The following is a 94,152-nucleotide window of genomic DNA, read 5'->3' as shown; positions in this document are numbered from 1 at the left end:
CACCTGCACCGGAACAGCGCCCGTCAAGGCGCTACGCGCCATGCCTGGCGCACCAATAAAAAAACCGGGCATCTGCCCGGTTTTTTTATACCTGCCGAAAACCCTTTAGCCCCGAGACAGCAAATCCCGCATGTCGCTGATGGCCGCATTGGCCCGTGACAGGTAAGCCGCCATGGTCAGGGAGTGGTTGGCCAGCACGCCAAAGCCGCTGCCATTCAGGATGACCGGGCTCCACATCTCGCCCTGGGTTCCCTCCAGCTCGATGATAATCTGCTTCAGGCTGGCCATGGCGTTCTTGTCCTGCAACACCTTGCGGAAATCCACCTCTATGGCCCGGAAGATATGCAGCAACGCCCAGGCGCTGCCGCGGGCCTCATAGAAAACGTCGTCCACTTTGGTCCAGGGGGTCTGCACTTCGTTGGCGCCGGTTTCCTCCGCCAGCGGATTACCTTCTTCCACGTTGGCCACCGCGTCGGAAACCGAGGCCTTGCCCACGCTTTCGCCCAGGTTTCTGGAAAGGCTACCAAGGCGGGTCTCGAGATCGGCCAGCCAGCTGTTCAGGTTATCCGCGCGGGCGAAGAACTGGGCGTTGGCCTGTTCGGGCGCGCTCAGGCGATTCAGATACCGTTTGAGAGCCTCAATACCGCGTCGGTACTCGGCTTCGGTGGACGGAATGGCCCAGCTTTCGCTGTCGAAGTGGAACTGGGGTTCTGCGATCACCAGGTCCGGGTCTTCGGCGGACTGGCTCTGGGACCTGGCGATGTCACGACGCATGGCCCGGGACAGATCCCGCAACTGTACCAGGACGCCGTACTCCCAGTTGGGAATGTTGTCGAGCCACACGCCCGGCGGGAAGATGTCGTTGGACAGGTAACCGCCGGGTTTCTCCAGCAGGGTTTCGGCGATGCGGATCATGGTAACAGTGGTGGCAAAACCGGTGATGGGTTCCCGTTCCATCGCGTTTGCCACCGAACGAGTGTGCTCACGTACCGAGAAGGTATCGGGCTCACTGCTCCAGTACATCCCGAGAACCACGGCCACCAGCAGGTACACACCAACCACGGCCAGGATCAGTTTACCGATGACGCTGCTGCCGCCGGCGTAATCCTGTACATCCTCTTTCCGGTCCCTGAAATACTGTCTGATTCTGCCTGGCATAGAGCACTCAATCCCCTGTCTGTTGGTTATCAGCGGCAAACGGTCGACCCAGATGGTACCCCATGGCCCCGTCAATACCCAGCTGACAGAGTACCGAGTATTCGGCCGCCGTTTCCACTCCCGTGGCAAACACCTTCACACCGCGACTGTGGGCAATCGCCAGCACCGACTCCACATAAAACCGGTTGTCCTCGTGGGTGTCGATGTCGTGAATAAAACTGTTATCGATACGCAATCCCTGAAACCTCAGATTTCTCAGGTAGCTGAAGGGCACGCCGCCCACACCGAAGCGGTCCACAAGCACCGGAACACCCCGACGCCCGAGCGCCCGCACCAGCAGGCCCGCCGCCGTGCGGTGATGATGAATGGCCTGTTCAGAGATGCCAATCCAGAGGTTGCCGGCAAGCTGGCCCGCCTGGTCCAGTTGTGCCAGCAGGTCCGAGCGGAAACTTTCGCTGGCGACCGAGGCGTTGCCCAGGGTGATGGCCAGTGGCTGGTCCGGAAAGGTGCCCAGCCGCTCCAGCACCCGCTCAATGAGCAGGCGATCGAGATCGGCAATCAGACCAAAACGCTCGGCCAGGGGCACGAAGGTGCCCGCCTTCAACGATCCTTCCGCCGAATCAATGCGGGAGAACACCTGATGGTAAACCGGCATCAGCCGACCCTCATTCACCATGGGCTGTAGCCAGAGCGCCAGCGTTCTCTGGCGGATAGCCTGGCTGATGATGACCCGCCAGGTTTCCAGGTTGTGGTGGCCATCCCGCTCTGGGTCTGCCAGATGGCAGCCACTGCCGTTCCGGTTCTGGGCGGCACGGAGGGCCTCGTCGGCAGCGGCCATCAGCTCCCGGGCGCCCCGTCCTTCCAGCGTTTTTGCCAGGCCGGCGTGAACCGAGGTATCGATGGGCGACGCCAGGTCGGCATAGACGCCATCGAGATCCGCAACCAGCTGCCGACACCAGACACCGGCGTCGGCCGCCATCACCCCGGGCAGAAAAATCGCAAACTCGGCGCCGGTGCGGCGCCCGGCAAAGGCGCCGGCATGCTGATTCACGAAGTCTGACACCACGCTCGCCACCCGCAGCAACAGGCGGTCGGCGTCGTTGCGACCGTAGGCCTGGTTGTAACCGGCAAAATCCGCCAACTGGATCAGGATCAACACCCCTGGCGCCGCCTTCTCCTCGGACTCCACTTCCACCTTCAGGCGCTGGTCAAACGCACTGCGGCTGGCCAGACCGGTCACCGCATCTTCGTTGTTGACCCGACGCAGGTGCTGGATCAGCCTGGCCTGCCCTTCAAAGAGCTGGCCGAGATCATCGGCCATCCGGTTCATGGCCTCGGTAACCTGATTGATTTCCCGGGTGGAGTTAACCGACACCCGCTTGCGGAAGTCCCGCTGGCCAAGGGCCCTGGCCTGGGCTTCCAGTGCCCGAAGCGGTTGCAGGGTTCGTCGCAACAACAGGAACACCGCAAACAGTCCGAGGCCGCCAATGATCGCAGTGCTGGTGGTCAGGCCCACGGTGATGCGCCACAGGTCCTGATAGGCCCGGCCCGGGTGGCTGATGACCTGCACCGTGCCCAGCCGGCTCCAGCCCCGGACCACCTCTGCCTCTGCCACCGGCAACGGCAGGTCTGCCAGTGACCGGAACCAGGACGGCACCGCTATGTTCTGAAGGGTCATCGCACGACCAGCAATCTGCTCGTCCTGGTGATTCCGGTAGCTGATGGAGAGGTAGCGACCACTGTCGAACACCGAATCGATCAGCGACGCCGCGGCAACCGGGTCGCGATCGTCAATGGCGTTGGAGAGCGACAGACCGATGGCGGTGGCGCCATCACGGGCATGGCCGGCCAGCTGGTCCGACACGTAATCGCGGAAATAGCCGTAGCTGGTCACGAACACCGCCACCAGCAAGGTGATCAGCAGAGCGCCGGTGAGAACCAGAAGAATGGTGCTGAGGGTCGCCACTCCCCGCTGAGTGCGTTGCTTGATGAACTGCTTCCATGCCATGGAGGTGTCTCCGGACCGGCTGTGCGGCAACTGGCGGGTCGATTGTGACCTGCACCTCAGAGTTGACAAACATTTACACAGCGCAACCTACGCCGACAACATTAAACACTATAGACTCTGCAAAGGGACTAAGGTTGAAAAAGTGGTCCGGGGCGAGACCACCCAAAACGAAAAAAAGAGACAGGCCGGAGCAGCATGAACGACGAAAGCCAGAAGGAAAAACTCAGGCAGCATTTCGCACGCCGTGTCACCACCCAGGCCCGGGTTGTTCTGGACACCTGGCAGAAGATCCACGAAAACCGGGAAACGGCCCCCGGTCATCGCAACGAATTCGTTGCAGCCATCGACAAGCTGGTGCGCTACGCCCAGCGGTTCGAAATGGCCAGCCACGCCAGGGCCGGTGAATCGCTCCGGGAACTGACCAACCGGTGGGAGCCGGAAACGCCACTGGACGATGCCCTTGCCCGACAGCTGCAGGATGCCATTGAAGGCCTTTCCCACAGCACCCTGCGCCGCACCGACCTGAACAGTACCGAAGCCCCGCACCAGTTCCGTCGCACCCCGGTGTACATTGCCCTGGCCAACCAGGAGATGGCGGGCCGCCTCATTCGCCAGCTGGAGTTCTTCGGCTTTCGCGCCTCGGCCTTCGCCAACGCCGAGGAACTGACCGAGGCCTGCGCCCTGCACAAGCCGGAAACCATTCTGGTGGATGTCAATTTCACCGGCGAGACCAACGCCGGCATCGCCACCATCGAGACGCTTCAGGAACGCCACGACACGCCCATCCCTATCATTTTCATGAGTGACGAGGACGGCTCCATCGAGACCCGCCTGAGGGCCTCCCGATGCGGCGGCGAGGAATTTTTCTATCCGGCGGTAGACCCCGGACAGCTGATCGAGAAAATCGAGACCTACACCCACGGCAACACCGTCGAGCCCTACCGGGTGCTGGTGCTGGACGACTCCCGGGCCCAGGCCAAGTACATGGAGACGGTCCTGAAGAAAGCGGGCATGACCGCCCACATCATTACCGACCCCATGCAGATCATCCACGCCCTGGAAGAATTCTCGCCGGAGATCATCATTCTCGACATGTACATGCCCGGCTGCACGGGCATGGAGATTGCACGGGTCATCCGACAGCAGGACCGCTTCCACAGCGTGCCCATCATCTACCTCTCGGCGGAAGAGGACGTCACCAAGCAGTTGCACGCCATGAGCCTCGGCGGCGATGACTTCCTGACCAAGCCCATCGACCCCAAGCACCTGATTGCCACCATCCACAACCGGGGCCGCCGGGCGCGCTCGCTGCTGGCCCTGATGATCCGGGACAGCCTGACCGGCCTGTTCAACCACACCCACACGCTGCACCTGCTGGACCAGGAGATTGTCCGGGCCCGGCAGAAAGACCAGCCGCTGTGCTTCGCCATGATCGACATTGACTACTTCAAGAAGGTGAACGACACCTTCGGCCACCCGATTGGCGACCGGGTCCTCAGAAGCCTCTCGATGTTTCTGAAGCAGCGGCTGCGCAAGACCGATCACATCGGCCGGTACGGCGGCGAGGAATTCGCCATCATCCTCCCCAACACCCGCCCGAGCGATGCCCGCAACGTGCTCAATGAAATCCGGGAGCGGTTCTCGGAACTGCAGCAGCCGGCCGGCGATCGGGAGTTCAATGTCACCTTCAGCTGCGGCATATCGGCCTGGAATAACGAAACGTCCCAGGCGCTGTGTGAGCGGGCCGACCGCGCCCTTTACACCTCCAAGGAACACGGTCGCAACTGCGTTACCCTGGCCGAGACCTGAGTTCGGCAGCCAGCTCCCCCTCCCTGCTCCGACACCAGCCAGCCGGGCGCGGCACCTGACCGCCCCGGCCCCGGGCTTTATGAAACCAACGTCGTATGGAAGTTCCGGTCATCGTTGACGACAATTCCTGTCATCAGCAAAAAGGTCCGGTTTCGATTCATTTGCCGTCTTTTTACGACCAATGGACAACACGGACGAATGTCAAAAAGTGTTGATCTGAGGGATATAAGCACGCACCATTGGGTGAACATGCCGTTAAATTCGGCGATCCTGTAAAAAGACACCAAGGCAGCCAGCACCATGTCGACAATTCTCGTACTCCATGGCCCCAACCTCAACATGCTCGGCAGCCGCGAGCCAGAGGTCTATGGCTACGAGACCCTGGCCGACATCGATGACCGCCTGCGCTCGGTAGCGGCCGAACACGGCCACCACCTGCTGCACCTGCAGTCGAACGCGGAGTACGAGCTGATCGAACGGGTGCACGAGGCGCGTGCGGAGGGCGTGGATTTCATCATCATCAATCCGGCCGCCTTCACCCACACCAGCGTCGCACTCAGGGATGCCATGCTGGCCGCCGGCATCCCCTTTATCGAAGTGCATCTTTCCAACGTGCATGCGCGGGAACCCTTCCGCCATCACTCCTATTTCTCGGATATCGCCGAAGGCGTTATCTGTGGGCTGGGCAGCCAGGGGTACGATCTTGCCCTCCAGGCCGCCCTGACACGCATACACCGATAGAACTGACACACGGGACTGGACTGACTATGGATATTCGCAAAATCAAGAAACTGATCGAGCTGCTCGAGGAATCCGACGTCGAGGAGCTGGAGATTCACGAAGCCGACGATTCGGTGCGCATCTCCCGTCGCCGCGAACCAGCCGCAGGCACCCAATACGTGAGCCACTACCCGGCGCCTGCGCCGGCTCCCCAGCCTGCTCCGGCCCAGGGTGGCTCCGCACAGGCCTCCGAGGAATCCGCGGCACCGGCCGCTCCCTCCGGCCACACCGTCAAATCACCGATGGTCGGCACTTTCTACCGCTCGCCCTCACCCACGGCCAAGGCGTTCGTGGAAGTCGGCCAGAGCGTGAATGTGGGCGACGTCATCTGCATCGTTGAAGCCATGAAGATGATGAACCAGATCGAGGCCGACAAGAGCGGCACCATTACCGAGATTCTGGTCGAGAATGGCCAGCCGGTAGAGTTTGACCAGCCCCTGGTCGTCATTTCCTGAACGCGGTGATAGCAACCCATGGCCATGTTAGAGAAAGTTCTGATCGCAAACCGGGGTGAAATTGCCCTCCGGATTCTGCGCGCCTGCAAGGAGCTGGGCATCAAGACCGTGGCGGTGCATTCCCAGGTCGACCGCGATCTGATGCACGTGCGGCTCGCCGACGAGTCTGTCTGCATTGGCCCCAACAGTGCGACCGACAGCTACCTGAATATTCCGACCATCATCAGCGCGGCCGAAGTGACCGACGCCGTGGGCATCCACCCCGGCTACGGGTTCCTGGCCGAAAACGCCGACTTTGCCGAGCAGGTTGAGAAGAGCGGGTTCCGGTTCATCGGCCCCAAGGCCGAAACCATCCGTTTGATGGGCAACAAGGTGTCGGCCATCAACGCCATGATCAAGGCCGGCGTACCGACGGTACCCGGGTCCGACGGCCCGTTGAACGATGACGAAGAACGCACCCTGCGCATTGCCCGGGAAATCGGTTATCCGGTGATGATCAAGGCAGCTTCCGGCGGTGGCGGCCGGGGTATGCAGGTGGTGCACTCGGAAGCGGCCCTGCTCAAAGGTGTGCAGATTACCCAGAGTGAGGCCCGCAACGCCTTTGGCGACCCCACCGTGTACCTGGAGAAATTCCTGGAAGCGCCCCGTCATGTGGAAGTGCAGGTGCTGGCCGACATGCACGGCAACTGCATTCACCTGGGCGATCGTGACTGCTCCATGCAACGTCGCAACCAGAAGGTTATCGAAGAGGCGCCGGCGCCCAACATCAACCCGGAATCCCGGGAGCGCACCCTGAAGGCCTGTGTGGATGCCTGCAAGGAAATCGGCTACGTGGGTGCCGGTACGTTCGAGTTCCTGTACCAGGACGGCGAGTTCTACTTCATTGAGATGAACACCCGGGTCCAGGTGGAGCATCCGGTGTCGGAAATGGTAACCGGCGTGGACATCGTCCGCGAGCAGTTGCGCATTGCCAGTGGCCTGCCCCTGCAGTACACCCAGGACGACATCCGCATTTCCGGGCACGCCATGGAGTGCCGGATCAACGCCGAGGATCCCAAGACCTTCGTGCCCAGCCCCGGCAAGGTCAAGCATTTCCATGCCCCCGGTGGCAACGGCGTGCGGGTGGATTCCCACCTGTACAGCGGCTACACGGTACCGCCGTACTACGACTCCCTGGTGGCCAAGCTGATCACCTGGGGCGACGACCGGGACATTGCCCGGCGCCGGATGAAGAACGCACTGGACGAGCTGGTCGTCGAGGGCATCAAGACCAACCAGTCCCTGCATCGGAAACTGGTACGCGATGGTGGCTTTAAAACGGTAGACTTCACCATCCACTACCTCGAGAAACTGATGCGGGAATAACCATGCCCTGGATACAACTCCAGATCCCGGCTGATCCGGACAACGCGGATCAGCTGGAGGATCTGCTCATGGAGATGGGCTCGGACGCCGTCTCCATGGAGGACGCCGCCGACCAGCCCCTGTACGAACCCGACCCCGGCACCACGCCGCTGTGGAGCCAGACCACCGTGACCGGCCTCTTTGACTCCGACCGGGACGTTGAGCAGCTGTGCGCCGACATCCGCGACGCCTGGCACCAGAGAACCCAGCAGGACCTGCCCGAAATCGACGTCAGCCTGGTGGAGGACAAAGACTGGGAACGGGCCTGGATGGACGACTTCCAGCCCCTGAGATTTGGCGACCGGCTCTGGATCGTACCGAGCTGGCATCAGGCGCCCGATCCCAAGGCAGCCAACCTTATGCTCGACCCCGGGCTGGCCTTCGGCACCGGCACCCATCCCACCACCGCCCTGTGCCTGGAATGGCTGGACGGGCAGGACGTTCAGGGCAAACAGGTCATCGACTACGGCTGTGGATCCGGCATCCTGGGACTGGCGGCATTGCTGCTCGGCGCCGAACACGTGGTGGGCGTGGACACCGATCCCCAGGCCCTGGAGGCCAGCCGAGAGAATGCCCGTCGCAACGACATCGACGAGCAGCGGCTGGACCTCTACCTGCCCGATAACGAACCGGACACCTGCGCCGACATCATGCTCGCCAACATCCTGGCGCAACCGCTGATCGGCCTGGCGCCGCACCTGGCGGCCCGCACGCGGCCCGGTGGGGCCCTGGTTCTGTCCGGCATACTGTCCACCCAGGCCCGCGAGGTGATGGCGGCCTACGAGCCCTGGTTTGTGATGGACGAGCCCGAGCAGAGGGAAGAGTGGATACGCCTCACAGGACGGCGCATCGACAGATGACGAACCCGGTCGTAACGACTAAACTCCGACAGTCGTAGCCCCGTCGCTTTCAGGAAGAAGCATGACCCAGAGCAGCCTGCAGACACAGTGCCCCAAATGCCAGACCCGCTTCCGGGTCACCGAGGAGCAGCTTGGCGTTGCCAAGGGCAAAGTGCGCTGCGGCAACTGCATGAACGTGTTCAACGCCATCGAGCACCAGATCATGCCGGGAAGTTCCGCCGGCAATCGTCCTTCGTCAATCCCGTCCCGCCCCTCTGATACGGCATCGGCCTCATCCGGCGCCAGCGAGGAAGACTTCGTCTTTGCGGACAACCCGGAGGAAGACGCCGCAGAGGGCCGATACGCCGGCAGCAAACTGACCTTTTCCGACGACGAGCTCAGCGACAGCTTCCGCAGCTTCGACGAGCGCGACCAGAGTGACTACAAGGACGTTGAGGACGACCATTCCGAGCAACCGGTGGATGAAAGCTGGGCGGAAGCGATTCTCGACGACGAACCGGAGCCGCGCAAACCGTCGACGCCGCCAGCAAAAACGGCCAGACGCGAGCCAGAGCCGGAACCGGAGGTTCCCGCGAAGCCCGAACCGAGTCCGGACATCGGTGCCGAACTGAGCCTGGAAGAAGAACCCATCTACCAGAGTTCGCCGGCCACAAAGCCCTCGCAGACAACCGCTGCGACTTCTTCGCCAGAGGATTCGGGCAGCGATGCCGCCATCGAATTCGAGACACCCGAACGGCAAGAAGACAGCTTCCGGGCCGATCCGCCCTTCCGGGATCTCCGCCGGGAACCCGTGGCCGTCGACAGCGGCAGGGGAGGCAGCCTGCGCACCGTTATCTGGAGCCTGATTGTACTCGCCCTGATCGGGGTGCTGGTGGCACAGGTGACCTGGTTCCAGTTTGATCGGCTGTCGGCCATCCCCGAACTTCGCCCCTTCTACGAGAAGGGCTGCGAACTGGCGGGCTGCGAACTCAAGCCCCTGATTGACGTTGAAGCCATCCAGAGCCGCAAGCTGGTGGTGCGTACCAATCCGGACAATCGCTCGCAGCTGGTGGTGGACGCGGTCATCATTAACCGGGCCGACTTCGAGCAGCCATTCCCGGCCATTGCCCTCACCTTCTCCAATCTCAATGGCGACGTTGTAGCCCAGAGCCTGTTCACTCCGGAGGAGTACCTCGCCGGGGAGGGCAAAGAGCTCGAGACCATGCCCCCGGAAACACCGGTTCGCATCGCCATCAACATCCGCGACCCTGGTCGCGATGCGGTCAACTACAACATTCTGTTCCGCCCTTACACGCCCTGACACCGGCGCACGCCGGCACTGGTATCAACAAACACAGCTTCCGCTCCACCGCGCCGGGGCCAGCTCAACGCATAAAAGTCAACCAGACAGCGCGAAAAATAATCAGTTTTTTCGCCCCCGGGCCCCTTCAATCAACGTGCCCCCGGCGGTATCATTACCGCCCTTCGGAGGCATGATCGGTTATTTTCTGAGCAACCGTTCAACTCCGACTCTGGCTTAACCCGCTGTGACACGGACTCAGATCATGCTGCCAACGGCAAAAATCGGGCCGTACACCTTGCCCAATCCGCTGATTGTTGCACCCATGGCGGGTGTGACCGATCGCCCCTTCCGGCTGCTTTGCCGGCGGTTGGGCGCTGGCCTGGCGGTATCGGAGATGGTTATAGCGGACAGCAAGCTCTGGCATACGCGCAAGTCCCGTAGCCGCCTGAACCACGAGGGTGAGCCCGAGCCCCGCTCCGTGCAGATTGCTGGCGGCGACCCCGAGATGCTGGCAGACGCGGCCCGTCAGAACGCCGAGTTTGGCGCCCAGATCATCGACATCAACATGGGTTGTCCGGCGAAGAAGGTGTGTAACAAGGCGGCCGGCTCGGCGCTGATGAAGGATGAAGCCCTGGTACGCGACATCCTGCATGCGGTGGCAGGCGCCGTCGATGTGCCGGTTACCCTGAAGATGCGCACCGGCTGGGACAGCGACAATCGCAATGCCCTGACCATCGCCCGCATGGCCGAGGACGCCGGCATCCAGGCGATTGCGATACATGGCCGCACCCGGGCCGACAAGTACAACGGCCAGGCCGAGTACGACACCATTGCCGAGGTCAAATCCAGGGTGTCCATTCCGGTGTTCGCCAACGGGGACATCACCTCCCCGGAGAAGGCCCGGGACGTGCTTCGTCACACCGGGGCTGACGGCTTGCTGATTGGCCGTGCCGCCCAGGGCAGCCCCTGGATCTTCCGGGAAATCCTGCATTTTCTGGAAACCGGGCGCCACCTGCCGGCACCGCCGCTGGACGAAGTGGAGCAGATCCTGACCGAGCACCTGCAGGCCCTGCATGACTTCTACGGAAGCACCATGGGCCCGCGCATTGCCAGAAAACACGTGGGCTGGTACCTGCAGTCCCACGACCCGGGCAAACAGTTCAGAAAACGCTTCAACGCCATCGACGATGCGGTGGAGCAGAAAGACGCGATTCAACAGTACTTTGCAGGCTTACGAAATGGAGAGGTATTCGCAGCATGAGCGCTGAGACTTTGGCAAACGACAACCTGAGCACCCCCGCCAACGATGATATCCATCAGTTGCAGACGGTGAACAGCAGCGGCAACACCGTCACCCTGCGTGACAGCGTGGAAGTGGCCCTGAAGAACTACTTCGCCCAACTGGATGGCGCTCCGGTCACCGAGGTATACCAGCTGGTGCTTTCGGAGGTGGAAGCGCCCCTGCTTGAGCAGGTCATGAAGTACACCCGCAACAACCAGACCAAGGCATCCACCATGCTGGGCCTGAACCGCGGCACCCTGCGCAAGAAGCTGAAGCAGTACGGTCTGCTATAATCCAGACATTTGAAGAGGGCCTCCCGGACACCATTCGCGAGGCCCTTATTCGTTCATCTCCAGCGAAGATAGTGACCCATGGCAAACCAGGCTAATACCTCCGTCCGTCGCGCGCTGATCAGCGTGAGTGACAAGACAGGCATCGTCGATTTCGGACGAGCCCTGACCGAACGCGGCGTTGAACTGCTCTCCACAGGTGGCACCTATCGGCTACTGAAAGACAACAACGTTCCCGTAACCGAAGTGTCCGACTACACTGGCTTTCCCGAGATGATGGATGGCCGGGTCAAGACCCTGCATCCGAAAATCCACGGCGGCATACTCGGGCGTCGGGGCACGGACGACACCGTCATGTCCGAGCACGGCATCAATCCGATCGACATGGTGGTGGTGAACCTCTACCCGTTCGAGGAGACCGTGGCCAACCCCGACTGCGATCTGGCCACTGCCATCGAGAACATCGACATCGGCGGGCCGACCATGGTGCGCGCCGCAGCCAAGAACCACAACGACGTGGCCATTGTTGTCAACGCCTCCGACTACAACCGTGTACTGAAAGAGCTGGACGCCAACGACGGCCAGTTGAGCTACAGCACCCGGTTCGACCTGGCGGTCAAGGCCTTCGAACACACCGCCGGCTACGATGGCGCCATTGCCAACTACCTGGGTGGCCGCACGCCGGATAACGAGAACGCCGATTTCCCGCGCACCTTCAATGCCCAGTTCGTCAAGGTGCAGGACATGCGCTATGGCGAGAACCCACACCAGCGGGCCGCCTTCTACGCCGAGCGTCATCCGAAGGAAGCCTGCGTGGCCACGGCCAAACAGCTGCAGGGCAAGGAGCTGAGCTACAACAACGTGGCTGATACCGACGCCGCCCTCGAGTGTGTGAAGCCCTTCGCCGACCCGGCCTGTGTGATCGTCAAGCATGCCAATCCCTGCGGTGTGGCCATCGGCGCCGATATCCGCCAGGCCTATGACCTGGCCTTCGCCACCGACCCCACTTCCGCTTTCGGCGGCATCATCGCCTTCAACCGTGAACTGGATGCCGAGACCGCCAAGGCGATTATCGACCGGCAGTTCGTGGAAGTGATCATCGCTCCCACCATCGCACCGGAAGCGGTGGAACTGGTAGCCGCGAAGAAGAACGTGCGCCTGCTGGCCTGTGGCGAGTTTGACGGCGAGCGCGCCCCCTCCATGGACTACAAGCGCGTTACCGGCGGCCTGCTGGTGCAGGACCGGGACCTGGGCATGGTGGCCATGGAGGACGTGAAGGTGGTTACCGAGCGGCAGCCGTCCGAGCAGGAACTGAACGACCTGCTGTTCGCCTGGGAAGTGGCCAAGTACGTCAAATCCAATGCCATTGTCTACGCCAAGGCGGGCCGCACCATTGGTGTGGGCGCCGGCCAGATGAGCCGGGTGTACAGCGCCAAGATCGCCGGCATCAAGGCCGCGGATGAAGGCCTTGAAGTGAAGGGCTCGGTGATGGCCTCCGATGCCTTCTTCCCGTTCCGGGACGGTATTGATGCCGCGGCCGCAGCCGGTATCACCGCCGTCATCCAGCCGGGCGGCTCCATGCGCGACCAGGAAGTGATCGATGCGGCGAACGAACACGGCATTGCCATGGTCTTTACCGGCATGCGTCACTTCCGGCACTGAGGTACTGAAACGATGAACATTCTTGTTATTGGCTCCGGTGGCCGTGAACACGCCCTGGCCTGGAAAGCCGCCCAGTCCCCGAAAGCAGACCGGGTTTTCGTGGCTCCCGGCAACGCCGGCACCGCCCGGGAACCGGGTCTGGAGAACGTTGATATCGACGTCATGGACCTCGAGGGCCTGGCTGGTTTTGCCGCCACCAACAACGTGGAGCTGACCATTGTTGGCCCCGAAGCACCGCTGGTAGCGGGCATTGTCGACAAGTTCGAGGCCCGGGGCCTCAGGGTGTTTGGCCCCAGCGCCGGCGCCGCCCAGCTGGAGGGCTCCAAGGCCTTTACCAAGGATTTCCTGGCGCGCCATAAGATTCCCACCGCCGGTTACGGCAACTTCACCGATGTCGACGAAGCCCTGGCCTATGTGCGCAAACAGGGCGCACCAATCGTGGTCAAGGCCGACGGTCTGGCCGCCGGCAAGGGCGTGATCGTGGCCATGACCCTGGCCGAGGCCGAGGACGCCATCCGCGACATGCTGGCAGGCAATGCCTTTGGCGATGCCGGCAGCCGTGTGGTCATCGAGGAGTTCCTCGAAGGCGAGGAAGCCAGCTTTATCGTGATGGTGGACGGCGAGCACGTGCTGGCCATGGCCACTTCCCAGGATCACAAGCGCGTGGGCGACGGCGACACCGGACCCAACACCGGCGGCATGGGCGCCTATTCACCGGCGCCGGTGGTCACCGATGAGGTGCACCAGCGCATCATGGACGAGGTAATCTACCCGACGGTGCGGGGCATGGCGGCCGAGGGTCACCCCTACAAGGGCTTTCTGTACGCCGGCCTGATGATCGACCCCAGCGGCGCCCCCAAGGTCATTGAGTTCAACTGCCGCTTCGGCGATCCGGAAACCCAGCCGATCATGCTGCGCATGAAGTCCGACCTGGTGGAACTGTGCAGTGCCGCCATCGACGGCAAGCTGGACCAGTGTCGCTCCGAATGGGATGACCGCGCTTCAGTGGGTATCGTGCTGGCCGCCGGCGGTTACCCCGGCAGCTACAACAAGGGTGACGTGATTTCCGGCCTGCCTGAGGAAGAAACCGACGGCGAGAAAGTGTTCCACGCCGGGACCCGCCTCTCGGGCGATCAGGTGGTAACCAACGGCGGTCGGGTCCTGTGCGCAACGGCCCTTGGCAACACGGTTACCGAGGCCCAGCAGCGGGCCTACGACGTGGCAGGCAAAATCCAGTGGGACGGCGTGTTCTACCGCAAGGATATCGCCTTCCGGGCGATTGCCCGCGAGCGTTCGTGAGCCGTTGAACGAAAACACCAACGCCTGCTCGAAAACACAGCCCGGTCATTGACCGGGCTTTTTTATGGGGTAATGTAAACGCCTCGCAGAGGACGCTAACCCACCGATTGCCAAGGAGCCCGCCATGCCCCGTTTTGCCACCCGCAACCTGCTGTTCGTGCTGACCGTTTCACTACTGCTGAGTGCCTGTTCCCGCCAGGGCCTTTACGACACTGCAATCGGTCTCGAACGTTCAATGTCAGGCCTCGAGGCGGACACCCTGGTGGTCGGTGAACTGACAATCGCTTACCTGCGCAACGAGCAGCCCGTCGATGGCGAAACCATTGTCATGATTCACGGGTTCGGCGCTAACAAGGATAACTGGACCCGGCTTGCCAAGCACCTGACCGGTGATTTCAACGTCTATGCCATTGACCTGCCGGGACACGGCGACAGCAGCAAGCCGCTCGACATCGGGTACCACTTCGACGAACAGACCAATCGACTGGCAACCATCCTGGACGAGCTGGGCCTGGACCGGTTTCACATGATGGGCAACTCCATGGGCGGCGCCATTACCGCGCTCTACGCCGCCAACTTCCCCGGGCAGATCCGCTCCGCGACCCTGTTCGATCCTGCGGGCATCTGGGCCTACGAGTCCGACCTCTCCGATCAGGTGATGGCCGGTGACAATCCGCTTATTCCCACCAAAGAGGGCGACTTCGAACGCCTGGTCGATTTCGCCCTCGAGAAGAAGCCCTTCGTGCCCTGGCCCGTGTACAGCGTGATGGAGGAAAAAGCCATCGCAAACCGGGAAGTCAATACGGTCATCTTTAGCGATATCCGCGACAGCACCATGGCGTCCGCCTTCAGCGAGCGCATCACGGAGATTCAGGCGCCGGTACTGATCGTCTGGGGGCAGGAAGACCGGATCACCGATCCACGTAACTCCGATATTTTCGTCCAGCAGATACCCGATGCCCGAAAGGTCATTCTGGAGGGTGTTGGTCATGCACCGATGATCGAAGTCCCAGAGGAATCGGCCCGATTGTTCCGACAATTTCTGGCCGAGTCGGTGAAAACACGCTAGCCTTGCCTGCGTCCAAACCGAAACCTCGCGTTACCCATGCCTGAAGCCATCTGGATTACCTTTGCCTTTGTTCTCGGTCTGCTGGTCAAAATGGTGGGCCTGCCGCCCCTGGTGGGTTACCTTGCAGCCGGTTTTGTACTGAGCGGCATTGCCGAGACCACCAGCCTTGCCATCGAGGCCACCGGCGTGCTCCAGCGCATCGCGCACCTCGGTGTGCTCCTGCTGCTGTTCACTGTTGGCCTGAAACTCAAGCTGCGCTCCATCGTCAGCCCCGAGGTAATCGGCGGCAGCCTCCTGCATTTCGCCATAACCTGCGCGGTATTCGCGCCGGGGGTCTACCTGCTCCTGGACGTCTCCTGGTCGACTGCGCTGATGCTGGCCATCGCCCTGTCCTTCTCAAGCACCGTGCTGGCGGCCAAGGTGCTCGAGTCAAAACGGGAGCTGCGTGCGTTCCATGGCCGCGTCGCCATCGGCATCCTGATCATGCAGGACCTGATTGCTCTGGTGGTAATGAGTCTTGCTGCCGGCAAGACGCCGTCACAGTGGGCATTGATTGTGTTTGGCCTGCCCCTGCTGCGACCATTGCTGTTCCGCCTGCTCGACGCCAGCGGGCACGACGAGCTACTGGTGCTGTTGGGGCTGTTGCTGGCCCTGGTTGTTGGCGGGCTGGGTTTCGAAGCCGTGGGGCTCAGTTCCGAACTCGGCGCCCTGATCTTCGGCGCCATGCTCGCCAATCACCCTCGGGCCCAGGAACTGTCAAAGTCGCTCTGGAGCGTGAAGGAAGTTTTCCTGGTCGGGTTTTTCCTGCAGATTGGCATGGGCGGGCTCCCGGATTCCGACGCCCTCCTGTTTGCCGTGATCGCCGGTCTGGTGCTGCCACTCAAGGGTATCCTGTTCTTTTTCCTGCTGCTGGCGTTCCGGTTGCGGGCCCGCAGCGGCTTCCTGAGTGCCCTGGCGCTGACCAACTACAGCGAATTCGGCCTGATTGTCGCCAGCGTCGCGCTGCCCGAGTGGCTGGTTCCCCTGGCCATTTCGGTCTCGGTGTCGTTCCTGGTGTCGGCGCCGCTGAATCGCTTCTCCCACGGCATTTACGAGCGCTATGCCGGAAACCTCAGCCGGTTTGAAGGCCGCAAGCATCACCCCGACGAGCAGCCTATTTCCCTGGGCGACACCCGGGTGCTGATCATGGGGATGGGCCGCACCGGTACCGCCGCCTACGACTGGCTCGCCGACGACGAAGCCCGGCTGATGGGGCTGGATTCGGATCCGGCGAAAGCCCGCCAGCACCAGAAAGCCGGCCGCAATGTGGTGTTCGCCGACGCCGAGGATGCTTCCTTCTGGAACGGGCTGCATATGCCTGCCGTTCAGTCCGTGATTCTGGCAATGGGCGACATCGAGGGCAAGCTCATCGCCGCGCGTATGCTCAGGAAGCTGGGTTTCAAGGGCTATATCGTCGCCCACACCATGTACGAAGACGAAGCAAAGCAGATCCGTGAGGCGGGCGCCGACGAAGCCTACCTCACCATGAGCGAAACCGGCGTGGCACTGGCCAGTCACATCACCGACAGGAGCGCTGCGAGATCGGCACCGTTCGCCGGCACGGCTGACTAGTGTCGGAGGCTTCCCGCCTACGGGTCTCCAAGTGCACAGGTACGGAAGCCGGTATAGGTATCATTGCGCAATGGCAGATAGGCCTGGCGATAGGTACCGCGTATCAGGCAGGACGACGTGGCACAGCTGCCACCACGGGTTACCTTGTGGTCGCCGAACTGAAGGGTGGACATGAACGGATACACATCCACCTTGAAGCCGTCGTACGGGAAGAACTGGCTGCTGGTCCACTCCCAGACGGTACCCGTCATCTGTCTGCAGCCGAAGGGGCTGTCGCCCTCGGGATAATCGGTGACGGGATTCTGGGCCATGGCCCGACCGTCGAGATCGGCCCTGCGGTCGTCCGGCGTGTCATTCCCCCAGGGGAAACGACGCGCTGGCTCACCCGGTCGGTTGCCAAGCGCCGCCACCTCCCACTCAAACTCGGTGGGCAGCCGTCGCCCGGCCCAGTGACAGTAAGCCTCGGCCTCCCAGAAAGTCACGTGGGTGACCGGAGACTCGGGATTCAGCGGCTGCCAATGGTCAAACAGCCGTTCCTGCCACTGACCCTCGTGCCAGCGCCAGTACAGGGGGTGTTTCGGAGCGCGTAGCAACGGTTCATCGCTGCCATGGACCAGGGCCACATCGGTCTCTGTCTGCAGCCATTTGCGGCCCCCGAACGACCACAGCTCGGGCCGCCGATAGCCACCGTCCTCGACGAATTCCCGGAACTCACGGTTGCTGACCAGATGTTTCGAAATGGCAAACGCCTCCAGGCGAACCTTGAAGGCCGGCTTTTCATTGTCGAAAGCAAAGTCCTCACGGGCATAAGCCTCCGACTCGCCGGGCATGCCAATGAGCCACTCGCCGGCCGGAATCATGACGTCACCCCCCTGCCCCTCGCCAGGTGCCGGCCGATAGCAGTCGGTGCCCGGCGGCGCCGGATAACCCACTGTCTGACGACACCAGATCAGCGACTCGATGTGCATGTTCTGGTGGTAAATAGCGTACCGGTACAGATAACGGGCCTGGTCGGTCAGCGGCTGGGTCCGGATGCGTTCGGCCACCCGGTCGTAGATCAGGTTGAAGTAGGCCAGGGTCTGCTCCCGCCCGGGGAACAGCTCGCGGTTCCACCGGTCCCGATGCTCCACGTGGAAGGAGTCCCACAGATCGTCCATGGAAGGATCGACGCTGGGGGTGCCGTCCAGCAGGTTGAACACGAAGACCTCGTAGAAAAACGCGGCGTGCCCCATTTCCCACAGAGGCGGATTGACGCCGGGATGGTAGGGTACGTCCAGCATCGCTTCAGGCAGGGAGGTCACCAGGGCCTCGGTACGCTTCCGGGTCCACTCCAGCTGGCTCAGCAGCTCGGCTCTGGCTTCGTCGATTCGCTCTATCGTGGTCATATCACCCATCATCCACCTCATCCTGGCTGCCCATCAGCATAACAGACAGCGAAAAACGGACGCCAAACCAATTCAACCGGTCTTCTGCAAAGACCTGGGGTTTACGGACAGACAGCACCATCGGATCGGACGCGCCATCAGCTGCGCCCGCTCAGGCCCAGAGCATCAGGATCAGCGGAGTTGCCACCAGGGTGACAATCACCGAAAGCGGCAACCCCAGGCGCCAGTAGTCGCCGAAACGATACCCGCCGGGCTCCATGACCAGGGCATTGGACTGGTGCCCAACCGGAGTCAGGAAGGCGCAGGAGGCACCGATGGCCACGGCCATCAGCAGCGCATCGGACGACACATTCAACTGGCTGGCAATACTCAGGGCTATGGGAGCCACCAGGATGGCCGCTGCCGCATTGTTAACGACATTCGACAGCAGCATGGTGCCTGCCAGCACAAGGGCAATCACCAGCCAGGGCTCACTACCGGAGCCGAGCTCAAGCATCCAGGAGGCAATCAGGCTGGCCGCCCCGGTGCTCTCCAGGGCCTGTCCGACTGGAATCATGGCCGCCAGCAGGACAATCACCGGCCAGTCAATCGCGCGGTAGGCTTCCTGGTGGCTGAGCACACCGGCGAGCACCATCACGACGGCGCAGGCCACCAGCGCCACCGGAGGCGACAGCCAACCGGCGACAATCAGGGTTATGGCGGTCAGGAAAAGCCCGCCGGAGAGCAGGCCACTGCGCTCCTGGCCAAATCGCAGACCACGCTCCGCCAGGGGCAGACACCCCAGATTCTGCAGCGTCGCCCGCAGGGTCTGCTCATGTCCCTGGACCAGCAGGATGTCCCCGGACTGAAATCGGATATCACCCAGCCGTTTCTCCAGTCGCTGCCCCTGTCTGGCCACGGCAACAATGTTCAGCCCCCGCTGCTCCCGAAGGTTCAGGCGGTTTGCCGTCTGACCGATCAGCACGGATTCGGGCGCAATCACCGCCTCGAGCAGACGGACGTCCCCCTCTGCCAGAGCCGGCTCGTCGGGCTCGTCTACCGAGCCCCCGTCGCCCTCCGGGTCATCGGCCTCGTCCTCCTCTACTCCGGCAACATTGGCAAGCTCCAGCTGGGTCTTGTCCAGAAACTCCTGCAACGCGTCTGTACCGGCTTCCACCAGCAGCAGGTCGCCGCCGCGCAGCACGGAAAAGGTCGTCGGCGCCAGGTTACGCTTGCCATCCCGGATCAGCGCCAGCACCACCACGTCCTCCTCGGCATCGGCACCGGTCAGGAGATTGTGCAGGGTAGCGCCGGCATGGGAGGAATCCTCGGGTACCCGCAGCTCGGTCACGTAATCGCCAACGCTGAACAGCTTGCCACCATCGTCGGCCTTGCCACGCCTTGGGGTCAGTCGCCAGCCAATCAGTGTAATAAAGCCAATCCCGGCCAGCGTGATGGCCACGCCAACCGGCGCAAAGTCGAACATGCCGAAAGACCCGGCCTCACGATAACTGGCAATGATGATGTTGGGCGGGGTGCCGATCAGGGTCATGGTGCCGCCCAGCAGCGACCCGAACGCCAGGGGCATCAGCAGTACCGAGGGCGAGCGCCCCGCCTCGCGGGACATCCACACGGCCACCGGCATCAGCAGCGCCAGGGCACCCACATTGTTGATGAAACCCGAGCACAGGGCCACGACCGAGGTGAGCATCAGGACCTGCAGCGTCGGCCGGTGGCCAACCTTGCCCAGCAAACGTGCAAGACGGTCAACTACCCCACCATTCACCAGGCCCTGACTGATCACCAGAACCGCTGCCACGGTGACCACGGCCGGGTGCCCAAAGCCATCGAACAGCCGGTCGGTGGGAACAATGCCGGTGACAGCCACCGCAAGCAGAGCCAGCAGGGCCACCAGATCAAAACGGATGCGGTTCCAGACAAACAACGCCAGGGCGCTGGCCAGTACCGAGAAGATGATTATCTGATTGGCGGTCACAAGGACTCCCTGGTGATCATCCTGTTAGAAGGCCACGACACCCGGTGCCGGGCCTGTGTCGGCAAACTTTACAGGAAACGCCGATGTTCGACAGCGCCGGCTTATAACCGACTGAATCGGCAACACCTGTTTGAACTGGCATACAACCTGTATAGCAGTTAACAGGAGTCTTTTGCCTGTTTCCCCCAGCCGTTTGCGGTCACAGGGCAGTGATCGGATCGAGCCGTTCCGGTAGCACCAACCTTTACTGAACGCTGTGCAGTCCGTTTTCCCGACCCCTTCACAGGAGAGTCGCCATGGAGGAAAAACGACCGCTCGTTTGGTTGTCGGCGGCATACCCGGATTTTCTCGCCAGCGAGCCCGTGTTCCGTGGCTGGCGACTGCTTTATTACTCATTAATGCCGATGCAGGAGAGCTCCGGCTACGCCATTCCGGACCTCAATCCGGAAGCCAGAGTCGGGGTATTTGACACCAGCGCCCTGGCGTCAGACGCCCTGGCAGCGCTCGAAAAAACCCTTGAGTGCCTCCCTCTGGAACGGTGGGTTGCCATTGTCGAAGCCGACCAGCTTCGCAACCCCGAGCTGCGCCGCCTGATTCAACGATTCTGTACCGATTACCACACCCGTCCACTGCAGCCGCAGCGACTCGGCGCGTTTATCGGACACCTGTGGGGCATGTCCGTGCTGCAGGCGAGCCTCCCGGATACCCGGTCGGGCACCTACCAAAACTGTGCACTTGTCGGTAACTCGCCGGGTATCGTGAGGGTCCGGGACTTACTGCAACGGTTTGCCCAAACCGACGAGCCGGTACACATTGATGGTGAAAACGGCACCGGCAAGGAGGCGGCGGCCAAGTACATCCACGGGCTCTCGGCAAGACGGAGCAAGCCCCTGGTGGTGGTAAACTGCGCCGCCCTGCCGCCGTCACTGACCCAGAACGAGCTCTTCGGTCATGAAAAAGGGGCCTTCACCCACGCCATGAGCGCCCAGAAAGGTCGGATTGAGGCAGCCCACGGCGGCACTCTGCTCCTGATGGGCATTGATGAACTTTCGACCGAGCAGCAATCCGCCATTCTCCGGTTCCTGCAGGAGGGTGTCATCGAGCGGTTGGGCTCCACTCACCCGATACGGATCGATACCCGCCTGATCGCCACCAGCACCCGCCCTCTGGACCAACTGGTTGAGGTGGGAGCCTTCCGAAGTGACGTGTTTTACCGGCTGGGGAGCCTGCATGTGCGCATGCCCCCGCTCCGGGACCGCCGGATGGACCTTCCGGCACTGGTTACCGGCCTGTTGTCGGCGACTGCCTCCGGCGGGCGCGGCCTTCGTCTCACTGATTCGGCCATGGTCTGCCTGACCGAGCACGCCTGGCCCGGCAATCTACGCGAACTCCAGAACCGCCTTGGGCAGGCGCTGCTGCTCAGCGAAGGGGTCTGCATTGAGCCACATGACCTTGGCTTTCCCGTCGCCACCGATAACGCTCGAACGGAACTTTCCCTCGATGCTTTCCGTTCCCGGGCCGACCGTGAAGCGATCTCGGTCAGTCTCGCCCTGGCCCGGAACAACGTCTCGGCAGCCGCAAGACTGCTCAGGATCTCACGAGTCTCGATGTACCGGCTGATGGAAAAGCACCAACTGCACCACGGAAAAGCGGGGTGGAACACAGGACGCGAGTAAAGGAGAGTGATCAATGAACAGCACAGCGCTTTATCTGCTACCGGTGTTAACCGTCGCCTTCGCGTTGCCGGCGGTGTCTGAGGAGGCGGCCGACGGCGCCAGTGCCGCGGCACAGTCGGCTGCGAACACCACCCGCCAGGGCGGACAGGAACAGGCCACCGACATTGCCTCGATAACCGTGGACCGGGGTATTGTCACCCGTCCCGGGCGCCTGACCATCGAGCCCTCCTTCTCCTACGCACACAGTAACTCGACACAGGTCGCCGTGGAGGGATACACCGTGATACCCGCCCTGCTGGTGGGCCTGATCAATATCTCCGAGATACAGCGGGACGTTCTGGTGGGCGCGCTGTCTCTTAAGTACGGTTTTACCAGCCGCTTCGAGGCGTCGCTGCGAGTGCCCTACCTCAAGATTGACGAAGATCTTCGGGAACGGGAGGCCTTTCAGGGCACTCCGGTTGATACTCTGCGCGAGTCCTCCGGAGACGGACTGGGCGATGTCGAACTGGCACTCCGGTACCAGATCAATGACGGGTTGGACGGCTGGCCATACGTTATTGGCGTGATTCGCGCGAAAGCGCCCACGGGCGAGGGACCCTACGACGTGGATCGGGAGACCATCGTTGACAGCCAGGGCAATCCTATTGGTGTGGAACTGGCCGAGCGGCCAACGGGGTCCGGATACTGGGCATTCGAACCCGGATTGTCCTTTATCTACCCGTCGGACCCGGCGGTTCTGTTTGGCAACCTCAGCTATGTCTGGACCCGGGAAGAGGACGAGGGAGCGGACAATGGCGGCAGGATCGATGCCGGCGACGTGATTCGGTTCGGGTTCGGGATGGGGTTCGCATTCAACGAGCGGACCTCCTTCAGCCTGAGTTACGACCACTCGATCATTCGTAAGACAGCCATTGAACTGGACAACAATCTGTTCGATGCCAACTTTGACCGGATCCACGTGGGCACCCTGTCGTTCGGACTGTCCCAGCGACTGTCACCGGATGCCAGCCTGAACCTCTCGGTCGGTGTCGGCGTTACCGACAGCGCTCCGAACACCGAGATCACGCTGCGGCTGCCGTTCAGCCTCTGAGGACCGATCAGGGCATGACCGGAATGGAGTCCCGGATACCATGGGGCAATCTGTACATGGCGCCCAGGTTATTCAGCTCAATGTTCAGCTGCTGCAGGCTCTGGATAACGGTACCATTGACGCGGTTCTGGATCACCGTCATCCACTGACCGGCATTCACCTGGCTGGAGACACCCGAACCTGCCCCCAATGCGGGGGACGGCGTGCCTGGGTGCGAAGAGGTCACAATAGCGGCGTTACCCGTCGGCAGCGCGTTTGCCAGGGCCTGCTCGACTCGGGCGGCGATCTGGCCGGCGTCCACCGCCTTATTCAGGTCGGGAATGGTCAGCCGGTTAAGGATCAGAGTCTTTCCATCAATGGCCACCCGTTGCTCAAGCCCGATGCTGATCTGCAGATTGTCGAGGCCCACGAACCCACCGCGAAGCATGGCAAGCTCGGTGTCGGACAGGGGCGAACCCGAGTCCTCCGGCCAGGTTGCGCTGGCGCCCCCGACGATGGCACATGAAAGAATCCACGCTGACAGTATTCTTGACGACAAGCCGATATTCATCATCACCACTCCCTGGATGAGGGCCAATAGGGCAAGCTATGGCCAATCGTTGACGGTTCCTGGGCGCTGGAGAGCGGCGCTCGGGCGATGCCAGACCAGTCGCCTGCCAACAGGAAACTGGCTCGGCCCTGCTCAAGGTGACTGCGTATGACAAACGCAGCACCATCCCAGTGCTCCAGAAACTCCGTTCTGCTGTACTCCTTGAGACCGCGGGCGGGGTCACCCACCAACACCGCGTTGTCACTGATGCCCTTGATGATCACGAAGTGTCGGTAGCCGTCAAAACTGACCAGCACGATGACCGGCAACCGGACTTTCGTGCGCAGCCCCTCGAGCGGCATCCGGAAACCATCCGCTCTGTACCCACGCTGTTCCAGATACCGTTTCATATCGAGCATGGAGAAACCTTCCTGCCGGACCTTCTCGAGGTTGGCAACCTCAAACATGCCCGTGAACACGTCCTGCTCCGACACCGGGTCGTTATAGTGGTAGGTCAACAGGGAGGCGAGAGCGGCAGATCCACAGCTGAAATCGAACTGCTGACGCATGACGGAGCGGAATCGCTGAGCCTGAAAGCTGGTAACCGGCACCTCCAGGCTGCCGGCAATACCCGGCACCGCGACGGTTCCCCCGTGGGCCGGGGGCCAGAGCGCCAGCAAAGCCCCCAGGCCTGCCGCCATCAAGACCTTGGACGCCATGGCCCACCTCCCTGCTACTGGTTTATGTGCACGTTGATCTGGGTGCTGTCCTGAATCACAACCTGATTGCCCGTGTTCTGTATCACCGTGGCAATGCCACTCATGTTCTGGAACGCCTGGTCCATGATCCGGTTGTCACCGGTGGCGACGTTGCCGCTCAACACGTTGTCACTGACGATGGCATTCTGCTCGGTATCGTTCAGCTGCCACTGCACCGGCAAGCCCTGTCGGCCGCTGGACTGCTCGAGCTGTTCCGCACTCATGGGGGTCAGGCCAAGCAGCTCCTCCGCCTGGGAAGGCCGTGGATCGCCGATCAGAATCAACGCAATTGCGAATGCCATTCCGGGAATCCTCGTCATGGCATGCCTCCTTGCTGAGAGCTGGCCGCACCCCGGAAAGGATGCGGCCGGCTTCCCTCGGCTATTGGGTAGACAGATTGGACATGACACTCACATTAGCCTGGGTCACGCTGCCCACGCCGGCATTCTGGGCAAAGGCCCCGACACCGGTGAAGTTCGCAGAACCTCCGGAGATTTCATTGGAGGCCCGGGCTTCGGTGTAGGAGCGGCGCCCGTTGGCATCGCCGTAGTTCGCAGACACACCGGAGACGGAACCGTCCAGATCGGCGTTGTTCAGGAACACATCCAGCTCCAGCACCACGGAATTGTCGGAGCTGTCGTTGCCACTGCCAGACACTGTGGTGTTGCCACTGTCCGCAATGTTGGTGGAGTTGTCGGAGCTGTCGTTTCCGCTGTCAGCGACGTTGGTCGAGTTATCCGAGTTGTCATTACCACTGTCGGCAACGTTGATCGAATTATCCGAGTTGTCGTTGCCGCTGTCCGCCACGTTGGTGGAGTTGTCCGAACTGTCATTACCGCTGTCCGCCACATTGGTGGAGTTGTCGGAACTGTCGTTGCCACTGTCAGTGATCGCGGTGTTAATGGAATTGTCGGAACTGTCGTTCGCACTGTCGGCAACGCTGGTGGAATTGTCCGAGTTGTCGTTGCCACTATCAGCGATCTTGAACGAGTCGTTCACGCTGGTGCTGTTGTCCGAATTATCAGAGTTGTCTGAATTATCGGAGTTATCCGACATGTCATTGCCGCTTTCGGCAATCTTGAACGAATCCGCCACGTTGGTGCTGTTGTCGGAGCTGTCGGAATTATCGGAGTTATCCGAGTTGTTCGAGTTGTCCGTGTTGGTGGACTTATCGTTTGCCGAATCGGTATTACCGGAGTAACCGTTATTGGCAGTGGAGGTGTTGTCCGCATTGGTGTTGGGATCTCCATCACCCCCCTGATCCGCGTAGGCCAGGCCGGAAATACCCATGGTCATTGCGATGGCAGCAGCTAGCAGTGCTTTCTTGGTGTTCATGACGTCATTTCCTTTGAGTTATTGGCTTTGAAGGGATCCGACCCACCCCGTCCGTTATCGGGTAAGCCAAGGTTCAGACCCGCCTGATGAACGGAGCGATTCCCGTGCCAGAATCGTCCTGGCGATGCTGGGTGCTTGTTTTTGCGGGCTTTTCTCGAGCGGAGCACCAGCAGGACGCCGGTTTTGGCGGGGCAATCTGTTTCAGTGATGAAACACGCGGAGAGGGATATTCTGACTGCGCCGTGCTTTATCCATCAAAAACAGTCAGGTAAGGCAAACCGATGGTGTCAGAAAAGCAGAAACCCCGCAGACGCGGGGTTTCTGGTTCAGGGCGGGTCTGACCCGCCCTGGCAACATCCGAACCTTCGATTAGCCGAACTGGTTCATGGTGTTGTCTTTACCACCGGCCTTCAGGGCCGCGTCACCAGCGAAGAATTCCTTGTGGTCGTCGCCGATGTTGGAACCCGCCATGTCCTGGTGCTTGACGGTGGCGATGCCCTGACGGATTTCCTTGCGCTGTACACCGGCAACGTAGGCCAGCATGCCTTCGTCGCCGAAGTAGCCCTTGGCCAGGTTGTCGGTGGACAGGGCCGCTGTGTGGTACGTCGGCAGCGTGATCAGGTGGTGGAAGATACCCGCTTCGCGAGACGCGTCACGCTGGAAGTTCTGGCACCACTGGTCAGCCAGCTGACCCAGCTCGGTGTTGTCGTACTCTTCACTCATCAGCTTGTCACGGTCGTAGGCAGAAACGTCCTTGCCTTCTTCCTTCCAGGCGTCGAATACCTGCTGACGGAAGTTCAGGGTCCAGTTGAACGACGGGCTGTTGTTGTAAACCAGCTTGGCATCGGGCACCACTTCACGGATGCGGTTTACCATGCCGGCGATCTGGCCAACGTGGGGCTTCTCGGTTTCGATCCACAGCAGGTCAGCGCCGTTCTGCAGGCTGGTGATGCAGTCCAGGACAACGCGGTCTTCGCCAGTGCCCGGACGGAACTGGAACAGGCCAGACGCCAGACGCTTCGGCTTCATCAGCTTGCCGTTGGACTTGATGACCACGTCACCGTTGTTGATTTCAGAAGCGTCCTCGATGTAATCACCGTCGAGGAAGCTGTTGTACTGGTCGCCCAGGTCGCCCGGCTCGTCGGTAACGGCCAGCTTCTGGGTCAGGCCGGCGCCCAGGGAGTCGGTACGGGCAACGATCACACCGTCGTCCACGCCCAGCTCCAAGAACGCCAGACGAACGGCGTTGATCTTGGACAGGAAGTCGGCGTGGGGAACGGTAACCTTGCCGTCCTGGTGACCACACTGCTTCTCGTCGGATACCTGGTTTTCAATCTGGATGCAGCAGGCACCGGCTTCGATCATCTGCTTGGCCAGCAGGTAGGTCGCTTCCGCGTTACCGAAACCAGCGTCGATGTCGGCAATGATCGGAACAACGTGAGTTTCGTGGTTGTCGATCTGCTTGATCAGCTCTTCAGCCTTGGCGTTGTCGCCGGCTTTCTCGGCTTCTTCCAGGGCGCGGAACAGGTGGTTCAGTTCCCAGGCATCCGCCTGACGCAGGAAGGTGTACAGCTCTTCGATCAGACCGGATACGGCAGTCTTCTCGTGCATGGACTGGTCAGGCAGCGGGCCGAACTCGGAACGCAGGGCGGCAACCATCCAGCCAGACAGGTACAGGTAACGACGCTTGGTGGTACCGAAGTGCTTCTTGATGGACAGCAGCTTCTGCTGACCGATGAAGCCGTGCCAGCAGCCCAGGGACTGGGTGTACTGGGAGCTGTCCTTGTCGTAGTTCGCCATGTCTTCGCGCATGATCTTGGCGGTGTACTTGGCGATGTCCAGACCAGTCTTGAACTTGTTCTGGGCGCGCATGCGAGCGGCGTGCTTCGGGTTGATGGCGTTCCAGGTCGGGTGCTGCTTCAACAGGGAAGCAATCTGGTCAACGTCTTTTGCGTAGGGCATGGTCTCAATCCTTTCTACGTTGGTTTTCTAAGTAGGTACGGAAAAGCTAACTGCGACTTCCGAAGCCAACAACCTGCTCACTTTTTGAGCTAAGCGCTGACGTTGACGGTTACTTTAGTGGTTTCGTTTTTATAATTGAAATTTATATCATCTATTTTCGGCATTTTTTCGGTGAATGCTGATCAGGCCGGCCAAACGGCCGACCTGACGCACCTCGGGCAGGCATTCAGGTCAGGCAGAGCACCACCAGCTGGTCTCCGGGCTGGAGTTCCAGGTAGTCCTGGCGGGCAGGATTCAGTTGCAGATGTCGGCCCCGTGAATCGGGGCTGGCGCGAAATACGCCCAGGGCAAGCTCACCCTCGGCGGCGACAATTTTTTCCAGGGTCTGGAAGGTGGCGCTTGCCGGCAGGGGATAGTTCTCCGGGTTGCGGAACTGGATTTCCGCCCCGCCCACGGTGAACAGCTCATCCAGCACCACGCGCAATTCCCGGCGCAGGGAAACCTGGGCCAGAATGTGGCTGAGAATCATCGGACTGATGAGCATTTCGCTCTGGTGTCCCTCCAGCAAATGCCGGTTGTCCGGATCGCTCAGTTCCATGATCAGTTGCGGCCGGTGCGACGACTCGGTAAGGATATCCTCCAGTTGCAGGTAGCCCACCATGGCCCTGGCGTCTGCCTCCTCGCCCGAGGCCAGGCGGTCGCTGCTGAGCAGGATCACGGTGTCGTAATTGGCCGGCCCGATCCGCCTCAGCTCGCCCTCGACCATGTAATCCGCCTCGATATGGCGACAGACCACGCGACCATCGTCGTCGACATACCGGGCAATGGCCTGTTCCCGCTCTGCCTTGGGTACCACGGACACCAGATCCACCTCGAACCGGCGGTGACTGTAGCTCAAAAACTCGGCCACCAGGCTGGGCACGCGCCGGTTCCAGCCCATCACCAGGACCCGGTGATGAATCCGGTCAGCCGGTGGGCTGACCCGAACCGCGGGGCCCCGCTCAATGACAGGCAAAGGCGTGCGCTTGGCGTCGGGCTCGGTTTCGGAATAATCCCGGGCCATGATCACTACCCGGTCTTTCGGGCCGATGGGGGTGTCCGAAGGCGCCAGCAGGCACACTTCCCAACCGGTTTCCCGGGGCTTGAGCAGGCCCAGGACAATGACCTCCGGGCGCGCCGCCGCCAGCTCGGCCAGGGTCATACCGGCCAGGGACTCACCGCCACGGATGTAGATTTCATTACCCTCCCCGGCCGTGAGCAGCTCGTTGAAAGCCTCCGAAAGCCCCGGGTGGAGGATGTTCTGCACCATCAGACGGCTGATGGTGGCGTCGCCACCGACCACTTCCACCGCGCCGGGATAGGCGCGCTCGATTACCGGCAGTTTGCGGACATCCTGGATTTCCGCCACCACGAACGGCAGCGACGTTTTCAGGTAGCGGGCCTGGGCGGCGATGGACAGCAGCGCCTTGACCGTTTCCACATCCGAGGTGACCAGGCTGCCCGCCTCATGGGCGGCACTGGGCACAATCACCGCCGCTGCATCCAGGCAGGCAACCCGATGCAATGCATCCGGCTGGATCGCCGAGCCCGAACGCAGGATCACCTGCCGCGCCCGACGCCCGATCCCGGGCTCGCTTCGTATTTCGTGTACCTGGGCTGCCGAGGCATCTTCGGACAGCACCACCAGGTTCAGTTTCTGGGCGTCGTGTTTTTCCAGGAAGCGCCGCATTCGTCCACTGGAACCGAGCAGTTCCGACAGCAGCGGCAGGGTCTGGCTGGTCCAGCCCAGCACCACTATGTGGTTTTTCAGGGTCACCGGCGTCAGGCCGCGCTCCAGGTCGGCCATCTTGGCAATCAACCAACGAGTGAGGATGGCGACCAGGGTGCCCATGAACACCACGTAGCCGCTGATGGTCAGCAGGGTCGAGACGAACCGCTGCCAGGTGCCCACATCGTCCCCCAGGTAACCGGGGTCGGTCAGCCTCAGAAACGCCCACCAGATGGCGGACCCCGGATCCTCGAAGTCGCCACCCTGGGGCACCACCAGCAGCCCGCCCACCAGCGAGATCAGGCCGATGAACACGGCTACCACCAGGAGCTGGAATCCGGCGCCCTTGACCAGTTGCCTCTCCACGATGAATTTCAGTCTGTCGATAAGCCGGAATGGCAGCATGGCGTTCCTCGTTATGTGGGTGTTTCTGCACTGACAAGCCGCAGGGCCTCGTCCAGAGACGAAGTATAGCGGCTCACGCCCTCGATGGGTGCCACACCGGCACGGGCCAGGGTCCGGAGGGGCTGAAACTGCAGATCGGCAATGACTACCTCGGTCCCTTCCCGCTGACACGTGGCAATCAGCTTGTTCAGGGCCGCCAGGCCGCCGCCGTCGAGAACGGTGACTCCGTCCATATAGAGGATAAACCCGCGAGTATCGCGGGACATGACGGCCAGTTCACCGAAGATGCGGTCTGCCGCCGCGAAGAACAGCGGACCATTGATTTTGAACACCCGCCACCCCTCGGGCAGTCCCCTGCCGGCGACCCGACTGCCAGCCGTGATGTCCGTGACCCGCGTCATCCGCGCCATCTCACGCATGAACAGTACCGCCGCCAGCAACACACCGGTGGTGATTGCTATCACCATGTCCAGCAGCACCGTCAGGGAGAAGCAGGTAAGAAACACGAGGATGTCACTGCGAGGGGCCGTTTTCAGCAGGTGCACGGCCTTGGGGGCCTCACTCATGTTCCAGGCCACCATCACCAGCAGGGCCGCCATGGCGGGCATGGGAAGGTACGCCAGGACGCCCGACAGGGTTACCAGCGCCAGCAGCACCACGACCGAGTGCACCATGGCCGAGACCGGTGATTCGGCTCCAGCCCGGTAGTTGGCGGCCGAGCGGGCAATCGCGGCGGTTGCCGTGATCCCCCCGAAAAACGGAGTGACAATATTGCCCAGACCCTGCCCCATCAGTTCACTGTTGGCACTGTGACGCTTGCCGGTCATGCCATCCAGCACCACCGCGCACAGCAGCGATTCGATAGCACCGAGCATGGCTATGGCAAAGGCGGCGGGTAGCAGATCCCGGAACAGCGACCATGAAAAGCCGATGGCCTCGCCAGATGCACCCGCCTGCTGCCAGGGCCAGACAAACTCGGGCAGGAACGGCGGAATGCCTGCCCCCTCGGAGCCATCCGGAAGCAGATAGGTGAAGCTTGAGCCAATGGTTGCGACATTGGCGCCCCGGGCATTGCACCAGAGCGCCAGCAGGCTGCCAATCACCAGGGCGGGAAGGTGGGGCGGCACCGGCGTTTTCAGGCGGGGCCAGAGCAACATCACCGCCAGGGTCACGCCGGCAACGAGCGCACTGACCCGGTCCATCTGCGGCAGCGCGCCAGCCAGTGTCACCAGTTTCTGCCAGAAGTGCCCGGGCAGGTCGCCGATGGGCAGCCCGAGAAAATCCGGTACCTGGAGGATGGCAATCACCACGGCGATGCCGGCGGTAAAGCCCAGGGTAACGGACTCGGGGATATACTCGATCAGTCGCCCCAGGCGCATCAGGGCCATGGCCACCAGCAGCACACCGGACATCAGGGTGGCGATCAGCAACCCGCCAAGGCCGTAGGTCTGGGCGATGGGGTAGAGAATCACCACGAAGGCGGCGGTTGGGCCGGAGATGCTGAACCGGCTGCCGCCGGTCAGGGCAATGACAAAGCCGGCGATAATCGCGGTATAAAGCCCGTACTGAGGCGCCACGCCACTGGCGATGGCCAGCGCCATGGCCAGTGGGATGGCAATGATGCCCACGGTAACGCCGGCCATCAGGTCACGCAGCAAACGCCGGCCCCGGTAACGCTCATCCAGGCAGGCTTCGCGAACGGCGTGAGCCAGCCGAAGGGAAAACAGATGGGCGCGGTGCGGCATAGTGGACTCTTTTGCTGACGGCAAGACAGTTGCTTCGCAACCGGTGGAATTATAGGCTCGGCCAATCGGGCCGCGGAAGCGTATGGCTTATTATGAATCAAGTTACTCTGGTTAATCTGACACTGCTGGTTTCCACTTTCCTGTTGATGAATGGATGCGCCGCCATGCCCGATGCTCCGGCCCCGGAACCGCTCTCAGCGCCCACAACCCAATACGATGCCCGAGTCGTGGCGCCGCCTGACACAAGGCCACTTGGTATCGAGGAACTGGCCGAACGACTGGCCGGTACCGACGTGGTGGTTGTCGGAGAATATCACGGCCATCATGCCTCGCATCTCCTGCAATCACGCCTTCAGCAGGCCCTGTACCGGCAGCACCCGCGGCAGGTCCTGTCCATGGAGCAGTTCGACCTTGACCACCAGGATGCCCTGAACCGATACCTGACCGGCGACATCGGCGAAGCCGAAATGATGGAAGACGCAGAGGCCTGGGACAACTACCGCGGCGCCTACCGGCCCCTGGTGGAGTTTGCGCGCCTGCATGACCTGCCGGTGATCGCTGCCAACGCCCCGGCCCATGTGGTTCGCTGCGTGGGCCGACAGGGGACAGAGTATCTCGACAATCTGCCTGAGCCAGTCAGACACTCCCTGCCAGCCAAGCCCTTCCTCGACATTCCCGCCTACCGGGAGAAGTTCATGGCCGCCATCGGCGCCAGCCACCGGGCAGACAGCACGATGGAGGAGCGCATGAGCAATACCTACAAGGCCCAGCTCCTTCGGGACAACACCATGGCCGAGCGCATTCTCCAGGCACGCTCACAGTATCCGGAACACCAGATCCTGCACATCACCGGCACCTTCCACAGCGAGCAGGGCCTGGGAACGGTCGCCTTGCTGAAGCAACGGGCGCCGGCGATCTCCGTTGCGGTGATCGGCCCGGTTGTCTGGCCCGGGGAAGCCGATACCCCACCCCTGGCAGAGAACCCTACCCGTGGCGACTATCTCTACCTGATCCAGCCCCTGCCGGAGGAATTCCGCGACCCGGAGCGCGCACGCAAGGCCATGACCGAGCGCTTCAGTCGGTCCGCCCGCACGGACTGTGACTGAACACACTCAGTCAATCACCGGACAGCCTGGACTGGTCCTTTCGCGCGCTCTCGAACACCGCGAGATCATCATCACTGAAGAGCACAAAGCGGATGGTCCGGACGGTTCGCAGCTCGTCGAGCGTGTCAGCCACCGCCTCCATGACTACCTCCGCGGCCTGTTCCAGCGGGTATCCGAACACGCCCGTGGATATCGCCGGGAACGCAATCGAGGCCAGGCCATGATGGTCGGCCAACCGGAGCGCATTGTGGATACACTCTCCCAGCAGCCGGTCCGAAGGCTCATCCACCCCATAGACCGGCCCCAGGCAGTGGATGACGTGCCGGTTTGGCAGCTTGTGAGCCCCGGTGATCACCGCCTGACCGGGCTGGATCGGAGCCAGGGGCCGACACTCCTCGGCGAGCTCCGGCCCGGCGGCGCCGTGAATGGCGCCCGCCACACCGCTACCCGGCATCAGCTCGCCGTTGGCGGCATTGACGATGGCATCCATATCCGGCTGTGCGGCGATATTGCCCTGCACGCACTCCACCCTCACCGAAGCTGTCCTGTCTGTCATGATTCCTCCCTTTTCGCCGCAGCGGCGAAACGCTAATCTTGATGGCTGTTTTCAGCATAGCAGTCGACCACCGGCACTTGCCCGGGCCGATTGCGACAGCACACAGGGACACGTCATGAAAGCGATCTCCGCACTGATCCTGGGCATCAGCGCCATCATTGCCGCCGCGCTGATTGGTGATGGCCTCACCGACCTGCGCACCGGCGACCGGTATGTCACCGTCAAGGGCGTGGCGGAACGGGAGGTGACCGCCGATCTCGCGCTCTGGCCTATCCGGTTTGTGGCTACCGGCAATTCCCTGAACGCGGCCCAGGAAAAGGCCCGAAGCAGCCGGGATGCCATCATGGCGTTCCTCAAGCTGCAGGCAATCAGCCAGGACGCGGTGGAGCTGCAACGCCTGGACGTCACCGATACCCGCGCCAACCCTTACCAGAACTCAAACGGCGGGCAGCAGTTCATCATCAACCAGACGCTGATGGTGCGCAGCACCGATATCGACAGAATCCGCCAGGCCGCCCAGGGCGTCAGTGAACTGGTGGACTCGGGCGTGGTGCTGTCGTCTGACTACGGGCCTTCCGGCCCCACCTACCTGTTCAACGGCCTGAACGACATCAAGCCAGACATGATCGCCGAAGCCACAGCCTCGGCCCGGGAAGCCGCCGCGCAGTTTGCAAGGGATGCCAATACCGAACTCGGCGGGCTGCGGCGCGCGAACCAGGGGGTGTTCCAGATATTGGCCCGGGACCAGGCGCCAGGCGTGATGGAAGAGCAGCAGCCAGTGAAAACCGTCCGGGTGGTGGCAACGGTGGAATACTACCTGCGTTAGAATACTACCCGCGCTGAAGGGTGGCCTTACTGCGTTGCCACCATTTCATCGGTCACCCGGTACTCGCCGGCAAGCCAGCGCAGAATCTCATTGGCAGCGGGGTGATCGAACGCGTCGTAGGTGTGCTGCAGACTCTGTCTTTTTTCGTCGCTGATACGCCCCAGGCCGGCGTCCTGCAACACCAGAAGATCCGCCTGCAGCTGCGCGGCCAGATCCCGCCCGAGCACTTCCCGCGAGACGTTGCGGAAGGCCTGGCCGTACTGGTAGGCCGGCCCCAGTCGGTAGGATTCCGCCAGCGTGATCGCGGGGATAGCGGTCAGCGTGGGTTGCAGGGCGGGATTGATGCCGTGTCCTGCCAGATGCGCCGCATTCGCCGCCGGCCGGCCGGTAAAGGCCCGCAAGTGCAAATGCTGCGACATCCGGTCGCCGTCGTTCACCGGGTAGTTGTCCCAGAGCACCGGTTTGCGCCCCAGCAGGTCGCCCACCCGCTTCAGGTGTCCCGGAGAGATCTCCCGGGAACACACTTCCTCTCCGGTCCAGAAAATATTCACCGAATGATCCAGCTTGCGCCCCAGGGTCTCCAGGTAATCGGCGGGCCGCTCGCCGAACACCCGGTCGAGCACGGGGTCGTCGGAATAGTAGCTGGGGCAGACACTCAAACGGGCGATGCCGGTGCGTTCGCGCACCCAGTCGACAATGTCGACCTGGCTCCGGGCAAGGTCCGGCGTGTCGGCGGTCATGTCATCGAACAGAATGGCCAGTTCATCAATGTCCATTCGTTCCAGCAGCGTAAGTTTGCGTGCGAGTGCGTTACGGGCCTCGTCGTCAAACCGGTTAAAAACCTCGAACGGGCTCAACCCGACGCCAAACCGCATGCCCTGTTGGCGGCAGAAACGGGCGAAATCCGCAAGCTCGGCGGCTACCGCCGGCGGGTGCGGCTGTTGCCACTTTCGTCGCAGGTAAAGATCCGCCTTGGGCGCATACAGGTAAAAGCCATAACCGTGCGGGGCCAGGGTTCGCACCAGATGCCGGCGCTCTTCCCAGGTCCACATGGGGCCATAGAATCCTTCGATGATGCCCAGTGTCGTTGTCATGATGCCACGCCCCTCCGGTTTCCTGGGCTGGAGGTTCACCAACCCATAACCATCAATTTTGACTAGACTGGTGAGTATTGCCAACCAGAAAACCGATCCATGTCCCGCATGGCCAGATCCCTTCAAGGAGGCGCGCGATGGAGATAAAAACCTTTGAAGACCTGATTGACTGGACGCGGCAGCTGCATGCCCACCTCGCCAGATGCCTGCACGAGTCCGCCAAGCTCAACAACGACGAGAGGGCCAGCGCATTGCTCGACTACCTCGCCGGCCACGAGGCATTGCTGGAGAAGGCCGTCGGCGAATTCGAGAAACAGGCAGACCGCAAGGCCATGGACACCCGCCTGTACGACTACCTGAACCACAAGCCGATTGGCCCCAGCGCCGACTCCTACACCCATTACGCCTCCATGTCCTTCCGGGACATCGCCGCCGAGGTGTTCCAGTTCCATGATCAGGTCATGGACCTCTACGACTCCCTGATCGGCAAGGCCGAGATTTCCGAGGCCAAGGCCCTGCTGGAAGACCTCCTGTCCATGGAAGAACACGAGGCCATGCGACTTTCGAGTCAGATCGGCCGGATGGAAGATCTCTGATCCCGCGTAAGACCAAGGTCGTACAACCAGCGGTTTTTGATTTAGTTTGTTAACGATAATTGCTAACGTGAACTAGCATTCAGAGTAGTTCAGTCCCTTGACAAGGGGGGGACGCTCGACCCACAAAAACGATAAGAGGATAGAAGAGCAATGAAGATCCGTTCTGTTCTTTCCGCGGCTGTGCTGGCTGTGGCAACTACCTTTGCCTCCACACAGGCGCTCGCCCAAGAGACTTTCACCCTCCGCCTGGCGGAAACCTGGGGACCAAACTTCCCGATTTTCGGTGACACCACCAAGCGCTTCGCCGAAAACGTTGAAAAAATGTCCGACGGACGCCTGAAAGTCCGTATCGATTCCGCCAACAAACACAAGGCCCCCCTGGGCGTGTTTGACATGGTCAAGGCCGGCCAGTACGACATGGGCCACTCCGCGTCCTACTACTGGAAAGGCAAGGTTCCCGAAACCCTGTTCTTCACCAGCATGCCCTTTGGCATGAATGCCATGGAACAGTACGCCTGGTTCTACCACGGCGGCGGCATGGAGCTGATGCAGGAGGTCTACGAGCCCCACAACATGCTGTCCTTCCCCGGCGGTAACACCGGTGTCCAGATGGGCGGCTGGTTCCGCAAGGAAATCAAGTCCCTGGAGGACCTGCAGGGCCTCAAGATGCGCATCCCCGGCTTTGCGGGTGAGGTATTCGCCGAAGTGGGCGTAAGCCCGACCAACATCGCCCCGGGCGAGCTCTACACGGCCCTCGAGCGCAACACCATCGATGCGGTCGAGTGGGTTGGTCCGGCGCTGGACCTGCGTCTTGGCTTCCAGCAGATTGCTGACTACTACTACACCGGTTGGCACGAGCCGGCCACCGAGCTGCAGTTCCTGGTGAACAAGCGGGTATGGGAAAAGCTGCCGGCAGATCTGCAGGAAATCATGCGTGTGGCCATGCGGACCGCGTCCTACGACATGCTGGTTCACTCCCAGCACGCCAACGCCGACGCCTGGGCCAACATCAAGGAAGAGTATCCGAACGTGCAGATCAAGCAGTTCCCGGATGACGTGTTCGACGCCATGTACGCTGCCAACAACAAGCTGCTGGACGAAGCTGCCAAAGGCAGTGAGATGGCTGCAAAAATCATCAAGTCCCAGCAGGAGTACCTGGAGAAGAGCCGCGCCTACACCAACATTTCCGAGCGCGCCTACCTCAACACCATGGCCGAAGTCGAGTAAGATATTGGCTTTAACGGAGCCGGGATCGCTCTTGCAGTGATCCCGGTTTTGTCGTTTAGAGCAATCGAAAATCGCCAGTTCGCTGGCGGAGGATCATCAATGCGGTGGATTATCAAACTGGATGAGGGGCTTGCGCGCCTGTCCACATTCTGTGGCTGGGTGGCCTGTGTTGCCATGATTCTGATGGCAGCCAACGTCTTTTACGACGTGGTGGCCCGCTACGCGTTCAACAATGTTTCAATCGGCATGCAGGAAATGGAGTGGCACCTCTATTCGGTGGTGTTCCTGCTGGGCATTCCCTATGCGCTGCGCACGGATGGTCACGTGCGGGTCGACGTCTTCTACACAAAATGGAGCAACAAGGCCAAGGCATGGGTCAACCTGGTCGGTGCCCTGATCTTTGTCATACCGTTCGCCTACCTGATCGGTATCTTTGGTTACGATTTTGCCCTCGACTCCTACAACATGGGCGAGGGTAGCGGCGATCCGGGCGGCCTCCCGCACCGCTGGATCATTAAATCGGTGATTCCGGTCACCGCGGTTTTCATCGCGATCGCCGGGCTTAACATGATCACCTACGCCCTGCGGGTCATGGCAGGCGACAAGGAATACGAAGGCGAACACAGCGCAGGAGGCCTGTCATGATCGGTATGATTATGTTCGGGGTGGCCCTGCTGATGCTCATGCTGGGGTTCCCGGTTGCCTTTACCTTCGGGGGCGTCGCCCTGTTCTTCGGAATCTTCGCCGAAGGCATGGATCTGTTTGCCTTCATGCCCTACCGCATCATGAGCGTGATGCAGAATACCGTGCTGATGGCCGTGCCCCTGTTTATCTTCATGGGCGTCGTTCTTCAACGGACCCGGTTGGCAGAACAGCTGTTGACCTCCATGGGCCGCCTGTTCGGTGGTTTGCCCGGCGGTCTTGCCATCTCAACCATCCTGGTAGGCGCACTGCTCGCAGCTTCCACCGGTGTGGTCGGTGCCAGTGTGGTTGCCATGGGCCTGATCTCCCTGCCGGTGATGCTGGCCCACAAATACGACAAGCGGCTGGCCACAGGCACCATCTGTGCGTCCGGCACCCTCGGACAGATTGTCCCGCCCTCCATCATCCTGATCATCCTGGGTGACGTTCTGGGCCTCCCCGTGGGCGACCTGTTCAAGGCAGCGGTCTGGCCGGGCGTCGTCCTGATCGGCCTGTACATCATCTACATTCTGGTATTGACCCGGTTCCGGCCTGAGACGGCGCCGGCCATGCCGGAAGACGACAGCGTGTCCCGTAAGAAGGAAATCCTCGACGCGCTGCTGGCCATTATTCCGCCGTTGGCACTCATCGTGGTGGTACTGGGTTCCATCTTCACCGGTATTGCGACGCCTACCGAGTCGTCGGCCCTGGGCGGCGTTGGCGCCGTGGTTCTGGCCATCATCTATCGCCAGTTCTCCTTCAAGATGGTGTGGGATGCCTCCAAGGACACGGTGAAAGTCACCGCCATGGTTTTTGCCATCCTGATCGGTGCTACGGCCTTCTCCATGGTGTTCAGCTACACCGGCGGCGACTACCTGCTGGAGGAATGGCTGCTGCAGCTTCCGGGCGAGAAGTGGGGCTTCATCATTCTGGCCATGGTGGTCATTCTGGTGCTGGGCTTCTTCATCGATTTCGTGGAAATCTCGTTCATCATCGTGCCGATTCTGGCGCCGGTGGCCGAGGCCCTGGGCATCAACATGCTCTGGTTTGCCATCCTGATCGCTATGAACCTGCAAACCAGCTTCCTGACGCCGCCGTTCGGGTTCTCGCTCTTCTACCTGAAGGGAGTGGCACCACCGGAGGTGCGAACAACCGACATCTATCGAGGGGTGTTACCGTTCATCCTGTTGCAGATGCTGGTGCTGGCCCTCATCGTGATCTTCCCCGAGTGGTTCGGGATGAGTTCATCCTACTGACAAGCAACAGCAATCCAGAAAATACCGGGCCCCTGGCCCGGTATTTTTTTTATCCGGCCAAACTCTCCCTCTGTTCGTTCCCTGAGCCGGCGTTTTCCACCGGACCTGACAAAACGCCACTGTTTTCTATACTGAACACACAACTGGCGATTCTCAGAATGGTAGTCGGGAAACCCTGGTACGCGAACATCGCGCAAAAACAGTGATGTTGACAAGCCTGCAAGCAAGGTTATCAAGGGAGAGCGGAGTCCATGAACCAGAGTACTGCCCAGAAACCCCGGGACAGCGAGCAGACGGGCAAGTCCCATGTGCTGACCCTGCCACTGGAAGACACCCACGTTGACCGGTCACCTCACACCTACGAACGCTGGCTGATTGCCAAGCTGATGCGCATGGCCGGCTCGCCGCCGCTGCGGTTCCGGCTCTGGAACGGCGACGTGATCGAACCGGAAGGACAGCAGTCGCAATTCACCTTGAAGCTGACCGATCCCAAGGCCCTGTACGCGCTGGTTACCAACCCCAACCTGGCCTTCGGCGACCTGTACAGTGCCGGCCGCCTGGAGGTGGAAGGTGACCTGCCGGAGCTGATGGAATGTCTGTACCGGTCTGTGCATCAGGCCCGTCAGAAGTGGCCGAAGTGGCTGGAGGCGCTGTGGCGCAACCATAACCCGCGCTCAACCGGCATCTCGGAGGCCAAGGAAAACATTCACCACCATTACGACCTCGGCAACGAGTTCTATCGCCTCTGGCTCGACACGGCGGAAATGCAATACACCTGCGCCTATTACGAATCCGCCCATCTTACCCTGGAACAGGCCCAGCTGGCGAAACTGGAGCATGTCTGCCGAAAGCTCCGGCTCAAGCCCGGGATGACCGTTGTGGAAGCCGGTTGTGGCTGGGGCGGGCTGGCCCGCTACATGGCCCGCAACTACGGGGTGAAGGTGCGCGCCTACAACATTTCCAGGGAACAGCTGGCCTACGCCCGGGAAGAAGCCCGGAAGCAGGAGCTGGATCATCTGGTGGAGTACGTCGAGGACGATTACCGCAACATCGATGGCCAGTACGACGCCTTTGTTTCCATCGGCATGCTGGAGCATGTGGGCAAGGAGAACTACCCCGCCCTCTCCGAGCTGATCAAGCGCAGCCTGAAACCGGACGGCATAGCCCTGCTGCACAGTATTGGCCGCAACCGACCGATGCTGATGAACGCCTGGATCGAGAAGCGGATTTTCCCGGGCGCGTACCCTCCGAGCATCGGCGAGTTCATGGAAATTTGCGAGCACAGCGACTTCTCGGTGCTCGATGTGGAGAACCTGCGCCTGCACTACGCCCAGACCCTGAGCGATTGGATGGAACGGTTCACAGCACGGGAGGACGAGGTCAGCGCCATGTACGACGAGCACTTTACCCGTGCCTGGCGCATGTATCTCGCCGGCTCCATCGCCGCATTCCGGGCCGGATCGCTGCAGCTGTTCCAGGTGGTATTTACCCACGGCGACAACAACCGGCTGCCCCAGAGCCGCCAGGATATCTATGCCTTTCCAGCCGCACCCGAGGAGGCGTGATGGATTATTACGACCTGATCATCGTTGGCGCCGGCCCCGCCGGTTCCACCCTGGCCAGAGCCCTGGAAGACACGGGCAAGAAAGTACTGATCATCGATAAACAGGACTTCCCCCGGGACAAGACCTGTGCGGGCTGGGTGACGCCCGCGGTTATGGAAACGCTCGGTATTGATCAGAAAGACTACGGAACCGGACGGACGCTTCAGCCAATTCGGCGATTCCGAATCGGCATGATGGGGCAGACCGCCGTGGAAAACGACCATGGCGAGGTGGTGAGTTACGGCATTCGTCGCTGCGAGTTCGACGACTATCTTCTGGCTCGGGTCGCGGGCCCGAAACAGCTGGCCACCCCCGTCAAATCCATCGTCCGCAGGGGCGGTAACTGGGTGATCAACGATACCTGGGAAGCGCCACTGGTAGTCGGGGCGGGCGGCCACTTCTGCCCGGTAGCCCGTCTGCTGGGAGACGGACCCGGCGGCCATGAAACCGTGGTGGCCGCCAAAGAGGTTGAATTCGAAATGACCCCGGATCAGGCAGCCAACTGCCAGGCCCGGGGCGACACCCCGGAGCTCTGGTTCTGTCGCGACCTGAAGGGCTACGCCTGGGTTTTCCGCAAGGGCAACTATCTCAACATCGGTCTGGGCCGGGAGGACAATCACAAACTCACCGGCCACCTGGAGGCGTTTGTCGAGGAAATGAAATCGACCGGCCGCATTCCCGCAGACCTGCCCGGGCGATTCAAGGGCCACGCGTACCTGCTCTACGCCCATGCCGAGAGGCCCCTCGTTGACGACGGCGTGATGCTGATTGGCGATGCCGCCGGTCTTGCCTATACCCAGAGCGGCGAGGGTATCCGGCCCGCCATCGAATCCGCCCTGATGGCGGCAGACGTCATCAGGGGGGCGGCCGATTACTCTGCCTCATCGTTGCAGGTCTACGGCGATGCCATTACCGAGCGATTCGGCACCCGTGCCGCAGACGCGGACCAGGGCTGGCAGGTGCCGGACTGGGTCAAGATGCCCCTGGCCAGCACCCTCATGCGGTCACACTGGTTCACCCGCAAGGTGGTCACCGAAAAATGGTTCCTGCACCGGGAGGTGCCGCCCCTGCCAGCCGCTGTCTGAAATGACGAGAAGGGAAAGATAGCCCTTCCCTATCATTTTTCTGAAACCAATTTATTTAACAGTGAGCGCCCAAGCCTGTTCAATAAACTCTCGGAGTTAGTTAATGGAGCAGGTCATGAGCGCGTTGAAGTTATTTGTCCATCATCACGGTGTGCGAGGCGATCAGTCGCTGATTAAAACCGTCACCTTTGCCCTGACCCATTTCACAGTCGCCTTCACCGTGGCGTATCTGCTGACCGGTGACCTGATCATCGGCAGCCTGATTGCCATGGTGGAACCGGCGATCAACACCGTGGCCTACTTCTTCCATGAGAAGATCTGGGCCAGGCGCCAGCGCGGGTTACTGGACAGAAAGACGCCCGCACCACACCCGTCTTCACAGGCGTGCTGAGCTGGCAACCGGCCAGTGTCAGACTCCCGGCCCGCAGTCGGTACAGCCCTCCTCCGGGGCCGGGCCAATGCTGAGATTTCGGTTCAGGTCCTTGAGGGCAGAGCGCAGCCCCTCTTCGATGACCGGATGGTAGAACGGCATCTCCAGCATCTCGCTCACCGTCAGCCGGCGCTGCGCCGACCAGGCCAGCAGGTGCCCAATGTGTTCAGCCGCAGGCCCGAACATTTCAGCGCCCATGAACAGGCCGCTACCGTGCTCTCCGTAGACCCTCAGCAAGCCCCGATTCTTGCCGATCACCCGGCTCCGCCCCTGATCTTCAAAGGACACCTCGCCGACAGCAAAGCAGCCCTGGCAGCGTTCGTTCACCTGATCGATCGTTAGCCCCACCGTCGCGATCTGCGGGTCGGTAAAGACCACAGCCAGAGGCGTCCGGCGCAGTCCTGCGCGCACCTCCGGGTAAGCGGCGGCGTTGTCGCCGGCAATTCGTCCCTCGTCGGCAGCCTCGTGCAACAGTGGCAAGCGGTTGTTGGCGTCGCCGGCGATAAAGACCGAGCTCTGACCACAGCGCAGGGTGTGGGGATCGTAGACCGGCGTGCCGCGGTCATCCAGCTCGAGTTCGGCGTTCTGGATATCCAGGCCGTCGACATTGGGCCGCCGCCCGGCGGCCGCCAGCACATAATCGAACACTTCCCGGGTCTCGCCTGCGTCTTTGTCGATATACGTGACGGCCACGCCGTCTTCTAACCGCTCCACCGACCGGACGTCGGCATCCGGGTCCAGGGGGAATTCTTCATTGAACGTTTCAAGCGCGTATTCCCGGAGACTGTCGTCCTGGATCGGGCCGACACTCCCGCCAACGCCAAACATGCGCACGCGCACACCCAGCCGACTGAGGGCCTGGCCGAGCTCAAGGCCAATAACGCCAGGACCGAACACTGCCACAGAGCCGGGAAGATCCTGCCATTCGAAAATGTCATCATTCACCACCAGTCGATCCTTGGCGTCTTTCAGGAAGCCGGGAACATTGGGACGGGAGCCGGTGGCAATGATGATCCTGTCGGCCTGCACTTCGGTGTCTTCTCCCACCTTCAGCAGATCAGGACCGACAAACCGGGCATGCCCCATCAACCGGTGCTGCCGGGGAAATTTCTCAACCGACCGGATGACGCCGTCAACGAAACGGTCGCGCTCGGAACGAACCCGCTCCATCACCCTCTTGCCATCAATGGCAACCTCCCGGGCGAACACGCCAAACAGCTCACCCATCCGGGCCTGGTGGGCGTTCTCCGCCGCTGCAATCAGCAGCTTGCTGGGCATGCAGCCCACGCGGGCACAGGTGGTGCCGTACTGGTCGGACTCGATCAGGACCACCTTGTCGGTGACTTTCCGTACCCTCTGGTAAGCCACCATGCCCGCGGTACCGGCGCCGATGATGGCAACATCAACCTGTCGTTTATCCATGAACTGCCTCCTGCCAGACGCTCCCGACAGCCGGGAACGGGGGAAAGGTTTGATCGGGTGTGTCCTCAGTATAGAAGCACAGGCAAGGTGCACGCGTCGCGTGAAAAACCCGCGCCTTCACACTATGCTGTCAGGCTTCGATCATTGGTACCCAGTCAGATACGCGCGGGAGGGGAGACACAGACCATGCAGACTTACTGGCCGGAATTTCTGACGGTTGCCCTGGTGCACCTGCTGGCCGTGGCAAGCCCCGGGCCCGATTTTGCGGTTATGCTGCGCCAGGCCCTGTTCCAGAGCCGTCGAAATGCCCTGCTCTGTGCCGTGGGTATCGGCGCCGGTATTCTGGTGCACGTAACCTACTCGCTGCTGGGCATTGGTCTGCTGATACAGCAGTCGATCCTGTTGTTCAGCATTCTGAAAGTGCTGGGCGCCCTGTACCTGGCCTGGATAGCGGTCCAGTGCCTGAGAGCCCGGGCCGGGGGCATCCACGTTGGCCAGCACTCGGGTACCCGGCAATCCGGCGCAGCGGCGCTGCGCCTGGGGTTTCTGACCAACACTCTGAACCCCAAGGCGACCCTGTTCTTCGTGTCGCTGTTCTCGGTGGTCATCAGCCCGGGCACGCCGGTTGCGCTGCAGGCGGGCTATGGCCTGTACATGGCGCTGGCGACCGGACTGTGGTTTGCCATGGTGGCGGTATTCTTCACCCTGCCCCGGGTCCGACGGGGCTTTAACCGGTTCGGGCACTGGCTCGACCGGTTGATGGGCGGCGTGCTGTTGTTGCTTGCCGGCCAGCTCCTGCTCTCTACAGTGAGCGGATCAGAGCCTCCGTCTGGGCCCACCCCAGGCACGGGTCGGTGATCGAGCAGCCGTAACGCAGCTCTTCGCCGTCGTCCTGGCGCCCCGGCTCCAGGAAACTTTCCAGCATCAGCCCCCGGATGTGATGGTTGCCGGCAAGGCGCTGGGCCATCACGTCCCGGGCGATGTCGAGCTGGCGTTCCGCCTGCTTGCGGGCGTTATCGTGGCTGCAATCGACCATCACCGCGGTAGACAGGCAGGCTTTGCGAAGCGAAGCCACCGCCTGCTCAATGCTCCCGGCGTCGTAGTTGGTAATGCCACGCCCACCCCTGAGCACCAGATGGGTGTCGGGGTTGCCGCGGGTGGTGATCATCACCGGTGCTCCGGTGGCTGAAACGCCCATGTGGTGATGTGGATGCGCTGCCGACTTCATGGCGTTGGTGGCCACGGCAATGCCGCCGTCGGTACCGTTCTTGAAGCCGGTCGGCATGGGCAGGCCGCTGACCATCTCCCGGTGCACCTGGGATTCGGTGGTTCTGGCGCCAATGGCGGTCCAGCTGATCAGATCACCGAGATAATCCATGGCGAACGGACTGAGCGCCTCGGTGGCCAGTGGCAATCCCATGCCCGCGAGATTGAGCAGCAGGCGTCGTGATCGCAGCAAACCCTCCCCCAGATTGCCCTCGCCGGTACGCTCCGGATCGTAAAGCAGACCTTTCCAACCCACGGTGGTGCGCGGCTTCTCCAGGTAGGCCCGCATGACAATCAGGAACCGGTCGCTCACCGTATCCGCCAGGACTTTGAGTTTCTCGGCGTATTCCAGCGCCGCCACTTCGTCGTGAATGGAGCAGGGGCCCATCACAATCAGGAGTCTCGGATCGTCCCCCCGCAGGATAGCCCGGATAGCCTGCCGGTGTTCGGCCACCCGGGCGGCCAGCGCATCGGTCGTCGGCATCTTCCGCCGGAGTTCGGCCGGGGTGGGCAGTCTGGTCTCAACCCGGTGGGCTGGCGTGCCCTGGCTGTCCTGCTGGGTCAGTTCGGTTTTCAACGGCATGTTCATGTCAGTGTTTCCGTTTCCCTGGGTCAGAATCAAAAAAGCCCCGGCTGGGCTACCAGTCGGGGCTTTCTGAGTCCGGTGGCAGCCTGGGTTTTCTGCCGGGCTGCCTTCCTCGTTGTTCGTTCGATGAAGATCCTATGGGCGGCCCTGGCTCTGGCTAAAATAAAAGCCATAACCAAACCACCAGAAAAACACAGCAGCGACCGAAGCCACCGGCTTGGCGCCGAAAGCTTGCGAAACATTCAATTGACAGGTCGCGTGTGTGATCTTCATGCTTTTCAATATATACCCCCGGTTTTCCCCTTGGCAACCCGTGCGCCGGAGATTTTTTTCCTCTTCCCTCAAGATCGGGAGCAGACACTGATGGTTTCACCGCAACGTTTCATCTCACTGCTGGTTCTGGTTTGGGCTCTCTTCCTGGCCACCGGGCCGGCCACGGCCCGGGCGGAAACGCGGACCTACGAGTTGAATAACCGGGCTGGCGAGGAGGTCGCCAGGCAGGTTGAGAACCTCTACCAGGGATCGCCCGTCACCGTTATTGCCCGGGGGCAGCAGTTGATCGTGCGCGGTCAGCCGGACCTGCTCGACGAGATTGGCACTCTGGTGGAGACCCTGGACGTGGCGCCGGTGCAGCTGCGGATCACTGTTCGCTCCAGCACCGACAGCGGCGGCAAGCGCTCGGGCGCGGGCGTATCGGTGACCAACGACCAGGTTGGCATCGGCGCTGAACGCCGGGTGACTACTACTGGACAGAACCAGGAGCGGAGCCTGGTGATGCAGGACGGCCAGTCTGCCCACATCACCTCTGGCCAGATCCGCACCCTGCCTGTGGCCATTCAGGGCGGAAGAAATCCCGCGGCATTTCTGCAACAGGTGGAAACACGCAGCGGCTTCCTGGTAAGCCCCCAGGTCATTTCCGACCAGGCGGTGGAGCTGAGCATCGTGTCATTCGAGGAGGACCCGGCATCGATCGAGGGCTATGAAACCGAGGCACTGGTGACCGTTCGCAGGGTGGAACCGGGCCAATGGGTCAGCCTCGGCAGCACCAGTACCCGCAGATCTCAGCAACGAAGCGGCATCACCTACCAGGTGAACAGCAGCCGCTCAGACAACCGCAGCTTTGAAGTGAGAGTGGAGCTCCTGCCCTGAGATCAGGTTTTGCGCCGGGCCAGCAGCACCTGCTTGGCCTCGTTTAGCTTGGCCGCCAGGTAATCGTTGCCGCCGCGATCGGGATGGAGTTTCTGCATTAACCGCCGGTGCGCCATGACAATATCCTGCTCCGGACAATCCTCGTCTACGCCCAGGATGTCGCAGGCTTCTCGCACCGACATACGGTCGGTTGCCGGAACCCCGGAGTCTTGCCTTCGGCCAAAGGGATCTTCTCCCCGGGCGCCCTCGCTGTCCCCGACGCCAAAAAGGCGGCTGATGGCAGGCGCGTACTTCAAGAGAGCCGGCAACTTTCGCAACAGTGGAATGACCGCTGCCACGGCCGCTGTCAGCACGTGAACCCGGCCGGTGAGCACCATGAAGACCAGCAGTGCACCGCCCACCACCAGGACAATTTTCCAGATGGCCGCCTTCTTCTTTTCTGCCGTCAAGGCGCCCCACTGCTTAAGAATCACAAACACCGCCGCGGCCAATGCGATTCCCAGAATCCACTGCATGGTTGATCCCTACTCTGAATGCCGTCGTAATTCTGTCACCGACAACCATTAGATTACCAGCACCCCGGTGGAAAAACGGTACTGGCCAAAGCCCCTCGCAATACGGCAAGATCGGCAGGCCAGACTAGTGTCCCGTCTGGCTAATTCCTTAACCTACTGAGCGCCTGAAAAGCCGAAGAGCTAGGCGTGCTGGTGAAGGTTTGGTGGTTCCAAATCGAGCCAGCAGAACGACGCTTTTCGGCTTTTCAGAAGCTCCCGAAGGGCTTGCCTCTGGGGACTCTGAGCCGGTGTTGCCAGTCCTTGATGTGGAACCACCACATCTGCAGACTGGCGCCTTGGTCAGAGTCCCCAGAGGCAAGCAGTAGATTGAGGAATTAGCCAGACGGGACACTAGATAGAAATACCTACAACCCGGTGACAATAGCAATCGTATTTTTGTAGGATGCTATGTTTCGTCACACGTGAATGATTCCCGTATTCAATCAGTCTGTCGTGTAATGGATCGGCAAGGGAACGCAGATCACCCGCCTCCCCTGAATCCCGACACTGTTGCAGCGCCCAGACTGGACAAAGATTTCCAGGACCCGACCTATGCGTACTGCTTCCCGCTTTGTGATTGTCATTATCTTTCTTGGCGTGGTGCTTGGGGGCATCTTCGGCTACAAGTTCTACCAGTTCGGCCAGATGCAGGAGCAGATGTCCCAGCCCCAGCCGCCCGCCCAGATCTCCGCCACCGAAGCCCGCACCGAGAGCTGGACACCTGCCATCAAGGCCGTTGGCAGTGTGGAAGCGATCAACGGCATCGAGGTGGCCAACGAAGTGCCCGGCGTGATTGAAACCATCAATTTCGAGTCCGGTGACGTGGTCAAGCAGGGTGACGTACTCATCCGGATCGATTCGGCCATCGACGAAGCCGCGCTGCGCACGCGACGGGCCGAAGCGCAACTGGCGGAACAGGAATTCAAGCGTGTATCTGACCTGCTGCCCAAACGCGCCGTTTCCCAGTCCCAGTACGACGAAGCCAAAGCCAACTTCGACGCTGCCCGCGCGCGGGTCAATGAAGCCGAAGCACAGCTCAGCAAGAAGATCATCCGGGCTCCCTTCGACGGCACCCTCGGTATCCGTATGGTGGATCAGGGCGAATACATTGCCACCGGCACCCCGATTGTCGAGATCAACATGCTTGATCCGATTTACGTGGATTACACCCTGTCGGAAAAGAATCTGCCGGACATCGACACCGGGTATCCGGTGATCGCAACGGTCGCAGCCGTGCCTGAGCAGCAGTTCAAGGGCACCGTCAGCGCCATCAATACCTCGGTCAATCCGGAAACCCGTACCGTTCGCATCCGGGCAACCCTCAAGAACCCGGCCAATCTGCTGCGCCCGGGTATGTTTGCCACGGTGCTGACCCAGCAGCCAAAAGATAATGAGGTGGTAACTGTGCCGCGCACCGCCATCTCCTACAACACCTACGGCGATTTCGTGTTTGTGGTCGCGGAAAACGACAACGGCGAGCTGGTGGTTGAGCGGCGCACGGTTACTACCGGCGAGACCCGCAACACCCGCGTGGCCATCCTGTCCGGGCTGGAAGCCGGCGAAACCGTGGTTTCCAAGGGCCTCCTGCGTCTGCGTGCCGGCCAGAAGGTCACCATCCAGGAGAGCAGCGAGTCGCAGGACAGCAAGCAGGAGGCGTCTGAGTAATGCGCTTCACCGATATCTTCATCCACCGGCCGGTACTGGCCACGGTGGTCAGCCTGCTGATCCTGCTCCTTGGCGCCAGGGCCGCCATGGAAATGGAGATACGGCAGTACCCGGAGCTTGAAAGCACCACGGTGACGGTCACCACTGCCTACCCCGGTGCCAGCTCGGACCTGATCAAGGGGTTCATCACCACGCCGCTGCAGCAGGCCATTGCCGAGGCCAGCGGCATTGATTACCTCACGTCCACCAGTTCCCAGGGCACTTCGACCATCGAAGCGAAGATGATCCTGAACTACGACGCCAATGCGGCGCTGGCAGAGATTCAGGCCAAGGTGGCCAGCCAGCGCAACGTGCTGCCGGCGGAGGCCCAGGATCCGGTCATCACCTCCACCACCGGCGACTCCACGGCGCTGATGTACATCGCGTTCTACAGTGAAGAGCTGGCCGTTCCCCAGATTACCGATTACCTGACCCGAGTGGTGCAGCCCCGTCTGCAGGCGCTGTCCGGCGTCGGCAAGGCGGAACTGCTGGGCCGGAAGTTTGCCCTGCGGGTATGGCTGGACCCGGAACGCCTGGCGGCGGTGGACATGACCCCGCAGGAAGTGGTGGCACGGCTTCGTGCCAACAACTATCAAGCGGCCGTGGGTAACACCAAAGGCACCTACACCGAAATCAGCATGACCAGCGACACCGACGTGGCCGACCCGGACGCGTTCCGGAACCTGGTGGTGAAACAGGCCAACGGTACCCAGATTCGCCTGCAGGACATTGCCCGCGTGGAGCTCGGCTCCGAAACCTACAACCAGCTGGCGCTGTACAAGGGCCAGCCTGCCACCTACGTGGCCATTGAGCTTGCCCCGGGAGCCAACCCGCTGACCGTGGCTGGCCTGGTGAAGGACCAGCTCCCCGACATTGAGAGCCAGCTGCCGGACGGCCTGAAAGTTCGCCTGGCCTACGATGCGTCCGACTTCATCGAGGACTCCATCAACGAGGTCATCAAGACCCTGCTAGAGGCCCTGGTGATCGTTCTGGTGGTTGTGTTCCTGTGCCTCGGTTCCATTCGAGCCTCGGTGGTACCTTCTGTGGCGGTGCCGCTGTCACTGGTTGGCGGCGCCTTTATCATGCTGATGTTCGGGTTTTCCCTGAACCTGCTGACCCTGCTGTCCATGGTGCTTGCCATCGGCCTGGTGGTGGACGACGCCATCATCATGGTGGAAAACGTTCATCGCCACATCGAGCAGGGCGAATCCCGCTTCGAGGCAGCCATTCACGGCGCCCGTGAAATGGCGGTGCCGATCATCGCCATGACCACTACCCTCGTGGCAGTGTACGCACCCATCGGCTTCATGGGTGGGCTGGTTGGGTCCCTGTTCACCGAATTTGCCTTCACCCTTGCCGGCACCGTGGTGATTTCCGGGATCGTGGCACTGACCCTCTCACCGATGCTCTCGGGCAAGGTGCTCAAGCCCCACGGCAACCCGGGGCGCTTCGAGAGCCTGGTGGAGAAAACCTTCAACGGCCTGGCAGCGAGCTACAAGCGGGCGCTCAGCTCACTGATGCAGACCAAGTCAGTGGTTATCTTCTTTGCCGTGGTGGTTCTGGGCTCCATCTACTTCATGGTGACCATGAGCCAGAACGAACTGGCGCCGACTGAAGACCAGGGCATCCTGTTCTACCAGGGCCTCGGGCCACAGACCTCTACCCTGGATTACCTGCTTGAGCACGGCAACGAGATCCAGGAGCGCATGGAAACCGTCCCGGGCTACAACGAGGATTTCCAGATCATCGGCATTACCGGCCCCAATGCGGTATTTGGCGGTTTCAAGATGGCGCCCTGGAGCCAGCGTGAGATCAGCCAGTTTGAGGCCCAGCCGCTGCTCGATGCCGAACTCAAGAAGGTGACCGGCCTGCAGACCGCCGTATTCCCCCGTCCGTCCCTGCCGGGCTCGGGCGGCGGCCTGCCGTTCCAGTTCGTGATCACCACGGGCAGCAGCTACGAGCAGCTGAATCAGGTGGCCGATGCAATGCTCGGCAAGGCCATGGCCAGCGGCAACTTCATGTTCCTGCAGAAGTCCATCAACTTCGACCGGCCCATTACCCGCATCAATGTCGACCGGGACCGGGTTGCCGACCTGGGTCTTTCAATGCAGGACGTCGGCCAGAGTCTGTCGAGCATGCTCGGCGGCGGCTACATCAACCGCTTCAGCATGGAAGGCCGCTCTTACCAGGTGATTCCACAGGTGGACCAGCAGTTCCGGCTGGACGCCCAGGCGCTGAACGATTACTACATCCGGGCCGATAATGGCGAACTGGTGCCCCTGGGCAGCGTGGTCAGTTTCACCCGGGACGTGGAGCCATCGAACCGCACCCAGTTCAACCAGCAGAACTCGCTGACGCTCCAGGGCGTTGTCATGCCCGGGGTGGCGGCGGGGACCGCCATGGACTTCATGGAGCAGACCGCGGCCGAGGTGTTGCCCCAGGGCTTCAGCTACGACTACACCGGCCAGACCCGACAGCTGGCCACCCAGGGCAGCGCCCTGATGGTGACCTTCTTCCTGTCACTGCTGGTGATCTACCTGGTGCTGGCGGCGCAGTTCGAGAGCTGGCGTGATCCGTTCATCATCCTGGTGTCCGTCCCCATGTCGGTGGCCGGTGCCATGGCGTTCATTGTGCTCGGGTTCGCCTCCATGAACATCTACACCCAGGTGGGGCTCATTACCCTGATCGGGGTGGTGTCCAAGAACGGCATCCTGATCGTGGAATTCGCCAACCAGCTGCAGAAAGAGCGGGGGCTCAACAAGTTTGACGCGGTGGTGGAAGCGGCCGCCATCCGGCTGCGGCCCATCATCATGACCTCGCTGGCGCTTATCTTTGCGATGGTGCCGCTGCTGATTGCCATCGGCCCGGGCGCCGAGAGCCGTTTCGCCATCGGCCTGACCATCAGTGCCGGCCTGGGCATTGGCACGCTGTTCACCATCTTCGTGCTGCCGGCGTTCTACATTCTGCTCGGCCGTGATCATCACGGCACTGCCGCTGAAGAGTATGGCAACGGCGGAGAGAGTCAGGACAAAGCCGCTCCGGCACACTAGACTAATGAATCAGGGCCCGGCCACAACTCTGTGTGCCGGGCTTTTTGTACCCCGGTTGCAAAAAGGCAAAACAACGCTGTGACTCTCGGAACCCTGTTCTGGCTGTTCGTGGCCGGCTTCGCTGTCTGGTACTGGTGGCGCGCCAAGGCCATCAAGGATTTCGTGCTCCAGGCCGCACACCGCTACTGCAACAGCATGGATGTCATGCTGCTCGACGACGCCGTCTTTCTGCGCGGGCTCTGGTTCAAGCGCGACGAACAGGGCCGGCTTCGGGTGTGGCGGCGGTTCCTGTTCGATTTCACCTCCACCGGTGAGGAACGCTATACCGGCCGCATCATCATGCTGGGACAGCGCATCCAGCACATGGAACTGGAACCACACCGGTTTTCCTGACTCCCCCCGGTACCCGGCCTCCCCCATTTGGGCGATTTCTCAACACCGCATCTGCACGAATAATCGACAACGCATCGACGACCGTCGGCCAACTCACGTGGCCGTCAACAAAAACAACAGGAGTCAAACATGCGTTCCCGACTTACCGCAGCAATCATGCTGGGGCTGGCCTTGCTGTCAGTCTCATTTTTCAGTCACGCCAGCTACACCCAGACCCGACATCCGATCGTGCTGGTTCATGGCGTCACCGGTTTCAACACCATCGGTGGCCTGATCAACTATTTCCACACCATTCCCTGGAACCTCGAACGAAGCGGCGCGAGGGTGTATTCCGCCAGCGTTTCCTTCGTGAACAGCAGTGAACAGCGGGGCCAGCAATTGGCCAACTACATCAATACCCTGGGGCATTCCAAGGTCAACCTCATGGCCCACAGCCAAGGGGCACCGACCTCCCGGGTTGCCGCCGCCCTGATCCCCCACCGGATCGCCTCGATTACGTCGATCGACGGCGTCAACAAGGGCTCGAAAGTGGCGGATGTTATCCGTGGCATCATTCCGCCGGGCAGTTACGTTGAAGGCGGGGCCGATGCCATTGCCAACGCCCTGGGTGAGCTGATCAACGCCCTGTCTGGCGCCAGCAACCCTCAGGATGGCCTGGCCGCCCTTGAAACGCTCACCACACCCGGCACCACCAGCCTGAACAATGCCCTGGGCTGGAAAGGCGTAAACCGCTACAACTGTGCCGGTACCAGTGAAGACGTGTGGATCAACGGTAACCGCGTCAAGTTCTTCTCGTGGACAGGCCGGGGCGTCTGGACCAACGTCTTCGACATCACCGATCCGTTCCTGGGCATCACCTCGCTGGCCTTCGGCAGCGAGCCCAACGATGGCCTGGTCGGCGTCTGCTCCACCATGATGGGCAATGTGATCGGCACCCACTACGACATGAACCACGTGGATGCCATCAATCACCTCCTGGGCGCCCGTTCGCTCTGGACCAACCCCGTCACACTCTACCGCACCCAGGCTAACCGGCTGAAAAACCGCGGGTTGTGAGGTTCCGATGAAAGCAAGAACCATCGATTTCCCTCGATGGCTGATTGCCGGGGCACTGTCGACCGTTCTGGTCGGCGGTGCCTTCTGGTACATGCAGCCGACCCTTCCCCCGGACAATCACCAGCCAACCACTGGCACTCAGGCATCGGACCAATCATCTGCCCCGGTGAATGCCAGTGCCGGCACCAACGATCAGCGTCAGCCCGCGCCAGCCCCTGAACCCACACAGGAAGAGCAATACCAGACACCGCAGTCCCTCGGGCCCGAGCCTTTCGCTCCGTCCCTGGCGGGCACCCAGATCGACGGTGTGCTCAGGGCCGATGCCAACGGCCAACTGGTGGTCGATCTGAGGGTTCGCGATTTCTTTGATTACTTCCTCAGCACGGTCGGGGAAGTGTCTCCGGAGACCGCCATTGGCCAGATTGAGTCAATGGCTCGCACCCATCTGCCTGAGGCCGCCGCCAGCCGGGCCCTGGAACTGCTCGACCAGTACCTGGCCTACAAGCAGTCGGCGCTCTCTGTGATGCAGACCGAACTGGATCCCGCCCTGCGGGAGGACCCCTCCTATCAGCTGCGTGCGCTGGGCGATGCGCTGGCCAGACTCAAGCAGCTACGACAAACCACCTTCGATACCGAAGCCCACCAGGCCTTCTTCGGCCTGGAGGAAGCCTACAGTGAATACACCCTGGCCGGCCTGGCCATCCAGCAGCGGAACGACCTCAGCAGCCAGGGCAAACAGGCACTGATCGAATGGCATCGCAACCAGTTACCGGAACAAATCCGCAACACCGAACAACGCCTGCATGCCAGCACCCGTCAACAGCAGGCCCGGGTCGCGGCCATCGACGCCGCTGGCTCACCCTCCGATGCCGGCGAGCGCCTTGCCGAGCTGGGGCTGCCGGCCGAGGAAGTCACCAGCGTGGTGAACTATCTGGAGAACCGGGAACGCTTCGAAGGCCGGTTCGAGGACTTCCGGCAGGCCATGAACGAAGAAGACACTTCCGGTCTCTCGGCGGCCGATCGTGATCGCCATCGGGAAAACCTTCTGGAGCAGTATTTTCCGGATGAACAGGACCGGACCTGGGCGCGTCTGAAGATGCTCGGCAACAGCTGAGGAATGTGCGGGGACTCCCGAAACTCTCGGGGCCGGCCGGATACAATCCCGGTAACGATGGCACGGAAATGGTCATGGATACCGAGCAGATCAGAAAGCAGCAGGCGTCCGGGTTCGGCTACCTGCGTTTTGAGCCGGCGCTCGAAGCCCCCTACCGGCTGGCCCGGGCCGCCCTGATTCGGCAGCGGGCCCGGCCGGTGTCTATCGCCGGATTTTTGCTGTTCCTGGTTTACGCCGGCATGGATCTGGTCACCCTGCCCCCGGACCTGGCCAGAGTGACGGTATCCATTCGCCTGGCCATTACCTGCCCTGTGATCGCAATAGTAGTATGGCTGGCCTACCGACCCACGCCGTCCGACCGGGTGTTTGAGCACATCTATCTGGCAGCGTATCTGGTCGGCGGGCTGTGCGTGGTTGCCATCATCGGCGTGGCCCGATCCATGGCTTTCCCGCTGCCGTACGAAGGCATGATTCTGATGCTGATGTTCGGGTATTTCGCCATGGGCCTGCCGTTTCTCAGCGCCTCTCTGGTGTCCTGGGTGCTGGTGGCCAGTTACCTACTGGTAGAACTCTGGACCGCCGAGCCAGCCGGCGACCTGCTCATCAACCTGTTTTTCCTGGCGACTGCCAACGTGATCGGCATGATCGGGGCCTGGACCAGTGAGTACCGGCACCGGGCACACTTTCTGGATCGCCAGCTGCTCAAACACCTGCACCACGCGGCCCGCGAGGAAAGCCAGCGCAAGACCGAGCTGATCACCGCCGCCAGCCACGATCTCCGGCAACCTCTCAATGTCATTGATATCACACTGCAGACGCTGGCCCCGGGTCCGGACTCCGTCGCCGGGCAGTTGCGGGACCGGGTCCGGCACCTCCGGCGACTGCTGAGCACCGTCTTCGACAGTGCACGGCTGAACGAGGGCATGATTACGGCGGAACTGCAGCCCGTTCGCCTGGCAGGGCTCTATCAGGACCTGGAGGATCTGGTCGCCGATTCTCAGAGCCGGGAATGCATGGCTCTGGAGGTTGACCATGAGTCAGGCCATCACCAGGTGGTGGCCGACCCCAGCCTGCTGTTCCGGGTATTGCAGAATCTGGTCTTCAATGCGCTGGAGCACAGCGGTGGTCGCCGGGTCCGCCTGCAGGCCAGCGTCGAAGCCGGCCAGGTGACTGTGGAGGTTTCGGACGATGGCCGGGGGCTGCCGGCCGAACTCAAGGACAGCCTGTTCCTGCCCTACGTGCGTGGGCACGGGTCCAGCGAGTGCCCGGGACTGGGCCTGGGGCTGACCATTGTGCGGGAGTTTATCGCCTTGATGCACGGCAGTTGTGGCGCCAGGTCACGGCCGGAGGGTGGCGCCATCTTCTGGGTCCGTCTGCCTGCGGTTACAGCCAGCCCCGCTCGCGAGCCAGATTCACGCATTCCGTCCGGTTATGCACGCCCAGTTGGGTGAAGATTGCTTTCAGATGGGTTTTCACGGTGTGCTCGGTGAGGTTCAGGCTCTGGCAGATGCGTTTGTTGGGAAAGCCCTGAGCCAGTAGCAAAAGCACGTCCAGCTGTCGGGGCGTGAGCGGCATATCCGACCCTAACGGGGCAACGCCCCCGGGGAAATAGCCGTCGCCCCGTATAACGGCCCGTACCATGCGAACCAGCGCTGCGCGACCAGCGGATTTGGCCAGAAAACCACGGGCACCGGCTGCCCGGGCAGCCTGAACCGCGCCGGCGTCATCACTGCTTGAAATGATGACCACCGGAGGCGCCTGGGGGCTGGGCGCCAGTCTTGGCAACAACGCCAATCCCGTTTCTCCCTCCAGGGCAACATCAAGGAGGATCAACTGAAAGTCCGGATGGCGCGCCAATAGAAGGGTGGCCGCCTCAACGGTGGGGGCGGTGAAAATCTCCGCAGCCAGGCTCTCCTGTTTCAGTAAACCGGCCAGTCCCTGGGCAAACAGGGCGTGGTCATCAACCAGCAGCACCTTGCCCAGCGGCAACGGCGGCTCCGGGCGCGCGGATGGCATTGGCCGTGATGGTGTGGCTTGCATACTGTGCCTCTTCCCGCTGTGTTTGTTTTTGTTACCGCGGCGCCTCCACTATAAGGCAGCCCGTGGGCCCGCGCCGCGGCCTGCTTAACAGTTTTTTACACAAAGCTGCCTCCTCTGGCACGCCTACCCGGACTCCTGAAACATGCCTGTCATATAACTGCAGCATTCTTGTCAGCCAGCAAGCTCTTCCCTAACCAACTGTCCTGCATAAGGTTTCGATACGATGCGAGTAGCCAAACCGACAACTGTCGGCCTGTACGCCCTTCTGGCTGGTTTCCTGTTGGCCCCAGTCGCCCAGGCCTACGAACTGGAAATCCACGGCTCCAACACCGTTGGCGCAACCCTCGCGCCGATGCTGGTGAGTGGCTACCTTGAGCGCATCGGTGACGGGCCGGTCGTGGCCAGGGGCAACGGCCTGGAAAACGAAAAGGAACTCCTGGTACAAACCGGTAACGGCAAGGTGAGCGTTCTGGTAGCAGCCCACGGCTCCAGCACGGGCTTCAAGGCGCTGGCGTCCGGGCAGGCCGATGTCTGGGCCTCATCGCGCCCGGTCAAACCTTCGGAAGCCGAGGCGTTCCAGTCTCGCGCCGACCTGACAAGCCCGGACAGCGAGCACGTCATCGCGATCGATGGCCTGGCCATTCTGGTGCACCCTTCCAACCCGCTCAACGCGGTAAGCATCGACACCCTGGGGCAGATCTTCTCCGGCCAGATCCGCAACTGGTCGGAGCTGGGCGGCCCCGATCGACCCATCCGCCTGTATGCCCGGGACGATCGGTCCGGCACCTGGGACACCTTCAAAAGCCTGGTTCTGGGCAAAACCTACTCGCTCCAACCGGACGCGTTACGGTACGAGTCGAACGACCAGCTGTCGGACGATGTCAGCCGTGATCCCTCCGGCATCGGCTTCTCGGGGCTTGCCTCCGTTCGTGACAGCAAACTGCTGGCGGTCTCCGATGGTAAAGCACCGGCACTGAAACCGAACCAGCTGACCGTGGCCAGCGAGGACTACCCACTCTCCAGGCGCCTGTTCATGTACACCGGCGGCTCCGATACTCCCGCCATGGCGAGGGAACTGGTCGAATTTGCCCTGGGACCGGATGGCCAGGCTCTGGTGGCGGATTCCGGCTTCGTATCCCAGAATCCGGTGGCAGTGAAACCTCGGTTTGATGCCGGCACACCCGAAAGCTTCCAGCGCCTGACCGCCAACTATCGGCGCCTGACGGTGAACTTCCGGTTCTCCGAGGGGCGCACCAAACTCGACAACAAGGCCCGGCGGGATCTCACCCGGCTTCAGCAGTATCTCGCAGACCAGGGCCGTTCGGCCGACGACCTGCTTCTGATCGGTTTTGCCGACACCCAGAGTCATGAGCTCCGGGCGCAGATGATTTCCGAGCTGCGGGCACTGTCCGTGCGCAAGGCGCTGCAGGATACCGGAGTGCCAGACGTTGCTTACACCGGCTACGGTCAGTACATGCCAGTGGGCGGTCAGGGCAGTCCCCGTAATGGCCGGGTGGAAGTCTGGATCAAGGAACGCTGACCAACACTGCGGCAATCACCTACCAATGCCGCGCTCACAGAGTCCGTGGGGTTTTCTATACTGGTGAGGTCACTTCCAACCAACAGACAGGGACCATGAACATCCACACCGACCACCGTTACGCGATCAACCTGAATGTACGGGGCATCCAGCCCTCGGCCACCCTTCGCATCAACGAGCTGAGCAACCAGCTTCGATCCGAAGGCAAGGACATCATCAAACTGGGGCTCGGCCAGTCGCCGTTCCCGGTTCCCGATCGCGTGGTGGCGGCGCTCCAGGAGCATGCCCACGAGAAAGACTACCTCCCGGTAAAGGGCCTGAAAGGCCTGCGGGAAGCCATCGCCGGCTACATCAATCGCAGCGAACGCATGCGCTGCACCTGGGAGGACGTGCTCATTGGCCCGGGTTCGAAGGAGCTGCTGTTCATGCTACAGCTGGCCTATTACGGCGACCTGCTGATTCCCCGCCCGAGCTGGGTGTCCTACGCACCCCAGGCGAGAATCATCGGCCGCTCGGTCCACTGGCTGCCGACCCACGCCGAGAACAACTGGCAGCTGACGGCGGAAGAGCTCGACATCATCTGCCGCGACGACCCGTCCCGGCCCCGGATCCTGATTCTCAACTACCCGTCCAACCCGACCGGTTGCACCTACACTGACGATCAGCTGCTGGCGATTGCCAACGTGGCCCGCAAATACAAGCTGATCCTGTTATCGGACGAGATCTACGGTGAGGTGCATTTCGAGGGTAAGCACAAATCCATTGCCCGGTACTATCCGGAGGGCACCATTATCAGCACCGGCCTCAGTAAATGGGCCGGCGCCGGCGGCTGGCGCCTGGGCACGTTCATCTTCCCGCCCGAGCTGCGGCCGCTGCAGGATGCCATGGCCATCATTGCCAGCGAAACCTACACCGCCACCAGTGCGCCCATCCAGCATGCGGCCATCGCCGCGTTCAATGGCGGCGACGACATCGAGGAATACCTGACCCAGTCCCGACGGGTGCTGAAGGTGGTAGGCGAGTACATGCATCGCCGCCTGAGCGACATGGGCGCCGTGGTTCAGAAACCCGAAGGCGCCTTCTACCTGTTCCCGGATTTCTCCGGGTTCCGGGAGAAGCTGGCGAAAAAGGACATCAAGACCAGCCAGGCCTTCTGCCAGGCTCTGCTGGAGAACACCGGCGTGGCCATCTTGCCGGCCAGCGATTTCGGCTTCGTACCGGACCACCTCGGCGCCCGCCTGGCGTTCGTGGACTTCGACGGCGCGGAGTCCCTGCGCCTGGCCGGCGGCGACTACGCAGACCAGGAGCTGGGCGACGATTTTGTCAATCAGGCCTGTCCGCGACTGGTAGCCGCCATGGACAAGATGGAGCAGTGGCTCAACAGCCTCTGATCCCCGCGTGTTAGACTGGCGCTCTTATTCTCTGACGAGACACCAACGGGGGCGCCATGTCTGACAAAGTCTCTCTGCTCGAGATCACCGATTTTGCCGAGAATCTGGCCCGCGAAGCCGGCGAGCTGATTCGCCGCGAACGGGACAGCCAGACCCTGCGCACCGACTACAAGCACCAGACCGAGCTGGTGACCCATGCCGATGTGATGGCCGACGAGTTCATCACGGAGTCCATCCGCAAGCGCTTTCCCGGCCACCGCATCCTCTCCGAGGAGACCATGCCAGACTTGAGCCAGGCCGAAGAACTGGACACACCGCTCTGGATTGTTGACCCCATAGACGGCACCGTGAACTACGCCTACGGCCATCCTCAGGTAGCGGTCTCCATTGCCTACGCCGAGCGGGGAAGGGTCCAGGTCGGAGTAGTGCACGCCCCCTTTTCCCGCGAAACCTTCCGTGCGACGCGCTCCGAGGGAGCGACACTCAACGACAGGCCCATCCGCCACAGCGGGGCCACGGTACCCAGGGAGGCCCTGTTTGCCACCGGTTTCCCCTATACCAAGGACGCCCTGGAACCGCTGATCAGCCGTCTGGACGCCATGATCCACCAATGCCGCGACCTCCGCCGCATCGGCTCGGCGGCCCTGGACATCTGCTGGGTGGCCTGTGGCCGGCTGGACATCTACTACGAGAACGTCAGCCCCTGGGACTTCGCCGCCGCCCGCCTGATCGCCCTGGAAGCGGGCGCCACCGCCGGCCATTTCAGCGAGGTGCCAGACGGCTACCCGGCCGACCTCTGGGGGCGCGATATTCTGATCTCGGCGCCAGCCCTATGGGAACCTGTTCGGGCTATCCTTCGGTCGGCCTCTGGGTATGACTAACGTTATAGCCACGGAGTGAGTTTCCGTAGCCTTCTAGCTCTTGGGTTGGCAGGGGAGGGGAACCTTCTTCCAGGAACCGCTACGAGCACATCCATGTGCGCTTGACGTCGGCCATCCTTGGCCGTCGACATTCCTGGAAGAAGGTTCCCCTCCCCCGCCGGCATAGCTACGAGGAATACCAAAGGATCTACAAAATTATGTTGCACAGGGATCGGACCGAATAGTAACTCGATTACGGTGAGTCAAAGGTGAGGGAATCAAGCGGCACCAGCCGGTCTGATTTTCATTTTTGATATATCGATAAGTCCGAAAGGGCGGGGGCAGGAAGGGCTTTCCCTAAATGTCGGCGGCCATGGATGGCCGACGTCAAGCGCACAGGGATGTGCTCGTAGCGGTTTCGGGAAAGCCCTTCCTGCCCCCGCCTCACCGCCAAATCAATCAGGCTACGAAGAAACGAACCTAATCTGCTCTCAGCCCCAAACGCCTTCCGAAACCAACCCCCAACTTTCGTCAAAGTCGGTAGAAGGCACCCGGGAAAACGAAGACCGGACAAACCTCTGAACCCGCCCCTCCACGAACACCAGCACAAAATCCGCCCCCCGCGCCGAGGTGGTCCGGGGCCGCAGCCCCTGGCGGATTTCGCCTTCTTTGAGGATCTGCCGCACCTGGGTTTCCAAGCGTTCGAAGAACTGCGAGGCTCGCCGGCGCAGGGTTTCGTCCTCGCCCATCAAGGCATCGCCGGTCAGTACACAGCACAGGCCCGGGTTGCGTTCGGCGAAAACCAGTACCAGGTGCACCAGCTGCTGTAGGCGCACGCGCACATCGTCCTGCTCCTGCAGGATCACCTGGCAGCGGGAGAACACGGCATCTTCCGCAAACTCGATCAGGGCCTCGAACATTTTCCGCTTGCTGGGAAAATGGCGGTACAGGGCCGCTTCCGTCACCCCGACGGATTTGGCAAGGCCGGCGGTGGTAATTCGGGCTCCCGGGTCCGTCTCCAGGAGTTCCACAAGGGCATGCAGAATCGCCTCGCGGCGACTGGGTTTCTGGTCAGTCATGGCAGGACAGCAGCGCTCTGTTTTATCGTTGTCGGGGCCGGTCGTTTATGCCGGCCCTCGGTTATGGATAGTCCGGATTGTGCCCGAGATCAGAAGAAGGTGCCATCAATGGGTGATGAGGCGCTGGCGTAGAGTTTCTTGGGCATTCGGCCCGCCAGATAGGACTCGCGACCGGCCTCAATGGCCAGGCGCATGGCGTTGGCCATACGGATCGGATCCTTGGCCTGGGCGATGGCCGTGTTCATCAGAACGCCGTCGCAGCCAAGTTCCATGGCAATGGTGGCGTCAGACGCGGTGCCAACACCTGCGTCAACGAGCACTGGAACGCTGGCGTTCTCGACAATCAGCCGGATGTTATAGCGGTTCTGGATGCCCAGGCCCGAACCGATGGGGGCACCCAGGGGCATGATGGCCACGCAGCCCATCTCCTCCAGGCGCTTGGCCAGCAGAGGGTCATCCGAGCAATAGACCATCACCTTGAAGCCATCTTTGATCAACTCCTCGGCGGCCACCAGGGTTTCGGTCATGTTCGGGTAGAGGGTTTTCTCCTCCCCCAGCACCTCGAGCTTTACTAGATCGTGGCCATCGAGGAGTTCCCGGGCCAGTTTACAGGTGCGCACGGCGTCCTTGGCGGTGTAACAGCCTGCCGTATTGGGCAGGATGGTGTAGCTGTCCGGGGAGATCACGTCCAGCAGGTTAGGCTCGTCCGGGTTCTGACCGAGGTTGGTACGGCGCACCGCCACGGTCACGATCTCGGCGCCACTGGCTTCGATGGCGTGGCCGGTTTCCATCATGTCACGGTATTTGCCGGTACCCACCAGCAGGCGGGATTTGTAGATACGCCCTGCAATTTCGAGGGGTTTGTCTTCGGGGAGCTGTGTTTCAGGTGCGTCTGTCATAATGTTCCTGGATCGTCGGGATTCGGGAGAATGAAAACCGCTGCAACGGGTGAAGAGGTGGCCGACTTGGGTGTTCAGCCGCCACCGATGGCGTGAACGACTTCTACCCGGTCGCCATCGCTCAGTGTAAATTCCGGGTGCTGGCTGCGGGGCACGATGTCTTCGTTAACCTCGACTGCCAGCCTTTTGCCCGCAAGGGCCATTTTTTCAATCAGCGTGGCAACGGTTGCCCCTGCCGGGAGCTCCATCGCATCGCCATTTACCTGAACCTGCATCATGTGTTCTCACCTCAATCTTGCTCACCGCACACGGCGCAAACCGGCGGCAATTATCAATACCCAGCCCACCATGAAGCAGGTGCCACCCAGGGGTGTGATCGGGCCAATCCAGCGAATATCGGTCAATACCAGCAGGTACAGGCTGCCGCTGAACAGCAGGATGCCGGCCAGGAAAAAGCCCGATGCCCAACAAAGCAGTCTGGCCGAAAGGCCCTGCCCGACCAGGACGGCCACCAGCACCAGCGCCAGGGAGTGATACATTTGATATGTGACGGCAGTCTGGAAAACTTCAAGACCCCGCTCACTGACCAGGCTGCGCAGGCCATGGGCCCCGAAGGCGCCGGCCATCACAGCAAGCAGCGCCAGGCCGCCGCCCAGCACCAGAGGCAGCGTGAGCAACCGGGCTGGACTGTGTTGTACGGGCTCAGCAGTCACAGTGGATCTTCTCTCCCGAGTCCAGGTTCATCATGGTGAGGGCACCGCCCCACACGCACCCGGTGTCCAGGCCGACGAACCGGTCGCTGCCGGTGCGCCCTTCCAGGGAGGCCCAGTGACCGAACACCACCTGTACATCGTCGTTGCGGGGAAAGCTGAACCAGGGCTCGAAGCCCTCGGGCGCGTTGCCAGCCGACTCCTTGGTGGCCAACTCCAGCGTGCCATCGGCGGCGATAAAACGCATCCGGGTAAAGTAGTTGGTGATCACCCGCCAGCGCCCGATGCCCGAGAGGCTGTTATCCCAGCGCTCCGGCTCGTTGCCGTACATATGAGTGAAATACTCCCTTGCGTCATCACCCCGGATAACCGCTTCCACTTCACGCGCGCATTCCAGGGCCTGGCTGACCGACCAGATATGGGGCAGGCCGGCGTGGGCCATCACCAGATTACGGTCCGCGTCGTGGACACACAGGTGCTGGTGCCGCAGCCAGTGCACCAGGCGGTCATGGTCCGGCGCCTCCAGGATTTCTTTCAGGGTATCCTTGCGACGGGGCTCGTGGCCGCCGAGCGCTACTGCCAGCAGGTGCAGATCGTGATTGCCCAGGACCACCACCGCCGAATCACCAAGGCTCTCGACGTAGCGCAGGGTTTCCAGGGACGACGGCCCCCGGTTGATCAGGTCACCGGCTACCCAAAGCCTGTCCCGGGAAGGCGAGAAATCCACCTTGGCCAGCACTTCCCGCAGGCGTTCGTAACAGCCCTGAATATCGCCAATGGCGTAGTCAGTCATCACTTACCTCGTTTGCCGGTTTGGCTGTGCTTTTGTCGTCCGCCAGCAGGTCGGCGATGGCCACATAGTCGGCCAGGGCCAGGTTCTCCGGGCGCAGGCCATCGTCGATGCCCAGGCTCTGGAGCTGGGCCACGGACACCAGACCACCGAGCGCCTTGCGCAGGGTTTTCCGGCGGGCGTTGAACGCCGTCCTTACCACCGACTGCAGGATCGACAGATCTTTGGCCGGGTGCGGCAGGGTGGCGTGAGGCACCAGTCTCACGATGGCCGAATCCACTTTCGGGGCCGGACGGAAGGCGCCCGGCCCAACCTCGAACAGCGGCTGAACCTTGCAGAAGTACTGGGCCATGATACCCAGACGGCCATAGTTGTTGTCGCCGGGTACCGCGGCCAGGCGCTGCACCACTTCCTTCTGCAGCATGAAGTGCATGTCCTGCACCACACCCGCCTGTCCCAACAGGTGGAAGATCAACGGCGTGGAGATATTGTAGGGCAGGTTGCCGATGATACGCAGGGGCCGGTCGGCCACCAGCTGGCTGAAATCAAACTTCAGGGCGTCGGCCTCGTGAATCCTGAATTCCGGGTAGTTGAAGAACTTGGTGCGCAATACCGGAATCAGGTCCCGGTCCAGTTCAACCACCTGCAAGCGCGGATTCACCGCCAGGATTTCCTCGGTCAGTGCGCCCAGGCCAGGACCGATCTCCACGATGGCGTCGTCCGGCCGGGGATTGATGGAGCGAACGATACGCTCGATCACGCCCGGATCGTGCAGGAAGTTCTGGCCAAACCGTTTGCGTGCCTGGTGCCCGGCTTTGTTACTCACGTCGACGCCTCCTGGTTGGCGGATTGGCGGCAGCGGGCCATGTGCGATCCAACCCGGATGGCCGTTTGCAGGCTGCCGGCATCGGCGCGCCCGGTTCCGGCCAGATCGAGAGCGGTACCGTGGTCCACGGAGGTCCGAACGATCGGCAGTCCCAGGGTGATGTTCACGGCCCGACCAAAGCCCTGGAACTTGAGTACCGGCAGTCCCTGGTCGTGATACATCGCCAGGGCCGCATCGGCCTGATCAAGCCAGTGCGGCGTAAACAACGTATCGGCCGGCAACGGACCGGTCAGCGTCAGGCCTTCGGCCCTCAGTTGCTTGAGGGTAGGTTCAATAACCTCGATCTCTTCCCGGCCCAGGTGGCCACCCTCCCCGGCATGGGGATTCAGGCCTGCCACCAGAATGCGTGGCTGGGCAATGCCGAAGAAACGCTTCAGGTCGGCATTGAGGATTCGGGCAACCTGGGTAAGGCGCTCCGGTGTCACTGCTGCGGATACGTCTTTCAGGGGCAGGTGGGTGGTCACCAACGCCACCCGCAGTTCCTCGGTGGCCAGCATCATGACCACCCGCTCCACGCCACAGAGCTCCTGCAGGAACTCGGTGTGGCCGCTGAAGGCAATGCCTGCATCGTTGATCACGCCCTTGTGCACCGGCGCCGTGACCATGCCGTCGAAGTCCCCATTCAGGCAGCCTCTGGCAGCTACTTCCAAAGTCCGCAGAACATAGGCGCTGTTGCGGGGCTCGAGCTGTCCGGGCACATGACTGAAACAGCCATCCACCGACAGTACCGACAACTCTCCGGCGGCAAGACGCGGCGGCTGCCCCGGTTGCCAGGGGTGCAGCGTTACCGTCAGCCCGACCTGACGGGCCCGCTCGGCGAGCATCGCCTGGCTGGCGACGACCACGACACCGGTCGAGCGCTCTTCCCCGGCCAGTTGCAGACAGAGCTCGGGGCCGATGCCGGCGGGCTCGCCGGCAGTCAGGGCCAGCACTACAGGGTTATTCATGGGCAGACTCCTGGCGCCACCGCATCAGGACACCGGCTCCTCGGCAGAGGCGCTGTCGTTGGCGTATTCGCCCTTGAACTCGATAAATGCCTCGTCCCGGATCTCACGGAGCCAGTTCTGCAATTCGGTTTCAAACTTGCGACGGTAAATCGCCTGGCGCGCCTCTGATTGGCGCACCTCGGCGCTGATATCACGAGTCCGGCGCTCCTGCACCTGGAGGATGTGCCAACCGAACTGGGAGCGGAACGGCCCGCGGAATTCGCCCACGTCAGCGGCCAGCATTGCCTCCTCAAAGGCCGGCACCATCTGGCCCGGACTGACCCAGCCCAGGTTACCGCCATCGGAACCGGAAACAGGATCGTCGGAATACTCGCGGGCCAGGGCGCTGAAGCTGGCCCCGTCCTGCAGTTGCTGGTAAAGCTCACGGATGCGGGTTTCCGCCTGGGCGTCGGTCACCGCCTCGGAGGGCCGTATCAGAATGTGGCGAACGCGATGCTGCTGGATCATTTGCTGGCGCTCACCACCGCGCTTGTCCATCACCATTACCAGGTGAAAACCGCTGTTGTTCTCCAGCACAGGGGAAGGCTCGCCCACCGCCAGCTCCGGTACGATCGGTGCCACCAGGGAAGGCAACTGGCCTTCGTCCCGCCAGCCCATGTCACCGCCCTCCAGGGCATTGCTGGCATCCGATTCGGCCACCGCGACTTCCCGGAAGTCCCGGCCTTGCACGATCTGGTTGCGAAGACGTTCCGCCTTCTCCCGGGCCGCATCCACCTGCGCCTCATCGCTGGGATCGTCAACGCTGATCAGAATGTACGCCAATCGATACTGGGCAGTGTTACCGCCACGGGCCTCCAGGCTGTCGAGGTAGTTCTGCACCTCCCGATCGGTCACCCGTACCCGGTTTCCCACCTGTCGCTGCTGCACGCGGTTCGTGAGCATTTCCTTGCGAATCTGCTCCCGGGCCTGGTTATAGGTCACGCCTTCGGCAGCCAGCTGGTTCTCGAATTCCGCCAGGCTCATGCCGTTACTCTCGGCAATGTTGGCCATGGTTTCGTTCAGTTCATTGTCGCTGATGCGCATGCCGGCCCGCTCGGCCATCTGCATCTGGATCGATTCGGTGATCAGCTGGTCCAGCACCCGCTGCTCCAGGATCTGCCTGGGCGGCAAGCCGGTGCCCTGAGCCTGCAGGCGGCTGGTGATAGTTCCAATGCGGGCTTCCAGCTCACTTTGCAGAATGACGCTCTCGTCCACGATGGCCACCACCTGGTCGAGCAGTTTTCGCTCGGCCTGAACCGACAGCGGTGCCAGAGCAGCAAGGACAACCAGTAACACGTATACACCCTGGCGAAGAGTCGCCTTCATAATCACCTCTGCAAATTGAATGTGAGCTTTCCTGGCGTAGTGGGGGCCTTAGTCCCGGATTCAATCAGGGAGTTCCAAAACGGCGCCGTTCACGCTCATCGAAACCGTAAATAGCCTGGGAAATACTGGAAGATGCACCGTCGCTGCCGCCCAGGCCCTTCAACTGAACCTGAAACAGGATCCGCCCTTCCAGTTGCCGATCATCGGTCAGATAGTTCTGATGCACCACCTGAACGCTCCAGCAACAGTTATTGTATTCAAGTCCCGCCAGAGACCCCACCGTGCGATCCAGGTTCGAGTCGTAGACCCAGCGGCCGATCAGGCTGACACTGTCCGTTACCGGAAATACCGCGGCAATGTCGGACTGCTCAAGCTCATTGCGGCTGTAGGTGTGTCCGAGTGATGCCAGGTAGCGGTAATCATCGGTGTGGAACACCAGCTGGCTACGGCCCTCTTCGGTGTTTCCGGTGTCCGGATCCCACAGCCCCGAGGAGCGGATCTCCAGACTCTCCAACGGATTGAGCACCACCTCACCGGCCAGCGGTGACCGGCTACGGGTACTGGCACCCTGGCCAAACAGGGTAACCTCCCGGTCGTCGAAATACTGTACCTGACCAATACTGAACCGGGCCCGCTCAGCCCCTGTCAGCAGATCATTGAAACGGCTGGTCACGGCGACGGTCAACTGGTTGGCGTCGCCCACCCGGTCGCCGCCGGTAAACCGGTCCGGGCGGAACAGCTGGTCAAACCGGAACGTCTGCAGGCCGGTGTCAAAATCCGGGATATCGTTCTGGTCAGCTTCGGCATCGGCCCAGGCATAATACAGCCGTGGCTCGAGGGTCTGGTTGTAGGGCACATCGAACAGGCTACTCTGGCGATCGAAATACAGGCCGTTATCCCACTCCGCCACCGGCACGGTCCGATCCAGGCTGCCATCCCCGAGCGTGTAATCCTCCAGCTCATAGCGGGTGTAATCCAGGGTCACGGAGGGGCGACTGAAGCCCCACAGTGCCCGCATCGGCAACGCCAGTTCCGGCCGCGCCCTCAGGCGCTGGCCGTTGGCGCGGTCCAGGCCGGTGAGCCCTTCGTTGTCCCGGTAGAAATTGGTGTACTGGGTTTCCAGATTCGCCTCCACCACACCGGCCCTGGCCTCGCCGGCGTAAATCACCTCCGGAAGCTGTGCGTACGGCCGGTTGGCGTTGGAGATCCGGTCGCTGATGGTCTGGTAGTCGTTCAGGTAGGCGTCAAGGTACTGTTGGTCGCTGCGGTAGGTCACCCCGCCACGGCGCTGGAGATGCGTCGCCTGGTTGATTTCAAGGCTTCGGTTCAGGTCACTCAGGTAATCTTCGTCGCTGACCACCGAGAAATCGCCGTACCCGCGCCAGCCGCCGCCAAACTCGGCCCGGGTGGTGGCATCCAGCGCCCAGCGCTCACCCGATTCACCGGGGTTCTCTTCCTCGAACGCGCTGTCGTTACCGATGTAACCCAGCTGCAGTGTGGTTTCCCCCAGGCTACTGAGGTAACGGCCTTCCACCTCGTTGAACAGGCCCCGACCGTGGATGTATTGGGGTGTGAGGGTGGCGTCATAGTGCGGCGCGAGGTTCAGGTAATAAGGCACCGCAATGAATGCACCGCTGCCGGCACTGGAGGAGCCAAATTGAGGGTAGAGGAAACCGGTCTTGCGCCGGTCGTCGATGGGAAAGCTGGCCCAGGGCCAGTAGAACACCGGCACGTCGAGCACTTCCAGACGCAGGTGTTTGGCCGTGCCGAAACCCTCCGCCCGATCCAGCCGGATCTCCGAGGCGACAACGGCCCAATCGTTCTGCCCGGGGGCACAGGTGGTAATCAGTCCCTCCTCGATCACCACCTGCTGCTCGCTGATTCGGGACAACCGGTCTGCGCGACCCCGCATTTCCGGACCGTGCAGGAGGAAAGTCGCCGTGTTGATGTCCAGGTGGCCGCTGTCCACGTCGTAGTCGGCGGTCTCGCCGGTGAGCAGAAACCCCTCGCCGCGACTGACCAGGGGACCCTGCACCGACACCGCACCCTCGGCCTGGTTGTAGCGGGCCTGACTCCCGGAAACCTGGAAGCCACCCTGTCGCAGCCGTACGTCGCCCTCGAGGTAAAGCTCCTGATCGATTTCATAGCGGGCATTCAGGCCGCTGGCATGCAGGGGCTGCTCGCTGTCCGCAACGCCCGGCAACACACCGGCCGGCGTCTCGCCCGCATCGGAGGGCAGGTAGCCGCCTTCACAGAACACCGGCAGACCGGCGCGTACCGCTTCCGGCAACTCGGCCCTGGGCCGCCAGTCAATCTCCGCTGCGGACGGTGGCGTCTGGGCGTGGCCACTGCCAGCAACACCCAGGGTACCCATCAGCAACCATCGGCCGCACCGGCTCTGCCACCGATGATTCGGCGATTGCAGTGGGTATTGGGGGCGTGGCACGGTGGCAGGATCCTGTTCCGGGTGACTGTGACGACGGGCCTATCAACAGCGGCCTAGTTTACACGTGCCCCGCAGGCTTGTTAACGGAAACTCCGCTGCAAAACTGTTTTACCCTCTTTATACTCCTCTGCTAACTTTCGCTGTGCGTGACAGTACATTCACCCACAGGATCGCTCTCTTCACAGGATCGAGCCCCAAGCTATGGACACCCGCCTGCAGTTGCTGACCGAGTGGGTCAGACAGTTTCCCGGCTTCGAGCAATGCCAGGCCGAGCCGGTTTCCGGCGACGCCAGCTTCCGGCGTTACTTCCGGGTATGGCGTGAGGCCGGGCAACGCATCCCCCATATCGTGATGGACGCGCCACCGGAGCACGAAGACTGCGTGCCGTTCGTAGCAATTGCACGGCACTGGCACGGAGAGGGTGTGTCCGTGCCCGGGATCCTCCAGACCGATCTTGCCCAGGGATTCCTGCTGCTTGAGGATTTCGGTGACCGGCTGATGCTGGGACAGCTCAACGACCACTCGGCGGATGCCCTGTACCGGGCGGCGATGGAAGAACTGCTGCTGATTGCCGGCCAGCCGTCCCCTCCGGATTACCCTCTGCCACCCTACGATGCCACGCTCCTGGAGCGCGAAATGGCGCTGTTCCCGGACTGGCTGCTCGAACGACAACTCGGCATGAGCCTGGACAACAGCGATCGAGCGCTGCTGGACACCACGTTCGCGATACTCCGGGAAAGTGCCCTGGCCCAGCCGGAAGTGACGGTGCATCGGGATTACCATTCCCGGAACCTGCTGGTTCGCCTGAATCAGGAACGACCCGGCGTCATTGATTTCCAGGACGCCGTTACCGGGCCGGTCACCTACGATCTGGTCTCGCTGCTGAAAGACTGCTATATCCAGTGGCCAGAGCAGAAGATCTGCGAGTGGCTCGAACACTATCGGCAAAGAAGCCGCGAGGCCGGCCTTCACCGGGCCGATCCCGACACCTTCCGGCAGTGGTTCGAGTTGATGGGTATGCAACGCCACCTCAAGGCCGCGGGCATTTTCGCCCGGCTGTCCATCCGTGACGGCAAGCACGGTTACCTGAACGACATCCCCCGTACGGTGCACTACCTGATGGTTGCCAGCAGTCGGCAACCCGCCCTGCGACATTTCCACGAATGGCTGAGCGACACCGTGATGCCCCGCATCGAAGCCAGCATTGGCAAGGCGCCCGGCCGTGAGCGGTCCGGTTCGTGAAAGTCATGATCCTCGCCGCCGGCAAGGGCGAACGCATGCGGCCACTGACCCTGAGCACCCCGAAACCGCTGTTGAAAGCCGGCGGCAAACCGCTGATTGTTTATCATCTGGAGCGACTGCACGATGCGGGGATTCAGGACGTGGTCATCAATCATGCCTGGCTGGGAGACCAGATTGAGGAAACCCTGGGCAGCGGCCAACCATTCGGTGTTTCAATACAGTATTCCCGGGAAGGCGAGCCGCTGGAGACCGCCGGAGGCATCGTACGGGCCCTGCCCATGCTAACGGGCCCCGACTGTGACTGGTTCCTGGTGATCAACGGAGACATCTGGTGCGACTTCGACCTTTCGACGCTGCTGCCGTTGGCGGCGACCCCGCCCGCCAATACTGACGCCGTGCTCGTGGTCACCCACAATCCCCCGCACCATCCGTCCGGCGATTTCCATCTCAATGCGGAAGGCCTGCTGACCGACGACGACCGGGACCGGCACACGTTCACCGGCATCAGCCTGCTGCATCGCCGTCTGTTTGAGGGCCTGAGCGATCAGGCTGGCAAACTCGGCCCGGTGTTGCGCAGGGCCATGGCGCAGAAGCGGGTGCGAGGCCTGTTCCATCCGGGGCAATGGGTGGATGTGGGTACGCCGAAGCGGCTGCGGGCTCTGGATCGACATCTGCATGGCAGGACACACGACCACCATGGCCAGCACTGACACTCGCTCCGTTCTGCCGGCTCGCATGGAAGCCGAGTTCTCGAGCCTGATGCAGGAGCTCTCCGCCTGCGGCCACCAGGCGCCGGCTCTGATCGAACGGGCGCGCCTGCCCCGCTGGTGCCGCCGGCCGCTGTTCTTCTTCCTGGGCTATATCGCCAAGGCCGACGGACGTGTGACCGAAGCCGATATTGGCCACGCCGAGTCGCTGATCAAGGCCATGAAGCTGTCCCGACGCCAGCGTCGGCGAGCCATTGGCTGGTTCCAGCAAGGCAAGTCCGCCGACCGGCTGCCTTTCATCCGGGGCCTGGCCCTTCGGCTCTCCCGCCGACTCTGGCCGGCCCCGGCCCTGAAAACCGCCATCTGTCTCTGCCACGCCAGCCAGCTTCATGGCCGCCCGGCGAAACCGCGACGGTACCGCTGCGAAGACGCCATCGATCAGATTGGCCTGCCCGTTGGTGTGACCGAAGAAATCTTCGACAGTTACGCGAGCAAGGTCTGGGCCCGCCAGAGCAAGAACCTGGCCCGCCCCACCAGCTACCAGCAGGCCTGTGAAATTCTCGGCGTGACCCGTCGCGATTCCCTGGAAATCATCAAACGGGCCTACCGGAAAAAAGTGTCCGAATGCCACCCGGACAAGCTGGCGCAGCAGCAAATCAGCGCCAGTGAGCAGACGCTGGCCAAGGAACGCCTGCTGCACTATCAACAGGCCTGGGAGTTGATAAAACGGCACCATAGCCCGCGCTGAGCGCGACCAACAGCGGCCAGAGTTACTTCGATTGCAGCCAGGCCGACACCCGACTGGCCACCGAGTCGCCGAGGGGCTCGAGCGGCGGGCTCAGCCAGGGCACCGGTTGCCGGTCCACCGTGGCCACGCCGGCCCTTCGTAAGGTCAGACCGATGGTCTGTTCCGGGTCCGAGGCCTCGTTTGCACCTCCCGACGGGTAGAGTTCCAGCATCCTCGATTCCATCCCTTCCAGCAGTTGTGGCAGGGCCTGCCGGTCAACGGGATAGAATCGCGGCGCCACCCAGATCAGCGCCGACACCTCACTCGCCTCCAGGGCATAATTGGCCACGTGTACCGCTGCCTGACCAATACCCAGCACCGCCGGAGCGTCATAACCCCTCGCCTTCAGTTCAGCCACCGCTGCGGACAACGCCTGGCCTATGCGGCTCCGATATTGTTCTTCGAGACCCTGGGCCTTCTCGGATGCCATGACGTCAATCATCACAGACTGGGTCGATGACGACTCTTCTGAAGAACCGGCTTCCTCCTCCCCAGTTGGTGTCGGCGACCGTGCCAGTATTTGCTGCAGCACAGGGGACGGTGCCTCCAGCCCGAGACTCATCACCGCCCAACCTCTGGCGGTCAGGCCTCGCGCCAGGGCTCGGGTAATACCGGAGGCGGCGGTCTCGCCGGTATCAGCGAGTACAACGACGGCGCCCAGGGCCGGCGTACGGTCCTCCGGGTGAAACAGGGCAAGCGCACGCCCCTCGTTCTCCAGCTCAAGCCAGACCGACGATTCCGGAAAGGTCTGGCTCAGTGCCTGTTCGCCCGAGCCGGTCCAGAGCATGGACCGATCCGCGGGGCTATGGGCGCCCGGTGCGGCATCGCTCTCGGCTGTCGTTTCCTGGGCCGACACCGGCAAGGCCAGGATCCATAAGATAATCACCGCTATGGCCGCCATCCCGCCCCCTGCCCGGTTCCTGATCGTCTGCACAGATGCTTACCCTTCCCCTGCGAAAAAAGCCGATTGAGCTGTTAGACTAGCAGCCATTGTGAAATTGCGGCAGGGACCGCTGATCAGGCCACGTGCCATTATCCCCAATCGTCCAATGTTGCGAGAGAGCTGTCATGAACCCTTACCTGATTGCCCCATCCATCCTGTCCGCCGATTTTGCCCGTTTGGGCGAGGAAGTCGATAACGTACTGGCTGCCGGTGCCGACGTGGTGCACTTCGATGTGATGGACAATCATTACGTGCCCAACCTGACCATCGGTCCGATGGTGTGCGAAGCACTGCGAAAGCATGGCGTTACCGCCCCCATTGATGTCCATCTGATGGTGTCTCCGGTGGACGACCTGATCCGTATGTTTATCGACGCCGGTGCCAGCTACATCACCTTCCATCCGGAGGCGACCAACCACATTGATCGCTCCCTGCAACTGATCCGGGACGGCGGCTGCCAGGCCGGCCTGGTGTTCAATCCAGCCACGCCGCTGAGTTACATGGATTACGTGATGGACAAGCTCGACATGGTGCTGCTGATGTCGGTGAACCCGGGTTTTGGTGGCCAGAAGTTCATTCCGGGCACCCTGGACAAGCTTCGGGAGGCCCGCAAGCGCATTGACGCCAGCAACTACAACATCCGTCTTGAGATCGACGGCGGCGTGAAAACCGACAACATCCGCGAGATCGCCGAAGCGGGCGCCGACACGTTTGTAGCAGGCTCCGCCATCTTCAACACGGACGATTACAAGGCCACCATCGACGCCATGCGCGAGGAACTGGAGCAGGCCCGCACGGTGATCAGCCAATGAGCCTCGCGGGGCTGTTCAGCCCTCGCTGGCCCGGTGTAGCCCTGTTTGATCTGGACGGCACCCTGGTGGACAGCGCGCCAGACCTGGCCGCGGCGGTCGACCAGATGCTCGAGCACCTGGGCCGCTCGCCCGCGGGGCTTGAGCGGGTGCGGCAGTGGGTTGGCAATGGCGCCAGTGTGCTAGTGCGGCGGGCCCTGGCCGGCCAGGTGGACTGGGAGCCCGCGCGGCCGAAAGACGACGCCCTGTTCAAGGATGCCCTGGCGATCTTCTACCACGCCTACGGCACCATCAATGGCCGGCACTCGGTGGTCTACGCCGGTGTCGAGGCCTGCCTGACGCACCTGAAGAATCAGGGTTGCCGGCTTGGCATCGTGACCAACAAGCCGGAGCAGTTTGTAGCCCCGCTGCTCGAGCAGATGAACCTGGCACACTGGTTCGACCTGAGCGTTGGCGGCGACACGCTGCCGGTGAAAAAACCGGACCCGGCGCCGCTTATCCACGCCATGGAGAAACTCGGGGGTACCCGGGGGACCACGGTGATGGTGGGCGACTCGGCGGCGGATATTAACGCCGCCCGGGCCGCCGGCATCCCCTGCGTGGCCGTCCGCTATGGCTACAACTACGGGGCGTCTGTAGATACCCTGGGGGCCGATGCCGTTGTTGATTCACTGGCCGAGCTTTTGTAATCTCACAAGGATCTGACATTGAGCACTTCATTACGGGAGATTCCTGCCGTGCAGGGACTGAATCTGACTGCAGCGCGAGGCATCCTCACCACCCGCGCAACACGATGGTGGCGATGGCGCACCGGCTGAGCAAGCCCGGAGGCTGGCTGGCGTCTGCCCGCTGAGCCTCGCACCCGATGCAGGCGCAGGCCTGCGTCCACAACGCAGATCAGAGTTCAGGAATCCGTACCATGACACCCGAGCAATTCGCCGAGCTCGCCGAGGCCGGCTTTAACCGCATCCCCGTACACCGCGAGGTGCTGGCCGACCTCGACACACCTTTGAGCACCTATCTGAAGCTCGCCAGCGGGCCCTACTCCTACCTGTTTGAATCCGTGCAGGGCGGCGAGAAATGGGGTCGTTACTCCATCATCGGTCTGCCCAGTCAGGAAGTGCTGAAGGTCTTTGACCACCGGGTGGAAATCACCCGCAACGGCGAGATCGTCGAAGCCGAGGAAGTGGAAGACCCCCTGGCCTTTGTCGAGTCCTATCAGAAGCGCTTTCACGCTCCGGACCTGGACGAACTGCCCCGGTTCAATGGCGGCCTGGTGGGTTACTTCGGCTACGACACTGTGCGCTACATCGAGAAGCGCCTGCGCCAGAGCTGCCCGCCGGACAAGATCGGCACACCGGACATTCTGCTGATGGTGTCCAACGAGATCGTGGTGTTCGACAACCTGCGTGGCAAGCTGCACCTGATCGTCCACGCCGACCCCTCCGTGGAGGGCGCGTTCGACAAGGCCCAGATCCGCATCGATGAGCTGGAGGGCCGGCTGCACCGCCAGACCGCCGATGCCCCGCGCACGCCCGAACACCTGCGTGGAAACGTCGTCGACGAGAGCGATTTTGTCTCCGGCTTCAGCCAGGACAAGTTCGAGGCTGCCGTAGACAAGATCAAGGGCTACGTGCTGGACGGCGACGTGATGCAGACGGTGATTTCCCAGCGCATGTCGATTCCCTTCGAGGCGCCGCCGCTGAATCTGTACCGCTCTCTGCGGGTGCTGAACCCGTCGCCCTACATGTATTTCCTGGACCTGGAAGACTTCCACATCGTTGGCTCCTCACCCGAGATCCTGGCCCGTGTGGAAGACGAAGAGGTCACCGTACGGCCCATCGCCGGCACCCGCAAGCGCGGCGCCACAGATGCCGAGGACAAGGCGCTGGAAGCGGAGCTGCTGGCCGATCCGAAGGAAATTGCCGAACACCTGATGCTGATCGACCTGGGCCGAAACGACGCTGGCCGGGTGTCCGAAACCGGTACCGTGCGGCTCACCGACAAGATGATCGTGGAGCGCTACTCCCACGTGATGCACATTGTCTCCAACGTTACCGGCCGGCTGAAGGAAAACACCAGCTGCCTGGACGTACTGCGAGCCACCCTGCCCGCCGGCACCCTGAGCGGCGCGCCCAAGATCCGGGCCATGGAAATCATCGACGAGCTTGAGCCGGTGAAGCGCGGCGTCTACGGCGGCGCCGTGGGCTATCTGTCGTTCAATGGCAACATGGACACCGCCATCGCCATCCGTACCGCCGTGATCAAGGACAACACCTTGCATATCCAGGCCGGCGCCGGCGTGGTGGCCGATTCGGTGCCCCGCCTCGAGTGGAAGGAAACCATGAACAAGGGCCGTGCCATTTTCCGGGCAGTGGCCATGACCTACAACGATTTCGACCACTGAGGCGGAGGAACGGATTATGTTGCTGATGATCGATAACTACGATTCCTTCACCTACAACGTGGTGCAGTATCTGGCAGAGCTGGGCGCCGATGTACAGGTGTACCGGAACGATGAAATCACCATCGAACAGATCGAGGCACTGAACCCGGAACGGCTGGTGATTTCTCCCGGCCCCTGCACCCCGAACGAGGCTGGCATTTCGATGGAGGCCATCCGCCACTTTGCCGGCAAGTTGCCGATCCTGGGCATCTGTCTGGGTCACCAGGCCATCGGGCAGGTCTACGGTGGCGACATCATCCGCGCCGGTCGGGTGATGCACGGCAAGGTCTCCCCGGTGTTCCACAAGGACACCGGCGTGTTCCGGGGGCTGAGCAATCCGCTGCAGGCCACTCGATACCATAGCCTGGTGATCGACAAGACCAGCCTGCCGGACTGCCTGGAAGTGACCGCCTGGACCCGCAACGACGACGGATCCATCGAGGAAATCATGGGGGTTCGCCACAAGACACTGCCCATAGAAGGCGTGCAGTTCCATCCGGAGTCTATTATGACGGAACAGGGTCACGAGCTGCTGCGCAACTTTCTGAAAACACAATAAGAGGCCGACACATGGACATGAAAGAAGCTCTCAACCGCATTGCCTCCAGCCTGGACCTGTCCCGGGAGGAAATGAAGGACGTGATGCGCATCGTCATGAACGGCGAGGCCACCGACGCCCAGATCGGCGCGTTTCTGATGGGGTTGCGCATCAAAAGCGAAACCATTGACGAGATCACCGGCGCCACCGAGGTCATGCGAGAGCTGGCCACCGGGGTGACGGTGAAGGCCGAGCCGCTGATCGACATCGTGGGCACGGGAGGCGACGGCGCTAACCTGTTCAACGTGTCGTCAGCCGCGTCGTTCGTGGTGGCGGCCGCCGGCGGCTTTGTGGCAAAACACGGCAACCGGGCGGTGTCCTCCAAGAGCGGCAGTGCCGACCTGCTCGAAAAGCTGGGGATCAACCTGAGCATGAAACCGGAGGAGGTAGCCCGCTGCGTCGAGGAAATCGGCGTCGGCTTCATGTTCGCCCCGGCCCATCACGGCGCCATGAAGCACGCCATTGGCCCCCGCAAGGAGCTGGGCTGCCGGACCATTTTCAACATCCTGGGCCCGATGACCAATCCGGCGGGTGTAAAACGCCAACTGATCGGTGTGTTCACCAGGGAGCTTTGCCGGCCCATGGCTGAGGTGCTGTCCCGGCTCGGCGCGGAGCACATTATGGTCGTCCACTCCAAGGACGGTCTCGATGAGATCAGCCTGGCCAGTGCGACCCACGTGGCGGAGCTGAAAGACGGCAAGGTCACCGAATACGACATCACCCCCGAAGATCTGGGCATTAAAAGCCAGTCTCTGGTGGGACTGACTGTCGATACCGCCGACGATTCTTTGAAGCTGATCAAAGCAGCTTTCGGTCGTGGTCACGATGAAATGGCCGAGAAGGCCCGGGACCTGATTGCCCTGAATGCCGGCGCCGCGATTTACGTGGCGGGGCTGGCCAAGACACCGAAAGAAGGGGTGGAGCTGGCCCTGGACGCCATGGGTTCAGGCCTCGCCGCCGGCAAGATGTCGGAGCTGGCTGATTTTTCTCAGTGTTTTTGATCGGATAAGCCTGTCGGATTTCGGCAGGACGACCCGGTGGAGCAGGGCTTTCCAAAACACGCCCGTGAATACGTCCCTGTAGGGCTTGGCTGCAGCCCTCCATGGCTGCAGACAGTTTTGGAAAGCCCTGCTCCACCGGCTCTCGCTAACTATTTGCAGGCCGCTAATGACTGAACGACATCTGGATAAGACACCGACGATTCTTCGGAAAATTGTTGATCGGAAGTGGGAAGAAATTGACGAACGCAAGCGCGACGTTTCGATTGCAGATCTTAAGGCCAAAGCGGGGGATCAACCGGCAGCAAGGGGCTTTGCAAACGCTCTGCGTCGCCGGATTGAACAGCAGACTCCCGCGGTTATCGCCGAGATCAAGAAAGCCTCACCGAGCAAGGGCATTCTGCGGGATCCGTTCGAACCGGCCATTATTGCCGAGAGCTACGAGAACGGCGGCGCCGCCTGTCTGTCGGTACTCACCGACCGCGACTTCTTCCAGGGCCACGAGGACTACCTGGTGGCGGCCCGCAACGCCTGCAGCCTGCCGGTGATCCGCAAGGACTTCATGGTCGCGCCGTACCAGGTTTACGAAAGCCGCGCCATCGGTGCGGACTGCATTCTGCTGATCGCCGCCTGTCTGACTAAAGACCAGATGCAGGAGCTGGAGGGCATTGCCCATGAAATCGGGCTGGATGTTCTGGTGGAAGTGCACGACGGCGAGGAGCTGGACGATGCGCTGACGCTGAGCACGCCGCTGGTGGGCATCAACAACCGCAATCTGCATACCTTTGAGGTCTCGCTGGACACCACCTTTGAACTTCATGAACGCATCTCACAGGACCGGCTGACTATTACCGAGAGCGGCATCATGACGCGCAGCGATGTGGAGGCGATGACTGCTCGCGGGATTTACGGTTTCCTCGTGGGCGAATCATTTATGCGTGCCGAGGAGCCTGGCTCAAAACTGCGAGAAATGTTTTTCCCTGAAGGCTAACTCCCAATTATGAACAGGCCGGCGGGAGGGACCTGCCAAAATCGTGCGGAGCCATGGATGGCGGAGCCGAGCGTACAGGGACGTATTCACAGCGTATTTTGGCAGGTCCCTCCCGCCGGCCTGTGCACACGAGCCTGAATCAGCGATTATCCCTCAGGCTCAGCCAAAGCCTCCTGCAAAAGTTCCAGAAGGTGCGCCGGCATCCCCTCCGCCAGCTTTAACGCCGCCTCGTGCCCCCGGGGCGACATCTTGCCCCAAGTCCGGCGCACGATGCGCAGCCACTTCTCCCGATCATAGTCTGCCTTTTCCTCGTAGAAATCCGCGAAGTACTTCTCCAGGAACACCATGCAGGCCACGTCCTCCAGGAGCTGAGTGTCGGCATCCTGCCTCAGTTCCCGCTTGGTCAGGATGGTCTCTACCCTGTCGCACTCCTCCTGCGGGTAGTCACAGCCGGCCATGATCTCGGCAGCCCGCTTGCCGTGCATCCGGCCGCAGGCCTGGCGCCATTGATAATAGGCCTTCCGGCCTTCCGGGTAGTCGCTGCGGGGCAGGGTCCAGCGCTCGATGTGCTGGGCCCGGCAGGCGATCTGCATGCGCTCGGAAGGATTGGATTCAAGCGCGAACAGCCAGCGGGTCATGTGCAGGCTGTAGGCGTATTCCTTGGGCAGGTGCTCTCCGTCGAATGACTCCTGGTTGGGATCGGCCCTGTTTGCCGCGTCGATCGCGGTGAGCGCACACTCAAGTCTTGAATCCGTGGTGGTCATTGTGATCTCTCTTCTGGTTCCGGAACCGGCCGGGGCTCAGGCCTGGGCCGAGGGGCGTTCCTTGATGCGGTCGTACCAGGCCTGGAGGTTGGTCTGCTCAGGCTGGATGCGGATACCCACCACCCGTGCAAAGGCCACCGTGGTGAAGGCGTTGATGTCGGCAGCGGTGAAACGGTCGCAGCAGATGTATTCCTTGCCCTCGAGCTGCTTGTTAAGGAAATGCATGAACTTCTCGACGTTCTTGCCGCACTCCTCGCCCCATTCCTTGATCGGGTTCATGCGATCCTTGAAGTAGCCGGTGGTGTGCTGGAAGCACATGCCGGTGGGCATGAAAAAGTAGTACTCGATCCAGCGCAGCCACTGCTCGAGCTGTGCCTTTTCCAGCGGGGTGTCGCCCAGCAGGGTGGGTGTGTCCGGGTAGCTTTCTTCGAAGTAGCGGCAGATCGCCATGGTTTCGGCGATGCAGGTGCCGTCGTCCAGCTCCATCACCGGCACTTTCTTCATCGGGTTGCGGGCGGCGTATTCAGGGGTCAGGTTCTCGCCCTTCTGCAGGTCGATCTCGATGAACTCGACCTTGTCCAGCAGGCCTTTCTCGGCCATGAACATGCGCACTCGACGGGGGTTGGGGGCGGTTTTGGTCTCGAAGATTTTCATTATTATCGGCTCCGTTCCTCGGGTTTCGGCATTGGCGGTTGAAGGACAGAAGACTGACCGGAAAGAACGGTTGCGTCAAGCAACCGGGATTACCGGGACAGCCACTGATGCATGCGGCGGATGACCCATTCAGGGTCGTCCAGCGGCAAGTCGTGGCCCGCATCCGGGTGCAACTTGAGGATCCACTGCCAGCGCTGTTCCAGGGCCGCACTGCAACGCCAGTGCACAATCCGGTCACCCCGGCTGGCCAGCAGCAGGGCCTCCGGGAGCGGGCGTTTTTCGGCAGGGCGGAAACGGGCGGCTGCGGCGAGCTGGTTCAATGCGTTCCGGGCACTGACCGGTCGCTGGCGCTGGGTGCTGTACCACCGCTTGGCCAGTTCCAGGGGCACGTCGCGGTTGGAGGTCAGCCGAAGGATATCCCGCTCACGGTCAAACAGTTCCCGACGGGCCAGCAGCCGGAGAATTCTGGGCCAGGCACCCGGGCGCATGCGTTGCCAGGGCGGGCTGAAGCCGGAACTGGTATTGATCAGTACCAGATTCTGGATCTCACCCTCAGTCGCCTGCTGGGCCCAGTCCAGGGCGACCATTCCACCCATGGAGAGTGCCAGAAGGCTGAATGGCCGGGGAATGTGGTCGACCTGCCGGATTACACGCTGGCGGATCCCGGCGATGGTGTCCGGGCTGTCCTCGCGGAAGTGGACACCGGTACCGGGCAGGTCCACCGCATGAAACTGGTGCCCCGGAAACGCCTCCTGAAGGCGTGCGGGGAAGCTCCCCCAATGGGCCTGTTCCCGCGTCAATCCGCGCAACAGAATCCAGTGCATAGGTTCGTCCTGTCGGGTTACCACACCATCACGCGCTTATGGGATGTCCCGGTACCAGTGCATGATGGCCGCTTCCCTCAGCATGGACTCCTCCTCGTGAGCCGGCAACCAGTTCTCGTGGCTGGCCGCCGCATTCACCAGGAAATCCATCCAGGTAAGGTGGCTGCGCAACACCCGCTGGTGTCGGTGCGGCACCAACGGATTGAACAGACCATCCAGACGCAGCAGTTGCCGGGGTCGTTTCCGGATCCAGCGCCAGGATCCCATCTCGAGGGTCAGCGGCAGGAACACGCCGGCGTTCTCCCGGTTGACCTGCTTGTAGAAATAATCCCAGAGATCCCCGTGAGTGAGGTAGTGGCGGGACTGGGGTTCGAACCGGTAGTTGTGGTTCGGATAGGCCTTTTCCCAGATCAGTTTCAGCGCCATCACCGAGGCAATACGGCGCATGGGTCGACGACGATAAGCGTAAGGAAACCAGATCTGGTCCTGCCAGCCGAAGCCCGAGTGGCAATCGAGGGCGACACTGAACGGACGACCGGGGAGCAGTTCGCGGATCACCGTTTCCAGAGCCCGGTTTTCGGTTTCCATACCCTGCTCCGGATCGCCCGTGTACCAGGGCAGCCGGGGCGACAGGCGCTGTCCACCAAGCAGGAAGGCGCTGCGGTCCTGGGCGGTTATGGGCGCATTACGCATCAGGTCCACGCCGTTCGGGTTGCTGCGCTGGTTAAGATACATGCCGCCGGGGTTGAGAATCGGCAGCAGGGTAATCCGAACCGTCTGAAGTAGCTGAGCCAGGTGCTGATCCCAGGTCACCCGCGCCAGCAACGACCGCAACCAGGCCATCACCACCTGGCTGCCGATACGCTCAAGTCCGTGCACCCCGCCAACCACCAGCACCACCGGTGCATCCGGCCGGGTTGAACCGATATCAACCCGATAGATCGGCAGCGACAGCTCCTTGAGCGCGACCCGCTCGACCAGATCGGTGGTCACCAGCTCCGGTGCTTCTGCCAGCAGCCTTTCCAGACCCACCAGCTCCGGCAGAAAGGTGCGCAACAGCCGCCTCTGGCGACCATCCCGGCCAGCCTGTTCATTGGCAATCGCGGTGTGGGGTGTCAGGTCACGCAATTCAGTCATCGGCATCTCCGGTACAGGGACGCCTCAGGGTAACGGGCAATTGCTTCAGATTGTTGACGGTGTCGACAGCCGATCTGTCCGCAAACCGGACGGATTTTCGTTACACCCTTGTAACTGAGCTGAGGTTCGTTATCCTAAAGAGTAAGCAATAACCGAGACTTCTGTTTTGCCTGACCTCAACAGCACGCTGAAAACTGCTGTTATCCCGGTCCTTATGGACTGCGGCTCCCCAGTACTGGAAGTCACACCGGCAACGGTGTGTAACCTGGCGCCGGCCCCCGATCCGGTGCGACTACCAGAACCATTCTCAAAGAATCACAAACCCTGAAAAAGGAGAAGTGACTATGCGAAAGCTCACGTCTGCTGCAATGCTTTGCGCTCTATCCATTCCCGCCATCGCCCAGGCTGACTGCGGCGAGGTGTCCATCACTGAAATGGGCTGGGCGTCCAATACGGTGGTCACCAACGTTGCCACCTTCATCATGGAACAGGGCTATGGCTGCGATGTCACCATCGTGCCCTCCGATACCGTACCTGCCGTGACCTCAGTCGCCGAGAACGGTGAGCCCGACATTGTCACCGAGCTGTGGCTGAACTCCGCCGGCGAGGCCTACCTGCGCCTGGAAGAACAGGGCAAGGTCGAGCGTCTGGGCAAAGTCCTTGATCCGGGCGGTGTTGAAGGTTGGTGGATTCCGACCTACCTGGCCGAGAAACATCCTGAACTCAAGACCATTGAGGGCGTGATGGCCAACCCCGAACTCGTTGGCGGGCGCTTCAACAATTGCCCGGACGGCTGGGGCTGCCGCGTGGTCAGCGATAACCTGGTTCGTGCCCTGGACCTCGAAGACTCCGGCATTGAAGTATTCAACCACGGCTCCGGCGAGACCCTGGCGTCATCCATGGCCTCAGCCGTACAGAACGAGGAGCCCTGGTTTGGCTATTATTGGGGCCCGACGGTGCCGCTGGGCAAATACGACATGACCCGGGTCGATCTCGGTGAGATCAAGCCCAAGGTGCACCAGAAGAACCAGACCCCGGATGTGGACAATCCCGGTGTGTCTGACTTCCCGGCCGCCACGGTGCTGACTTCCGTTACCACCGACTTCAAGGAACGCGAACCGGAAGTGGCCGAGATGCTGAGCAAGCTGACTTTCCAGACCTCCACCATGAGTTCAATTCTGGCTTGGATGGACGAGAACAACGCGTCCGGCGAGGAGGCAGCAGTCTACTTCCTGACCAATAACCGCGATGAGTGGGCAAGCTGGCTGAACGACTCCGCCCGGGAGCGTCTTGCGAGCGTTCTGAACAACTGATCTACCTGCCCCGCCCGGGCCAACACTGTGTGGCCCGGGCAACCCTCCGCACAATCGAACCCAATTCAGACGCGCGCAGGAGAGACTGAACGCCCATGGCAACCTACGACCCGCTGTTTTCCGCCCTCGGCCTCGAAGACTGGTGCTCCGAAGGCAAGAGTGACGGCCCCATGTCGATGGCCGATCTGCTGGCTAAAACCAAGGGCAAGGAAGCCGACGACCCGTCCATCTGGGAGCTGCCGTTCCCGTCCATGGATGCATTGAACGAATCCTGCGCCGCGTTTCCCCAGTCCAGGGAACTGACCAAGGGCCTGGAGCAGGGTTTCCTGGCCATCAAGGACAGCCTCAGCCTGGTGCTGGATCCGCTGACCCAGCCCCTAAGCTGGTTCCTGGACGGTGCGCTGTACGCCATGCTGAACACGCCCTGGTGGATCGTTATCCCGGTTCTTCTGGGCATCGTATTTCTGGTTACCAAATCCTGGAAGCTGGTGGCGTTTGTCGGCGGCAGTGTCATGCTGCTCGCTTTCATCGACCACTACGACTACGCCATGCAAACGCTGGCGATCATTTTCGTATGCGCCTTCCTGTGCGTGTTGATGGGGGTGCCCATTGGCATTGCCATGGCCCGAAGCAATGCCCTGCAGCGCATGATCGTACCCATACTCGACATGCTGCAGACCCTGCCCCCCTTCGTGTATCTGATTCCGCTGATTTTCCTGTTCAGCGTCACCGAATCGAAGCTCTACGGCATCGCCATTATCCTGTACGCGATTGTGCCCGTGATCCGGCTGACCAACCTGGGTATCCGCCTGGTGGACAAGGATGTGATCGAGGCCGCCGACGCCTTTGGCATGACCCCGCGCCAGAAGCTTTACAAGGTCCAGATACCCCTGGCGCTGCCCAACATCATGGCCGGGGTCAACCAGACCATCATGATGAGCCTGGCCATGGTGGTGATTGCCTCGCTCGTGTCTGCGCCCGGTCTCGGGGTTCTGGTACTCCGGGGCATCCGAAATCTGGAGCTGGGCGTGGGCCTGGTATCCGGTCTCGGCATTGTCATCCTGGCCGTTATCCTTGACCGGGTGACCAAGGCATCGCTTGCCCGAATCAACGTTTCCCAGAAGCAGTGAGGAGCCAGGTCATGGCAAAAGACATCAAGATTTCGATCCGGAACCTCTACAAGATCTTCGGCCCCACACCCGATGTCGCCCTGGAATACGTGCGCAAAGGCATGGGCAAGGCAGAACTGCTGGAGCAGCAGAAACACGTGCTTGGCCTGCGGGACATCAACGTGGATATGCACGATGGCGAGATCACCGTGATCATGGGTCTCTCCGGCTCAGGCAAGTCCACGCTGATCCGCCACCTAAACCGCCTGATTGACCCCACGGCGGGCGAGATCCGGGTGGATGGCGAGGATGTCATGAGCTATTCGGAGGCACAGCTGCGCCGCCTTCGCCGTGAACGCATGTCGATGGTGTTCCAGAAGTTCGCCCTGTTGCCTCACAAAACCGTGCTGGAAAACGCCGGCATGGCCAAGGACATTCGCGGCTACACCACCTCGGATTTCGAGGCGGATGCCCGCAAGTGGCTGGCCCGGGTGGGCCTGGAGGGCAACGAACACCAGTACCCACACCAGCTCTCCGGCGGCATGCAGCAGCGGGTGGGCATTGCCCGGGCGCTGGTCTCCGACGCCCCGATCATGCTGATGGACGAGGCCTTCTCGGCACTGGACCCGCTGATCCGCTCCGACATGCAGGATCTGCTCCTGGAACTGCAGGGTGAGCTGCATAAGACCATCGTGTTCATCACCCACGATCTCGACGAAGCGCTTAAGCTTGCCGATCATCTGGTGATCCTGAAGGACGGCGAGGTGGTGCAGCAGGGCGACCCGCAGCACATACTTCTGGAACCGAACGATCCCTACATTGTCGACTTCATCAGCGATATCAACCGGGCCCGGGTACTCCGGGTGCGCTCGATCATGAGCAAATCCGGTCAGGCCGGCGACAACAACTACGCCGGCGATGTCACCGAGCAGGACAACCTCGAAACCGTGCTCAAGGTGTCTGAGGGTGACATGACCCTGTGTTTCCGGGTAATGCGGGAGGGCGAACAGGTAGGCACACTGCACATGAAGGATCTGGCGCGGGCTCTGGTGCCCACCGCAGCGTCTGCCGATCGGGACAAAAACGCCGCCTGAAGCCAGGCGACCGTTACAAAAGACGCGCCACGAACTATGCTTACAGGAGAAGTATCCCTTCCCTGCTGGAACGAAGATCGTGGCAAGAATCCTGTTCTGCTGCCTGGCCCTGTTCCTGGCTGCCTGCTCGGAGCCTGAGGATCCCCCCGTTCCGGTCATGGAAGTGGCGGCCGAGACCGCCACGGGGTTAGAACCGGAGTCAGAACCGGAGTTAGAACCTGAGCCAGAACCGGCGCCACGGTCACCCCGGACCATCACCATTGCCGCCGACCCCTGGTGCCCGCACAACTGCGAGGCCGGTACCGATCATGAGGGCTACATGATCGACATTACCCGGGAAGCGTTTGCCCGGGCGGGCATCGAAGTGGAATACGTCAACATGAGCTGGGCGCGGGCCCTGCAACTGGCCCGGGAAGGCCATATGGACGCCGTGGTGGGCGCACTGCCGGCGGATGCCCCGGATTTCGTGTTTCCGGAGGAAGCCATCGGCCATACCACCATCGCCCTCTACACCCATCCGGACAGCGACTGGCAATACGCCGGCGTCGAATCCCTGGCCGGCGTCATCCTGCTTGCCATCAACGGCTATGCCTACTCGCCGGAACTGGATGCCTACATTACCCGCTACCAGGACGATCCCGAGCGGGTCTGGATCCTGTCCGGGCCGGCCCCCCTGGGGCGGGCCATCGAATTGCTGTACAAGCGACGCTCCGATGTATTCCCCGAAGACCGCTTTGTCATGGCCTGGGAACTGGCACAGGGCGGCGATACCCGGACGCTCAGATTGGCCGCCGTGCTCCACCAATCGCCTCTGTATGTCGCCTTCTCACCAGCCCGCGATGAGTCCCTGCGGCTGGCCACCCTGCTGTCCGAGGGCACTCGGGCCCTGCAGGCCTCTGGCCGGGCCGAACAGATCCTCGGCCGCTACGGGCTGTCCTGGTCGGATTGAAATGCGCGGATAACCTTTCCCCCGGCGGAAGTCAGCAGCAATTCCCCCTGCTGTCCGATACGGATATCCGTTGCCGCCTGAAGAATATCCAGGAATCGCTGTTCCTGCGTCATCAGGGCTGGAGCACAGGCCATGCGCGTGGCGGCCACCTGCCCCACTTCAATACCCTCGCCCCTGAGTTCATAACTGCCGGTGTAGCGGTTGCAGGACGCCCGGCCGGCAATGCGGTTGTTGTCGAGAAACTCGATGGTGACTCGCGAGCGGTCAATGATACCGGTGTCGCCGATATCCTCGACAATCCAGACGGCTCCCCGGAATAGGCGCTGACGGTCGCCACCGCAGCCGCTGTAGGGCTCGCCATCCACAGTCAGGCGAACCTGGGCCGGATACTGGGCGCCGGACATGCTGTCCTGGCAGAGCTGCCGTGCGATGGTCAGGCTCACGTCCAGTTCATCAACGGTCGCTGTGTAGGTTCGACCGTGCCGGTTAGCGGTATCCAGGGTCACTGGCAGCCGGCGGGTACCCCGCTCTTCGAAGGGGCGGGTCAGCAGCAGTTCCCCGTCTTCAATGGTGGCGTGCCAGAATGGCTCGTTGCCCCGGGCTTCGAAGGGCATCTCGATATCGCCGGGCTTCAGGCATTCCGGGTAGGACCGCCCGCCGATGGTCAGGGTCGCCCGCTGGCCTTTGTTCCAGAACCGGGTGTTGTCATCGCCGGGCGCCACATACAGTGCCCCGGAGGCGCTTACCGCGGGTTTAAGTAGCAGGCGGCGGTCGAGGTAATTGATTCCGAGCAGATCGCTGCCCTCGGTGCCAGCCACCTGGATCTCCAGCTGGCCGCAATGGTAGGTTCCGAAGGAGGTTTCGGGTGCGCTTTCGGTATTGCCTCCGGGCAGCGTCGAGCAGGCGGAGGCCAGCCACCCGGCACAGGTAACGACGGACAGCGTCAGAACTCGTCGTAAATACATGGTCAGTTCCCTTGTTCGCATGATGTTCGGACCACAGTTTAAAGGGCATGGCCACCACAGGCCAATGCCATGACATCCCAAGCTTCTTATCCGGCGGCGGCGGCAGTATGCTAGCCCAAACCATCAGGAGGCCGCCATGGCGCTGAAACTCTACCAATTTGCCATTTCCCACTACTGCGAAAAGGTTCGCTGGGCCCTGGATTACAAGGGCATCAACCATGAGACAGTCAATCTGTTGCCGGGCCAGCACATCAAGACAATTCGCCGGCTGACCGGACGTGAGTCGTCAGTGCCGGTGATTGATCACAACGGCCAGGTTGTCCAGGGCTCCGCCCGCATACTGGACTACCTGGATGACACCTTTCCCGAGCATCCACTGACCCCGGACGATCCTGTCGAGCGCGAGCAGGCCCTGGCCTGGGAACGCCGGCTGGATGAGGAAGCCGGGCCGGCGATTCGCTGCTACTCCTACCACCATTTCCTGAAACGCCCCAAGGTGGTGGTGCCGATGCTGGCGGCGGGCACGCCTTTTTACAATCGCATTCTGCTCAGCCTGGCCTTCAGCCGGGTAGACGAGGTAATGCGCAATTGGATGAAAATCAATGAAAAAACTGCGGAGCAATCCCGGCTGACCATGGAGGGACTGCTGGCCGAGCTTGAGCAGATCTATGGCTCCCGGTCGTTCCTGGTGGGTGATCGCTTCTCCCGCGCAGACCTGACCGCCGCCGCGCTGTTTGCGCCCATGTTCCAGCCAGCCCAATACCCGGTGCCCTGGCCCAAAGCCAAGCGTATTCCCAAGGACATCCAGGCCTGGCTGGACCAGTGGCAACCGCAGCTGGCCGCCCTGGAGGCTGTCTACCGGGACCACCGCGGAGGCGATGCCAGCCCCTGAGCCGGGCCTGTCGGAAATGGTCAACGGAACTGGCGGGAACCGACATTCCCCGGCGCCAGTTCCGTGCCAGAGTATCAACACCATTCCCTGATCCCGGCGGTATTCCATGGCCCTGACCGACATGATGCTGGCAGTGCTAGAAGACAGTGGCCTGCTGTCCCTATGGCAGTGGGCCGCGCCCTGGCTGGCGCTGGACGAGCGGCAACTGATCTTCGTGATTGCCACCCCCCTGTTCATTGCCGTGACCCTCTGGGAATACCTGCGGATACGCCACAACCCCCGCCTGATGGATGCCCGCGAAGCGGTGCGGAATTTTGCCCTGGGCGCCGGCTACCAGATCACCGAACTGCTGTTCGCGGGGATCATTGCGTTTCCCGTATACGCCCTGTGTTACCACTACCGTCTGCTGGACCTGGAACTAAACGCACTCACCGCCTTCCTCACCTTTCTGGGTGTGGATTTCTGCTTCTACTGGATGCATCGGGCGAGCCACCGGGTGCGCTGGTTCTGGGCGGCACACGTGGTTCACCACTCCTCCGAGCGCATGAACTTCTCCACCGCCATGCGCCAGAACGCCACCAACATTTTCAACGGCATGTGGGTGTTCTACCTGCCCATGGCGCTGATCGGCTTCAATCCCGTGTGGATTGGTGTCGCCTATGCCTGTTCTCTGGTGTACCAGTTTTTCATCCACACCACGCTGGTAGGAAAACTGCCGGCCTGGGTCGAGGCGATCTTCAACACTCCCAGCCACCACCGCGTGCACCATGGCCGGAACCCTGGCTACATCGACCGCAACTACGGCGGTACGCTCATCATCTGGGACCGGCTGTTCAGCACCTTCGTGGACGAAAAAGCGCAGGAACCGCCGGTGTACGGCATCACCCGCCCCGTCGACTCCACCAACCTGATTGTGCTCTGGACCCACGAATACGTGGACCTGTTCCGCGACATGGCCCGGCCGGGCGGATTATGGTCTCGCCTTACCCATCTTTGGAAACCGCCGGAGTGGCAGCGCCCGGCAAAGGACGACAACAACAAGGAACCGGGCGGATATGACCGACACACACCCACTGAGTCTGGACACCCCTGACCAGCACACAATCACTGGCAGCCTGACGACACCCGCCAACCCTGCCGGCGTTCTGGTGATCAGCCATGGCATGGCCGAGCACGGTGACCGCTACGCGCCCCTGGCCCTCTGGCTTGCGGATCGGGGCCTCGCGGTCATCACCTACCATCATCGCGGCCACGGCACCCGCTGTCCGGCGACAGCCCTCGGCCATTACGCCGACACCCGGGGCTGGCTCCGGGTGATCTCTGACCTGCATCAGGTCATCCAGTACGCTCGGGCCCGTTTCCCCGGGTTGCCGCTGCACCTGTTGGGGCACAGCATGGGCTCGTTCATCGCACAGAGCTACGCGCAGCAGCACGGTGATACCCTGGACAGCCTGATCCTGAGCGCCACCAACCGGATTGATCGCCGCCAGCTGCTGGCGTCCGGGGCGCTGGTTCGCCTGATCCGGCTGGTGCGGGGCAAAGGCCACCGCAGCCGACTGGTGGCACGGCTGACCTTCGACCAGTTCAACCACCAGTTCCGCCCTAACCGGACTCCGGCGGACTGGCTGAGCCGCGATCCGGAACAGGTTGACCGCTACATTGCCGATCCGCTCTGCGGCTTCACCTGTACGGTGGGGCTCTGGCAGGATTTCATCGGAGGCATGCTCGGCATTCGCCCCTCGCTCTGGCGGAAGAACCTGCCCGTGCACCTCTTCTCCGGCACGGCAGACCCGGTCGGGGAAATGGGGCGGGGCGTCCGCCGTCATTTCCAGGCCATTCGCGAGGCAGGCATCGAGAACGTGACCCTGCGGTTGTTTGAGGGCGGGCGCCATGAGATGCTCAACGAAATCAACCGCGACGAAGTCTGGCAGTACTTGCATTCCCTGTGTCTGTACAGGGAAAATCAAGCCGGTCAGTCAGCCGCCTAACAGTAAGTCCTGCGCCATGCCAGAGCCCCGAGACGCCCAACGCCTGTTCCGCCCCGGGCCATGGACGACGTTCACGATGACGGTGCTGCTCTGGGCGGCGGGTACGCTGGCCATTGCGGGTGAAGTCAGTCTTGGCGTGGCCGCCAACTTTACCGACACCACCCGGGATCTGATCAAGCGCTTCGAGGCCGACACCGGCCACAGGGTCTCGGCCAGTTTCGGTTCCACCGGCAAGCTTTACGCACAGATTCGCAACGGGGCACCGTTCGACGTTTTCATGGCGGCCGACGCCCGGCGACCAGAGCTGATCGAACAGGCCGGCGCCGGAGTACCGGGCAGCCGGTTTACCTACGCCCGCGGCAGGCTCGCACTCTGGAGCCCCACAGCAGATGCGTTCAGCCGTGGCGAGGCCTATCTTGAAGAACAGTCTTTTGCGCGGCTGGCCATGGCCAACCCCAAGACCGCGCCCTACGGGCTGGCTGCCCGCCAGGTTCTGGAACATCTTGGCCTCTGGCAGCCGCTGCAGACCAGGCTCGTGCGCGGAGACTCCATCGCCCAGGCGTTCCAGTTTGTGGTCAGCCGCAACGCCCAGGCGGGCTTCGTTGCAATGTCCCAGGTCATCGCCTGGGAGGCGGCACTGGCGCCATCAGAGCGGGGCACGCTGTGGCAGATCCCGCAACGTCTTTATCAGCCCATCGACCAGCAGGCGATCCTGCTGGCCCACGGCGCCGATAATGACGCAGCCCGGTCATGGATGGCGTTCCTGCAGTCAGAAACGGCCATGGCCATTATTCGCGACTATGGCTACGACACCGGACAGACAACGGCTGAGTGATGCTCGAAACCTATTGGGACCCGGTCTGGCTGACCCTCAAGCTGGCCACCACTACCACCCTGCTCCTGTTGCTTGGGGGCACGCCCATCGCCTGGTGGCTGGCCCGTACCGAGCATTGGCTGCGACAGCCCATCGCGGCCATCGTCGCCCTACCCCTGGTGTTGCCACCTACCGTGCTTGGTTTTTATCTGCTGCTGGTGATGGGCCCCGAAGGCTGGGTCGGCCAGTTGACCCAGGCGCTCGGCATCGGCCTGCTGCCGTTTACCTTCGAAGGTCTGGTGGTGGCCTCCGTGATCTACTCCCTGCCATTTACCGTGCAGCCACTTCAGAACGCCTTCGAATCGGTAGGCGACCGGTTTCTGGAAGTGGCCGCCACCCTGCGTGCAGCCCCCTGGGACCGGTTTCTGTTCGTTGCCGTGCCCCTGGCCCGAAACGGTTTCCTGACCGCCGCCGTGCTGACATTCGCGCACACCATCGGTGAGTTTGGCGTGATCCTGATGATCGGCGGCAACATACCCGGCGAAACCAAGGTGCTGTCAGTTGCCATCTACGATCACGTGGAGTCTTTGGAATACCTTGAGGCCCACTGGCTGTCCGCAGGCATGGTGGTCTTTTCCTTTGTGGTGCTGGTCACCCTGTACGCACTGAACGGCAAGGCCCGTTCGGGAGCCCTGCGATGAGCGCCAGCGACACCATCTGTGCCCGCTTCCGCTGCGCTTTTCCGGGCTTTACCCTGAACGTTGACCTGACCCTTCCCGGCACCGGTATCACTGCCCTGTTCGGCCACTCGGGCTGTGGCAAGACCACGCTTTTGCGCTGCATGGCCGGCCTGCACAGTGCCGACGGCACCATGACCGTGCTGGGCGAACCCTGGCAAACGCCGCGAACGTTCCTTCCGGTCCATAAACGTCCACTGGCCTATGTCTTTCAGGAAACCCACCTGTTTCCCCACCTGAACGTGCGCAAGAACCTGGAATTCGGATATCGGCGCATCCCGGCAGCGGAACGCCAGATCAGCTTTGACGACGCCGTGCGCTGGCTGGGCCTTGAAACCCATCTGACCCGCATGCCGGCCGGCCTGTCCGGCGGTGAGCGCCAGCGGGTGGCCATTGCCCGCGCCCTGCTCACCAGCCCCAGGCTGCTGCTGATGGACGAACCCCTGTCGGCCCTCGACAAGGCGAGCAAACAGGAAATCCTGCCCTATCTGGAGCGGCTCAGGGACGCCCTCGCCATTCCCATCGTGTATGTGTCCCACTCCACGGCCGAGGTGGCCCGCCTCGCGGACCACCTGGTGGTGCTTGAGGACGGCAAGGTGGTGGCCAAAGGCCCGATGCGGGAAACCCTGTCCCGGCTGGATAACCCGTTTCGCCTCGACGATGACGCCGGCGTATTGCTGGAGGGGACCATCGCCGAACTGGATGATCACTGGCACCTGGCCCGCGTCGATTTCAAGGGTGGGTCACTCTGGCTGGGCCGGGACAACGGGATGCAGCCGGGTGACCAGGTGCGGGTCCGGCTGCTGGCCCGGGACATCAGCCTGGCGCTCGAGCGGCACGCCGACCAGAGTATCCAGAACCTGATTCCGGCAACCATCGACCGGATCGAGCCGGACGTTACCCCCGGCATCAGCATTGTGCGGCTGCTCGCTGGGCCAACTCCCGTACTGGCCCGCCTGACCACCCGAGCCGTGGACCAGTTGGCACTAGCGCCGGGTCGACCGGTGTGGATGCAGATCAAATCAGTGGCCCTGGCCGACTGACACCGGCGGCATGGCAGTTGGCCCGCTCTGCCATAGGGTCAGCCCGGCCTCGTGGTTACTCTGGGTCTGTCTTCAGCAGCCACGCAGGCCCAGATCGTGAAGGAACAGAGTGCACACTGGATTACCAGCGGAGACCTTGTCATCCACGCCGTCGCGGAGGGCCATCCGGCGGCCACGCCACTGGTGCTGGTGCATGGTTACCCGGACAATCATCAGGTCTGGGATCAGGTAGCCTCCGCCCTGAGCCGGGACTACCTGGTGATCCGCTACGATGTCCGCGGTGCCGGCCGATCCGACAAGCCCCGGCGCACCCGGGACTATCGATTGGCCGCACTGGCCGGCGATATGCAGGCGGTGGTGGACACACTGATCCCCGGCCGGGAGTTTCACCTGGTGGCCCACGACTGGGGCTCAATCCAGAGCTGGGAGTCGGTCACCGGAGGCCCGCTGCAGGACCGCATCCGGTCCTACACGTCCATCTCCGGTCCCTGCCTGGACCACGTCGGTTTCTGGATCCGGAGCCAGCTGGCGACAACCGGGGCGGAGGGGCTCGGCAAGGTCCTGCGGCAGTTCGCCAGTTCCTGGTATGTGTTCCTGTTCCAGATTCCACTGCTGCCCGAGGCCATCTGGAACGCCGGCCTCGACCGCTACTGGCCAGACTACCTCCGGACCCGGGAAGAGGTTCCCGATGCCCGTTTCAGCGACGCGCAGAAGGCAGACGGGGCCTATGGCGTGAAACTGTACCGGGCCAATTTCCTGCCCAGGTTGCTGCGGCCGCGCCCAAGGGTGGCAAGATGCCCCGTGCAGGTGCTGGTGCCAACCCGTGATGCCTATGTTGGTCCCCATCTGAACGAGCACCTGGAGCGTTGGGCCGGCAAACTGACGGTCCGGGAACTTGATGCGCCCCACTGGGCCCTGTTGACTCAGCCTGAGGCGGTATCCGGCGCGGTCCGGTCATTTATCACGAGCCAGGCCTGAACGCCCGACCATCGAGTAGGAGGGGGAGTTACCTCCCCCGTCCTCTCACACCACCGGGCATACGG

General features: G+C 61.9%; 86 protein-coding genes. 54 read left to right on the top strand and 32 right to left on the bottom strand.

The annotated features are described in order from the left end of the window. Nucleotides 1-105: 105 nt before the first annotated feature. Both ACFC20_RS09290 and ACFC20_RS09285 read right to left on the bottom strand, forming a co-directional pair. Entirely contained in the window at nucleotides 106-1,158 is a 1,053-nt protein-coding gene (locus ACFC20_RS09290; protein WP_375192746.1) for a DUF2333 family protein, read from the bottom strand. A gap of 7 nt (nucleotides 1,159-1,165) precedes the next feature. Beyond that, nucleotides 1,166-3,166, bottom strand: coding sequence for an EAL domain-containing protein (locus ACFC20_RS09285; protein WP_375182988.1), 2,001 nt, complete (start codon nucleotides 3,164-3,166; stop codon nucleotides 1,166-1,168). Nucleotides 3,167-3,361: 195 nt separating this feature from the next. Here ACFC20_RS09285 and ACFC20_RS09280 point away from each other — a divergent pair, with 195 nt between their 5' ends. The 12 genes from ACFC20_RS09280 to ACFC20_RS09225 all read left to right on the top strand — a co-directional run bounded on the left by ACFC20_RS09280 (nucleotide 3,362) and on the right by ACFC20_RS09225 (nucleotide 16,969). Further along, on the top strand, nucleotides 3,362-4,975 hold the full coding sequence (locus ACFC20_RS09280; protein ID WP_375192745.1) for a diguanylate cyclase: 1,614 nt from the start codon (nucleotides 3,362-3,364) through the stop codon (nucleotides 4,973-4,975). A 300-nt stretch (nucleotides 4,976-5,275) separates the two neighbouring features. After that, nucleotides 5,276-5,716, top strand: a complete 441-nt coding sequence (gene aroQ, locus ACFC20_RS09275) for a type II 3-dehydroquinate dehydratase (protein WP_375192744.1) — start codon at nucleotides 5,276-5,278, stop codon at nucleotides 5,714-5,716. 26 nt (nucleotides 5,717-5,742) lie between these two features. Then, the gene (gene accB / locus ACFC20_RS09270) at nucleotides 5,743-6,210 is read left to right on the top strand and encodes an acetyl-CoA carboxylase biotin carboxyl carrier protein (RefSeq protein WP_375192743.1); all 468 of its coding nucleotides are present in this window, start codon (nucleotides 5,743-5,745) and stop codon (nucleotides 6,208-6,210) included. Nucleotides 6,211-6,228: 18 nt separating this feature from the next. Then, a complete protein-coding gene (gene accC / locus ACFC20_RS09265) occupies nucleotides 6,229-7,575 on the top strand; it encodes an acetyl-CoA carboxylase biotin carboxylase subunit (protein ID WP_375192742.1) in 1,347 nt (448 codons plus the stop codon). A 2-nt stretch (nucleotides 7,576-7,577) separates the two neighbouring features. Continuing rightward, nucleotides 7,578-8,474 (top strand): 50S ribosomal protein L11 methyltransferase, encoded by an 897-nt coding sequence (prmA, locus tag ACFC20_RS09260; RefSeq protein WP_375192741.1) that lies wholly within the window; start codon nucleotides 7,578-7,580, stop codon nucleotides 8,472-8,474. Nucleotides 8,475-8,535: 61 nt separating this feature from the next. Then, nucleotides 8,536-9,774 carry a DUF3426 domain-containing protein gene (locus ACFC20_RS09255; protein WP_375192740.1) on the top strand — a complete coding sequence of 413 codons (1,239 nt, stop codon included), beginning with the start codon at nucleotides 8,536-8,538 and terminating at the stop codon, nucleotides 9,772-9,774. A 244-nt stretch (nucleotides 9,775-10,018) separates the two neighbouring features. Further along, nucleotides 10,019-11,017, top strand: a complete 999-nt coding sequence (dusB, locus tag ACFC20_RS09250; RefSeq protein ID WP_375192739.1) for a tRNA dihydrouridine synthase DusB — start codon at nucleotides 10,019-10,021, stop codon at nucleotides 11,015-11,017. Beyond that, nucleotides 11,014-11,331 carry a DNA-binding transcriptional regulator Fis gene (gene fis, locus ACFC20_RS09245; protein WP_008170934.1) on the top strand — a complete coding sequence of 106 codons (318 nt, stop codon included), beginning with the start codon at nucleotides 11,014-11,016 and terminating at the stop codon, nucleotides 11,329-11,331. The genes dusB and fis overlap by 4 nt, the downstream gene beginning before the upstream one ends. 78 nt (nucleotides 11,332-11,409) lie before the next feature. Then, on the top strand, nucleotides 11,410-12,990 hold the full coding sequence (gene purH, locus ACFC20_RS09240; protein WP_375192738.1) for a bifunctional phosphoribosylaminoimidazolecarboxamide formyltransferase/IMP cyclohydrolase: 1,581 nt from the start codon (nucleotides 11,410-11,412) through the stop codon (nucleotides 12,988-12,990). Nucleotides 12,991-13,002: 12 nt separating this feature from the next. Beyond that, a complete protein-coding gene (gene purD, locus ACFC20_RS09235; protein WP_375192737.1) occupies nucleotides 13,003-14,289 on the top strand; it encodes a phosphoribosylamine--glycine ligase in 1,287 nt (428 codons plus the stop codon). Between the two features lie 124 nt (nucleotides 14,290-14,413). Further along, entirely contained in the window at nucleotides 14,414-15,358 is a 945-nt protein-coding gene (locus ACFC20_RS09230) for an alpha/beta fold hydrolase (RefSeq protein ID WP_375192736.1), read from the top strand. 36 nt (nucleotides 15,359-15,394) lie between these two features. Next, nucleotides 15,395-16,969, top strand: a complete 1,575-nt coding sequence (locus ACFC20_RS09225; RefSeq protein WP_375183340.1) for a cation:proton antiporter — start codon at nucleotides 15,395-15,397, stop codon at nucleotides 16,967-16,969. Nucleotides 16,970-16,986: 17 nt separating this feature from the next. Here the strand turns inward: ACFC20_RS09225 and senA are convergent, their stop codons facing one another. Both senA and ACFC20_RS09215 read right to left on the bottom strand, forming a co-directional pair. After that, a complete protein-coding gene (gene senA / locus ACFC20_RS09220; protein ID WP_375192735.1) occupies nucleotides 16,987-18,354 on the bottom strand; it encodes a selenoneine synthase SenA in 1,368 nt (455 codons plus the stop codon). Nucleotides 18,355-18,505: 151 nt separating this feature from the next. Beyond that, a complete protein-coding gene (locus ACFC20_RS09215) occupies nucleotides 18,506-20,329 on the bottom strand; it encodes an SLC13 family permease (RefSeq protein WP_375192734.1) in 1,824 nt (607 codons plus the stop codon). Between the two features lie 296 nt (nucleotides 20,330-20,625). Here ACFC20_RS09215 and ACFC20_RS09210 point away from each other — a divergent pair, with 296 nt between their 5' ends. Further along, the gene (locus tag ACFC20_RS09210) at nucleotides 20,626-22,005 is read left to right on the top strand and encodes a sigma-54-dependent transcriptional regulator (RefSeq protein ID WP_375192733.1); all 1,380 of its coding nucleotides are present in this window, start codon (nucleotides 20,626-20,628) and stop codon (nucleotides 22,003-22,005) included. 13 nt (nucleotides 22,006-22,018) lie between these two features. Further along, a complete protein-coding gene (locus ACFC20_RS09205; protein WP_375192732.1) occupies nucleotides 22,019-23,095 on the top strand; it encodes a transporter in 1,077 nt (358 codons plus the stop codon). A 7-nt stretch (nucleotides 23,096-23,102) separates the two neighbouring features. On the opposite strand, the gene ACFC20_RS09200 is transcribed toward ACFC20_RS09205, so the two are convergent. The 7 genes from ACFC20_RS09200 to dauA form a co-directional block, all read right to left on the bottom strand. Then, nucleotides 23,103-23,648 (bottom strand): hypothetical protein, encoded by a 546-nt coding sequence (locus tag ACFC20_RS09200; RefSeq protein ID WP_375192731.1) that lies wholly within the window; start codon nucleotides 23,646-23,648, stop codon nucleotides 23,103-23,105. Next, on the bottom strand, nucleotides 23,648-24,343 hold the full coding sequence (locus ACFC20_RS09195; RefSeq protein ID WP_375192730.1) for a C39 family peptidase: 696 nt from the start codon (nucleotides 24,341-24,343) through the stop codon (nucleotides 23,648-23,650). The genes ACFC20_RS09200 and ACFC20_RS09195 overlap by 1 nt, the downstream gene beginning before the upstream one ends. A 14-nt stretch (nucleotides 24,344-24,357) precedes the next feature. Continuing rightward, a complete protein-coding gene (locus ACFC20_RS09190; RefSeq protein WP_375192729.1) occupies nucleotides 24,358-24,684 on the bottom strand; it encodes a hypothetical protein in 327 nt (108 codons plus the stop codon). A gap of 79 nt (nucleotides 24,685-24,763) precedes the next feature. Continuing rightward, nucleotides 24,764-25,717 carry a dentin sialophosphoprotein gene (locus ACFC20_RS09185; protein WP_375192728.1) on the bottom strand — a complete coding sequence of 318 codons (954 nt, stop codon included), beginning with the start codon at nucleotides 25,715-25,717 and terminating at the stop codon, nucleotides 24,764-24,766. Between the two features lie 369 nt (nucleotides 25,718-26,086). Next, nucleotides 26,087-27,679 (bottom strand): isocitrate lyase, encoded by a 1,593-nt coding sequence (locus ACFC20_RS09180; protein ID WP_091988150.1) that lies wholly within the window; start codon nucleotides 27,677-27,679, stop codon nucleotides 26,087-26,089. Between the two features lie 226 nt (nucleotides 27,680-27,905). After that, a complete protein-coding gene (locus ACFC20_RS09175) occupies nucleotides 27,906-29,852 on the bottom strand; it encodes an ion channel DMI1 (RefSeq protein WP_375192727.1) in 1,947 nt (648 codons plus the stop codon). 11 nt (nucleotides 29,853-29,863) lie between these two features. Next, on the bottom strand, nucleotides 29,864-31,597 hold the full coding sequence (dauA, locus tag ACFC20_RS09170; RefSeq protein WP_375192726.1) for a C4-dicarboxylic acid transporter DauA: 1,734 nt from the start codon (nucleotides 31,595-31,597) through the stop codon (nucleotides 29,864-29,866). Between the two features lie 164 nt (nucleotides 31,598-31,761). On the opposite strand from dauA, the gene ACFC20_RS09165 reads away from it, so the two are divergent. Continuing rightward, nucleotides 31,762-32,703, top strand: a complete 942-nt coding sequence (locus tag ACFC20_RS09165; protein ID WP_375192750.1) for a ChaN family lipoprotein — start codon at nucleotides 31,762-31,764, stop codon at nucleotides 32,701-32,703. Between the two features lie 10 nt (nucleotides 32,704-32,713). Here the strand turns inward: ACFC20_RS09165 and ACFC20_RS09160 are convergent, their stop codons facing one another. After that, complete coding sequence (locus ACFC20_RS09160) at nucleotides 32,714-33,259, bottom strand: macro domain-containing protein (protein ID WP_375183269.1); 546 nt, start codon at nucleotides 33,257-33,259, stop codon at nucleotides 32,714-32,716. Between the two features lie 115 nt (nucleotides 33,260-33,374). Between ACFC20_RS09160 and ACFC20_RS09155 the strand changes: the two genes are divergently transcribed. Next, nucleotides 33,375-34,085 carry an SIMPL domain-containing protein gene (locus ACFC20_RS09155; RefSeq protein WP_375183270.1) on the top strand — a complete coding sequence of 237 codons (711 nt, stop codon included), beginning with the start codon at nucleotides 33,375-33,377 and terminating at the stop codon, nucleotides 34,083-34,085. 26 nt (nucleotides 34,086-34,111) lie between these two features. On the opposite strand, the gene ACFC20_RS09150 is transcribed toward ACFC20_RS09155, so the two are convergent. After that, on the bottom strand, nucleotides 34,112-35,179 hold the full coding sequence (locus ACFC20_RS09150; RefSeq protein WP_375183271.1) for a beta-N-acetylglucosaminidase domain-containing protein: 1,068 nt from the start codon (nucleotides 35,177-35,179) through the stop codon (nucleotides 34,112-34,114). Between the two features lie 137 nt (nucleotides 35,180-35,316). Here ACFC20_RS09150 and ACFC20_RS09145 point away from each other — a divergent pair, with 137 nt between their 5' ends. The 7 genes from ACFC20_RS09145 (at nucleotide 35,317) to ACFC20_RS09115 (ending at nucleotide 42,019) form a co-directional block, all read left to right on the top strand. Next, on the top strand, nucleotides 35,317-35,775 hold the full coding sequence (locus tag ACFC20_RS09145; protein WP_375183272.1) for an ATPase: 459 nt from the start codon (nucleotides 35,317-35,319) through the stop codon (nucleotides 35,773-35,775). Between the two features lie 150 nt (nucleotides 35,776-35,925). Beyond that, complete coding sequence (locus tag ACFC20_RS09140; RefSeq protein WP_375192725.1) at nucleotides 35,926-37,002, top strand: TRAP transporter substrate-binding protein; 1,077 nt, start codon at nucleotides 35,926-35,928, stop codon at nucleotides 37,000-37,002. A gap of 99 nt (nucleotides 37,003-37,101) precedes the next feature. Then, a complete protein-coding gene (locus tag ACFC20_RS09135; protein ID WP_375192724.1) occupies nucleotides 37,102-37,647 on the top strand; it encodes a TRAP transporter small permease subunit in 546 nt (181 codons plus the stop codon). Then, nucleotides 37,644-38,939, top strand: a complete 1,296-nt coding sequence (locus tag ACFC20_RS09130; protein WP_375192723.1) for a TRAP transporter large permease subunit — start codon at nucleotides 37,644-37,646, stop codon at nucleotides 38,937-38,939. Before ACFC20_RS09135 ends, ACFC20_RS09130 begins: the two co-directional genes overlap by 4 nt. 251 nt (nucleotides 38,940-39,190) lie before the next feature. Next, nucleotides 39,191-40,504 carry a class I SAM-dependent methyltransferase gene (locus tag ACFC20_RS09125; RefSeq protein ID WP_375192722.1) on the top strand — a complete coding sequence of 438 codons (1,314 nt, stop codon included), beginning with the start codon at nucleotides 39,191-39,193 and terminating at the stop codon, nucleotides 40,502-40,504. Further along, nucleotides 40,504-41,628: an NAD(P)/FAD-dependent oxidoreductase gene (locus tag ACFC20_RS09120; protein WP_375192721.1), complete on the top strand. Its 1,125-nt coding sequence runs from the start codon at nucleotides 40,504-40,506 to the stop codon at nucleotides 41,626-41,628. Before ACFC20_RS09125 ends, ACFC20_RS09120 begins: the two co-directional genes overlap by 1 nt. Nucleotides 41,629-41,743: 115 nt before the next feature. After that, nucleotides 41,744-42,019 (top strand): DUF2061 domain-containing protein, encoded by a 276-nt coding sequence (locus ACFC20_RS09115; protein ID WP_375192720.1) that lies wholly within the window; start codon nucleotides 41,744-41,746, stop codon nucleotides 42,017-42,019. An 18-nt stretch (nucleotides 42,020-42,037) separates the two neighbouring features. Here ACFC20_RS09115 and ACFC20_RS09110 read toward each other — a convergent pair whose 3' ends face one another. After that, a complete protein-coding gene (locus ACFC20_RS09110) occupies nucleotides 42,038-43,480 on the bottom strand; it encodes a dihydrolipoyl dehydrogenase (protein ID WP_375192719.1) in 1,443 nt (480 codons plus the stop codon). Nucleotides 43,481-43,666: 186 nt separating this feature from the next. Between ACFC20_RS09110 and ACFC20_RS09105 the strand changes: the two genes are divergently transcribed. Then, nucleotides 43,667-44,338: a LysE family translocator gene (locus ACFC20_RS09105; RefSeq protein WP_375192718.1), complete on the top strand. Its 672-nt coding sequence runs from the start codon at nucleotides 43,667-43,669 to the stop codon at nucleotides 44,336-44,338. Here the strand turns inward: ACFC20_RS09105 and ACFC20_RS09100 are convergent. Next, on the bottom strand, nucleotides 44,283-45,335 hold the full coding sequence (locus tag ACFC20_RS09100) for a 3-deoxy-7-phosphoheptulonate synthase (protein ID WP_375192717.1): 1,053 nt from the start codon (nucleotides 45,333-45,335) through the stop codon (nucleotides 44,283-44,285). The genes ACFC20_RS09105 and ACFC20_RS09100 overlap by 56 nt on opposite strands. A 360-nt stretch (nucleotides 45,336-45,695) precedes the next feature. Between ACFC20_RS09100 and ACFC20_RS09095 the strand changes: the two genes are divergently transcribed. Beyond that, nucleotides 45,696-46,481 carry a secretin N-terminal domain-containing protein gene (locus ACFC20_RS09095; protein ID WP_375192716.1) on the top strand — a complete coding sequence of 262 codons (786 nt, stop codon included), beginning with the start codon at nucleotides 45,696-45,698 and terminating at the stop codon, nucleotides 46,479-46,481. A 2-nt stretch (nucleotides 46,482-46,483) separates the two neighbouring features. Here the strand turns inward: ACFC20_RS09095 and ACFC20_RS09090 are convergent, their stop codons facing one another. Next, nucleotides 46,484-46,996: a DnaJ domain-containing protein gene (locus ACFC20_RS09090; RefSeq protein WP_375192715.1), complete on the bottom strand. Its 513-nt coding sequence runs from the start codon at nucleotides 46,994-46,996 to the stop codon at nucleotides 46,484-46,486. A 591-nt stretch (nucleotides 46,997-47,587) separates the two neighbouring features. Here ACFC20_RS09090 and ACFC20_RS09085 point away from each other — a divergent pair. From ACFC20_RS09085 to ACFC20_RS09060, 6 genes are all read left to right on the top strand, one after another. After that, on the top strand, nucleotides 47,588-48,700 hold the full coding sequence (locus ACFC20_RS09085; RefSeq protein WP_375192714.1) for an efflux RND transporter periplasmic adaptor subunit: 1,113 nt from the start codon (nucleotides 47,588-47,590) through the stop codon (nucleotides 48,698-48,700). After that, nucleotides 48,700-51,789 (top strand): efflux RND transporter permease subunit, encoded by a 3,090-nt coding sequence (locus tag ACFC20_RS09080; RefSeq protein ID WP_375192713.1) that lies wholly within the window; start codon nucleotides 48,700-48,702, stop codon nucleotides 51,787-51,789. The genes ACFC20_RS09085 and ACFC20_RS09080 overlap by 1 nt, the downstream gene beginning before the upstream one ends. Before the next feature lie 78 nt (nucleotides 51,790-51,867). Further along, complete coding sequence (locus tag ACFC20_RS09075) at nucleotides 51,868-52,182, top strand: DUF3301 domain-containing protein (RefSeq protein ID WP_375192712.1); 315 nt, start codon at nucleotides 51,868-51,870, stop codon at nucleotides 52,180-52,182. A gap of 129 nt (nucleotides 52,183-52,311) precedes the next feature. Continuing rightward, the gene (locus ACFC20_RS09070) at nucleotides 52,312-53,238 is read left to right on the top strand and encodes an esterase/lipase family protein (RefSeq protein WP_375192711.1); all 927 of its coding nucleotides are present in this window, start codon (nucleotides 52,312-52,314) and stop codon (nucleotides 53,236-53,238) included. Between the two features lie 7 nt (nucleotides 53,239-53,245). Continuing rightward, nucleotides 53,246-54,352: a lipase secretion chaperone gene (locus ACFC20_RS09065; protein ID WP_375192710.1), complete on the top strand. Its 1,107-nt coding sequence runs from the start codon at nucleotides 53,246-53,248 to the stop codon at nucleotides 54,350-54,352. 74 nt (nucleotides 54,353-54,426) lie between these two features. Continuing rightward, nucleotides 54,427-55,803 (top strand): sensor histidine kinase, encoded by a 1,377-nt coding sequence (locus tag ACFC20_RS09060; protein WP_375192709.1) that lies wholly within the window; start codon nucleotides 54,427-54,429, stop codon nucleotides 55,801-55,803. Here ACFC20_RS09060 and ACFC20_RS09055 read toward each other — a convergent pair. Then, nucleotides 55,736-56,392 (bottom strand): response regulator transcription factor, encoded by a 657-nt coding sequence (locus tag ACFC20_RS09055; RefSeq protein WP_375192708.1) that lies wholly within the window; start codon nucleotides 56,390-56,392, stop codon nucleotides 55,736-55,738. The two genes, ACFC20_RS09060 and ACFC20_RS09055, sit on opposite strands and share 68 nt — an antisense overlap. Nucleotides 56,393-56,615: 223 nt before the next feature. Between ACFC20_RS09055 and ACFC20_RS09050 the strand changes: the two genes are divergently transcribed. The 3 genes from ACFC20_RS09050 (at nucleotide 56,616) to ACFC20_RS09040 (ending at nucleotide 60,204) form a co-directional block, all read left to right on the top strand. Beyond that, on the top strand, nucleotides 56,616-57,932 hold the full coding sequence (locus tag ACFC20_RS09050) for a substrate-binding domain-containing protein (RefSeq protein WP_375192707.1): 1,317 nt from the start codon (nucleotides 56,616-56,618) through the stop codon (nucleotides 57,930-57,932). A 95-nt stretch (nucleotides 57,933-58,027) separates the two neighbouring features. Beyond that, nucleotides 58,028-59,323 carry a pyridoxal phosphate-dependent aminotransferase gene (locus ACFC20_RS09045; RefSeq protein ID WP_375192706.1) on the top strand — a complete coding sequence of 432 codons (1,296 nt, stop codon included), beginning with the start codon at nucleotides 58,028-58,030 and terminating at the stop codon, nucleotides 59,321-59,323. A gap of 56 nt (nucleotides 59,324-59,379) precedes the next feature. Next, nucleotides 59,380-60,204 carry an inositol monophosphatase family protein gene (locus ACFC20_RS09040; RefSeq protein ID WP_375192705.1) on the top strand — a complete coding sequence of 275 codons (825 nt, stop codon included), beginning with the start codon at nucleotides 59,380-59,382 and terminating at the stop codon, nucleotides 60,202-60,204. 470 nt (nucleotides 60,205-60,674) lie between these two features. Here ACFC20_RS09040 and slmA read toward each other — a convergent pair whose 3' ends face one another. The 9 genes from slmA to ACFC20_RS08995 form a co-directional block, all read right to left on the bottom strand. Beyond that, a complete protein-coding gene (gene slmA / locus ACFC20_RS09035) occupies nucleotides 60,675-61,262 on the bottom strand; it encodes a nucleoid occlusion factor SlmA (protein WP_375192704.1) in 588 nt (195 codons plus the stop codon). Between the two features lie 89 nt (nucleotides 61,263-61,351). Next, entirely contained in the window at nucleotides 61,352-62,161 is an 810-nt protein-coding gene (locus tag ACFC20_RS09030) for a thiazole synthase (RefSeq protein WP_375192703.1), read from the bottom strand. Between the two features lie 74 nt (nucleotides 62,162-62,235). Continuing rightward, a complete protein-coding gene (thiS, locus tag ACFC20_RS09025; RefSeq protein WP_375192749.1) occupies nucleotides 62,236-62,436 on the bottom strand; it encodes a sulfur carrier protein ThiS in 201 nt (66 codons plus the stop codon). A 24-nt stretch (nucleotides 62,437-62,460) separates the two neighbouring features. Then, complete coding sequence (locus tag ACFC20_RS09020) at nucleotides 62,461-62,787, bottom strand: DUF423 domain-containing protein (protein ID WP_375192748.1); 327 nt, start codon at nucleotides 62,785-62,787, stop codon at nucleotides 62,461-62,463. Nucleotides 62,788-62,863: 76 nt separating this feature from the next. Further along, entirely contained in the window at nucleotides 62,864-63,664 is an 801-nt protein-coding gene (locus ACFC20_RS09015) for a symmetrical bis(5'-nucleosyl)-tetraphosphatase (RefSeq protein WP_375192702.1), read from the bottom strand. Next, nucleotides 63,657-64,487, bottom strand: a complete 831-nt coding sequence (gene rsmA / locus ACFC20_RS09010; protein ID WP_375192701.1) for a 16S rRNA (adenine(1518)-N(6)/adenine(1519)-N(6))-dimethyltransferase RsmA — start codon at nucleotides 64,485-64,487, stop codon at nucleotides 63,657-63,659. The genes ACFC20_RS09015 and rsmA overlap by 8 nt, the downstream gene beginning before the upstream one ends. Further along, nucleotides 64,484-65,494 carry a 4-hydroxythreonine-4-phosphate dehydrogenase PdxA gene (gene pdxA, locus ACFC20_RS09005; RefSeq protein ID WP_375192700.1) on the bottom strand — a complete coding sequence of 337 codons (1,011 nt, stop codon included), beginning with the start codon at nucleotides 65,492-65,494 and terminating at the stop codon, nucleotides 64,484-64,486. Before pdxA ends, rsmA begins: the two co-directional genes overlap by 4 nt. A gap of 24 nt (nucleotides 65,495-65,518) precedes the next feature. After that, a complete protein-coding gene (locus ACFC20_RS09000; RefSeq protein WP_375192699.1) occupies nucleotides 65,519-66,859 on the bottom strand; it encodes a peptidylprolyl isomerase in 1,341 nt (446 codons plus the stop codon). Between the two features lie 64 nt (nucleotides 66,860-66,923). Continuing rightward, nucleotides 66,924-69,233 (bottom strand): LPS-assembly protein LptD, encoded by a 2,310-nt coding sequence (locus tag ACFC20_RS08995; protein ID WP_375192747.1) that lies wholly within the window; start codon nucleotides 69,231-69,233, stop codon nucleotides 66,924-66,926. Nucleotides 69,234-69,506: 273 nt separating this feature from the next. On the opposite strand from ACFC20_RS08995, the gene ACFC20_RS08990 reads away from it, so the two are divergent. Genes ACFC20_RS08990 through ACFC20_RS08980 form a run of 3 tightly spaced genes read left to right on the top strand, consistent with a single transcriptional unit; the run spans nucleotide 69,507 to nucleotide 72,002 of the window. Beyond that, nucleotides 69,507-70,547, top strand: coding sequence for an aminoglycoside phosphotransferase family protein (locus ACFC20_RS08990; RefSeq protein ID WP_375183179.1), 1,041 nt, complete (start codon nucleotides 69,507-69,509; stop codon nucleotides 70,545-70,547). Further along, the gene (gene murU, locus ACFC20_RS08985) at nucleotides 70,544-71,257 is read left to right on the top strand and encodes an N-acetylmuramate alpha-1-phosphate uridylyltransferase MurU (protein WP_375183178.1); all 714 of its coding nucleotides are present in this window, start codon (nucleotides 70,544-70,546) and stop codon (nucleotides 71,255-71,257) included. The genes ACFC20_RS08990 and murU overlap by 4 nt, the downstream gene beginning before the upstream one ends. Continuing rightward, entirely contained in the window at nucleotides 71,244-72,002 is a 759-nt protein-coding gene (locus ACFC20_RS08980) for a DnaJ domain-containing protein (RefSeq protein WP_375183177.1), read from the top strand. Before murU ends, ACFC20_RS08980 begins: the two co-directional genes overlap by 14 nt. A gap of 22 nt (nucleotides 72,003-72,024) precedes the next feature. Here ACFC20_RS08980 and ACFC20_RS08975 read toward each other — a convergent pair whose 3' ends face one another. Further along, nucleotides 72,025-72,942, bottom strand: a complete 918-nt coding sequence (locus ACFC20_RS08975; protein WP_375183176.1) for a DUF3530 family protein — start codon at nucleotides 72,940-72,942, stop codon at nucleotides 72,025-72,027. A gap of 167 nt (nucleotides 72,943-73,109) precedes the next feature. Here ACFC20_RS08975 and rpe point away from each other — a divergent pair, with 167 nt between their 5' ends. From rpe to trpC, 6 genes are all read left to right on the top strand, one after another. Continuing rightward, nucleotides 73,110-73,796 carry a ribulose-phosphate 3-epimerase gene (rpe, locus tag ACFC20_RS08970; protein ID WP_375183175.1) on the top strand — a complete coding sequence of 229 codons (687 nt, stop codon included), beginning with the start codon at nucleotides 73,110-73,112 and terminating at the stop codon, nucleotides 73,794-73,796. Then, the gene (locus ACFC20_RS08965) at nucleotides 73,793-74,482 is read left to right on the top strand and encodes a phosphoglycolate phosphatase (RefSeq protein WP_375183174.1); all 690 of its coding nucleotides are present in this window, start codon (nucleotides 73,793-73,795) and stop codon (nucleotides 74,480-74,482) included. Before rpe ends, ACFC20_RS08965 begins: the two co-directional genes overlap by 4 nt. Nucleotides 74,483-74,712: 230 nt before the next feature. Next, entirely contained in the window at nucleotides 74,713-76,200 is a 1,488-nt protein-coding gene (gene trpE / locus ACFC20_RS08960; RefSeq protein WP_375183173.1) for an anthranilate synthase component I, read from the top strand. A 16-nt stretch (nucleotides 76,201-76,216) separates the two neighbouring features. Beyond that, on the top strand, nucleotides 76,217-76,798 hold the full coding sequence (locus tag ACFC20_RS08955) for an aminodeoxychorismate/anthranilate synthase component II (RefSeq protein ID WP_375192698.1): 582 nt from the start codon (nucleotides 76,217-76,219) through the stop codon (nucleotides 76,796-76,798). 11 nt (nucleotides 76,799-76,809) lie between these two features. Further along, the gene (trpD, locus tag ACFC20_RS08950) at nucleotides 76,810-77,838 is read left to right on the top strand and encodes an anthranilate phosphoribosyltransferase (protein WP_375192697.1); all 1,029 of its coding nucleotides are present in this window, start codon (nucleotides 76,810-76,812) and stop codon (nucleotides 77,836-77,838) included. A 166-nt stretch (nucleotides 77,839-78,004) separates the two neighbouring features. Beyond that, a complete protein-coding gene (trpC, locus tag ACFC20_RS08945) occupies nucleotides 78,005-78,826 on the top strand; it encodes an indole-3-glycerol phosphate synthase TrpC (protein ID WP_375192696.1) in 822 nt (273 codons plus the stop codon). Between the two features lie 146 nt (nucleotides 78,827-78,972). Here the strand turns inward: trpC and ACFC20_RS08940 are convergent, their stop codons facing one another. The 4 genes from ACFC20_RS08940 to ACFC20_RS08925 form a co-directional block, all read right to left on the bottom strand. Beyond that, nucleotides 78,973-79,590, bottom strand: a complete 618-nt coding sequence (locus ACFC20_RS08940) for a DUF4202 domain-containing protein (protein WP_375192695.1) — start codon at nucleotides 79,588-79,590, stop codon at nucleotides 78,973-78,975. A 36-nt stretch (nucleotides 79,591-79,626) separates the two neighbouring features. Continuing rightward, the gene (locus tag ACFC20_RS08935; protein ID WP_375192694.1) at nucleotides 79,627-80,244 is read right to left on the bottom strand and encodes a glutathione S-transferase family protein; all 618 of its coding nucleotides are present in this window, start codon (nucleotides 80,242-80,244) and stop codon (nucleotides 79,627-79,629) included. An 89-nt stretch (nucleotides 80,245-80,333) separates the two neighbouring features. Beyond that, nucleotides 80,334-81,068 (bottom strand): alpha/beta fold hydrolase, encoded by a 735-nt coding sequence (locus tag ACFC20_RS08930; protein ID WP_375192693.1) that lies wholly within the window; start codon nucleotides 81,066-81,068, stop codon nucleotides 80,334-80,336. Between the two features lie 36 nt (nucleotides 81,069-81,104). After that, nucleotides 81,105-82,205: a M14 family zinc carboxypeptidase gene (locus ACFC20_RS08925; protein WP_375192692.1), complete on the bottom strand. Its 1,101-nt coding sequence runs from the start codon at nucleotides 82,203-82,205 to the stop codon at nucleotides 81,105-81,107. A 344-nt stretch (nucleotides 82,206-82,549) separates the two neighbouring features. Between ACFC20_RS08925 and ACFC20_RS08920 the strand changes: the two genes are divergently transcribed. The 4 genes from ACFC20_RS08920 to ACFC20_RS08905 all read left to right on the top strand — a co-directional run bounded on the left by ACFC20_RS08920 (nucleotide 82,550) and on the right by ACFC20_RS08905 (nucleotide 86,670). Then, nucleotides 82,550-83,518 (top strand): ABC transporter substrate-binding protein, encoded by a 969-nt coding sequence (locus tag ACFC20_RS08920; protein ID WP_375192691.1) that lies wholly within the window; start codon nucleotides 82,550-82,552, stop codon nucleotides 83,516-83,518. A gap of 95 nt (nucleotides 83,519-83,613) precedes the next feature. Beyond that, the gene (locus ACFC20_RS08915) at nucleotides 83,614-84,648 is read left to right on the top strand and encodes an ABC transporter permease (RefSeq protein WP_375192690.1); all 1,035 of its coding nucleotides are present in this window, start codon (nucleotides 83,614-83,616) and stop codon (nucleotides 84,646-84,648) included. Between the two features lie 11 nt (nucleotides 84,649-84,659). Next, a complete protein-coding gene (locus ACFC20_RS08910) occupies nucleotides 84,660-85,721 on the top strand; it encodes a glycine betaine/L-proline ABC transporter ATP-binding protein (protein WP_375192689.1) in 1,062 nt (353 codons plus the stop codon). A 79-nt stretch (nucleotides 85,722-85,800) separates the two neighbouring features. Further along, complete coding sequence (locus ACFC20_RS08905) at nucleotides 85,801-86,670, top strand: ABC transporter substrate-binding protein (protein ID WP_091988291.1); 870 nt, start codon at nucleotides 85,801-85,803, stop codon at nucleotides 86,668-86,670. Here the strand turns inward: ACFC20_RS08905 and ACFC20_RS08900 are convergent. Continuing rightward, nucleotides 86,646-87,635, bottom strand: coding sequence for an META domain-containing protein (locus tag ACFC20_RS08900; protein WP_375192688.1), 990 nt, complete (start codon nucleotides 87,633-87,635; stop codon nucleotides 86,646-86,648). The genes ACFC20_RS08905 and ACFC20_RS08900 overlap by 25 nt on opposite strands. Nucleotides 87,636-87,771: 136 nt before the next feature. On the opposite strand from ACFC20_RS08900, the gene ACFC20_RS08895 reads away from it, so the two are divergent. The 7 genes from ACFC20_RS08895 to ACFC20_RS08865 all read left to right on the top strand — a co-directional run bounded on the left by ACFC20_RS08895 (nucleotide 87,772) and on the right by ACFC20_RS08865 (nucleotide 94,087). After that, the gene (locus ACFC20_RS08895; protein WP_375192687.1) at nucleotides 87,772-88,527 is read left to right on the top strand and encodes a glutathione S-transferase family protein; all 756 of its coding nucleotides are present in this window, start codon (nucleotides 87,772-87,774) and stop codon (nucleotides 88,525-88,527) included. A gap of 106 nt (nucleotides 88,528-88,633) precedes the next feature. Then, nucleotides 88,634-89,620, top strand: coding sequence for a sterol desaturase family protein (locus ACFC20_RS08890; RefSeq protein WP_375192686.1), 987 nt, complete (start codon nucleotides 88,634-88,636; stop codon nucleotides 89,618-89,620). Next, nucleotides 89,583-90,515, top strand: a complete 933-nt coding sequence (locus ACFC20_RS08885; protein ID WP_375192685.1) for an alpha/beta hydrolase — start codon at nucleotides 89,583-89,585, stop codon at nucleotides 90,513-90,515. Before ACFC20_RS08890 ends, ACFC20_RS08885 begins: the two co-directional genes overlap by 38 nt. A gap of 16 nt (nucleotides 90,516-90,531) precedes the next feature. Beyond that, nucleotides 90,532-91,350, top strand: a complete 819-nt coding sequence (modA, locus tag ACFC20_RS08880; protein WP_375192684.1) for a molybdate ABC transporter substrate-binding protein — start codon at nucleotides 90,532-90,534, stop codon at nucleotides 91,348-91,350. After that, nucleotides 91,350-92,030 carry a molybdate ABC transporter permease subunit gene (modB, locus tag ACFC20_RS08875; RefSeq protein WP_375192683.1) on the top strand — a complete coding sequence of 227 codons (681 nt, stop codon included), beginning with the start codon at nucleotides 91,350-91,352 and terminating at the stop codon, nucleotides 92,028-92,030. Before modA ends, modB begins: the two co-directional genes overlap by 1 nt. Continuing rightward, a complete protein-coding gene (gene modC / locus ACFC20_RS08870; protein ID WP_375192682.1) occupies nucleotides 92,027-93,109 on the top strand; it encodes a molybdenum ABC transporter ATP-binding protein in 1,083 nt (360 codons plus the stop codon). Before modB ends, modC begins: the two co-directional genes overlap by 4 nt. Before the next feature lie 96 nt (nucleotides 93,110-93,205). Continuing rightward, a complete protein-coding gene (locus ACFC20_RS08865; protein WP_375192681.1) occupies nucleotides 93,206-94,087 on the top strand; it encodes an alpha/beta fold hydrolase in 882 nt (293 codons plus the stop codon). Nucleotides 94,088-94,152 lie beyond the last annotated feature (65 nt).

It is taken from the genome of Marinobacter sp. (genome assembly GCF_041984545.1).
Lineage (GTDB): Bacteria > Pseudomonadota > Gammaproteobacteria > Pseudomonadales > Oleiphilaceae > Marinobacter.
This window is presented reverse-complemented; position numbering and strand designations above follow the sequence as displayed.

Excerpts from the sequence above, each read along its gene's own strand:
- ACFC20_RS08900 (WP_375192688.1), bottom strand. The coding sequence starts at position 87,635 with ATGTATTTACGACGAGTTCTGACGCTGTCCGTCGTTACCTGTGCCGGG.
- accC (WP_375192742.1), top strand. The coding sequence starts at position 6,229 with ATGGCCATGTTAGAGAAAGTTCTGATCGCAAACCGGGGTGAAATTGCC.
- ACFC20_RS08920 (WP_375192691.1), top strand. The coding sequence starts at position 82,550 with ATGCGAAAGCTCACGTCTGCTGCAATGCTTTGCGCTCTATCCATTCCC.
- ACFC20_RS09085 (WP_375192714.1), top strand. The coding sequence starts at position 47,588 with ATGCGTACTGCTTCCCGCTTTGTGATTGTCATTATCTTTCTTGGCGTG.
- ACFC20_RS09160 (WP_375183269.1), bottom strand. The coding sequence starts at position 33,259 with ATGACAGACAGGACAGCTTCGGTGAGGGTGGAGTGCGTGCAGGGCAAT.
- ACFC20_RS09225 (WP_375183340.1), top strand. The coding sequence starts at position 15,395 with ATGCCTGAAGCCATCTGGATTACCTTTGCCTTTGTTCTCGGTCTGCTG.
- ACFC20_RS08915 (WP_375192690.1), top strand. The coding sequence starts at position 83,614 with ATGGCAACCTACGACCCGCTGTTTTCCGCCCTCGGCCTCGAAGACTGG.
- ACFC20_RS09115 (WP_375192720.1), top strand. The coding sequence starts at position 41,744 with ATGAGCGCGTTGAAGTTATTTGTCCATCATCACGGTGTGCGAGGCGAT.
- modB (WP_375192683.1), top strand. The coding sequence starts at position 91,350 with ATGCTCGAAACCTATTGGGACCCGGTCTGGCTGACCCTCAAGCTGGCC.
- ACFC20_RS09080 (WP_375192713.1), top strand. The coding sequence starts at position 48,700 with ATGCGCTTCACCGATATCTTCATCCACCGGCCGGTACTGGCCACGGTG.
- ACFC20_RS09000 (WP_375192699.1), bottom strand. The coding sequence starts at position 66,859 with ATGAAGGCGACTCTTCGCCAGGGTGTATACGTGTTACTGGTTGTCCTT.
- ACFC20_RS08940 (WP_375192695.1), bottom strand. The coding sequence starts at position 79,590 with ATGACCACCACGGATTCAAGACTTGAGTGTGCGCTCACCGCGATCGAC.
- ACFC20_RS08965 (WP_375183174.1), top strand. The coding sequence starts at position 73,793 with ATGAGCCTCGCGGGGCTGTTCAGCCCTCGCTGGCCCGGTGTAGCCCTG.
- ACFC20_RS09090 (WP_375192715.1), bottom strand. The coding sequence starts at position 46,996 with ATGCAGTGGATTCTGGGAATCGCATTGGCCGCGGCGGTGTTTGTGATT.
- ACFC20_RS09280 (WP_375192745.1), top strand. The coding sequence starts at position 3,362 with ATGAACGACGAAAGCCAGAAGGAAAAACTCAGGCAGCATTTCGCACGC.
- ACFC20_RS09155 (WP_375183270.1), top strand. The coding sequence starts at position 33,375 with ATGAAAGCGATCTCCGCACTGATCCTGGGCATCAGCGCCATCATTGCC.
- ACFC20_RS09195 (WP_375192730.1), bottom strand. The coding sequence starts at position 24,343 with ATGGCGTCCAAGGTCTTGATGGCGGCAGGCCTGGGGGCTTTGCTGGCG.
- modC (WP_375192682.1), top strand. The coding sequence starts at position 92,027 with ATGAGCGCCAGCGACACCATCTGTGCCCGCTTCCGCTGCGCTTTTCCG.
- ACFC20_RS09125 (WP_375192722.1), top strand. The coding sequence starts at position 39,191 with ATGAACCAGAGTACTGCCCAGAAACCCCGGGACAGCGAGCAGACGGGC.
- ACFC20_RS09145 (WP_375183272.1), top strand. The coding sequence starts at position 35,317 with ATGGAGATAAAAACCTTTGAAGACCTGATTGACTGGACGCGGCAGCTG.
- ACFC20_RS09135 (WP_375192724.1), top strand. The coding sequence starts at position 37,102 with ATGCGGTGGATTATCAAACTGGATGAGGGGCTTGCGCGCCTGTCCACA.
- prmA (WP_375192741.1), top strand. The coding sequence starts at position 7,578 with ATGCCCTGGATACAACTCCAGATCCCGGCTGATCCGGACAACGCGGAT.
- ACFC20_RS08980 (WP_375183177.1), top strand. The coding sequence starts at position 71,244 with ATGGCCAGCACTGACACTCGCTCCGTTCTGCCGGCTCGCATGGAAGCC.
- ACFC20_RS09050 (WP_375192707.1), top strand. The coding sequence starts at position 56,616 with ATGCGAGTAGCCAAACCGACAACTGTCGGCCTGTACGCCCTTCTGGCT.
- aroQ (WP_375192744.1), top strand. The coding sequence starts at position 5,276 with ATGTCGACAATTCTCGTACTCCATGGCCCCAACCTCAACATGCTCGGC.
- ACFC20_RS09045 (WP_375192706.1), top strand. The coding sequence starts at position 58,028 with ATGAACATCCACACCGACCACCGTTACGCGATCAACCTGAATGTACGG.
- ACFC20_RS08930 (WP_375192693.1), bottom strand. The coding sequence starts at position 81,068 with ATGCACTGGATTCTGTTGCGCGGATTGACGCGGGAACAGGCCCATTGG.
- ACFC20_RS09070 (WP_375192711.1), top strand. The coding sequence starts at position 52,312 with ATGCGTTCCCGACTTACCGCAGCAATCATGCTGGGGCTGGCCTTGCTG.
- ACFC20_RS09165 (WP_375192750.1), top strand. The coding sequence starts at position 31,762 with ATGCCCGATGCTCCGGCCCCGGAACCGCTCTCAGCGCCCACAACCCAA.
- trpC (WP_375192696.1), top strand. The coding sequence starts at position 78,005 with ATGACTGAACGACATCTGGATAAGACACCGACGATTCTTCGGAAAATT.
- ACFC20_RS08890 (WP_375192686.1), top strand. The coding sequence starts at position 88,634 with ATGGCCCTGACCGACATGATGCTGGCAGTGCTAGAAGACAGTGGCCTG.
- dusB (WP_375192739.1), top strand. The coding sequence starts at position 10,019 with ATGCTGCCAACGGCAAAAATCGGGCCGTACACCTTGCCCAATCCGCTG.
- ACFC20_RS09230 (WP_375192736.1), top strand. The coding sequence starts at position 14,414 with ATGCCCCGTTTTGCCACCCGCAACCTGCTGTTCGTGCTGACCGTTTCA.
- ACFC20_RS09175 (WP_375192727.1), bottom strand. The coding sequence starts at position 29,852 with ATGCTGCCATTCCGGCTTATCGACAGACTGAAATTCATCGTGGAGAGG.
- ACFC20_RS08990 (WP_375183179.1), top strand. The coding sequence starts at position 69,507 with ATGGACACCCGCCTGCAGTTGCTGACCGAGTGGGTCAGACAGTTTCCC.
- fis (WP_008170934.1), top strand. The coding sequence starts at position 11,014 with ATGAGCGCTGAGACTTTGGCAAACGACAACCTGAGCACCCCCGCCAAC.
- ACFC20_RS09150 (WP_375183271.1), bottom strand. The coding sequence starts at position 35,179 with ATGACAACGACACTGGGCATCATCGAAGGATTCTATGGCCCCATGTGG.
- slmA (WP_375192704.1), bottom strand. The coding sequence starts at position 61,262 with ATGACTGACCAGAAACCCAGTCGCCGCGAGGCGATTCTGCATGCCCTT.
- ACFC20_RS09140 (WP_375192725.1), top strand. The coding sequence starts at position 35,926 with ATGAAGATCCGTTCTGTTCTTTCCGCGGCTGTGCTGGCTGTGGCAACT.
- ACFC20_RS09100 (WP_375192717.1), bottom strand. The coding sequence starts at position 45,335 with ATGAACATGCCGTTGAAAACCGAACTGACCCAGCAGGACAGCCAGGGC.
- pdxA (WP_375192700.1), bottom strand. The coding sequence starts at position 65,494 with ATGAATAACCCTGTAGTGCTGGCCCTGACTGCCGGCGAGCCCGCCGGC.
- rpe (WP_375183175.1), top strand. The coding sequence starts at position 73,110 with ATGAACCCTTACCTGATTGCCCCATCCATCCTGTCCGCCGATTTTGCC.
- ACFC20_RS09065 (WP_375192710.1), top strand. The coding sequence starts at position 53,246 with ATGAAAGCAAGAACCATCGATTTCCCTCGATGGCTGATTGCCGGGGCA.
- ACFC20_RS09210 (WP_375192733.1), top strand. The coding sequence starts at position 20,626 with ATGGAGGAAAAACGACCGCTCGTTTGGTTGTCGGCGGCATACCCGGAT.
- ACFC20_RS08925 (WP_375192692.1), bottom strand. The coding sequence starts at position 82,205 with ATGACTGAATTGCGTGACCTGACACCCCACACCGCGATTGCCAATGAA.
- ACFC20_RS09120 (WP_375192721.1), top strand. The coding sequence starts at position 40,504 with ATGGATTATTACGACCTGATCATCGTTGGCGCCGGCCCCGCCGGTTCC.
- ACFC20_RS09040 (WP_375192705.1), top strand. The coding sequence starts at position 59,380 with ATGTCTGACAAAGTCTCTCTGCTCGAGATCACCGATTTTGCCGAGAAT.
- ACFC20_RS08910 (WP_375192689.1), top strand. The coding sequence starts at position 84,660 with ATGGCAAAAGACATCAAGATTTCGATCCGGAACCTCTACAAGATCTTC.
- dauA (WP_375192726.1), bottom strand. The coding sequence starts at position 31,597 with ATGCCGCACCGCGCCCATCTGTTTTCCCTTCGGCTGGCTCACGCCGTT.
- ACFC20_RS08995 (WP_375192747.1), bottom strand. The coding sequence starts at position 69,233 with ATGGGTACCCTGGGTGTTGCTGGCAGTGGCCACGCCCAGACGCCACCG.
- ACFC20_RS08885 (WP_375192685.1), top strand. The coding sequence starts at position 89,583 with ATGACCGACACACACCCACTGAGTCTGGACACCCCTGACCAGCACACA.
- ACFC20_RS09105 (WP_375192718.1), top strand. The coding sequence starts at position 43,667 with ATGCAGACTTACTGGCCGGAATTTCTGACGGTTGCCCTGGTGCACCTG.
- ACFC20_RS09180 (WP_091988150.1), bottom strand. The coding sequence starts at position 27,679 with ATGCCCTACGCAAAAGACGTTGACCAGATTGCTTCCCTGTTGAAGCAG.
- ACFC20_RS08895 (WP_375192687.1), top strand. The coding sequence starts at position 87,772 with ATGGCGCTGAAACTCTACCAATTTGCCATTTCCCACTACTGCGAAAAG.
- accB (WP_375192743.1), top strand. The coding sequence starts at position 5,743 with ATGGATATTCGCAAAATCAAGAAACTGATCGAGCTGCTCGAGGAATCC.
- ACFC20_RS08975 (WP_375183176.1), bottom strand. The coding sequence starts at position 72,942 with ATGGCGGCCATAGCGGTGATTATCTTATGGATCCTGGCCTTGCCGGTG.
- ACFC20_RS08955 (WP_375192698.1), top strand. The coding sequence starts at position 76,217 with ATGTTGCTGATGATCGATAACTACGATTCCTTCACCTACAACGTGGTG.
- trpE (WP_375183173.1), top strand. The coding sequence starts at position 74,713 with ATGACACCCGAGCAATTCGCCGAGCTCGCCGAGGCCGGCTTTAACCGC.
- ACFC20_RS09020 (WP_375192748.1), bottom strand. The coding sequence starts at position 62,787 with ATGGCCGGCGCCTTCGGGGCCCATGGCCTGCGCAGCCTGGTCAGTGAG.
- purH (WP_375192738.1), top strand. The coding sequence starts at position 11,410 with ATGGCAAACCAGGCTAATACCTCCGTCCGTCGCGCGCTGATCAGCGTG.
- ACFC20_RS09255 (WP_375192740.1), top strand. The coding sequence starts at position 8,536 with ATGACCCAGAGCAGCCTGCAGACACAGTGCCCCAAATGCCAGACCCGC.
- ACFC20_RS09060 (WP_375192709.1), top strand. The coding sequence starts at position 54,427 with ATGGATACCGAGCAGATCAGAAAGCAGCAGGCGTCCGGGTTCGGCTAC.
- ACFC20_RS09200 (WP_375192731.1), bottom strand. The coding sequence starts at position 23,648 with ATGATGAATATCGGCTTGTCGTCAAGAATACTGTCAGCGTGGATTCTT.
- ACFC20_RS09205 (WP_375192732.1), top strand. The coding sequence starts at position 22,019 with ATGAACAGCACAGCGCTTTATCTGCTACCGGTGTTAACCGTCGCCTTC.
- ACFC20_RS09130 (WP_375192723.1), top strand. The coding sequence starts at position 37,644 with ATGATCGGTATGATTATGTTCGGGGTGGCCCTGCTGATGCTCATGCTG.
- ACFC20_RS08935 (WP_375192694.1), bottom strand. The coding sequence starts at position 80,244 with ATGAAAATCTTCGAGACCAAAACCGCCCCCAACCCCCGTCGAGTGCGC.
- modA (WP_375192684.1), top strand. The coding sequence starts at position 90,532 with ATGCCAGAGCCCCGAGACGCCCAACGCCTGTTCCGCCCCGGGCCATGG.
- purD (WP_375192737.1), top strand. The coding sequence starts at position 13,003 with ATGAACATTCTTGTTATTGGCTCCGGTGGCCGTGAACACGCCCTGGCC.
- ACFC20_RS09055 (WP_375192708.1), bottom strand. The coding sequence starts at position 56,392 with ATGCAAGCCACACCATCACGGCCAATGCCATCCGCGCGCCCGGAGCCG.
- ACFC20_RS09185 (WP_375192728.1), bottom strand. The coding sequence starts at position 25,717 with ATGAACACCAAGAAAGCACTGCTAGCTGCTGCCATCGCAATGACCATG.
- ACFC20_RS09285 (WP_375182988.1), bottom strand. The coding sequence starts at position 3,166 with ATGGCATGGAAGCAGTTCATCAAGCAACGCACTCAGCGGGGAGTGGCG.
- thiS (WP_375192749.1), bottom strand. The coding sequence starts at position 62,436 with ATGCAGGTTCAGGTAAATGGCGATGCGATGGAGCTCCCGGCAGGGGCA.
- ACFC20_RS09030 (WP_375192703.1), bottom strand. The coding sequence starts at position 62,161 with ATGACAGACGCACCTGAAACACAGCTCCCCGAAGACAAACCCCTCGAA.
- ACFC20_RS09095 (WP_375192716.1), top strand. The coding sequence starts at position 45,696 with ATGGTTTCACCGCAACGTTTCATCTCACTGCTGGTTCTGGTTTGGGCT.
- ACFC20_RS09290 (WP_375192746.1), bottom strand. The coding sequence starts at position 1,158 with ATGCCAGGCAGAATCAGACAGTATTTCAGGGACCGGAAAGAGGATGTA.
- trpD (WP_375192697.1), top strand. The coding sequence starts at position 76,810 with ATGGACATGAAAGAAGCTCTCAACCGCATTGCCTCCAGCCTGGACCTG.
- ACFC20_RS09110 (WP_375192719.1), bottom strand. The coding sequence starts at position 43,480 with ATGGATAAACGACAGGTTGATGTTGCCATCATCGGCGCCGGTACCGCG.
- ACFC20_RS09190 (WP_375192729.1), bottom strand. The coding sequence starts at position 24,684 with ATGGCATTCGCAATTGCGTTGATTCTGATCGGCGATCCACGGCCTTCC.
- senA (WP_375192735.1), bottom strand. The coding sequence starts at position 18,354 with ATGACCACGATAGAGCGAATCGACGAAGCCAGAGCCGAGCTGCTGAGC.
- ACFC20_RS09015 (WP_375192702.1), bottom strand. The coding sequence starts at position 63,664 with ATGACTGACTACGCCATTGGCGATATTCAGGGCTGTTACGAACGCCTG.